A 115039-nucleotide genomic window follows, 5' to 3' on the forward strand; every position below is an offset into this window, starting at 1 on the left:
TGTAGTGGTCTAATGAAACCGGACACCCATTTAGGCGAGAATGCTCGCCAGATCGAGGTGTCAGATGACCAAACAACGCCGCTCCTTTACTCCTGAATTCAAGCGCGAGGCCGCAGCCCTCGTGCTCAAACAAAACTACAGCTACATCGAAGCCAGCCGTTCACTAGGCATTGGTGAGTCGGCATTGCGCCGCTGGGTTGACCAGATTCAGAAAGAACATAAAGGCATCACCCCGCAGAGCAAGGCGCTGACGCCGGAACAGCAAAAAATTCAGGAGCTGGAGGCCCGGATCGCTCGGCTTGAGCGAGAGAAATCCATATTAAAAAAGGCTACCGCGCTCTTGATGTCGGAAGATCACGAGCGTTCGCGCTGATTGCCCAGTTGAGCGCCCATGAGCCGGTTGATTGGCTGTGCAAGGTGTTTGACGTCACTCGCTCGTGTTACTACGCCCAGCGCCTGCGGCGCCGCACGCCCGATGTTGAACGGCTTCGATTACGTAGTCGCGTCAGTGAGCTGTTCTCGCAAAGTCGCAGCTCCGCGGGCAGTCGTAGCATTCTGTCGCTGATGCGTGAAGACGGTGAGCAACTCGGTCGATTCAAAGTTCGTAGCTTGATGCGCGAGCTTGATTTAGTCAGCAAACAACCCGGCTCCCATGCCTACAAACGAGCAACAGTAGAAAGACTGGATATCCCGAACACATTGAACCGCGAGTTCGACGTGCCAGCGCCTAATCAAGTCTGGTGCGGCGATATCACCTACATTTGGGCTCAAGGAAAGTGGCATTACCTGGCTGTCGTCCTAGATCTTTGTACGCGTCGGATCGTGGGCTGGGCGCTGTCGGAAAAGCCAGACGCTGAGCTGGTGATCAAAGCGCTGGATATGGCTTACGAGCAGCGTGGCAGGCCTTCGGATCCGCTATTCCACTCGGACCAGGGATCGCAATATGCAAGCCGACTCTTTCGCCAGCGGTTGTGGCGATACCGTATGCGCCAGAGCATGAGTCGACGAGGAAACTGCTGGGATAACGCACCGATGGAGCGCGTATTTCGCAGCTTGAAAACAGAATGGATACCAACCGTGGGCTATCGAACTGCGCAGGAAGCACAGCGCGATATCAGCCATTTTTTGATGCATCGGTACAACTGGATTCGACCTCATCAATTCAACGATGGGTTGGCACCAGCGCGGGCCGAGGAAAAACTTAACGTCGTGTCCGGGATTAGTTGACCACTACATATTGCGTTCTGCTGAATCCACTCGACTGGGAACCTTATTACTGAAAAGTCTGAATTGGTACGGCGGCGAAGCGGACGAGGACACCGGCGAGCAGGTACGGACCAAGCTGGTGAGTCGCGCTATCTGTTTATGGACGACCCAAGCAGTAAGTGGTGAGCGAAATGATATAGCAGGATTTCAGGTGCATCAGAGGTCACAGCGGGGAAATAGCTATCACCGTCTGCGGGCCAGATTTGAACAACATCTTTTCGACAATCACCATGCCCGGACAATGCCTGAGGCACGCGTGCTTGCACGGCTATTTCAACCAGAATTTCCAAAAGAGTTCCAGGTTCACGATATACCCTCTGACCTGCCCTACAGGGGTTCTATTGTATGGGTTAACTTCGTGCACGGCGTGACACTTGCCGAGGCAATCGAGGACGATCTGATAACCCGCATGACGTTCCAGCAACTGGTCAATTTTCCGATCCTGCTGTCAATGACAGGCACGCAAGAAGAGCGTGAGCTTATCGGCCTGTGCAGAATCGCCCCAGCCCTGCAGTGGGCCATCACCCACGGTATCATTCATGAAAAAACCGATTCGGACTACTCGAAAGAGGACGTGGACTGCGCTATAGAAGCGCTTGATGCGCACGCCGATGCATTGAGCAGCGCAATTGCTCAAATGGATGTCGATTATCCGCTAAGATCGGTAATCGCTGACGAGAACATTAAAAAATTTTTCAAGGATAGAAAAATGTTCGCGCTTGGAGAATGGCGAACAGTGCGTGAGGGTTCCGCAACACCATTCGTTGATGATGGACGAAAACTCATTGAAGACTTTTCACGCGGCAGGAAGGGTGGATTAATAGGCGCGCCTGACCTGAGGGATAAAGCCCACTCGTTTCGTGATGTGTACATGTCGCTAAAATGGACTAAAGGGCGAGACTGGCACATCACAACGAAAGACGGCCTGCGTCCAAGCAAGCATACTTTGCGCATCAACGCAGATGGAACGTTAACGACCACATCAGACTGGATTGATGAAGCCACGTTGCAAAAATCCTTACCGGACGTAAACGAGTCATTTCAATCAGAATTTGACAGTTACTTGAAGAAAAGCAAAAGCGCTTATGAAACGCTACTGAAAAACCTGTTCCTTTCTCTCCCTTACGATATCCGTCTGGCCATGGAACACGGAGCGGTGAAAATTTACACATTAAGGAAGCCAACGAGCGACCTTTGGGTTGAACACGAAACCCCCACCAAGATTCTGCCGCTACGCCTTCGAATGGGCTTTATATTGCAAGCTACTCTTCACGACAAACAGTACCATATCGAGTGTCTACCCCGGGCCGGTATAATTCGTGAACGCAGTGATATCACAACGGCAATGTTAGGCGGACATCGCACGTTTGAGTACAACCCTGGATTTTTTCATGACGAGATGGAGGTGTTGCGGCCACTGGACAATATTCCTATTGACTGGGACGCTCATGAAACAGGCACACCACCGCAAGCAGGTAAAACATGCAACGCCATCATCGATCAATTTGGCCAGACATTCACCCCTCCCCCTCCAAGCCCGAACAGTGAGCGTTCCCCATCTCCAAAGATAGAAAATGCTCGCGCCTTTGAAGTAGCCCATTGTATCGCCAATAACTTTTTCTATTACGACGAGAAGCTATTACTTGACGCAGCCAGAGGCGAGACAGAAATAGAAAGGTTTGTAACACGTCCCCACTGGACTGAATCACTAAAAAAATTCTTGCCTTTTTGGGGAGACATAAGCGATCTGCAGTCGGATGATCCGAACCAAAAAGCGTGGGCTGTATTCGGCCTGATTTTCGATGTCGTTTCGTTTGCAATGCCTTTGGGAAAATTTATATCCGGCTCAATCAAGCTTGTATCCACGGCGGTGCGATCAGGAATTGCCTATGCGCTCCCCAAGTTAGGCAAACTTGCGAGCAAACTGCTTATTTCATCCGTCCAGAACACCATTCCTTTCTATGGTCTACCGACCACCGCTTTCAGGCTCACAAGGGGACTTGTAAGGGGAGCCGCTACCGGCATCCAATATGCTGCTACCGGGGTCAAATATATCGTCAGAAAATCGGTTGCCGGTATAAAAAACTCAATGGCCAGATCCAGTCACTACAGCACTATCGGCGGCTGGCCTCAAGTTACTAATCCTGCCCGCTGGCCCCCCCTCACTCCGAATGACCGACTCGCCGCCGTGCGCGGGCTCCAAGACGTGCCCGTGCGCAATATCGGATCAACCTCCACACCGCGTTACTATTTGATTGATCCAGTGTCCGCCAAACCTTATGGGCCTGCATTGAGGACCGCTGAAAACGAGCTGTCCGTGGGGCCATCGATTTATCCGGCGGTTGCAAAAAATAGCGATGATGCGCTGTTTATCATCCCGAACACGACGCGCGCTCGATACATCCCTGAAGTCGACGGTCGAACCACGGTGTATCTCGACGACATCCCCTATCGGCTGGATGACGAAGTCTTGCGCCGGGTCAGTCTGATCGATGACAGCAAAGCGCTGCAGCACATTCCCTGCCGTGCCCCGCGAGCGCCCGCAGAAACCGTTTGCGTCAACAGTTTTGTGAACGCAACTGCCGCGCCTACCCCGGCACCTGGTTCAGTCGATGAAACCAAGGGTTATGCACTTTGGTTTGGCGAACGGCGCTCCACACCACAAACCTGGCGTGGAGAAGCCTACCTCGCACTCGATGATGCGCTCTATCGGGTAACGAACAATGTCCCCAGACTCGTGCGTGAAGATCTTAAAACGCTCGGCTTCAATCAAAGCAGGCTGATACCCAAAAAGGCGTTTATCGCTCCTCTGGAGTTTCGAAAAGGTATCTACGCGCGCCTTGAAATCCCTGGCACCTATGAACAGATCGACGATATTCATCGGGTCGGTGCCATTATCGCCACCAGCATCGATGAGACCGCCATCCATGTGTTTACCCGGGTGAACAGCGACAAGTACTACCTCGCGACAGTTGCCAAGGGCAACAGCCTGAGCGGATCATTGAAGTTCAATCTCCTGACGAAAGCCCAGATGGCCGAGGGCGAGCTCGGAGCAGAACTGTTACGGGTGTATACCGGCTCGCTGCTTGCAAACAATGTCGCCCGCCTCCACGGCGTAAAGGCCGTTGAACGCGCGTTGAAAACCATGGAAGAGATCGCGATCCCGCTTGGCACACCAGCGAATCCTGCGAACAACATGAAATGGCTGAAGGTGGATACCAGCCCGGCAGAGGCCCTGATGTTCGATCACTCGACCCGAATGATCGTCACTCGACTACCCGAAGGGGCAACTAACTGGACACGTAGCGCATATGCATCGCAACCTTTCCGGCAAAGGACAGCAGAAGTGCTGGATAACCTTTTCCTGTCTCCATTAATCAGACCCAGACTGGCCGATCCAGCATTACGCATACAGGACACGATGGAGAAACTGCAAGGTCTGATGCCCAGGTACCAACGTCCGGTCAATGCCAGAAACATCGCTTTTGCCGACGTGACGACCAGTACAGGGCAAAGGGAAATTTACGTCAGCGTGTCCGGGGGTCAGCGGAGTACTACCTTTTTGCCGTTATTTCGCCGTCTAGGTGCCAATCAGGTAAAACAGGGCAACGCAACGTACTTCAACATTGATTTCAATCAGACGTTCCCGAGAACCAACATCAGGCAGACTCCAGATGGAAAGATACTGGCTGTCCCCCTCACTATCAAAGATATCAAAACCTATAAAACTGCCGACGTAACCAAGCCCACCTCACTGGACAGCGAGAGCAAATTGATCAGCGTAATCCGCGGAAAATATCCTGACCCGGCGCAAATCCGCTCCATCGAAATTGTCACAACCATGCGCCCCTGCGAGTCGTGCTCGGTGGTCATGCAACAGTTCGGACATGATGGCGGACGAGACGCGCTGAAGGTGCTCTGGGGCTGACTTAGATCTGCTGTAAATGACCGTAAAGCTTGGCGTACAACCCGCCATCAGCAATCAGTTGCTGATGGTCGCCATCCTCGGCAATTTGCCCGCCGTCGAATACCAACACGCGGTCGGCCTGCTTCACCGCAGACAGGCGGTGCGCGATGATCAGGGTCGTGCGGTTGCTGAGGAACCGCGCCAGGGCCTGGTGCAGGTTGTATTCGGTGGCGGCATCGAGTGCCGAGGTCGCCTCATCGAGGATCACCACTTTCGGTTCGGCCAGCACCATGCGCGCGATCGCCAGGCGCTGGCGCTGCCCTCCCGACAAGCGCACGCCGGAGCGACCGACGATGCTGTCGAGGCCATTGGGCAGTTCGCGCACCGCTGCGTGCAACTGCGCAATTTCCAGCGCTTGCCAGCAGGCATCGTCGCTCCGCTCGCGGCCCATGGTCAGGTTGGCGCGAATGGTATCGTTGAATAACGCCGGATGCTGCAGGACCACCGCGACGTTTTCGCGAATGGTGGGCAAACCGATCTCCTGCTGGGTCGAACCGCCGAAGCGAATCGTTCCGGCAAGCGGCGTGTACAGGCCCAGCAACAATTGCACCAGCGTGCTTTTGCCGCCGCCGCTGGCGCCAACGATGGCGACCTTCTCTCCCGGGGCGATCGACAGGTTCATCTGGTTCAGCACCAACTCTTCGCCATAGCCGAAGCTGAGACCTTGCACTTCGATGCCGACGGTTTCGCGGCCCTTGAAGGGATCAACGCCACCGGGATATTCCGGCTCATCGGCGCGGGCCAGGAGCTCGTTGATCCGCGACAGCGCACCGCCGGCGGCGTAATAGGCATATTGCAAGTTCAACAGCTGTTCAACAGGACCGATCATGAACCACAGGTAGCTGAACACCGCGAGCATCTGGCCGATCGACAGGTCGGAAAACAGCACCGTGAGCATGGCGGCGGCGCGAAAAATATCTATGCCGAACTGGAACAGCAGACCGCTGGCGCGGTTCGATGCATCGGTTTTCCACTGCGAATTCACGGCGTAATCGCGCACTTCCCGCGCACGATGACCAAGGCGGCCGAGGAAGAAACCCTGGCGATTGCCGGCGCGAACTTCCTGAATCGAGTCGAGGGTTTCGGTCAGGGCTTGAGTGAAGCGCGAGGTGCTGTCGTTTTCGAGTTTTTTCAGGTGCTTGACCCGTTTTCCCAACTGCACCGTAGCGTAAATCACCAGTGGGTTGAACAGCAGAATCAACAGCGCGAGCTTCCAGTGCATCCACATCAGAATGCCCGAGGTGCCGATCAGCGTCAGCATGGCCACGAGGAAACGGCTGAGGGTCTCGCCGACGAATTTGTCCAGTGTGTCGAGGTCGGTGACCAGGTGCGTGGTGACGGTGCCGCTGCCCAGGCTTTCGTATTCACCGAGGGAAATACGCTTGAGCCGTTCGATCAGCCGCACCCGAATGCGGTAGACGATGTCCTTGGCCAGGGCCGCGAACAATCGCGCCTGGACCACGTTGAACAGCAACGCGGCGCAGCGCAGGCAGAGCGTCACCAACAACATCAAGCCGATGTAGCCGGCAGCCTTCTGCCAAACGTCCGGCAGTGCATGGTTCATGATTTTCAGAGCGGAATCGCCGTGCCCCAGCAGCACCTCGTCGACCAGCAACGGCAGCAGCAAGGGAATCGGCACGCTGCACAGCGTCGCCAGCACAGCGACGCCGTTGGCGATCCAGAGGGATTTTTTATGCTGCAGGGCCAGGCGACGAATTTCGGCCCAGCTCAATCGGTCGACACGCTCGGGCGCTGCTGCGTCAGCAAGCGAGTCAGGCACAGGCGGCGCGCTCCAGCCAACGGCCGAGCAATGGCGATATCTCACTCAGCGGCTGGTAGCCGTTGGTCAATAGCGCCAGTTGGCCGTCCCGCTCGGCGAGCAGAGTTGGAAAACCGGCGATGCCCAGATCCTGCACCCAGGTGAAATCGGCAGCGGTCGCCGCATGCTGATCGGCACGGTCGAATGCGGCGGCAAATTCGATGCGCGGCAAACCGGCCTTTTCCGCCAGTTCCACCAGCACACTGGCGTGGGTGACATCGCGCCCTTCTGCGTAGAAGGCATGCTGTATCAACCCGAGCAGTTTCCACGCGCAATCCGGCGCCAGGCTGCGCGCCGTGACCAGCGCCCGGCAGGCCGGTTCGGTGTCGTAGACAAAACCCTCGGGCAACGCCCCTTCATGCTTGAACGGCTGACCGGTGGCTTGGTTTACCGCCTGCCAGTGTTCGAGAATGTAGCGCCGGGTGGTCGGCTCCAGCGCCGCGCCACTGCCGGTGCGTAGCCCGCCAACCACCAGATGCACTTCCACTCCCCCCGCGTGCGCCTGTTCGACCAGCGCGTTGGCCACCGGCGCGAAGCCCCAGCACCAGGAACACATCGGGTCCATCACATAGAGCAAGCGGCGAGCAGACATGGTTCAAGCCTCGGAAGGAGTTTGCTTGTAGTTGTAGCCGATCGGGTGAGGCAGGTTGCGCGCCTTGGCCAGTTCGATCTGCTTTTGCCGGTCGATGGCACTGCGGCGGGTTTTCTCGCTCAGCGTATCCCAGCAATGCGGGCAACTGATGCCTGCGACGTAATGCTCGGACGTGCGGTCTTCAACACTCACCGGCGTGCGACAGGCATGACATTGATCGTAGTCGCCTTCGCTGAGGTCGTGACGCACGGTGACGCGGTTATCGAAGACAAAGCAGTCGCCCTGCCACTTGGTTTCTTCCTGCGGCACCTCTTCGAGGTATTTCAGAATGCCGCCCTTGAGGTGATACACCTCGCCGAATCCCTGGCTGAGCATATAGCTCGAGGCTTTTTCACAGCGAATGCCACCGGTGCAGAACATCGCGACTTTCTTGTGCACGGCCGGGTCGAAGTTGGCTTTGATGTAGTCAGGGAATTCGCGAAAACTGGTGGTCTTCGGATCGACGGCGCCCTCGAAGGTGCCGATCGAGACTTCGTAGTCGTTGCGTGTGTCGATCAGCAGTACTTCAGGATCGCTGATCAGCGCGTTCCAGTTCTGCGGATCAACGTAGGTGCCGACCGTTTTGTTCGGGTCCACGCCTTCGACGCCGAGGGTGACGATTTCCTTTTTCAACTTGACCTTGGTGCGGTAGAACGGCTGATCGTCGCAGTACGACTCTTTGTGGTCGATGTCGTCCATACGCGGATCGTTCTTGAGCCAGGCCATCAGCCCGTCGATGCCTTCACGGCTGCCGGAAACAGTGCCGTTGATGCCTTCTTCAGCGATCAGCAAGGTGCCTTTAATGCCGTTGTCGACCATCGCCTGCAACAGCGGCTCGCGCATTTCGACGTAGTTTTCCAGAGTGACGAACTTATAAAGTGCCGCCACGACAATCGGTTGTGTCATGGGTGATTCTCCAGGTGGCTACCCTCGTAAGGGGTGAACCGGATGCGAAAAAAAACGCGCCGGGTAAGCGGCGCGTTGCGGATTCTAGCAAAAATCGTGTGGGATTAGGACGGCCGATCTTAAAGCTTGGCACTATCGACTGTGGTGAGGGGGCTTGCCCCCGTTGGGCTGCGAAGCGGCCCTTAAAATATCAGCTTCGCCGAGGAGTGACGGGGAAGCCGATTATCGAGTTCACGACTGCTGCGCAGCCGAACGGGGGCAAGCCCCCTCGCCACAACAGCCCCCTCGCCACAACAGCCCACTCGCCACAAACAGCCCCTCATCCATCACACTAATGCTTGCTACCGCCAGCACAGGTCGGCGAGGCCGGGGCCGTGTCGATCTGTGCCCATTCATCTGGCGTGTAGGTATGCAGCGCCAACGCATGAAACTCACCCATCAGCTCGCCAAGCGTGCCGTAGACTTTCTGGTGACGCTTGACGCGGTTGAGCCCTTCAAACTGCTGGCTGACCACCACGGCCTTGAAGTGGGTCTGCAGGCCACGACTGTGCATGTGGCTTTCATCCAGCACTTGCAGGTGCTCGGGTCGTAACAGGCCAAGTGTCGATTCGATGCGTTGTTGCATGGTCATACCGGGCTCCGTTTACGGCTTTTTCTTGGCAGGAGCGGCGCCTTTAGGCTCCAGCTCGGCTGTCATGTCAGCCAGCAACTTATTGACCACAGGGACCGCGCTTTCCAGTTTGGCCTGGGTCATCTGGGCCGATTGCTGAGTCAGCTGGGGCATTTTTTCGAGGACTTTCTTGCCCAGTGGCGACTGGTAAAAAGCAACCAGGTCCTTGAGCTCGGACTCGCTGAAGTTAGTGGTATAGAGCTTGACCATGTCCGGTTTCAGCTTCTTCCAGCCGATGGCCTGATCCAGGGCGGCGTTAGCCTTGGCCTGGTAGGTTTCCAGCAACGCTTTCTTCGACTCCGGGGCTTTGGTCTGTTCAAAGCGCTGAGCGAACATTTGCTGCACTTGCATGTACACCGGAGTGCCCAGTTTGTCAGCGTGCGCCAGGGTCAGGAAAGCCTCGGCACTGGCGTTGTGGCTGGCGGTATCGGCAAAAACAGGGCCGCTGGCGCAGACCAGTGCAACCGCGGTACAGATGGCACGAAGACGAGTCATCGAGTTTCCTTTTCTAGCAAGCGAGGTAAGACCCCAAGGGCGACCATTCTGCGCCTAAAAAAGTGTGTCGCTCAACCCCAAGCCTTGTCGCACCTGATTTAGAGGGGTTCAATGGTCAGAATCCAGACCGATGGAACCACGGCCGGTGATCACGGCCTAAACTGCGCAATCAGACCTAGAGGAGTGTGCACGATGAGCCGTATCGAAACCGACAGCCTTGGCGAGGTTGAAGTCCCGGATGAAGCCTACTGGGGCGCCCAGACGCAACGCTCGCTGGTCAATTTCGCTATCGGCGAAGAACGCATGCCGCTGCCGGTGCTGCATGCGCTGGCACTGATCAAAAAGGCCGCAGCACGAGTCAACGACCGCAACGGTGACCTGCCTGCCGACATCGCAAGACTCATTGAACAGGCTGCTGACGAAGTGCTCGGTGGCAGCCACGATGAGCAGTTTCCGCTGGTGGTCTGGCAGACCGGCAGCGGCACGCAGAGCAACATGAACGTCAATGAAGTGATTGCCGGCCGCGCCAACGAACTCGCTGGCAAACCGCGTGGCGGAAAGGTGCCGGTGCACCCAAACGACCATGTCAATCGTTCGCAGAGTTCCAACGATTGCTTCCCTACGGCCATGCACATCGCTACAGCCCAGGCAGTCCAGCAGCACCTGCTGCCGGCGATCAGTGAACTGTCCGGTGGACTGGCCGAGCTGGCGGCGCGGCACATGAAACTGGTCAAGACCGGTCGCACGCACATGATGGACGCCACCCCAATCACCTTCGGCCAGGAGCTCTCGGCTTTCATAGCGCAACTGGATTACGCCGAACGGGCAATCCGCGGCGCATTGCCAGCGGTGTGCGAACTGGCGCAGGGCGGCACCGCTGTCGGCACCGGCCTGAATTCGCCTCACGGTTTTGGCGAAGCGATTGCCGCCGAACTGGCTGCTCTCTCCGGCCTGCCTTTCGTGACGGCGCCAAACAAGTTTGCCGCGCTGGCCGGGCACGAGCCGCTGACCACACTGTCTGGCGCGCTGAAAACCCTTGCCGTGACGCTGATGAAGATTGCCAACGATCTGCGCCTGCTCGGCTCCGGACCCCGCGCAGGTTTCGCCGAGGTGAAACTGCCGGCCAACGAACCAGGCAGTTCGATTATGCCGGGCAAGGTCAATCCGACTCAGTGCGAAGCGTTGTCAATGCTCGCCTGTCAGGTGATGGGCAACGATGTGGCGATTGGTTTTGCGGCGAGTCAGGGTCACTTGCAGTTGAATGTGTTCAAACCCGTAATCATCTACAACCTGTTGCAGTCGATCCGCCTGCTGAGCGATGGCTGCAGCAACTTCCAGCAGCATTGCATCGCCGGCCTGGAGCCGGACGTGCAGAAGATGGCGGAACACCTGGAACGCGGGCTGATGCTGGTGACCGCGCTGAATCCGCACATCGGCTACGACAAATCGGCGGAGATAGCCAAGAAGGCTTATGCCGAAGGTCTGACCTTGCGCGAGGCGGCGTTGCAGCTGGGATATTTGACTGATGAAGAGTTCGATCAGTGGGTGCGGCCGGAGAATATGATTGAGGCGGGCGCCAAGGGTTAAGTTTTGCGGTGACGGCGCTTCAGTCATCGCGAGCAGGCTCGCTCCCACAGGGTTGATTCACTCGGATCTACTGTAGGAGTGAGGCTGCTCGCTCCCACAGGGTTGGTTCACTCGGATCTACTGTGGGAGTGAGGCTGCTCGCTCCCACAGGTTGGTTCACTTGCATCTAACGTGGGAGTGAGCCTGCTCGCGATGAACGATAACGCGGTCTAGCCAGCCGCTATCCGCACCCGCCGGGCCCGCAGCCCCGCGATCAACGACGGCCCCAATGCCACCAGCGCCGACCCCAGCACTACCAGTACCGCCCCGCCATAACCGAGCGCATTGATCGTCTCGGCGTGCACGAAATCCGGCCACAACCAGGCAGCCACAGCGACTGCTGCAAACGTCACCAGCGGCGTGATCGCCAACGTGGCACTCACCCGCGAAGCTTCCCAGTGCGCGAGCGCTTCAGCAAAGGCGCCATATGCGATCAGCGTATTCATGCAGCACGCCAGCAACAGCCAGCCCTGCAACGGGCTCAACTGTAGCGCTTCCAGCGGATGCACCCACGGCGTCAGCAACAAACCGCAAAACAGGTAGATCACCATCATCACCTGCAGCGAGTTCCACACCGTCAACAACTGCTTCTGGCCCAGGGCGTAGAACGTCCAGACCGTGGACGCGAGCAACACCAGCAGCACGCCGGCGGTGTAATCGGTCAAGGAAGTGAGCAACTCGGTCAAACGTTGATTGAAGAACAACCCGAAGCCGATCAGCAGCACCAGCAACCCGATGCCCTGCCCCACGCTGAAGCGTTCCTTGAACACAAACAGGCTGGCGATCAGCAACATGATCGGGCCCATCTGCACCACCAGTTGCGCGGTGCCGGGGCTCAGCAAGTTCAAGCCCATCAGGTACAGCACGTAGTTACCGACCAGCCCCAGCACTGCCATCACCACCAGCCAGCCACCGCGCGGGCCAAGCACTTTGCGACTGGGCAGCCTCCGGGTTGCCCCCAGATAAGCCAATAGACACAAGCCGGACACCATTAAACGAAACCATGTCACCGTCACCGGGTCCATCACTTGCAGGACTTGCTTGAGCTTGATCGGCAGGATTCCCCACAGCACCGCGGTCAACAACGCCAGGAACAGACCGTAGACCCAGCGACCTGATGAAATGTGCATGTGTACCTCGAACCCGTTGCGAGAACCGTCATTCTAGGCGCACAGCTTGACGACACACAGTGACAGTTGGCGACCGGGCGCGGATGAAACTGTGCGGGTCGCAAGGCTTTGGTGGCCATGTGCCGTCGATCAGTTGTGCGGGCGAGGGAATTATTTTGTGCATAAGCTCATCTGATCCACCGACCGGAACACTTTCGAGGAGAACGCCATGTATGGCATGCGAGCCCAGGACAATGCCCCCGCCACGCACTTTCGCAGTGACCGGATGTGTCGGATAAACGGGGAGTTGTACTTCAGCACACGTGAGAATACGTTGGAGGGGCCGTACGAAAATGCCGAAGTGGCTGCACGGGAAATTCAGGCTTACATCGAGCGGATGCAGAAGTTGAGTGCGGGTCAGTAGACCGAGTCGCTACCCTCGCGAGCAGGCTCGCTCCCACATTGAATGCATACACCGTTCAATGTGGCAGCGGGCCTGCTCCACCCGTCGATCAGACGATAGCGATATCGCGTTTATAAAAGAACTGACAGGTTAGCGCACCGCCTCAAACAACCCGGTAGCGCCCATTCCGCCGCCAACGCACATCGTGACGATGCCGTAACGCAGATTGCGCCGCTGCAACTCTCGCACCAGGTGCCCGACCTGACGCGAACCGGTCATGCCAAACGGGTGGCCGATGGAAATCGAGCCGCCATTGACGTTGTATCGCTCGTTGTCGATCTCCAGCCGGTTGCGGCTATACAGACACTGAGAGGCAAATGCTTCGTTGAGCTCCCACAGGTCAATGTCGGCGATCTGCAAACCTTTCGCCCTGAGCAGTTTCGGCACCGAGAACACCGGGCCGATACCCATTTCATCCGGCTGGCACCCGGCCACGGTGAAACCCCGGAAAAACGCCTTAGGCTTGAGTCCCAGCTCCAGCGCCTTTTCCAGGCTCATCACCAGCGTCATCGAGGCGCCATCGGACAGCTGCGATGAGTTGCCTGCAGTCACCGAGCCGTCCTCGGCAAACACCGGTTTCAAACCGGCCAGGCTTTCCAGCGTGGTGTCGGGGCGATTGCAGTCGTCACGCTCGACAATCCCGTCGAGTATTTGCACCACGCCCGTTGCCTTGTCCTCCACCCGATACTTCACGGCCATCGGCACGATTTCATCATCGAACAATCCTTCGGCCTGGGCCCGGGCGGTGCGTTGTTGACTTTGCAGCGCATACGCGTCTTGCTCTTCGCGGCCGACGTTATAGCGGCGCGCAACGATTTCGGCCGTCTGGCCCATCGGAAAATAGATGCCTGGCACCTGTTCTTTCAGCAACGGGTTGATCAGATTGTCAGTGTTGACGCTTTTCATGGTCAGGCTGATGGACTCAACTCCGCCAGCGACGATGATGTCACTGCAACCCGAAGCAATCTGGTTGGCGGCGATTGCAATTGCCTGCAGGCCGGACGAACAGAAGCGGTTGAGGGTCATGCCGGCGGTGCCGATGCCCAGCTGCGACAGCACCGCGACGTTGCGCCCGATGTTGTACCCCTGAGCGCCTTCGTTGGAACCCGCACCGACGATACAGTCTTCCACGCTGGCCGGGTCGATGCCGGTGCGCTTAAGCAAGGCGTTGACGCAATGCGCCGCCATGTCGTCCGGACGGGTCATGTTGAATTTGCCGCGAAAGGATTTGGCCAGGCCGGTCCGTACGCTGTCGACGATCACCACTTCACGCATGGCATACCTCAGTGTTGTTATCGGTTGGGGGTGACCGAGCATAAGCGCACCCCATTACCGACCGCGACGATCATTCACTTCGCGTATGCGTGACCATCGCTTCACTTCTTGCGCTTCTTCGCCTCTTTATCGGATTTCTCGAACGCTTCTTCCAGGGCAAGGTTGATGGTGCGCAACACTTTGACTCGCGCCCAGCGTTTGTCATTGGCTTCCACCAGGGTCCATGGGGAGATTTCGGTGCTGGTGCGATCAACCATGTCACCAACAGCGGTCCGGTAGGCGTCCCATTTTTCGCGATTGCGCCAGTCGTCTTCAGTGATCTTGAAGCGCTTGAACGGGATCTCTTTGCGCTCCTCGAAACGATCCAGTTGCGTCTGCTTGTCGATGGACAGCCAGAACTTGACCACGATCACCCCGGCATTGGAGATCTGCTCCTCGAAGTCGTTGATCTCGCTGTACGCGCGCAACCAGTCAGCCGGGCTGCAAAAACCTTCGATGCGTTCGACCAGTACCCGGCCATACCAGGAGCGGTCGAACACGGTGAATTTCTGCCGCGCCGGCAGGTGTCGCCAAAACCGCCACATGTATGGATGCGCGCGCTCTTCTTCGGTCGGCGCGGCAATCGGAATGATGCTGTATTGACGAGGATCAAGCGCGGCCGCGACGCGACGAATCGCCCCGCCCTTGCCCGCCGCGTCATTGCCTTCGAACACGGCGATCAAGGCATGGCGGCGCATGCGTTTATCGCGCATCAGGCCGGAAAGTCGCGCCTGCTCAGTCACCAGTTGCTCTTCGTAATCGCTCTTGTCCAGACGCAGGGTCAGGTCGAGACTGTCGAGCAGGTTGACCTGGTCCACCGCGCTGCCCACAGGCGCTGCGCTGACTTTATCCGGATGAATTTGCGGCCGTTTAAGGGCGGCTTGCAGGCCATCAAGCAGAATCTTGCCGACCGCGAGGCTGCGATAACGCGGGTCCATCCCGGCGATGACATGCCACGGCGCATAGTCGCGGCTGGTGCGACGCAGGATGCGTTCGCCATATTTCACAAACTTGTCGTAAGTCTGCGACTGCTGCCAGTCCAGCGGGCTGATGCGCCAGCTGTGCAGCGGATCGTCGGCGAGGGATTTGAGCCGCGCCTTCATCTGCTTCTTCGAGAGATGAAACCAGAACTTGAAGATCAGTGCGCCTTCATCGCAGAGCATCTTTTCCAGACGCTCGGCGCCATTAATGGCCTGATCCAGCCGTGGATCCTTGATCTCCCCGTGAACCCGCGCCTGCAGCATCTGACTGTACCAGTTGCCGAAGAACACCCCCATGCGTCCCTTGGCCGGGAGCATTCGCCAATAACGCCAGGCGGGTGGATGCGCCAGTTCTTCGTCGGTTTGCTGATCGAACGTGCGCACTTCGATCAGACGCGGGTCCATCCACTCGTTCAGTAGCTTGACCGTTTCGCCCTTGCCCGCGCCCTCGATGCCGTTGATCAAAATGATCACCGGAAAACGTTTTTGCTGTTGCAGCTCGAACTGCGCATCCAGCAGGGCTTCGCGCAGCGCCGGCACCTCGGCTTCGTAGGTGTCTTTGTCGATGACGTGACCGATTTCAGCAGATTCGAACATGGACGGCTCCTTTCCCGGATTCAGCAAGACTAGCGGATCAGACCACGCCGCGGTGGAGTAATCCCATCCATCTCGCCCCCCGTAGCAGCTGCCGAAGGCTGCGTCCCGCCTCACACCACCCACCCCCGTAGCAGGCGCCGAAACCTGCGTCCAACCTCCCCCCCACCCCCCGTAGCAGCTGCCGAAGGCTGCGTCCGGGTGCGCAGCACCCGCAATATCTGCCTGATCATAAGACGCGGACCTGGAACGAGCGACCGCTACGCGTCGGACGCAGCCTTCGGCAGCTGCTACACGCAGAGGAGCGATCGGCTAGAATGGCCGCCTTGCCGTTGCCGAGCCTGCCATGAAACCTGCATTGCCCCACGCCCAGATCGACTGGGACGACCAAGGTCTGCCGCGTTCGCGAGTGTTCGACGATGTGTATTTTTCGGACAAGTCAGGTCTTGATGAAACCCGCTACGTGTTCCTTGAACAGAACTGTCTGCGTGACCGCTTTGCGGCATTGCCGGAGGGCGGACGGCTGGTGATCGGCGAAACCGGATTTGGCACCGGACTGAATTTCCTCTGCGCCTGGCAGTTGTTCGAGCAGCACGCGGTGGCGGGTGCGCGGTTGCATTTTGTCAGTGTCGAGAAGTACCCGCTGAGCCTGCCCGACCTTCAACGTGCCTTGGCGCTGTGGCCGGAACTGAAGGCTTTTGCCGATCAGTTGCTGGCAATTTATGTGGCCATCCATCAAGGCTTCCAGCGACTGACACTGGCCAACGGTCGAGTCACCCTGACCTTGCTGGTCGGCGATGCGCTGGAGCAATTGCCGCAACTCGATGCGCGGATCGACGCCTGGTTTCTCGACGGTTTTGCCCCGGCGAAAAATCCCGACATGTGGACTGCCGAATTGTTTGCCGAACTCGCGCGCCTGGCCGCGCCCGGCTCGACCATCAGCACGTTTACCAGCACCGGATGGGTTCGACGCTTGCTGAATTCGGCAGGCTTCAAGATGAAGCGCACGCCTGGCATCGGCCACAAGTGGGAAGTTCTGCGCGGTACGTTTCTCGGATGGCCCGAAGAGGCTGCGCCAGTGGCGACCGTAAAACCGTGGTTTGCCCGTCCGCCAGTGCTCCACGGCGAACGACATGCGCTGGTGATCGGTGCCGGGCTGGCAGGCTGCGCAACGGCAGCGAGCCTCGCCGCTCGGGGCTGGCGGGTCAGTTTGCTGGAGCGTCACGCGACCCTGGCCCAGGAAGCCTCGGGCAATCCTCAAGGCGTGTTGTACCTTAAGCTTTCCGCGCATGGCACGGCGCTGTCACAATTGATCGTCAGCGGGTTTGGTCATACACGTCGGTTGCTTGAGCAACTTCAGCGCGGCGTCGACTGGGATGACTGTGGGGTGCTGCAACTGGCTTTCAATGCCAAGGAAGCCGAGCGCCAGGCGCAACTGGCGGCGGCGTTTCCCGAAGACCTGCTGCACTGCCTTGATCGCTCGCAGGCCGAAGAACATGCCGGTGTCGGCCTGGCATGCGGCGGGTTGTTTTACCCCGAGGGTGGGTGGGTGCATCCGCCTGCCCTGTGTAAATGGCAAGCGGCGCATTCGAACATTCAGCTCCTGACGCATCACGATGTGCTGCAACTGCGGCGCTCCAGTAACCAGTGGCAAGCGCTGGACGGCGAGACAGTGCTCGCCCAGGCGCCCATCGTAGTGCTCGCCGGCGCCGCCGAGATCAAACGTTTCCCTTTCAGCAGTGATCTGCCGCTCAAGCGTATTCGCGGGCAGATAACTCGCCTGCCGCAGACTCCTGAAAGCCGGATGTTGAGCACGGTGGTCTGTGCCGAAGGTTATATCGCGCCAGCACGAGCAGGTGAACACACCCTCGGCGCCAGTTTCGATTTCAACAACGAGGACTTGACTCCGACCGTTGCCGAACACGCCGGAAATCTACACATGCTTGAAGAAATTTCCATGGACCTGGTGGCTCGGCTAGGCGTCGAGGCGTTGCAGCCCGAAACGCTGGAGGGCCGCGCAGCCTTCCGCTGCACCAGCCCGGACTACCTGCCGATCGTCGGACCAGTCGCCCAAGGTCCAGCTTTCGTCGCTGCGTACAGCGCATTGAGTAAGGATGCCCGACACACCCCGGACATCGCTTGCCCATGGCTGGACGGTATGTACGTCAACAGCGGTCATGGTTCGCGCGGACTGATCACCGCCCCCTTATCCGGCGAGCTGCTCGCCGCCTGGCTCAATGACGAGCCTCTGCCGCTGCCCAAGGCAGTTGCAGAAGCCTGTCACCCGAACCGTTTTGCCTTGCGTCGATTGATCCGTAATAAACCGCTTAATCCAGTTTGAAGCAGACCTTCTGCTCAGCCGCTTGCATGGCTTGCTGAGTGAGACGTTTGAGCAGATTTTTTTGCGCCGTCTCCATTTCACTCACGATGCCATCGACGTGTGCCAGATAGCCGTCCCCCAGGGCCTCCCGGGTTTCGATGGCCGTCTCTACTCGTTCATGAAACGGCGCAGCCAGATCGGTGAACTGTTTAGCGTGGTGCTCGCGCAAGAAATCGCTCCAGAACGCGCGGCTGCTAATGTCATCCAGCAGGTCGGAGGAAAGTTCAGCAGCCATCACTTTATCGTAGGCGCTATTCAGGTCGCCTGGTGTTACACCACCCAGGGATGAGTAGAGCATGTGCGTCGGCTGGCCGATCAATTCGAGCTTTACGGCCAGCCCGGTGCGGTAGGCCAGGGCCACTTCCACGGGATCGCTTTGCGGATGGGTGCGCACGTACTCATCGGACAGCGTAGCGAGGTAATCCTGGCGAAACAGACGCCGCCCCAGATCCAGCAGCCGCGCAGCCTGATCGTGAGCATTGGCCGACTCCCGAATCAAGGTGTCGATATCGACGGCTGTCTCGAGATTGCTGAACAACATCGCCGTGGAATCATTGCAATTGGCGCGTTCGGCCAAGGGCAGGAGGTGGTCACGCAACGCCGAGTCTGCCTCGGCCGCTTCAATCACGCTCCACACCCGGCGGGTCATGTCTTCATGGACGAAGCGGTTGTCCGCAGTGCTCCCGAGCTCTGCCAGCAGTTGAAAAAAACCGGCTGAGTGGGGTTCATTCTTCAATGCGGTCCAGCTGCGATTGCGACCGGCATAGTTTTCCTCTCGCGCATCGGGCATCCAGAGCTCGCGAGCTTTCTGCTCATTGATGACCGCAACATCATCTTCCAGGAATCCCATACCGATGCCGTTGGCGTCACGATAGTCCTTGAGCTTTGCCCTGCTCGCTTCGGACAAAGGGTTATGCCGCAGCACCATCCTTCTGGCGAATTGTCCGGGAACGCGGAACAGCCAGTCGGGCAGCTCGCGAATATCGTTTCCGCTGAGATTGACCAGCTCGAGATACGGAAGCCTGGACAGACCCACAGGCAGCTCAGTGGAGTGAGTATCGACCATGAGCAACGAGCGCAGATCAAACATTTTGCTGACATCAACCGTCGCGCCCAGACGATTACCGGACAGCTCCAGGACCTTCAATTTGCGCATGGCGGCCATTTTGCGCAAGGTGTGTTCAGTCAGTGCCAGTTTGTTTCGGGTCAGACTCAAGTGCTCAAGGTCCGGCATGTGCGACAGGGCTTCCGGCAATCGTGACAATTGATTGCCATCCAGTTCCAGCCTGACAAGACCTTTGAAAGGCTTGAGGAAATACGCCAGTTCGTCGCCCGCGCCCATGTCCCTGATGCAAAGCGTTCGCACGTGAGCAACGTCCTGTTCGGTCAGTGTCGGCAAGGCGCCGACCGGGTTGCGCTGCAATTTAAGGGTAGTCTGGGCCAGACCGGCAGGCCATCGCGGCGGCGTGATCCGGCGCCAGCAGTTCTCGATTGCATTGGCTACCTGGCGACGACTGACACGAACATCGTTCAGCGTACCGGGGACTTGCTTCATCTGCACTTCGTCATCGCGCCAGCGGTGCAGCACAGAGCGCAGTTTCTTCCATTGCTCCTGCAGATCCTTGATTCTGTCTGCGCGCAATTTATGGGTAGTGCCGGCAGCATCAAGAAAAGCCGACACTTGCGCATTGGTGAAGAGCGGATAAAGCTTGCGCACCTTTCGGATCAGACCCCATGGGTACGCGTTGGAAACGGGCGGATCAGCCTGGGTGCAAGCCGACAGATGTGCCGGCGCCTCGGTTTTCTCACCTCTCAACACCCGCGTGGTACGCGCCGGGTTGCCTGTCGCCGCAGTGACCAGATGCTCTCGCAGCAACACGCTATCGAAGTTATCCGCACCGGACAGTCCCATCCGGGTGCGCCGGCCCGCTGGCAAGGCATGGAGGATTGCCTCCACAAATGTCCTGCTCGTTCGGGTGACGACCAACGTGTTCTGGAGATGATTGACGTGATAGCCGCCTGACGTCTTTACGATACATTCACCCACCGATGCATCCGCTTTCCCCACGCTGTCCAGCAAGGTGCCTGTCGGTGAGTCCTGCCTGACCTCAAGGCGAAAATCCTCGTCCCAACCCTGAAGTTGATCCAGCAGCCTGAGCGCCAGTTGATCGCTGTCGGAGTTGGCCAAATGCGGCAGATGCAGCCCTGTCAGCGCACGGTCAACCCTGAGTGAAGATTGCATTGCCCTGACCTGCTCAACCAGATCCAGCCCGAGCATCTTGCGGTCGCGCAGAAAAACCCGATCGCGCTGGCTGGCCTGCGCCAGTAATTCCTCGGCAACCCGGGTGGGCACGTCTGCGCCCAACGCGCGCAATGTTGCGACGGCCGCGCTGGGCTCGCCATCATAGGATTTGTAAAGCCACTCATGCAGCGCCCGGCGATCGTCCTTGAGGGAGGCGCCGATTTTGCTTGCCAACAGCCCGGCTTTTGACTGGCCGGTTGTGACTCCGATAATACCTTCGACCTCCTGCGGGTAGAGCCCGGCAATCACAGTATCGAGCAGTTGCCCGGCGTCGAGCTGCTTTTGCGATACGTGGACGCTGTTGACTTCGTCATTGACCGGTGCCGTTTCCGGGAAGCGCGCTACCACCAGGCTTTGATCATCCCGTACCTCGATAAAACGATGCGCCGGCCAACCAGGCAACCTTGGCAGGGTGTGCAATTGCTCCTGCAAAAACTCTGTATTGGCGTTCTCGCCTGCCTCCATAGCGTTGATGAACCTGCTGATGTGATCATTCAGCTTGAAACGTTCGATGCAATCGTTGAGTCGAGCCGGCAATTTGAGATTGCTCTCATGCAACCGGCACAGCTCGGCCGGTGAGACCCCTGCAATGTCGGCGATTTGCGTCAGTTGACGTTGCGAAAAAGTGTCCAGGCGAGGCGCCGCCCGCTTAAGGGCATAGCCACTGTCCGGCCATTCATGCGCGTGTTCATGGACATATCGCCAACCCCCTTCGGCATTGCGTTCAACGGCAGGGGCGTACGCATCCGGGTGCGCAGGATGGCTAATCTGCCAATGCTTCAGCGTACTGTTATGAGTAACCCGAAAAGCCGAATTTTCCATGACAATCGACGTGTGCTCGCCGTCTTTGTAAATCCCTTTGGCATCGGGCTGCAATGTCTCGGGCAACGCCGACGTTTGCCGATAAGGTTGAAGATCAGGTTTCCACAGCCGTTTTTGACCATCGGCGCGGGTTACCGCTTCGAAGCCATCAAAAAACGCGGCCTGCTCTTTCATCCCTCGACTGAGCGCAGCCGACACTATTTTGCCGCCCACGGCAAATGCTGCCAACTGGGCAAGGTTCTCGACTACTGTGAGCAAATGCGACAGGGCCCGGTGGCGTTCGGCATGCGTCCAGTCCTGTACGCCCTCGTATACTTCACTGGCGATTTCGATGACGGCTGCGCCGAGCATTAACTGGCCCAGCGCCGGTACGAAAAACGCCGCCGCGTTCAGTAAAAGAACACCGTCATCAAGCAATCGCTGTATGGTTTTCTGGCGCTGCCGTTCGTCCACATCGGCGCTCGAAACGGCGAGCACTTGCGCATCTCTCTGGGTCTTGCTGACAAAGGCCCCGAAGAAAAAACCAGACAGGCACGTCGCTGGCGTAGCGGTCAGGTTACCCAGTGATTTGTCTTCATCGAATGCGGTAAAAAAATCAGTTTTATCATGGCCGGGAAGCAACTGGCTGGCGAAGTATTGCCGGTAGCTTTTGGTCTGCAGTTTCAGGCTCAGGTAGACCTTGAACTCATCCAGCGAAGCATATTCAAATAGCGGCCTGCGCGGCTCGTTGGGCATGTAAACCACACACTTTGCCGTCGGCTCGGTGTCGATCGAGACAGCGCTGAACACTAAAGCGCCACAGACGCAGGCTTCGTGAATCATCAAGCCCTGCCAGATGACCGGCGAGCCATCAAACAAAGCGTTTTGCGTTTGCGCGGCAGGCACATCCTGATTGATCACGCTTAGCAGCATCGTGTAAACCGCCTCACTGATGTCCTTTTTAAGCGAGGCGATGTGTACGGCGATTTTCAGATCAAGCAATTTCGACTGCTGCACATCAGCCGCTGTGGCGGATCGATTCCCTGTGGATTGGGCGGGTAATGCCAGGACCTCGGCAATGTGACTTTGATACCGCGCCCCGAGGTCAAGCTCTCGGCAGAGCAGCGCGAATTTCGTCGGAGTCATCACCGGACCGGTCTGGGCCAGCCCATTGATTCGTATCAATGATTCTCTCGGGATGCCGTCACTCTCGGACTCTTCAGCGGTGAAATTCTCCATGGCCGCGTGCAGCAGGCTGCGGGAAGTGGTGGTGATTTTTTCCTCGAAGTCGACAGGGAACGGAGTGGAAGTACTGGTGATCGATCTTCTGACGATCTCCAGGGTGTCCCGCTCGACATCGAAATCGCCAGTCCACTTGTCCTTGAGGGTGCGTGTCAATTCTTCCTTGCAAAACACGTCCAGCGGCTTGAGCTTGTCGAGCACTTCTGCGGCCCTGGCCTGCGTGAGACCGCTTTGTTGAAAAGCCGCTCTCAACGCCTGCACTGTCGCCAGGTCTGCGCCGGCCAGCCAGGGTGGAGTGGACTTTTCCAGGACTTCAGCCTTGTCCAGATCAGCCGTTTGTTCGACAACCGCAGCAGTCCGATCTGCGGGGGTTAAGGTGATGCCGGCTGGTGTTATCTCGGGGCTATTGAGCATGTGCAATATCCTTATTGCATTAAGAATCACTCAGTCTAAGAGGTGTGCTGCTCCATTGATAATTCGATTATCGGTTGAGATCGCAGGTCGACTGGCCAAGTACTCGAATGCAAGGCAGCACTATTTACCACCCGAGGCGGGCTCCGTTGTGCTGGCTCTGTACGGCGAAGAGCGCACGCCTGCTTATTACTTATCGATCTAAAACTCCCATGGTCTCAGTGGGTCAGTTTCTGAGTACCCGCGTTTTTGACGCTGAATTGTACGGCCCTCCCCAACGGAAAAACCGGTAAGGATTTTATGTGTGGACTAGCTGGCGAGTTACGCTTTGATCATCAACCTGCAGACCTTGCAGCCGTTGAACGAATCACCCATCACCTGGCACCGCGCGGCCCCGACGCGTGGGGCTTCCATGCTCAAGGGCCAATTGCCCTGGGCCACCGCCGCCTGAAAATCATGGACTTGTCGGACGGCTCTGCGCAGCCGATGGTCGACAATCAACTCGGCTTGTCTCTGGCATTCAACGGCGCGATCTATAACTTCCCGGAGCTGCGCACCGAACTGGAAAACCTTGGTTATGCGTTCTATTCCGGCGGCGACACCGAAGTGCTGCTCAAGGGCTATCACGCCTGGGGCGAGGCCTTGTTGCCCAAGTTGAACGGTATGTTTGCCTTCGCGATCTGGGATCGCGACGCCAAGCGGCTCTTTATTGCCCGCGACCGTCTCGGCGTAAAACCGCTGTACCTGTCGCGCACCGGCCAACGGCTGCGCTTTGCCTCCGCATTGCCAGCGTTGCTCAAGGGCGGTGACATCAACCCGATGCTTGATCCGGTTGCGCTCAACCATTACCTGAATTTTCACGCGGTGGTCCCTGCGCCGCGCACCTTGTTGGCGGGCATTGAAAAACTGCCGCCAGCGACCTGGATGCGTATTGACGCCGACGGCACCACTGAGCAGAAAACCTGGTGGACTCTGCCTTACGGCCCGAATGCCGACGAGATGAATTTGACCCTCGAAGACTGGCGTGACCGGGTGCTCGACAGCACTCGCGACGCGGTGGCTATCCGTCAGCGTGCAGCCGTCGATGTCGGCGTGCTGCTCTCCGGCGGAGTCGACTCGAGCATGCTGGTCGGTCTGTTGCGTGAAGTCGGCGTGGAAAACCTGTCGACCTTTTCCATCGGTTTCCAGGATGCTGGTGGCGAGCGCGGCGACGAATTCCAGTATTCGGATTTGATCGCCAGGCACTACAACACTCAGCACCATCAACTGCGCATCGATGAAAAAGAGATCATCGAGCAGCTGCCTGCGGCCTTCCGCGCCATGAGCGAGCCGATGGTCAGCCACGACTGCATCGCGTTTTATCTGCTGTCCCGGGAAGTGGCCAAGCACTGCAAAGTAGTGCAAAGCGGCCAGGGTGCCGATGAGCTGTTTGCCGGTTATCACTGGTACCCGCAAGTGGATGGCGCCGCCGATCCGTATGCAGCGTATCGCGAGGCGTTTTTCGACCGCAGCTACGACGACTACGCCGCCACCGTGCAGCCAGAATGGTTGACCGCCAATGACGCCGCCGGCGACTTCGTCAAGGAACACTTCGCCCAACCCGGCGCCAATGCCGCAGTAGACAAGGCGCTGCGCCTGGACAGCACGGTGATGCTGGTCGATGACCCGGTCAAACGTGTCGACAACATGACCATGGCCTGGGGCCTGGAGGCCCGCACGCCGTTCCTGGATTACCGCCTGGTGGAATTGTCGGCGCGAGTGCCGGGTAAATTCAAACTGCCGGACGGCGGCAAGCAAGTGCTCAAGGAAGCCGCTCGCCTGGTGATCCCGAGTGAAGTGATCGACCGTAAAAAAGGTTACTTTCCGGTGCCCGGCCTCAAGCATTTGCAGGGCGATACGTTGAACTGGGTGCGCGAACTGCTGCTCGATCCCAGCCAGGATCGCGGTCTGTTCCAACCGGCCATGCTCGACCGTCTGCTGACCGATCCACAAGGCCAGCTGACGCCGCTGCGCGGCTCCAAGCTGTGGCAGCTGGCTGCGCTGAACCTGTGGCTCAGCGAACAAGGAATCTGATCGATGAAACCCCACGCCACGGCTTATAGCCAACGCTTGCTGCGCGGTCAGACGCCCTCCTACGAACGTTTGCAAGCGCGACTGGCCGAAGACGGCAGTGAATTGAGCGCAACACCGAAAGTGGTGCATTGCGGCTGGGGCCGGTTACTGATCGGCCACACCTTCCCTGACCCTGCGACCCTTGCCCGGGAGCTGCTCAACGAGCGACCCGGCGAGCGCGACATAGCGCTGTACGTCGCCGCCCCGCAGCAGATTCTCGGTCTGGAACCGGCGCAGCTGTTCCTCGATCCATCGGACACCTTGCGCCTGTGGTTCACCGATTATCGCCAGTCCACTCGAGTGTTTCGCGGATTTCGCATCCGTCGGGCACAGAGTGACGCCGACTGGCAGGCGATTAACCGGCTGTACCAGGCGCGTGGCATGTTGCCGATCGACGCCAGCCTGCTGACCCCGCGTCACCAGGGTGGCCCGGTTTACTGGTTGGCGGAAGACGAAGCCAGCGGTGCAATCATCGGCAGCGTGATGGGCCTCAATCACAGCAAAGCGTTCAACGACCCGGAAAACGGCAGTAGCTTGTGGTGCCTGGCCGTTGATCCTCAATGTTCACGACCGGGTGTTGGTGAAGTGCTGGTGCGGCACTTGATCGAACACTTCATGAGCCGAGGGCTGACTTACCTGGACCTGTCGGTTTTGCATGACAACCGCCAGGCGAAAAGCCTTTACGCCAAGCTGGGTTTTCGCAACCTGTCGACCTTCGCCATCAAACGCAAGAATGGCATCAATCAACCGTTGTTCCTTGGCCCGGGCCCTGAAGCCGAGTTCAATCCATACGCGCGGATCATCGTTGATGAGGCGCATCGGCGCGGCATCGAAGTGCAGGTGGACGATGCTGAGGCCGGGTTGTTCACCCTGATCCACGGCAGCCGGCGTGTTCGCTGCCGCGAATCCTTGAGTGATCTGACCAGCGCAATCAGCATGACGCTTTGCCAGGATAAAAGCCTGACCCATAAAGTGCTGCGCAACGCTGGCTTGAAACTGCCGGCGCAGCAGCTGGCAGGTAACGGCGACGACAATCTGGCGTTCCTCGATGAGCATGAACGGGTGGTGGTCAAACCGCTTGATGGCGAACAGGGCCATGGTGTGGCCGTGGATCTGCGCACGATTGAGGACGTTCAGCAAGCGATCGAAGCTGCGCGGGAGTTCGACAGTCGCGTGCTGCTGGAAAGCTTTCATGAAGGCCTCGATTTGCGCATTGTGGTGATCGGATTCGAGGTGGTCGCAGCGGCGATTCGCAGACCGGCCGAAGTGGTGGGCGATGGTCAACATTCGATTCGTGCGTTGATCGAAGCGCAAAGTCGGCGTCGTCAGGCGGCTACCAGCGGTGAAAGCAAGATTCCGCTGGATCACGAGACCGAGCGCACCCTCGCGGCGGCGGGATATGACTACACCAGCATTTTGCCGGCGGGCGAGCACCTTTTCGTACGGCGTACGGCCAACCTGCACACCGGCGGCATTCTTGAAGATGTCACGGCGATTCTGCATCCGACTCTGGTCGATGCGGCCGTGCGTGCAGCGCGTGCCCTGGATATCCCGATGGTCGGTCTCGACCTGATGGTGCCGGCCGCCGATCGACCGGACTACGTGTTTATCGAAGCCAACGAACGCGCCGGCCTGGCCAACCACGAACCACAGCCGACGGCGGAACGGTTTGTGGACTTGCTGTTTCCGCACAGTCAGGCGGCCGGCTCATAAAGATGCGGCAACCCCACGTAGCAGCTGCCGAGGAACGAAGGCTGCGTCCTAAAGATGCCGCAGCCCCCATGTAGCAGCTGCCGAGGCACGAAGGCTGCGTCGTAAAGATGCCGCAGCCCTATGTAGCAGCTGCCGAGGAACGAAGGCTGCGTCCTAAAGATGCCGCAGCCCCATGTAGCAGCTGCCGAGGCACGAAGGCTGCGTTGCGTGTCCGCAGGACTCAAAAGGGCCGCTGCGCAACCCGACGCAGCCTCGTACCTCGACAGCTGCTACACAACCCTGCACGCCTTCATTTCATCGAAACCATCGATGTTCTTTACTCATCAGGAGTTTCCATGACCCACAAAATCCCCGAACCCGATCTCGCTTACCTGCAGAAAGTGCTCCTGGAAATGCTCGCCATTCCCAGCCCGACAGGGTTCACCGACACCATAGTGCGCTACGTCGCAGAGCGTCTTGAAGAGCTGGGTATTCCCTTCGAGATGACCCGGCGCGGGACGATCCGCGCCACACTCAAGGGCAAGAAAAAAAGCCCGGACCGCGCCGTGTCCGCGCACCTGGACACCATCGGCGCGGCCGTTCGCGCGATCAAGGACAATGGCCGGCTGACGCTTGCCCCGGTGGGTTGCTGGTCGAGTCGATTCGCCGAGGGCAGCCGCGTCAGCCTGTTTACCGACAACGGCGTGATCCGTGGCAGCGTATTGCCGCTGATGGCTTCCGGGCATGCGTTCAATACCGCCGTGGATGAAATGCCGATCAGTTGGGACCACGTCGAACTGCGCCTGGACGCATACTGTGCAACGCGTGCCGATTGCGATTCGCTGGGCATCAGCGTCGGCGATTTCGTTGCTTTTGACCCACTGCCGGAGTTCACCGAAAGTGGCCACATAAGCGCTCGTCATCTCGATGACAAGGCGGGTGTAGCGGCACTGCTGGCAGCACTTAAAGCAATCATCGACAGTGGCCAGGAGCTGATGATCGACTGTCATCCGCTATTCACCATCACCGAAGAAACCGGCAGTGGCGCCGCAGCGGCGTTGCCTTGGGACGTCAGTGAATTCGTCGGCATCGACATCGCCCCGGTCGCACCCGGTCAGCATTCCAGCGAACACGCGGTGAGCGTGGCGATGCAGGATTCCGGCGGGCCCTACGACTATCACTTGTCCCGCCACCTGCTCCGCCTGGCCAGTGACAATGATTTGCCGGCGCGTCGGGACCTGTTTCGCTACTACTTCAGCGATGCACATTCGGCGGTCACGGCCGGTCATGACATTCGCACTGCCCTGCTCGCCTTCGGCTGCGATGCAACGCATGGCTACGAACGCACGCACATCGACAGCCTCGCCGCGCTCAGCCGTCTGCTCGGTGCCTACATCCTGAGCCCGCCGGTATTCGCCAGCGATGCGCAACCGGCCAAGGGTTCGCTGGATCGCTTCAGTCACCAGATCGAGCATGATACGCAAATGGAAAGCGACACACGGGTGCCGTCGGTGGACAGCTTGGTGGGGCAGCGGTCGGATGATTGATTGAAGTTGCGTGTTGCCTGAGCACAGGTGTTTGCGGGCAAGCCGGATCGCCGCATCGCTCGCTCCCGCCATTGCCGGGTCTCGGCGCAGACCCGGTCAAAGGTAGGAGCGCAGCCTGCTCTGTCGGCATTGCGACGGTGGCGATGTAACGGACATCACAGAACTCGAAGGCTGGCCGTAATCGCGCTTTCGCCGTAGCATCGCGCCATTGTTTAGCCGAGGTGCCCAATGCTGATCCCCTACGACCAACTCGAAGTCGACACCCTCACCCGTTTGATCGAGGACTTCGTTACCCGCGACGGCACCGACAACGGCGATGACACGCCGCTGGAAACCAGAGTGTTGCGCGTTCGCCAGGCCCTGACCAAAGGCCAGGCGCTGATCGTCTTCGACCCGGACAGCGAGCAATGCCAGTTGATGCTCAAACATGATGTGCCCAAACATTTGTTCGACTGACGCGTCAGGTTTTTTTTACCTTTGCCTTCTTGGCCCGGATGCGTTCGTAGACTTCAGCTCTATGCACATTGACGTCCTCCGGCGCGTCAATGCCGAAGCGCACGTTGTTCCCGCTGACCGCGACGACGCGTACGGAAATGGTATCGCCGATAGAAATTTTTTCACCCGCATTTCGGCTGAGTACTAGCATCGTTATCCGTCCTTCAGGGTTATTGAACCCTGAAGATGCCCTGCGGACTGACTCGCTTCAATGCTGCGAACGCAAAACAGTCTTTCCTTACAGTGGTGAGGAAGCACGCCGAAAGAAACGTCTTACAATTCACCTTTCAAGCAGCGTAAAACCGTGGTCCCAGCAGAATCACGCTCGCTCCGGTCACGCAAAGCGCCACGCCGATCCAGTCCGAGCCCAATGGACGAACACGCTCGACCACCATCAGCCAGCCAATCGATGCAACGATATAAATGCCACCGTACGCCGCATATGCACGACCGGCGTAAGCGGCTTCGATTCGGGTGAGCAGCAGCGCGAACAAGGTTAGACTGAGCAGCGCGGGTAAAACCCACCAGGCACTTTTGCCCTGCCGCAGCCACATCCAGAAAGCGAAGCACCCGGCGATCTCGAACAGCGCCGCGAGGAAAAACCACAGATAATTGAGCATGCGCACATCCCGCAAGAGTGACCGATGCCGGCCACCCTAACCAGAGCATTGCCTGGCGGCAAGTTCAGCCTGCGGTTTGTTTGGCCTTGGCACGCATCTTGTCTGCCATGCTGGTCATTTCGTCATAGAGCAATTGCGGATTCTTCTGCTTGATCGCCCAGGCCATACGCCCCTGTTCGTGCGGCAGAATCATGAATTCGCCAGTGGCGACGTGCTGGTAGATGTAGTCGGCAATGTCTGCCGCGCTGATAGGCGAACTCTCCAGCAACTTGCCAACCTGGGCTTTCATGGCCGGCGTCGGGCCACGGAACGAATCCAGCAGGTTGGTCTGAAAGAAGGACGGACACACCACGTGAACGCCGATTTCCTGCTGTTTGAGCTCAACCAGCAAACTCTCCGACAAAGCCACTACGCCGGCCTTGGCCACGTTGTAGTTACTCATGGCCGGGCCTTGCATCAGCGCAGCCATCGATGCGATGTTGATGATCTTGCCTTTGCTTTTTTCCAGTAACGGCAGGAAAGCCTTGCAGCCTTTGACCACACCCATCAGGTTGATCGCGATCTGCCAGTCCCAGTCTTCCAGCGATAATTCACTGAAGAACCCGCCGGACGCTACGCCAGCGTTGTTGACGATGACATCAATGCCGCCCAGTTTTTCTTCGCAAGCCTGCGCAAAAGCAGTCAGCTGGCTGTAGTCGCGCACGTCGCAGCGCTGGGTAAATCCGTCGCCGCCCGCTTCACGGACCATTTTCAGGGTTTCCTGCAGGCCAGGTTCGCTAACGTCCGACAAGGCCAGCTGCCAGCCCTCGCGCGCCCAGCGCAGTGCGATTTCGCGGCCCAGGCCGGAGCCTGCGCCAGTGATCATCATGCGGTTTTGCATAACAGACAGCCTTGTTGGTCCGGGGAAGATACGTCGAGTGTAGCGAAGGAGCGTGCCCGATCCACGCTCCATCAGATTGCTGAATGGCCCGCGCAAACCGTAGTCGCTCTTGCAGCAACTAGTTCAATTAAAAAGAAATAACGCATTCTTCGAAAAACATTAAAAAAAAGGGAATTTTCTAACCCGCAGACCAGTCGGAGTTTGTAAGCAGCTTGGCTTATTTGTATTCCAGCTGGCAGTAGACACCAGGCAATTCCAGAACACTTCCAACAAGGAAATAGACATGGGCACAATTCTAATCATTATTCTGATCCTCCTGCTGGTAGGTGGCTTGCCGGTCTTCCCACACTCGAGAAGTTGGGGTTATGGTCCGTCGGGTATCATCGGTGTGGTGTTGGTAGTGCTGTTGATCCTGCTGTTGCTCGGCAAGATATAAAGATTGGGGAAGTAAAAAAAAGAGGCCCTGTTCAGGGCCTCTTTTTTATTGCGCGGTAAAAACTTAGTCCGGCTTGCCGTCAACCACACCAGCCGTGTTGTCGATCAGGCTTTTGGTCGCCGTCTGAATGAACGACTCGAGCTTCTGCTTGAGTTGGGCTTCATCCGGAGATGACGGGATCACCATGCCTTTCGAGTTGGCGCCCAGTTCGTACTGATACAGCTTGGGCGGCATGTCCTTGGGCAACACCAGCACCCGATCCGCTGTCAAATAAGCGACAGTCTGATCACTGCCCGAAGGCTTGATCACGCCGAAACCCTTGTCGCCTTCCGGCAGGTTCAGCAGGTCACGCCCCCAGCATTGATGGATCACGTCGCCACCGATACGGCCCATGATGGTCGGCACGATGTCGACCTGAGTTCCCACGGTGTGATCCAGCTGACCGAATTTTTCCTGCACGCCCGGCCCGATCAACAGCATCGGTACGTTAAAGCGGCCCAGGTCCATCTCGGTTATTTGCTGTTCGTTGCCGAAACCATGGTCGCCGACGATGACAAACAGCGTTTCATTGAAGTAGGGTTCTTTTCGTGCCTTCTCGAAGAATTGACCCAGCGCCCAGTCGGAGTAGCGCATGGCGGTCATGTGTTCGTTAAGGCTGCCGCGATCGGTCACGCGCTCGACCGGCAACGGCGTTGGCAAGGCATACGGCGTATGGTTGGACAAGGTTTGCAGCAAGGCGTAGAACGGCTTTTTGTCCTTGCCATCGCGGGCTTTCAACTCTTCCAGGCCCCGGTCGAACATGTCCTGGTCGGACACGCCCCACGTCGGATCGGAGAACACCGGGTTAACGAAATCGTTACGGCCGATGAAATTGGTCATGCCCTGGTTACTGAAGAAACCCGACTGATTGTCCCAGGCAAAATCGCCGTTGTAGACATACACGTCGTCGTAATCACGTGCGCTGAGTAGTTGCGGCAGCCCGGACAGTTTGTGGCTGCCCTCCGGCGTCTGCATCAGGTATTCGAACCCCGGCAGATTGGGGAAACACGCCATGGTGGCAAACATGCCCTGGTGCGTGTGCGTGCCGTTGGAGAAGAAGCGGTCGAACAGCAGGCCTTCTTTCGCCAGGCTGTCGAAGTACGGGGTAATGTTGCCGGGACGTCCGAAGGCACCGACCGAATGTCCGGCGAAGCTTTCCATGAGGATCACGACGACGTTTTTAATCGGCAATGTCTTGTCGGCATTCGGCGTGAAATTGCGCCGTACTGCTGCCGTATCGGGATCAACCAGCGTATCGCTCGGCGTCAGCAGGCTGTCGCGCAGGGTTTGCTGCGCCAGAGGCTGCGGCATGGTCGATTTCCAGACGTTGTCGCGGTGTTCCGAGAATCGACTCTTGGCAGCTGCGACGAGCGACAGCGTGCCGTTCAGGCCCAACTGGTTAGCGAAGTTCGAATCGGTGGTGTAGACATCACCCCAGCGCAGCGGTGGTCCCTGACGCAGGGTGCCACGAGCGGCGACCACGCAAATCAACAGGCAGACCACAAACACCGCGATGCGCGCATACCACGGGGCGACCTGGCGCGCGCCGATGCTGCCACCGCTAAACGGACCACGCGGACGGGTAGCGCGGTCGGCACCTTTGAACGCGAGGGTCAGAATCAATGTGCCAAAGGCCCATGCCAAGAGGTAACGAACCACCGGAAACCCGTACCAGAGCATGCTCATGACCGTTTTCGGGTCTTCCTGCACGTACTGGAACACCAGGCCGTTGAGACGCTGGTGGAATTCGCGGTAGAAATCCATCTCCATCAGGCCGAGAAACAGGGCGATGCTCGACACAATTGTCAGCCAAAGCCGGAAAAATCCGCGGGCGGCCATGGCCCTCGCACTGAACAGTGCCAGGAACAATGGAATGCTCAGGTACACCACCAGGCGCAGGTCAAAACGCAGGCCGTTGATGAAAGCTTCGACGAAGGTCGAGGCCGGGGTGTCGAGGATCATTTCACTGTTATAAACCAGCAGCGCAAGGCGCAGCAGGCTGAACATCACCATCATGATCAGGGCGCACAGCAGTGTGTAGGCCAGATGCGATTTGACGGTCGGTTGCAGCAGGCGACTAGAAGCTCGCTGCTGATTCAGGGCGTCCGGGTTTGCCATGTCGTTTAAGGACCCATTGGAAGTTGAAGTTGCAAAAAATACAGCGGCGCCTTGCCCTCTGTTGACCAGTTCTCGGCCCCGGGGCTTACGCGGTGCGCAAATGTTGCACGATCACCTGCGGCATTACCATTGATTACTCACCGGCTTGCCGGCGCGGGCGAATTGTCTTGGAGGCTTTGTGAAAATTTCGTACAACGCATATCCCGAAACAAAATAAAGCGCCCTGCCCGCCTGAAACAGAAACGCCCCGAACATGTCGGGGCGTTTCCTGAAAAGCATCGCGATTATTTCTCGGCGCGCTCCTTCAAGGCTTTCAAGGTATTGAACGGTGCATCTACAACAAACTTGTTGGCCAGCCAAGATGGCACGCTGCCCCCTGGTTCGGTGTGCACCTGATAGGTCACTTCGACCTGATCCCCCTTAGGCACGAACTTCCAGAACCCTTCGACCTGGGTAACGCGCACAAAACCTTTCTCTTCAGGCAGATACTTGGGTACGCCTTCGAGTTTGCGCGTCAGACTGCCGTCAGAGCCCTCAACCGTGGTGATGTGGGTGACCGAATCGCGTGGCGTGACCGGCCAAGGCGTATTGAACTGGCTGTAGGTCCAGCTCTGGTCGCCTTCGTGCTTGAGCAGCTTCTGGCTCTTGCACTCGTGAATCCAGGCACATGCGCCGGCCACGTCTTCCTGCAAGGCGCGCAGTTTGGCCATGGTCGTCTTCATCACGGTCACGCCGCGGTACGCCTTGTATTGCGAACCGGCGACTTCCGAGAGAGATACCTTGATACCCTCCTCGTCCTTGGCTGTTTTCCAGTCTTCAGCCTGAGCCGCAGAGGCGAGAAAAACCGTGAAACCACACAGCACAGCCATACGATGCAGCGAACCCATAATGTTTTTTCCTTATTATTGAAATTCCGTTCGGTGAACACATCACGCCGCCGTCATCTGCTCCCACCAGCCCAACAATCTGATCGCTTCGTCATTGCTGCTTCCGCACACCTCGACGTCGGCTTCGAATGCCGAACACACGGCAGGACGTTCCGGCAGGCCGAAAACCCGGCACAGATTATCGACTGACAGTTGCACGCAACGTTCACCCGCAGCCTTGCCGAGGGGCATTCCAGGGATGGGCGAACTTATGGACGGGGCAATGCAACAGGCGCCACAGCCTTCACGGCATTTCATGACGTCGAGCTCCTCGCGATGGGCGATGTGTAAAAAGACGGCCCACAGAGTAACCGCTAAAACGGTGGTTTCAAAATGGCTCAGCGCAGATTCTGTCGTTCGGTGGCCGTGACTGAGCAGTCTCCGACAAAGCGTGGGGTCAATGGGTCACGGAGGATGGATCAGCGCTTGAATTCGAACTCCAGCGCCGCGCCTTCAACATCGCGACGCTCTTCATTGCGCAGTTGCAGCTGCATCTCGTTGCTGATCAAACGCCCGTTGAGCTGGAAGGCTTCGCTGCCGGCCTTGTCGCCGAACATTTGCGGCAAGACAGCCTCGCGCCTGGGCATGGTCACGGTACCTTCGGGTTTGAGTTCTTCGGCCATGTCCTCAGGTAAACTCAGATCGATAGGGACTGGCGGCAACCTGGTCTTGGCAATTTCACGAGCAGACTTTGATTTGGAGGAAATCGGCGCGCGTTTTTTCACCTTGGCCGCAGGCTTCTTGGCGGGCGCGACTTTTTTGGCCGTTACTGGTTTTTTCGACGTCGCACTGGCGGTCGGTTTTTCCTGGGAGGAAGCCGCCATGACGCTGCCCGACTGAAAAGAAACCAGCAGACAAATCGACAACCAGACGGCAGGAAAAATCGCTTTCATGGACCCAACGAAGTGAGCGGCAGATAGCCATATGCTCGCCTGTTGCACGCGACAAGACAAGCGCGGACGGGCAATACCTGTCCTTCCCGTCACAATCCGCCGGCCATTTCCTGGCACAGCTGGGTTGCCAACATGCCTAACGTCATCAGGGCGCGCTCGGCTTCACGGTTCCACGGGATTCCGCAATTGAGCCGAATACAGTGGTTGAATTGTTCGGTGTTACTGAAAATCAACCCGGGCGCGATGCTGATGCCCTGCTGCAATGCTCGTACGTGCAATTCCTGAGTGTTGACCCGTCCCGGCAAACTGACCCACAGAATGAAGCCGCCGGTCGGCCGGGTCATCTGCGTGCCTTCCGGAAAATACTGCTGCACCGCCAGCTGAAACGCGCTGAGATTCTTGCGGTATTCCTGGCGAATGTAGCGCAAATGCCTGTCGTAGCCGCCGTTTTCCAGGTAGGCGGCAATGCCCATTTGTGTGACGCTACAGGCCGAATGCGTGCTGAATGTCTGCAAGCGCTGGATTTCCTGCTGGTATTTGCCGGCAATCATCCAGCCGATCCGCACACCTGGCGACAAGGTCTTGGAGAAGCTCGAACAGTAGATCACCCGATCCAGCCGGTCATAAGCCTTGAGCGACTTGGTCCGGCCCTGCTCAAACATCAATTCGCCATAAATATCGTCTTCAACAATCTGGATGTCGAAATCCGATGCCAGGCGCAGCAACTGTTTTTGCCGTTCCTCGGGCATGGTTCCGCCCAGCGGATTGCTCAAACGGGTGGTCAACACCAAGGCCTTGATCGACCATTGATTGGCAGCCAGTTGCAGGGCTTCCAGGCTCATGCCAGTGGCGGGATCGCTGGGGATCTCGATAACTTTAAGCCCAAGCAAATCGGCCAGCTGCAGCAGACCGTAATAGGTCGGCGACTCTGCGGCGATCAGGTCGCCCGGGCGGGTCAGCACACGCAGCGACATTTGCAGCGCGTCCACGCAACCGTGGGTGATCACTACTTCCGAGGGGTCAACCACGACGCCCGCATCGCGCATGCGAATCGCCACTTGCCGGCGCAACGGTTCAAAACCTGGGCTGAACATGTAACTGAATGCACGCGGGCTATGGAACCGGGTGACTTTCGCCAGTTGCTGGTGCAGTGCGCGCACCGGCAGGTAATCAACACTTGGCACCGCAGCGCCCAGCGGAAAAACACCTTCGCGGCGGGATTCGACCAGCACTTGCTGAATGATGCTGCTGCGGGTTACCAGGCCGGGGCGCTCGACCCGGGCAATGTCCGGGGTCGGCGCTGTCAGGGCCGGCGTCTGGTGCACGTAGTAACCCGACTGCGGCCGCGCGCGAATCAGGCCCTGATCCTCGAGGTTGGCGTAAGCCTGCAACACGGTCGCGTGGCTGACATTGAGCTGCGAACTCATCTTGCGCACCGAGGGCACGCGCTCGCCCGGTTGATAAACACCACGGCGGATGTCTTCAGCCAACTGCTGAGCAATACGTTGGTAGAGCAAAAGGTTGGTCATGACGCAGCACTCGATTTCACGGGCATTTTATTCTTGTGTGGAACATTACCGGAACAGTTTAGAAGTGTACGGGGACAGTTGCCACAATAGTCGACCGTACAGTGCAGTGTCAGCAAAAACTGTACTGCTTTTTGTGGCGTAATCCGCAGGCACAAAAAAACCCGGTGCCGTCTGACGGCGCCAGGTTTATAGGGATCTGTTGCATCTTCCGGATTTGCTGCATTTGCCGCATTTGCCGCATTTGCCGAACCTGTAGGAGCTGTCGAGTGCAACGAGGCTGCGATCTTTCAGCTGCACCCTGATCCGAGGCGAAAATAAAAGATCGCAGCCTCGTTGCACTCGACAGCTCCTACGGTTCGACGGTTCGACGGTCCTACGGTCCTGCGGAGCCTAGCGCGCGGCGCCGAGCTGGCCTTTCTCGTCGGAGAACACAATCTCTACGCGACGGTTCTGCGCCCGACCGCGTTCGGATGCGTTGGCGTCCACCGGGTATTCGTCGCCATAACCTTCGACCTGGATGCGTTTGTCGTCGACGCCCAGGTCCATCAATACGTCGGCGACCGATTGCGCGCGATCCCGAGACAGCTTGAGGTTTTCCTGCTTGCCACCGGTACTGTCGGCGTAGCCCTCGATGCGCACCACGCGCTTGGGGTTGAGCTGCAGAAACTGCACAATCTTCAATACCACGCGGTTAGCCGAGTTTTTCAGCTCTGCTTCGCCGGTATCGAACAACATGTCGCCCAAGGTCATCACCAGGCCACGATCCGTCTGGGTAGTGGCCATCGCCAGGATCTGTTCCTCCAGCCACTTGCCCTGCTGCTGCACACTCAGCAACTTGGATTCGCGCAAAGCCAATTGCAGGCGTTGGCGTTCCAGTTCGAGTTTCGCCGCGCGCTCATCATTGAGTGCCTGATTGGTGTGTTCCCGTGCGATTTCGCTGTAACGTCGGCTCAGGTATGCGTAATGCTGCACGTCGGAGCCACTGCCCCAATAGGTGGACAATCGATCAGCGCGCGCCAGCGACTCACCCGCACGAATCACGTCTTTCGGCGCGATGCGCAATACGTTGGAATCTTCCTTTACCTTCTGGAAGTCAGCACCGGCCTGCTGCAAGGCTTCTTCGCTGTATTGCCCGGCACAACCGTAAAGACTGACGCACCCGGCGAGAAGCAAGCCACCGAGGACTTTTGACTTAAGCCTCATTGGGCGTCTCCCAGCTGCTTGCGCAGGCGCGCGATGCGGGTGTCGAGCACGTTCAGCTTTTCCTGGCTTTTCAGGGTCAGAACTTTGGCCTCGGCCAGGCGCGCGTCCAGTTCGGCCTGCTCGGCGCGCATACGGGCGTGCTTATAGGATTCGTCGGTCATGTCGCCCTGGGCGCGGCTGAATTTCTGTTCGGCCAGTTTCATCTCGGGCACTTCGTCGGCGGTGGCACCCACAGCCTTGGCCTGTATGAGTGCCTGTTCCGTCAGGCGAATTTGTTCATTCGGCGCCGGATCGGCTGCACAACCCGCCAGAGCCAGAACGGCCAGGGCAGCGAAAAGAGGTCGAATACTCACTAAAAATCCCTACTGTTTTGGGGTACTGACAGGTTGTTGCTGCTGCAGTTTCCAGCGCTCGATGTTGCGCTGCAGGGCAGCCTCTGTCAGTCCGGACGCGGGCAATTCTGTCATCTTTTTCGCCAGCTGTCCGCGCAACCACGGATCGTTGCAGGCCGAGTTATGCGAAATCGCGAGGAACAGGCCCGGTTGGTCGATAGGTTGATCACGTGCGATCAGGTCATTCGCCAGGCTCAACGACTGCGCCGCTGCCCGTCCGGAATAGCGGCCCGCGAGAACAAACTCCACTTCGCCCAAGAGCAGTTTCTGCAAAGCCTGCGTCAGATTTGGCGTGCGCACGAGGGTCAATTGCTGCGCGGCGAGCGAGGCAAATTCTGCGGTCATTCGAGACTTTTCCGACACGGCACCCGGATGGCCGTGCAGATCGGCGGCCTGGTTATACACCAGGGCGGAATCCTTTCGGGTCCAGACCAGATAATCGTTTTCCAGTAACGGCGGGTGGATGTAATCGAGTGATTCCAGCTCCGTCACGACCAACGGGGCATCGGCGAGCATGTCCATACGTCCGCTGCGGACTTCGTCGAGCGCCTGCGAACGCTTGCCGGCGTAAAGCAGATCGACCTTGATCCCCATCTGCCCCGCCACTTGCTGCAACAAATCGGCACTGGCGCCGATCAGCTTTTTCGGATTTTCGGGGTCTTGCCACAGGTAAGGCGGCGCATCCGGGCTGCCGGTGACGACCAGGCGTTCGCACTTGCCTGCAGCCGTGGCGAGCGTTGGCAACACTGCCAGACCGAGCAGCAACGACCACCCAAACATTCGACGCAAATCCATGGTAATACCCTCCCAAAACCCTAGGTAACATTCTGTATAAGCTGTCTGTAGGCGCTGTGTGGTCTGATCCCAAATGGTTCGATCCTGAAATGGTTCGACCTGAAAATGGTTCGACACCAAAATGGTCTGCCTCCGAAATGTAGGAGCTGTCGAGTGCAACGAGGCTGCGATTTTTCTTTAGATCCTTGAGAACAAAAGATCGCAGCCTCGTTGCACTCGACAGCTCCTACACAGCTCCCACTCAGCTCCTACACAGCTCTACACGGCTCTGCACAGCTCGAACCGTTCCAGCACGTTTCCACAGGCAAAAAAAAACCCGACCAAAAGGCCGGGCTCTTTATAAGTGAAGCAGCTGGATTAGACCAGCTTCTCCAGCTCTGGGATGGCTTCGAACAAGTCCGCGACCAGGCCGTAATCGGCCACCTGGAAGATCGGCGCTTCTTCGTCCTTGTTGATCGCAACGATCACCTTGGAGTCTTTCATGCCGGCCAGGTGCTGGATCGCGCCGGAGATACCGACCGCGATGTACAGCTGTGGCGCAACGATTTTGCCGGTCTGACCGACCTGCATGTCGTTGGGTACGAAACCTGCGTCGACCGCAGCACGAGAAGCGCCGACGGCAGCGCCCAGCTTGTCGGCCAGGGCGTACAGATGTTTGAAGTTGTCACCGTTCTGCATGCCGCGGCCGCCGGAAACGACGATCTTGGCAGCGGTCAGTTCCGGACGATCGGACTTGGCCAGCTCTTCGCCAACAAAGCTCGAAGTGCCGGCGTTGTGCGCAGCGCCTACGGCTTCAACGGCAGCCGAACCACCTTCAGCAGCAACCGGGTCGAAACCGGTGGCACGTACAGTGATCACTTTGACCGAAGCGTTCGACTGAACGGTGGCGATGGCGTTACCGGCGTAGATCGGGCGCTTGAAGGTATCAGCGCTTTCAACCGAAATGATCTCGGAGATCTGGTCCACGTCCAGCTGCGCAGCAACGCGCGGCAGGATGTTTTTGCCGTTGGAAGTCGCGGCCGCCAGGATGTGGCTGTAACCAGCGCCCAGTTCTGCTACCAATGGTGCAACGTTTTCCGGCAGTTGGTGCTCGTAAGCGGCGTTTTCAGCCACCAGCACTTTTGCCACGCCCGCGATTTTCGCAGCGGCTTCAGCTACGGGGCCTGCGCCCTGGCCCGCGACCAGAACGTGGATGTCTCCGCCGATTTTGACGGCAGCAGCAACGGTATTCAGTGTGGCAGGGGCCAGCACTTTGTTGTCGTGTTCGGCGATTACCAAGATAGTCATGATTAGATTACCTTCGCTTCGTTTTTCAGTTTCTCGACCAGTTCAGCCACCGACTTGACCTTGATGCCTGCGCTGCGTGCGGCCGGCGCTTCGACTTTGACGGTCTTGTTGGTGGAAGCGGTGGAAACGCCCAAAGCGTCCGGAGTCAGCACTTCGAGAGGCTTCTTCTTGGCTTTCATGATGTTTGGCAGGGACGCGTAGCGCGGCTCGTTCAAACGCAGGTCGGTGGTGACGATAGCTGGCAGTTTCAGGGAAACAGTCTGCGCGCCGCCGTCGATTTCGCGGGTCACGGCAACGCTGTCGCCGGACACTTCGACTTTCGAAGCGAAGGTGCCCTGACCGTAGCCGCTCAATGCCGCAAGCATCTGGCCGGTCTGGTTGTTGTCGCTGTCGATTGCCTGTTTGCCGAGGATCACCAGCTGCGGCTGTTCCTTGTCGACAACGGCTTTCAACAGTTTGGCAACCGCCAGGGACGTCAGATCTTCAGCGGATTCAACGAGGATGGCGCGGTCGGCACCCAGAGCCAGCGCGGTGCGCAGTTGCTCCTGAGCGGTGGACGGGCCGATGGAGACGACGACGATTTCAGTCGCAACACCTTTCTCTTTCAGGCGTACGGCTTCTTCCACTGCGATTTCGCAGAACGGGTTCATCGACATCTTGACGTTGGCGAGATCGACGCCGGAATTGTCCGCTTTGACGCGAACCTTGACGTTGTAATCCACAACGCGTTTGACAGCTACAAGAACCTTCATGGATTCCTCGTTACTCTCCGGTGATAAGAAGTCGCCTGGGCGAACCTGGCGGTTTGATGCTCATCGGCGCAAGGGCACCTCTAAAAACGCCGGCGTTCGTTTCAAGTGATCACCGCTCATGATGGTGATGACCGTTCGTCAGCAGTGACTGACAAGTCATCCCCCGTCGCGGCGTGTAAACTGCGAGCCAATCCTGCACTGCGCATCACCTTGTACTGCCATTGCCCTGTCTTTAGAGGTGCTCTTGAAGCCTGCAGTCAGCCTACGGCGAGCGCAAAACCGACCGTATCTTGACCGGAACGCCTATTCCGGTCAATACGGCAAAATAGCCGTTCATAAGCCGCGTGACTTTGATTTCTCTGGGCTGGAGCCGATTCAAACAAACGTTTGTATTGGACCCTGAGAGTGGTGTAGATATAATGCGCCACCCAGAGAGAAAGGTGGTCACTCGATTGTCCTGTTCCGCGCCTTGCGCGGGAATTCATGGATGTGACACCGAACCTCCAATTAGAAAAAAAACTGTTGAGCCTTGAGTAGGAGATAGCCTGTGGAACGCGAATACATGGAATTCGACGTGGTCATCGTCGGTGCCGGCCCCGCTGGTCTTTCCGCCGCCTGCCGCTTGAAGCAGAAGGCCGCCGAAGCCGGTAAGGAAATCAGCGTCTGCGTGGTCGAAAAAGGCTCCGAAGTCGGTGCTCACATCCTCTCCGGTGCGGTGTTCGAACCCCGCGCACTGAACGAGTTGTTCCCGGACTGGAAAGAACTCGGCGCGCCACTCAACACACCTGTCTCCCGCGATGACATTTTCGTGCTGAAAAACGCCGAAAGCGCGCAGAAAATTCCTGACTTCTTCGTGCCCAAGACCATGCACAACGAAGGCAACTACATCATCTCCCTGGGTAACCTGTGCCGCTGGCTGGCGCAACAGGCGGAAAACCTCGGCGTGGAAATCTACCCGGGCTTTGCCGCTCAGGAAGCGCTGATCGACGAGAACGGCGTGGTCCGCGGGATCATCACCGGCGATCTGGGCGTTGACCGCGAAGGCCATCCGAAAGAAGGCCTGTACACCCCCGGCATGGAATTGCGCGGCAAGTACACGCTGTTCGCCGAAGGCTGCCGCGGGCACATCGGCAAGCAATTGATCAAGCGCTTCAATCTCGACAGCGAAGCCGACGCCCAGCATTACGGCATCGGCCTGAAAGAAATCTGGGACATCGACCCGGCCAAGCATCAGCCAGGCCTGGTGGTGCACACGGCCGGTTGGCCGCTGGACATCATGGGTAACGAAAACACCGGCGGTTCTTTCCTGTATCACCTGGAAAACAATCAGGTGGTGGTGGGGCTGATCATCGATCTTTCCTACAGCAACACCTTCCTGTCGCCGTTCGACGAGTTCCAGCGACTCAAGCATCATCCGGTGCTCAAGCAATACCTCGAAGGCGGCAAGCGCGTCAGCTACGGCGCTCGCGCCATTTGCAAAGGCGGCCTGAATTCGCTGCCGAAAATGGTCTTCAAGGGCGGCGCGTTGATCGGTTGTGACCTTGGCACACTGAACTTCGCCAAGATCAAAGGCAGCCACACCGCGATGAAGTCAGGCATGCTGGCCGCTGAGTCGGTGGCCGAGGCACTGTTTGCCGAGAAAGATGGCACCGAAGAACTGACCACTTACGTCGACGCGTTCAAGAACAGCTGGCTCTATGACGAACTGTTCGCCAGCCGTAATTTCGGGGCGGCGATTCACAAGTATGGCGCTATCGTCGGCGGTGGTTTCAACTGGCTCGATCAGAACATCTTCGGCGGCAAACTGCCGTTCACCCTGCACGACAACAAGCCGGATTACGCCTGCCTCAAGCTCGCGGCTGACTGCAAGAAGATCGATTACCCGAAACCCGACGGCAAGCTCAGCTTCGACAAACTCAGCTCGGTATTCATCTCCGGTACCAACCACGAAGAAGAACAGCCCTGCCACCTGAAGCTGACCGACCCGAGCATCCCGATCGGCAAGAACCTGCCGCTCTACGATGAGCCCGCCCAGCGCTATTGCCCGGCCGGCGTGTACGAAGTGATCACCAAGGAAGACGGCGAGAAGCGCTTCCAGATCAACGCCCAGAACTGCGTTCATTGCAAGACCTGCGACATCAAGGACCCTGCGCAGAACATCACGTGGGTGGCACCGGAAGGTGCTGGTGGCCCGACTTACCCGAACATGTAAGTTGAACGCCTGAACATCAAGGCTCCCGAAATGGGGGCCTTTTTGTTGCCCGGGATTCAAGCCACACACCACAAATCCCCCTGTAGGAGCTGCCGCAGGCTGCGATCTTTTGATCTTGCTTTCAAAAACAAAGTCAAAAGAACGCAGCCTGCGGCAGCTCCTACAGAGAAACCATTGCCAACTCAGGCAGCGCGCTCATCGCCGGGGTTACGCTCGAAATAGCGCTTGTACTCGCGGCTGAACTGCGACGTGCTCTGGTACCCGACCCGATGCGCCACCTGCGCCACGCCCAGGCCCTCTGCGACCAACAGGGTCTGCGCCTTCAGCAAGCGCAAGCGCTTCAAATACTGCACCGGCGAAAGCAGCGTGCTGCGTTTGAAATGCTCGTGAAAGGTGGACGCACTCATGTTGGCGCAACTGGCCAGCGTCTCGACGTTCAGCGGTTCGGTGTAATGCGCATGCAAATGGTTCAGCGACGCGGCGATCCGCGCGAACTGACCTTGCTGCTCCACCAGCGCCCGTAGCACATCCGCTTGCGGCCCGCGTAACGCGACAAATAGCAATTCGCGCAAACGGGCCTGACCCATAATCTGGCATTCCAGCGGATCGTGCAGACAGCGCAACAACCTTTCCACGCAACCGCGCATGGCATCGTCGAGCACGGCCGAGGTCATCGACTCGGGTGTTTGTGCCTGAATATTCCGCCCCGGCGCCAGGCCCATGGCCAAGACCAGTTCGCCCAGCAGCACCCGATCAATTGCGATCGACACCCCCAGCATCGGCCCATTTGGCGCGGCGAAGGTTTCACATTCAAAAGGCACCGGCAATGCCTGAATCAGATAATGCCCGGCGCCGTACTCCAGCGTTCGCGGGCCCAGGTACGCCAGTTTGCTGCCTTGGGCGATGATCACCAGGCTTGGTTCATAGATCTGCGGTCCACGCGCGACATCGCAACTGGCACGCAATACCTGCACGCCCGGCAAGGCGGTCGGGGCGAAACCGTCGCGCGTAGTCAGCGGCTGGACCAAGGAAACCAACGTGGCATTAGCGTCGAGATGACGGGTCAACAACATGGAAAACCCTGCACTGAAAAAGTCATGGAATAAGGCATGAAAACATCATCGCAGGTCTGCTGGCCATTGCGACCAATCAAAGGCACATCCCGGAGGATTAGGCATGACTGCCGTAGGAATCGCCATGGCTGACGCAGGGGATGGCGCCCAGAATTCATTGCCTCACCCGTCACTGCTTCTGCGAGGTTCACCATGTACACCGCTATCGGATACGCCGCCCAGTCAGCCACCACTCCCCTCGCCCCGATGAAATTCGAACGTCGCAGCCCGCGCGCCGACGATGTAGCCATCGACATTCTGTACTGTGGCGTCTGCCATTCCGACATTCATCAGGCACGCAATGAGTGGGGTATCGCCGTTTATCCGCTGATGCCGGGTCACGAGATAGTAGGCAAAGTTACTGCTGTCGGTGCGAATGTTACCCGACATAAAATCGGCGACCTGGTCGGCGTTGGCTGCATGGTCGATTCGTGCCGCAGCTGCGAAGCGTGCCAGTCGAACCTCGAGCAATACTGCCTCGAAGGTCCGACCATGACCTACGCCACGCCCGACCGGGTGGACGGCAGCAACACCATGGGCGGTTATTCCGACAGCATCGTGGTTAGCGAGCACTTCGTTGTGCGCATCCCGGAGAAACTCGACCTGGCCAGCGCCGCACCGATTCTCTGCGCCGGTATCACCACCTATTCGCCGCTCAAGCACTACGGCGTCAAGGCTGGCGACAAGGTCGGCATCCTCGGGATGGGCGGTCTGGGCCATATGGGCATCAAGTTTGCCAAGGCCATGGGCGCGCAAGTGACGCTGTTCACGCGCTCGGCAAGCAAGGCTGAGGAAGGCCGTCGCCAGGGTGCGGATCACGTCATCGTGTCCACCGATGCCGAACAGATGAAAGCCGCTGCCGGACAGTTCGACTTTCTGCTCGACACCATTCCGGTGCAACACGACCTCAATCCCTACCTGGACACCCTGCGTTTCGACGGTGTGCATATCCTGGTCGGCTTGATCGAACCGGTTGATCCACCGCTACACGCCGGCAAACTGGTAATGAGCCGCCGCGTGCTGGCCGGGTCGCTGATCGGCGGCATTGCCGAGACCCAGGAAGTGCTGGATTTCTGCGCTGAGCACGGCATCACCTGCGACATCGAAATGCTCGACATCCGTCAGATCAACGAGGCCTTCGCACGCATGATTGCCGGTGATGTGAAGTACCGCTTCGTGATCGACATGGCCACGCTGAAGCGCTAAACCCGAGCGCCGAGTTCCGCCGAGAGCCGGGCTGTGACCCCTTTGATCAGGGGAATCAGCTCGGCCATTTTTTCCAGCGGCATGTAGGGGACGGTGCTGGCAATGCTGATCGCGGCGACGATGCGTTTGCTCGCATCACGAATCGGCGCCGCCACACAGCGGATCGACGGTTCGTTGTCTTCCAGATCGAAAGCGTAACCACCGGCCACGTACTCGATCATGCGCTGCTGAAACTGTTCCCAGGTTTGTTCCGGGTGCAGCGGCCAGAACTGATTTTTCCCACCTGCCGGCAGGCTGACTTGGTACAGTCGCTGCCATTGCTCCCGCGAGTCATCTAGCATCAACGCCTTGCCGATGCCCGTGCGTGCCAGTGGCATGCGATGACCGACGCGCGAGCGCATCTCCGGTCCGTTGCGCCCGGGATTCTTGTGCAGGTAAAGCACCTCGTCGCCTTCACGAATCGCCAGGTGAATGGTGTCACCGGTCAACGCCGACAACTCATCCAGATAAGGCCCGGCCAGGCTCACCAACGGCAATTCTTCACGCGCCTGAAAACCCAGCTCGATCAACTTCGGTCCCAGCAAATAGCCGACCTGGGGGACCACGCGCAGATAACGTTCGTCCACCAGGCAACTGGCCAGACGATGGGTGGTGCTGCGCGTAGTACCGATCAGCCGGGCGATTTCCTTGAGATCGCGGGCGCCACTGGCCACGGCCTGAACCACACCCAGACCGCGAAGCAATGTCTGGGTGCCGGTCGGCGCGGCGTCCTTGGCGATTTTTGGGGCGTCTTCCTGCATATCCAGCCTTTACCGTTGAGCGAGTGAACGGGCGGCATTATGGTCGCCCGACGGCTGCGACTACAACTTGATCCGTTCGACCTTGCCCACCAGCAACACGTAGGAAAGCGCACCGATCAATGCGAGAACCGAGATATAGGTAATCGCCGGTGCAAACGAATCTCCGGTGGCGAGGAAGCCGATGACGATTGGCGTGGTAATCGCTGAGAGATTACCGATGAAGTTGAACACGCCGCCGGTAAGTCCCAGCAACCGCGCGGGTGCCAACGTCGACACCAGCGACCAGGTAATCGACGCCAGGCCGTTGCCGAAAAACGCCAGTGCCAGAAATGCAATCACCAGCGGTGTCGAGTCAACAAAATTGGCGCCGATGATCGATGTGGAGATCAACAGACCGCCAATGATCGGCAGTTTGCGCGCGAAACCCACGGTGTAACCGCGACGGATCAAAAAGTCGGAAAAGAAACCGGAGCAGAGCACGCCGACGAAGGCCGCGAGAAACGGCAGCGACGCCAGCAGGCCGGACTTGATGAAGTCCATGCCGCGATACTTCACCAGGTAGGTCGGGAACCACGTCAGAAAAAACCACAAGGTCGAGTTGAGGCAGAACTGACCGAGGTAAATGCCCCAGAGTTTGCGTTTGCTGAGCACGATGCCGAGGTCGATCCAGCTGAATTTCGCTTTTGCCCTGGCAGTGTCGGCCTGGATATCGACCAGCCCGCCGCCTTCGCGGATCAGCTCGATTTCAGCGTCATTGGCGCCTTTGAAATCCCGTGGCTCGCGATACACCGCGTACCAGATCACCGCCCAGAGAATGCCCACCGCACCAGTGCTGACGAACACCATGTGCCAGCCATACTGATGCTGCAGCCAGGCGAGCACAGGCGTCAGAAATGCCAGACCGACAAATTGTCCCGAGGTGTAAAAACCGATCGCCGTGGCGCGTTCACGCTCCGGAAACCAGGTGGTGACGACGCGGCTGTTGATCGGGTACGCCGGGGCTTCGAGCGCGCCAACGGCCATGCGCAGCACAAACAACGCGATGAAACTGGCGGCGAAGCCGAGCATCACCGTGGCGATCGACCACAGCAGCAACGCGACGCTGTAGAGAATGCGCGGCGGTACGCGGTCCACCAGCCAGCCGCCAGGAATCTGCATGGCGGCATAGGTCCAGCCGAACGCAGAGAAAATCAGCCCGACGTGGATCGGGTCTATTCCCAGTTCGCTGGTCAGCGCCGGGGCGGCAATCGACAGGTTGCTGCGGTCCAGGTAGTTGATGACCACGGTGATGAACAACAGCACCATGATGAAAAATCGCTTGCGGCTGGGCGCCACCAACGACGCCTGCCCGGTGAGGGTTTGCGGTTGCATGGGGTGTGCCTCTTTTTATGTTTGTTGAGGTCGTACTGAAAATGAAATGCTGCCGATCTCCTTGTCCATGAAGATCGAACCGTGGGAGCCAGCCTGCTGGCGATGGCAGTGTGTCAGCCACCCTAAGTGTTGGCTGCACCGACCCAATCGCCAGCAGGCTGGCTCCCACAGGGGGTTGTGGTGGAGTCAGAAAGAACTCACCACTCGGCAAAACTGCCATCGGCGTGGCGCCAGATCGGGTTGCGCCAGCGGTGGCCGACGGCCGCGCGCTCGATCACGTATTCCTCGTTGATTTCGATGCCCAGGCCAGGGCCGTTGGGGATCTTCACGAAGCCTTTGTCGTAGTCGAACACCCGCGGATCCTTGACGTAATCCAGCAAGTCGTTGCTCTCGTTGTAGTGGATGCCCAGGCTCTGTTCCTGAATGAATGCGTTGTAGCAAACCGCATCCAGTTGCAGGCAGGCGGCCAGCGCGATCGGGCCCAACGGGCAATGCAGCGCCAGTGCCACGTCGTAGGCTTCGGCCATGTTGGCGATCTTGCGCGTCTCGGTGATTCCGCCCGCATGCGACGCATCCGGCTGGATGATGTCGACGTAACCTTCGCTAAGCACGCGCTTGAAATCCCAACGTGAGAACAAACGCTCGCCGAGGGCAATCGGGGTGCTGGTCAACGGTGCAAGTTCTTTCAACGCTTCATAGTTTTCGCTGAGCACCGGCTCTTCGATGAACATCAGTTTGTACGGATCCAGCTCCTTCATGAGCACCTTGGCCATCGGCTTGTGCACGCGGCCATGGAAGTCCACACCGATGCCGACATTCGGCCCGACCGCATCACGCACGGCAGCAACGTTGGCCAACGCCAGGTCGACTTTCTCGAAAGAATCGAGGAACTGCAGCTCTTCGGTACCGTTCATTTTTACCGCGGTGAAACCGCGTTCGACGGCCTCTTTGGCGGCGCGCGCGGTGTCCGCCGGGCGGTCGCCACCAATCCACGAATAGACCCGAATCTTGTCGCGCACCTGGCCACCCAGCAGGTCACTGACCGACACACCCAGCGCCTTGCCCTTGATGTCCCACAACGCTTGATCGATACCGGCCAGCGCGCTCATGTGAATCGCGCCGCCACGGTAGAAGCCACCGCGGTACAGCACGGTCCAGATGTCTTCGATGTTGCGTGGGTCTTTGCCGATCAGGTAGTCGGACAATTCCTCAACGGCAGCGGCGACGGTGTGCGCGCGGCCTTCGACCACAGGCTCGCCCCAACCGGTCACGCCCTCGTCAGTCTCGACCTTGAGGAAGCACCAGCGCGGTGGAACGATGAAGGTGGTCAATTTGGTGATTTTCATCTCGTGCCTCTTATAAATGCAGTTCTTGTTAGATGCGGCGCGCGCAGCGCCTGAAAATTCTTAGCGAAGGGCTTTCCATGCAGCTACGTAGGCTTTGGCATTGGTCGCGACTTGCTCCGCTGTCATGCCCGGCTTGAACAGGCCTGACCCGAGGCCAAAGCCTTTGACGCCGGCGTCGATGAACACCTGCATGTTGTCTGGAGTGATGCCACCGACCGGCGCCAGGATCGTTCCGGCCGGCAGTACTGCGAGCCAGGCTTTGACGACTGCGGGGCTCATCTGCTCGGCCGGAAACAGCTTCAGCACGTCCGCACCTTCGGCCAACGCGGCAAACGCTTCGGTCGGCGTCGCGACACCTGGCGACAGATAAAGCCCCGCCGCTTTTGCCGCGCGCAACACCCTGGCATCACTGTGCGGCATGACGATCACCTGGCCGCCCGCCGCTTTCACTTGCTCAACGTGCTCCGGGGTCAGGACGGTGCCCGCGCCGATCAGGCAATCGGCAGGCAACGTACTGCGCAGGATGCGGATACTTTCGTACGGCTCAGGGGAGTTGAGCGGCACTTCAATAACGCGAAATCCAGCGGCATACAGGACTTCTCCGATAGCCGCAGCTTCATGCGGGCGCAGGCCGCGCAGTATCGCGATCAGACCGTTTTGCGCCAGTGCTTGTTTGAGCATGTCAGACCTCCAGTCAGGTTTAACGGGATGGATGTGCTGCGATCAGTCCGGCGGCCAGCGCCAACTGCCACAAGCCGCGTTCGGTGGCTTGTTCGGCCAGCGTGACGCGGGCGAAACCGCAAGCGCCGAGCGCCCGGCTGTAACGGCTGCACAATTGGGCGTTGCCGATCAGAATGATCGAAGGCAGGTGCACGGTTTTGCGGCGCTGGCGCTGGACGTTGGCCACGGCCGTCAGCTCATGACCGATCAGCAGACCGGACAGGTAGTCCGGCTGAGCGTTAGCACTGAGTTCACCGGTCAGACCAAGGCTGCGAGCGCTGAATACAGTCGACAGCGGACCGATTTCACCGTCCGCCGACAAAGCCGTTTGCACACCGCGATCGAAGGCGTCGCCGTCGAAAGAAGCACCACGTTGCTGAGTGCGCCCCAGAATGCTGTGTTCGCTGAGTACGGCGAAGATTTCGCCAGTCATGAAAGTGTCGAAATGCACGATACGGCCATCGATCACTTCGACCCATTTCGAATGGCTGCCGGGCAGGCCGATCAACAGATCAGTGCCCGCCTCTGCAGCGAGATTTTGCAGCACGCCCAGTACCTGAGTCTCCTCGCCACGCATCACATTGGGCAAACGCGAGCGCTGAATCACTCCCGGCACGATGTGCACATCGACACCGCGCAGACTGCGAATCGTTTGTAGGGAATTTCCCAGGTTGGCGACGTTCGCCGGCGTATCGCAGTAGGCGGCTTCGCGCCAGCCTTGAGCGCTGCCAACCATGCCGCAGGCGATCACCGGCAGTTCCGGCTGCGCGTCGAGCCAGTCGCCGCACGCTTCATCGAACGCCAGTTCAAAACCGTCAGAGCACCGCTGACTGTTGATGACTCGTGCCGTCTTCGGCAGCTGCATGATCCCCGACGACAGCGAACGCTGTTCGAGCACATGGCCACCTGCGGCGAGTTTGTAAGCACGTAATGAGGTAGTACCCCAGTCGAGCGCGATCAATTGCGCCAGCATCGTTCACCTGTTTTGTTTTTTGGACAGTGAGTGAGCTGGACTATAAACCTGACGGGGCAGAAATCTCAATATATAAATATCATTCCCATATAGTGGGAAAAACACAAAAAAAGATCGCAGCCTTCGGCAGCTCCTACGTTTAAGGGTTCAGACCGAGATAGGACGGCGAATACCGAATTTGTAGGAGCTGCCGAAGGCTGCGATCTTTATCAGCCGAATCAATTTCCCGCTGCAAAATCCCGCAACACCGCCCCATCCATGCGATACCGCACCCACTCTTCCTGCGGGCGTGCGCCGATGGATTCGTAGAAGTCGATCGCCGGTTTGTTCCAGTCCAGCACGCTCCATTCGAAACGGCCGCAGTCGTTCGCGCAGGCGATTTTTGCGAGGTGGCGCAACAGGGTCTTGCCGGCACCACCGCCGCGTTGTTCCGGGGTGATGTAGAGGTCTTCCAGGTACAGGCAATTGCTGCCGAGCCAGGTGGAATAACTGAAGAAGAATACCGCGAAGCCGATGGGCTGGCCGTCGCGCAGACAGATCAGGCCGTGGGCAGTGGCCCCCTCGCTGAAGAGGCTGCGTTCGATGTCGGCGACGCTGGCGATAACTTCGTGGCGGGCACGTTCGTAGTCGGCCAGTTCGGTAATGAACCCGAGGATCTGCGGCGCATCGCTGGGGGTCGCCGGGCGGATTTCGATGGTCATGGACGTGCCTTGTTCGATAAGTTGAAAACGCCATACTAAGGCGGCACGCGCCGCTCGTCACACTGGAAATTCACAGTCGGTCCAAGGAGCATGTGTAGCAGCTGGTGGAGTATCTGTAGCAGCTGGCGAAGCCTGCGTTCGACTGCGCAGCAGTCGTGAAAACCTGCAGACACGGTTTACCTGTAACACCGCAACGTCTGATTTCACGACTGCTGCGCAGCCGAACGCAGGCTGCGCCAGCTGCTACAAGGTAGTGTCGCTCACAAAAAAATTTCCACTGAACAGGAAGTCTATGAACATTGATGCCTTTGCACCGTTGCAGATGCTGGCAGGAGAACTGCTACCTCACGCGCTTGAACCCTCGGAAGACGGTGCCCACGATCTGTCTCATCTGCAACGGGTGTGGCACAACGTACGCACGCTGCACTCTGAGGAAGGAGGCGATCTAGACGTGCTGCTCGCGGCAGTGCTTTTGCATGATTGCGTAGCCGTGGAAAAGAATTCGCCGTTGCGTTCGCAGGCTTCACGCCTGGCCGCCGAAAAAGCATCTGCCCTGTTGGCCACCATGGATTGGCCAGGCACAACAATCAACGCGGTTGCCCACGCCATTGAAGCTCATAGCTTTTCCGCCGACATCGCCCCCCTCACTCTCGAAGCCAAAGTCATGCAGGACGCCGACCGTCTCGACTCCCTCGGCATGCTCGGTGTTGCCCGCACCTTTTACATCGCAGGCCGCATGGGCAGCGCTTTGTATGATCCGCAGGACCCAGAGGCGAGGGCCCGTGAGTACGACGACAAGCGCTTTTGCCTCGATCACTTCCAGACCAAGTTGCTGCACCTGACGGACGGTTTCCAGACAACAACCGGCCAACGTCTGGCGCGAACCAGACATGAGCGGTTGAAAGATTTCATGGAGATGTTCAAGGAAGAAATCGGCATAAGCTGAGTGCATTACGCAAGCCCGCACTTACCTTGGGCGGCAACGGACAGATTGCTGGCAGTGTGTTTTGGCGGCAATGCTCGGCATGTTTGCGGCAATGATTGTTTCCGGCTACGACACTTCTGCTCACAGGTCTCGTCACAGGGCTGCTGAACTGGCTGATCGCCGCAGGAGGCTTGATCTGGCGCCGATTCGCCAGCACCACATCGCTCCAGTTGGACTGAACCGTTCGTCGTTCTTCAGGCACCAATGGAACGTACTGCCGACAAATATCAGGTAAGGACTTTTAATAAATGGAGACGACACCATGATCTTGTCCAGGCTGACCGCACTTACGTTCGCTACCCTTTTATCCTCGGCCGCATTCGCTGCCAGTACTGCTTCCGGCACCGGCCCGACCAACCCGACTGGCGGTACGGGCTCTTCCGCTACTCAGAGCACCCCTGGGATGAACACCAATGGGACCGGCGTCGACAGCGGCCTGCCGCCTTCCACCGGTACCGACCCGCGCACGCAAGGCAGCGACCCTGGACGTCAGGGCGGCTTGAACACTCCGGACGCTCAAACACCCGATAACGCCGGCGCCGGCATCGACTCGAAAACCACCACCGGTGGCTCGGGCTCAGAAGGTGGCGGTGCCAGCAAGTAATCGCCGCATAAGTGCATGCACGACCTATCCACAGCCATGAGAGGTAACCATGAACGTTGATAACGACCTGGAAAAAGAAGTCTTGACCCGCTTGCTGCACGCTCACCCGAGCGGTTTGGGCAAGGAGGTTCTGGACAATTACCGGGGTGAAAAAGTCGTGGCGAGTGCCCTGGCTCAGTTGCAGGAGCGCGGCTTGATTCAGCATGGACATGTGACTTGTAACGATGCGGGCGAGCATTCGCTGAACCTGCCGATCAAGCTCAGTGCCGCCGGCGTCGAAGCTGCGCGCAAGTTCGAAGCATAAAAGTACCAGAGGGCCGCAGTCGCCTGCGACTGCGTCCCACTAAAGCACTACTACGCGCAGCAGGAGAAATCCCATGCCCCGTGGAAGTAAAGACAACTATACCGATGAGCAAAAGCGCAAAGCCGAGCATATAGAGGATAGTTACGAGCAAAAAGGCCTGTCCAGGGATGAAGCCGAAGCACGCGCCTGGGCTACTGTGAACAAACAGTCCGGCGGTGGTGAGCGCTCAGGCGGCTCCGGTCGAAAAAAACCGGCGAAAGCCAAGGCTCAGGACCGCAAGGAGTCGTCGCGCCGCGCGGTGGCAAGCCGCGACGGGCAACCGCGAAGCAGCAAAGCATCGCGCGATACCCAGACTGTCGCCAGCTTGCGCAAAGAGGCTCGCGATAAAAATATTCCGGGACGTTCCGGGATGCGCAAACACGAATTGATCGAGGCGCTGCGCAAAGCAGGCTAGGGCTGGTCAGTTTTGCACGGCCCTCCGGCAACCCCCCGCCCCCTCCGCACCTGAACGTTTGCGTTCAACCAATTGCGATCGTCTGCAGCGCTGGATTGACGGTGATTATCGTCCTTCAGGCGGAGTATGCTGGCCGATCAACGCATCTACCTCGACAGCCAACGGCGAGGTGGCCGGCCCCCATCGGGTGACTGCCAACGCTGCTGCAGCATTGGCTCTCAGCGCCGCGTCAAACGCCGTTAACCCGCTCGCCAAACCTGCGACGAATACTCCGGCATGCGCATCACCTGCGCCGTTACTGTCCACTGCGACCACCTTGAAACCCGGCACATGTGTATGCGTTCGCTGGCGGCTGATCCAGCATCCGTTCGGCCCATCGCGAACCACCAGCAGCACCTGCTCCGGTAAAAGGTCCATGAGCCGATGCAACGCACCGGAAATATCCGAAGTACCGGTAAACCGCAACGCCTCAACGCTATTGCTGGTCCACACATCAATGCGCCCAAGCAACGCCTGCATCAATGGCGCTTGCGGGGAATCCACCAGCGGGCCCGGATCAAACACCACGTTGATTCCCGTCGGCAACGCCAACACCCAGTCCACCAGTGCTTGAGCCTTGCCTGCGTGCAGCAGGCTATAGCCGCTGACGTAAACGTAGTCGCCCGCCTCCGCCGGCACCCTGGCCAAGTCTTCAGCGGTCAGCTCGCCTTCAGCGCCAATGTAGGAAATGAAGCTGCGCTCGGCCGAGGCCTCTGTCACCGCAACACACAGCCCGGTGTCCTGCTCGGCGCTGTGAGCAATGCCGATCTGGATACCTTCAGCGTGCATGGCTTCGCGCGCGAGGTCCCCGAAACGACCGTTGCCATGCCGCCCCAGATAAACCACCGGCAAGCCGTTGCGCCGGGCAGCAGCCATTACATTGAAGCCACCGCCCGCCTCGAAACTCGCCGACTGCGCCAACACATCGCCGCCAGATTCCGGCAGCTTGTTTACCGCCATGACCAGGTCAATCATGACCTGGCCGGTGTGCAACATCTTAGGCATGAGCATTCCCGACCGAGGCGGCACGACGATCTCTCGCCCCGCCCAACACATAATAAAGACCACCCGCCACCAGGAACGTCACGATCCAGCCCAGGCCGTTATGGCCCAGCCAGGAGTCGGAGAGAAATCCGCGAAACCAGACGTCCTGCTCGGTCGTCCCGATAGTGGTGAAACTGAAACCCAGCACGATCGCCACTGCCCACGCGCCGAAAGCACGCCATTCGACACCGCCGCGATACCAATAGGCGCTGCTCGGGCTGACGTCCAGCAGATCGTCCGGGCTGTAATAATGACGGTGAATCAGGTCGACGACGAAGATCCCGACCCACGCCGTAATCGGCACCGCCAGCAAGGAAATGAAGGTGATGAAAGGACCGTAGAAGCTGTCGGCGATCAGCATGAAATAGATCGAACCGGCGAAAATCGCGATGATGTCAACCACCACCGCGTAGACGCGCTTGACCTTCAGGCCGAGGGTCAATGTGGTCAAGCCGGCGGAGTACACTGATAGATTATTCGACAACAGCAAACCGCCGAAAGCGGTGATCAGGTACGGCACAGCCATCCAGGTCGGCAGCATGTCGCGTATGGCGATGATCGGGTCAGTGGCGGAGGCCAGGTCGTTATTGCCTACCGACAACAACCCGCCCAGGGTTATCAAAAGCACTAATGGAATACCCGCACCGAACGCGGCCGACGCGACCAGGCGCACGGCTTTGACGCTGCGGTGCTGATAGCGGGACATGTCGGCACCGGCGTTGGCCCAACCGATTCCGGTGCCGGCCGCCATGGTGCCGACGCCGATGATCATTGCGCTCAGCGGTGCCGGGGCAGCGTTGAACACGGCGCTCCAGTCGATGGTGGCGCAAAGGAAACCGCCGACCAGGATGTTCAAGGCACCGAATACATAAGTCGCCCACTTTTGAATCACCAGCAATGTCGCGTGGCCGAGCCCGGAAACCGACAAAGTCAGCAGCACGAAAATGGCGATGAATATCAACGTCAGCACCGGCGCACTTTTGGCCTCCACTGGCGAGCCGAACACTATCGAGCACAACGACAGCAGCACGAATGCGGCGGTGGTGGTATTGACGGTTTCCCAACCGAGCCGCGACATCAGCGATACCAGGGTCGGGCCGATGTTGCCACGTACGCCAAAGATCGCCCGCGACAAGGTCAGGCTCGGCGCGCGGCCGCGACGGCCGGCAATCGAGATAATCCCGACTACCGCAAACGAACCGGCGGCCCCGAGGATCGCGACGATGACGGCCTGCCAGATCGCCAGACCGCGAAAAGCCACCAGCGTGGCGCCCAGCGGCAGGCCAAGGATGGAAATGTTGGCGGCGAACCAGACCCAGAACAGCTGCAGCGGATGACCGTTACATTCGGCCTCCGGCACCGGCTCGATGCCACGGGTTTCCAGTTGCCCGGCAGATTGACCGGTGGTTGATGAACTCATGAAAAATGCTCCTGTTGCCTTTTTTGTGGTTGTGGGCAATTGCGCAAGTTGACCGAACATACCGGTGATCCTGACCGTGTTTACGCGTTCCGCTGCGGGTAAAAATCAACACCTGCTGTAGAAGCTGCCGCAGGCTGCGATCTTTTGATCCTGATTTTCAGCAATCTCAAAGCTGCCAAAGATCAAAGGATCGCAGCCTGCGGCAGCTCCTACAGGGATTTGGTTCTTCAGCGGAGGGTGAGGAGTCCTTTCACAAGAGGCTCCAGCTCCAGCGAGTTAACCGTTTTGACCTTGTCGATCATCTCGACCGGCCAGCTGTCAAACCCCAGGCACGCCCCAAGCATTGCGCCGAGAATCGCCGCGATGGTATCGGTGTCACCACCGAGGCTGGCGGCCATGCACAGCGCTTCGAAGGCGTTCATTTCGCCAACCGCTACTTGCTGAGCCAGGGCAAACGAGACCACGACCGATTCCTGTGACGCCACCGACGTACCGATCACGTCGTACAGCAGATCTGCGAGCAACACCTTGTCGCTGTCAACGCTGATGGTCCGCGCCCAGCTGATACGCGAAGCAATGCGCCCGCCCGCAACCCAGTGGCCATGGTCCTGCGCTTGTTGGGCGATCTGTTGGCCCAGATTCAACGCCTCACCCAGGTCCATGCCGTTGATCCCGGCCGACACCACCGCCGCCACTGCTGCCGCACTGGAAATCCCCAGCGTGGTGTTGTGGGTGACCTGGCAGGCCTGGACAACGGCGCTGATAAACCGCTGCGAGTCGGCGACATCTGCCGCGATGCCCACCGGGGTGATGCGCATCGCTGCGCCATTGGTTGTGCCGTAGCGTCCCGCCTCCTCCGGCGAATGACCGGCGAGGATCATCTCGATCGCACGCTTGGTCGAAGGCCCGAGCAAATCCTGAGAGCCCTTGGCCTGCATCCGCGCTTCCCACTCGATCAAGCGTTGAGCGAGCAGCGCGGGTTCGATGTTGCCCGCGCCATCGATCAACAACTGGCCGACCAGAATCGCCTGTTCGGTGTCGTCGGTAATCGAGCCGGCAGGCATGTTGGCGGCGATTGGCTGATCGGGGCCTGCGTCTTGCAGATCCGTGATCTCGCCGAAGCGCGCCTTGATCCGGGCACGGCTCATCGATTGTGTCGGCATACCCAGTGCATCGCCGAGGGCCAGGCCATAAAACGCGCCCAAGGCACGGTTGAGCGCTGTCATTGTGGTGTTCCAAATTGCAGATGAAGGCGGAAATGCACCGGATCAAGCAGGCTTTCGACCTGTTCCATGAAGCGGTTTTGCCGATCGTAAGTCGTGCGCAAGGCTTTGAGGAACACCGTGCCCACCGGACGACCGAGCAGCTCGGCGTCTTCGGCGCTCAAGGGTTCCGCGCCGATCCATTGATCGCCGCGCTCGCCGATGTAGCCATAGGCGGCCAGGGTGATGGTCAGGGAATTGTCGATGAGGCCTACGCGCGGCAGGCTTTCGAGGCCGCCGTTGGCGGGCATCAGCGAACGTTCGAGGGAAACCAGCGTGCCGTCGTTGGCGCGGCGTCGGCGATCAAGGGTAATGAATTGAGCGGTGCCGAACCGCGACAGCAGGTCGGGCCGGCTGACCGCTTCCAGTCGCAGCACTTCGGTGTTGATCAGCGCACCGCTGTCAGCGAGCGCCTGCGCCCAGCCGCTGCGCTGATCGAGCACCACGCCGTCGAACGTGACAATCGAACCGACCCCGCTCTGCGTCGCGATATAATTACGTCGCTTCAACTCGGCCAGCGCTTCACGCAGCGTACCCCGGCTGACTTTGAATTCCTGAGCCAACTGATGCTCGCCCGGCAATAGAAAGCCGTCTTCCATGAGGCCGCTTTCAATGCGTCGAATGAGCTCGTCGACCACCCGTTGTTTCTTGTCGAATCGTACCTGTCTAATCATGTACAAAGTGAAACCGAAAACGGGGTTTGCGGGCAAGGAATATTTCAGGGGAGGTGACGGGAGGAAGTGGGTGCCGCGGGAACGCAGTGAATCAGACACGCCGCCATCGCGGGCAAGTTGGAATACCGCCCCCACGCTCCCGCAGGTCCCGCGTCGTACGCAGATTATGCGACCGGCCTATAAACCTGTGGGAGCGTGCGGGCGGCGTTCCGACTTGCCGCGAAGGTGTCAGCAGGATCAGCGCTGTTTCAAGCGGTCAATCACCACAGCCAGGAGCAGAATCGAACCACGAATCACATACTGATAAAACGTATCAATATTCTTCAGGTTCATCGCATTCTCAATAATCGCCAGGATCAGCACGCCGGCAATCACGTGCCGGATCATGCCAATCCCGCCACTCAGCGAAACCCCGCCGAGCACGCAGGCAGAGATCACCGTCAGCTCGAAACCCTGGCCGATCATCGGCTGACCTGAAGTCATGCGCGAGGCCAGAATCACCCCGGCCAGCGCACCGATAACGCCATGCACGGCGAAGATGATGATCTTGGTCCGGTCAACGTTCACCCCGGCCAGCAGCGCCGCTTCCTGGTTGCCACCGATGGCCATGGTGTTGCGCCCGTAGGTGGTGTAATTGAGCAGCCAGCCGAAAAACACAAAGCAGACGATGGTGATCAGGATCGGCACCGGCACACCAAACAGCTGGCCATTGCCGAACACGAAGAACGATTCCTGCGACACGCCCACCGCTTTGCCATTGGCAAAAATGTAGGCCAGGCCGCGCACGATCTGCATGGTTGCCAGCGTGGTGATCAGCGCATTGACCCGCAGTTTGGCGATGACGATGCCGTTGATCAGCCCGACAATCAGGCCCATCACCAGCGCCGCGCCGACACCCAGCAGCACGCTGTCGGTGTCACGCATCACCACCGCGGCGACCACCCCGGCACAGGCAATCACCGAACCCACCGACAAGTCGAAATGACCGGACGCCAGGCAATACAACATGGTGCACGCAGCAATCCCGGTGGTCGAAATTGCCAGGCCGAGGCCGCGCATGTTCAGCGGTGAGAGAAAGTTGTCGATTAGCAGCGTGCACAGCACGAAGATGCCGACTGCCGCCAGCAGCATCACCCAGTCATCGAGGAAGCGTCGCAGGTCCAGAGGTTTGCGCGCAGTAGGCAGAGCATTGTTTTGGGTTGTCATCATCATTACCTCTCAGTTCGCCACGCCGTCGGCGCGGTGGCGCGGCAAAGCCAGTTGCAGCAGGTTGGATTCGTTGGCCTCGTCACGCGACAGTTCGCCGCGCATCGCGCCCTCGCACAGCACCAGAATGCGATCGGAAATACCCATCACTTCCATCAAGTCACTCGACACCACAATGACGGCGATGCCGCTCTCGGCCAGGTTGTGGATGATCTGGTAGATCTCGGCTTTGGCGCCGATGTCGATGCCGCGCGTAGGCTCGTCGAGCAGCAGCACTTTCATCGGCATCGACAGCCAGCGGCCGAGAATGGCCTTCTGCTGGTTGCCGCCGGACAGGTACATGATTTTCTGCGCGGCGTTCGGCGTCTTCACCTTCAGCGCTTTGATCTGCTTGTCGGCGTTGTCTTTTTCCCAGAGGCCACGCAGCAGACAACCGAAGGTCGAATGGGCGCCGCGTGCGCTGATGTTGATGTTCTCGGCGACGCTTGCGAGCGGCATGATGCCCTCCTTCTTGCGGTCCTCGGGACACAGCAGAATGCCGGCCGCAATGGCATCGCGCGGTGAACGCAGTTTTAGTTCATGACCCCGCAGTTCCAGGCGGCCGGCAGTGTTGCGCTCGAGACCGCTGAGCATGCGAAACAACTCGGTGCGCCCGGCGCCGACCAGGCCGAACAGCCCGAGAATTTCACCTTTGTGCGCGTCGAAACTGATCGGCTCGCGCAAGCCCGGCCCGAGCAAACCGTCGACCTTCAGCGCCACCGCGCCACGTTTGCGCGGGCGGTAATCGTAGATGTCCTGAATGTCGCGACCAACCATGCACGTGACCAGTTGATCGTGGGTCAACTCGCTCATGTCTTCGAACGTGCGCACGTAGCGACCGTCCTTGAACACCGTCACCGCGTTGCAGATGCGGAACACCTCTTCCATGCGATGGGAGACATACAGCACCACTTTGCCCTCGTCGCGCAGACGGCCGATGATCGCCATCAAACGATCAATTTCCCGCGCTGACAGGCTGCTGGTCGGTTCGTCGAAAGCGATCACATGCGCGCCCCGGGACAACGCCTTGGCAATTTCCACCAGTTGGCGCTGACCGAGGGACAGGCGCCCTACTTTGTCCTGCGGGTCGATTTCATCGGCCAGGCCCTTGAGGCAAGCCAGCGCCTGCTGGCGCAAGACGCCGCGATTGATCAGGCCGAAATTGGCCGGAAGGTGCCCCAGGAAAAGGTTTTCCGCCACCGTCATTTCCGGTACCAGGTGCAGCTCCTGATGGATGACCGCGACGCCACTGCCGATACTGTCGGCCGTGGATTTGAACACCATGGTCTGCTCGCCAATCTGCAGATCGCCACTGCTAGGCGTGTAAGCACCGCCGAGGATTTTCAGCAGGGTCGATTTGCCGGCACCGTTTTCGCCCATCAAGGCATGAACCTGTCCTGGATGCGCGACGAAGCTGATCCCATCCAACGCTTTCACGCCGGGGAAGGTTTTACCGATTCCGTTGAAGCGCAAGCTGCCTTCGGCGCTGTGCTGTTGTGTTTTTAGTTGCGCGTGCATAACCCACCTCTTCACACAGATCAGGCAACCCCGTCGCCGGGGCTGCCGGTGAAATCAACCGGTCCTCAGTTCCACAGGCCGATCTTTTCCAGTTCCTGCTTGAAGTTCTCACGAGTGATCAGCGTCACGTCGTCCATGGCCGTGTATTTCGGCGGTTCTTTGCCGGTGGTCACCCACTCGTACATCATCTCGGCGGTTTTGTAGCCTTCGATGTGCGGGCTTGGCAGCATCGAGCCGAAGAAGCCACTGTCGGGTTTTTTCAGTTCGCCGATCGCATCGGTACCGTTGATGCCGATGCCGATCACATTGGCCGCGGAAAAACCGGCGCTCTCGGTGGCGCGCACGCCGCCCAGCACGGTGTTGTCGTTCATGCCGCCGATGATCAGGTTTTTCGCCGCGCCTGGCAGTTTGACCAGCGCCGAGTTGGTGGCGTCCATGCTGCCCGGTACGTCGAGGGTTTTAAGCGCCGAGAACAGAATGTGGTCCTTTGGCATGCCGGCCTCTTCCAGAGCCTTGACCGAGCCGTCGGTACGTTTTTTACCGGTATCGAGTTCGTTGTAGGTGTTGATCACCGCGTAGGTGTCTTTCCAGTCCCAGCCGCGCTTCTTCGCTTCAGTCGCCATGGCGGCGCCTTGTTTCTGGCCGACTTCGAACGCAGCCATGCCCAGGTACGGAACGTCTTCCATGAACTTGCCGCTGGCATCAACGAAGCGGTCATCGACTGCGATCACTTTCAGACCGTTGAGTTTGGCTTTGGCCATGATCGCAGGGCCGAGGGACACATCCGGCGGGCAAATCACGAAGCCCTTGGCGCCGTTGGCCGCGAGGCTATCGATGGCTGACAAAGTTTTCTCGCCATCCGGGACGGCGATCTTGATTACGGTGAAGCCTTTGTCCTTGCCGGCCTTCTCCGCGAATGCCCACTCGGTCTGGAACCAGGGCTCTTCAGCCTGCTTGACCAGAAAACCGATCTTCACTTCCTCGGCCGCCAGCAGCGTGCTGCTCAAGCTGACCGCGGTGACCGCCAGAGCGGCACAGCACAGGGAACGGATCCCACGACGACGATTCATAAGCTGACTCCTTTTTATTTTTTTGGCGTTTTATTGTTGGAAAATCGGTGAAACCCTAAGCATGAAACGAATAGTCATATCATATGATGATTGAATTTCAGACGTAGTCCTGCGTTGAAATCCCGTTTACTCAGTCGTGATACATGACCGAGCGGCCGCCATCGATTGTGATGCATGAGGCATTGATGAATGGCGCTTCGTCACTGGCAAGGAAGACTGCGGCCATCGCCACCTCCATCGGCTGCCCGATCCGCCGTGGCGGATGCAGGTCCAAGGCGCGCTGGCGTTCGGCATGCGGATCAGCAAACCCGTTCCAGTAATCAATATTCAGTTGAGTCTCGATGTACCCCGGAGCAATGGCATTGACGCGAATGCCCTTGGAGGCATATTCAACCCCCAGCGCACGGGTCAGGCCCAGCAGGCCATGCTTGGCTACGGGGTATGGAAAGCAGCCAGGGATGATGTGGGATGAATGGGTAGAGGCGATGTTGACGATGGCACCGCCACCCTGCTCGATCATCCGCGGCAGCACCGCCTTGCAGCCAAACCAGGCGCCGTCGAGGTCAATGGCGAAGCAACGGCGCCAGTCTTGCTCGGTCATTTCCAGTGGATCGCGGAACACGTTGACCCCGGCGCAATTGACCAGTACATCGATCCGGCCATGCCGATCGAGTGCAAGGTCAGCCATGGCGTGCAGTTCTTGCTGGCTGGAAACGTCAGTCTTGATCGCATGAACGTCGAAACCGCTGTCACGCCAGCGCTGCGCGAGGCGCTCGACCTTCTCGCCCTGGATATCACTGATGATCAGTTTCGCTTGCTGATATACGCACGCCGCGACAATCGCCTCACCGATACCTTGAGCGGCGCCGGTGACCAGCACGACTTTATTGTTCAGGCGCACGCCCTGCGGCGGCTCGGGCACCGGCGGCAGCGTAAGACGCTCAGCCATGACTGAGCGTCCCCGTTTGCAGGCACGACAAAAACCGGACATCTGTCAATGTCCGGCCGCAAAGCTGTATGAAAAATCGCTGCATCACTTCACCTGTTTTGTTTTTTTAAGTGTGAGTGCGTGTAACTGATGACGCCGACTATAAACCCGGCCGCCAAATAATCTCAATATATAATTTTACATCCCATATTCCGGGATTTAGCCCGCAAATCGGTGACAGACTTTTCCTGCAACGTCGACACGGATAGCCAGCAACGCGCCGTCCAGTGGATGATCAAGCGGGCTGGCAGCACTGGTGATATACAGGGTTTTCAGCTCGTCGCCGCCGAAAACGCAGCTGGTCGGGCGGCTCACGGGCAATTCGATCACTCGGTCGACAGCGCCATCCGGCGTCAGCCTGAGCAGACAACTGCCATCCCAGCGGGCATTCCAGATAAAACCCTCCGCATCCATCGCCGAACCGTCGGGCCCGCCACGCTCGTGCGGGCCGAACCAGACTTGCGCGGCGTCGAGACTGCCGTCGGCGTTAATGAAATGCCGGTAAAGCGTCTCGTCCATGCTGTCGGCGAAATGCAGCGCGGTGCCGTCCTCGCTCCAGAGCAGCGTGTTTGGAATGCCCAGCCCACGCAGTAGCGGTGTGACTCGACCATCATGATCGATGCGAAACAGGCCACCTGAACGTTGCACGACAGGCAAATCTTCGCGGTCCTTCCCGATGTTGTTCTGCATAGTGCCAAGCCACAGCCGGCCCTGTGCGTCGCAGCGCGCCTCGTTGCCGCGGTTGGCCGGATTGGGATCTGCTACGCAGAGCAGGGTCAGGCGCGGTTGCAGGCCCGGCGAGTCGAGATCAAGGCGGTAGACGCCACTGCTCAGTGTCACCAGCGCATCGCCGCTTTCGCAGGGGATGAACGCTGAGACATGCTCCGGCATCTGCCAGATTTGCACGTTGGCACCGGTCAGCCGCAGCGCCTGCTTGCCGGCGATATCGACCCAGTAGAGGGCTTGAGTCGGCACGTCCCAAAAGGGGCCCTCGCCAAGGTGCGCCCGGTGCTGGGTCACTGCTGTCCACTCCATGAAACCTCCTGCTGTGGTCTGGATTCCAGGCCGTTATCCGGCTTTTTTATCGGCCATGACTTTAGGGTAGTAACGCTTGATGGCCAGGTCCGCATTGTCGATCAGTGTCATGCAGGCCCACACACCCCGCGCTGCATCCCGCGCAGCGACGGCGTCGGCGATGTCCTTGTGGATCGGCAGCGTGCGGCGCAGTTCATCCGGATCTGCTGCAGAGACTTCAAACGACACCGCCAGCAATGCGCCCAAGGCCGGGACCATTTGTTCGATAAATTGATTGTGGCTGGCCGCGAGGATGCACTCGTGGAAAAACTGATCGGCGCGGTTGTAATCGGCGCCGCTTTCCACTGCTCGCTCCAGCGCGTTATACGCCTGGAGCACTGCTTGCACTTGCTCGAACGTTGCGCGCTCACAGGCCCAGCGCACGGCCATGGGCTCGATGGTGCGGCGCAGGTCGAGCAGATCGTCGACGAAATTTTCCGGCAAGCCGCTGCGCGACAGCCAGCCAACGACTTGCGGATCGAACAGGTTCCAGCGTCGGACCGGCAATACCCGGGTGCCGACTTTAGGCCCGACTTCGAGCAGGCCTTTGGCGACCAGGGTTTTGATAGCCTCGCGGATGACCGTTCGGCTGACCCCCAGCTGTTCGCCGAGAGCGGCTTCAACCTTGATGGTTTCACCGGGCTTCACGTGGCCTGCTGCAATCCAGCAACCCAGCCAATCGACCGTCGAGGCATGAAAACTGCTGGACATGGGCACCTCAAAGATAGAACGGCAAAAAGCCGCTCGTGAAGGGTGTCCACGCTAATCATCATACGATTGGGTGTCAATTGGATTTTTGGAAGGTTGCGCAGTATCAATGTGTGAGCGGGCTTGCTCGCGAAGGCGTTGTGGCAGCTTGATCAATGTCAGCTGATGTACCGCCTTCGCGAGCAAGCCCGCTCCCACAGGTTATGCGTTAAGGCTCAAGTCCGATCGGGAAAAATTCCCCGCCGCTCCATACGCCCAGCCAGCGTTGCCCGTCGATCTCACGGCTCACCGCGATTTCTACCAATTGGTAAAAAACGTTGCGATGGATGAGGGCTTCAAGATTGGTGCGGATATGCACATAAGGCGCTGGCTCCTGGGTGACCGGATCAGTCACCACGCGCATCGGATGTTCGGTGCCGGCTTCAGCGGTTTCGTCCACATTGGTGGTGAACCGCAGGACCTGTGACTCACCCTCGCCTTCCACTTCCACGGCAATCGCCACAAACGGCGCGTCGTCGACTTTGATGCCGACCTTCTCGACGGGGGTGATCAGGAAATAATCATCGCCGTCGCGGCGGATGATCGTGGAGAACAATTTGACCATCGGCTTGCGCCCGATCGGCGTGCCCAGGTAATACCAGGTGCCATCGCGGGCGATGCGCATGTCGATGTCGCCGCAGAAATCGGGATTCCACAAGTGAACCGGCGGCAAGCCTTTGGTTTTGGGGATTTGCCCCAGCAGATCGTTGGCTTTTTGCTGATCACTCATGGCGAACTCCTTTGATTTATCTATCGCTGATCCCCAGCAAACTGCGAGCATATTGCTCCAGCGGCGGGCCCATCAGGTCTTCAGGCTTTTCATCGTGGAACGTCAGTAAACCGCCACGACTCTTGATGCGTGCAGTATCAATCAAATACTGTGTGCTGGTCTCGATCAACATGATTTGAATGACGCCGGTGTCGACACCGAGCCGGTCTACGTATTCCTGATCCAGCCATTCATCGGTGTTGCCAATCCGGTCATCCGACTTGGCAAAGCGTGTGTAGAGCAAGTAATGGGCACCGAGGGCACGGGCTTCCCCCATGGCCTGGTCGAGACCTTCCGGGGCGCGAGCGCGGCGGATCATCGGGAAATATTCGATGAAGCCGTTGAATGCGGTTTCGGCGATAACATTGGGTCGCGGATACGGGCTGCCCGGTGGAGAGAACGCCCCTTGGGCGATGTAGATGAATGAATCCGGCTGAATACGCAAGTTGTTCACGCGACGGCTGTCACTGTGATCGAGCAGGCCCGCGTCGCTCATGTGATAGCGGGTCCCTTCGGCCATGTCGCTGACATTCATGCAGCCACCAAGCGTCAAAACGGCCAGCAGTAAAACCAGGCTACGCATCCTACCCTCCAGAGGCCGGTGACGGAAAACCGGCGATTGGCCATTGGATGCAGCTTCCGCGCCATCTCGGAAACATCTGCGCGTCGTAGCGCGCATCGCGAGCAGGCTCGCTCCCACAGTTCGGCCTGCGCAAAACAGTAGGAACGAGCCTGCTCGCGATGAAAGGTTATCAGCCGCCGATAATCTTCATGATGGTCGCACCGCCCGAGAACGCTACTTCCTGCTTGTCGCCCAAGGCTTTCACCAACAGACGTTGCAGAGCCGGCAGGGCCTGGTGACGCGGTTTGTCGAGCAGATCGCCGACATAATGACGATTGCTTGAGGACAGGCAACCATGCAGCCAACCGGTCGACGACAGCCGCAGCCGCGAGCAGGTCCGGCAGAACGGCACGCTTTCATTGGCTATCACGCCGAAGTAGCCCTGCCCCGGAATCTCGTAGCGCACCGCCGTCGCGTCGACCGGTGCATCGGCTTGCAGGTACTCGTGATGATCGCCAATCAGGCTCAGCAACTGCTGCAGGCTGACAAACTGCTGCAGGAATGCATTGGAGTCACTGGCGAGATGGCCCATGCGCATCAGCTCAATGAAGCGCAACTCGTAGCCACGCTCCAGGCAATAATCGAGCAAAGGCATCACCTGATCCAGGTTCTGCCCACGCAGCGGCACCATGTTGACCTTGATTTTCAGCCCTGCTGCTTTCGCCTGATCCATCCCGTCGAGCACCGTGGCCAGATCGCCGCCGCGGGCAATGCTGCGAAATGCTGCGGCATCCAGGGTATCGAGCGAGACGTTGATGCGCCGAATCCCGGCGTCCACCAGTAATGGCAGCTTCTTGGCGAGCAATTGCCCGTTGGTGGTCAGACTGATGTCTTCCAGGCCCATCTTGCCGACCGCTGTCATAAACGCTTCGAGTTTGGGGCTCACCAGCGGCTCGCCGCCGGTAATGCGCAACCGTTCGATGCCAGCGGCCTCGATCAGGTACGCCACGCCGCGAGCCATTGCCTCGGCTGACAGTTCATCCTGCGCAGCGACCAACCGCTTGCCATTAGGCACGCAATAGGTACACGCGTAGTTGCAGGCTGAAGTCAGACTGATTCGCAGATTGCGAAAACGCCTGCCTTGACGGTCAACGATCATGATCACTCCGGCAAAAGGAAATCGAACGGTTAAAACTTGACTCACAAATCAAGTTTTAGCAAGTCCTATGCCTGAGTATATTCCTGCGGTACTGCGCCATGCAGGAAATCATGGCGCAATAAACCAACTGAATGGTTTAGCTGCTCGGGGTATCGGTATCGCGCTTGCGCTTGTTGCCCATACGCACACCGATGTCCATCAGAAACTGGAAAAATCCTTCCTGGTCTTCGAGCACGTTGCTCCAGAATGGCGAGTGATACAGCGCGACAGCGCCGTGCACCAACGCCCATGACGCGCAGTAGTGGAAATACGGCGGCACGTCCTCGAGCTTGCCTTCGCTGATTCGGCCTTTGATCAGCAGAGTCAGGCGTTCAAAGTTGGAGGCGCGGATTTTGTGCAGCTCCTCGATCATCTCCGGCACTTGATTACCCTTGACCACCTTTTCTTCAAGGCGATCAAACAAGCGGTAGCGCTGTGGATCACGCATGCGGAATTCGAAATAGGCCCGGGACAAGGCTTCCTTGTCCTTGTCGACGTCAGCCGAGTGCAACAGCTCATTCAGATCGCGCTCGTAGTCGAGCATCAGGCGCAGATAAATTTCGGCCTTGGATTTGAAGTGCTTGTAGATCGTGCCTTTGCCGATACCGACGGCATCAGCAATCATCTCGACGGTGACACTGTCTTCACCTTGATCGAGGAACAGCTTGAGCGCGGTATCGAGAATTTCCTGCTCGCGGCGGCGAAACTCACGGACCTTACGAGGTTCTTTATGCATAAGAAAAGGTCTGATCGGGTCAAAATTCGAAGCCGCGTATTATGCCTAACTTGCGCCAAAATGCACGGATCATCCGTCCATATATGCGTTTCCTGAGCATTTCCGGCAACTTCGCGGGCGGATGAGAACAGTTCCGAAGAGCAGGTATTCCAAAATTGTTTAAAAAGCAGACCGGCTAAACTGGACTGGGCGCAATACTGATCAATACTTCAAATGTCGGCGGGGCATCTCCCCCAAGTGCCGCGACGATATTGGTACCAACGGACCGCGTGCCATTGTTTTACTCCTAATGGTCTTAACCCGGATTCACCCCCCAGAACCCGGGTTTTTTTTGCCTGCGATTCAAAGACCAAACCCAGTAGGAGCTGCCGAAGGCTGCGATCTCTTTAGCGTTACTGCGCCGACCGGACATGCGCCAGCGGAAACAGCCGCTTGAAGTTCTCAGTGGTCTGCTCGGCAAATCGCTCGAAGGACTCACCCCGCAGCATCGCCAGGAACTCTGCCACTTCGCGCACATATTGCGGAAGATTCGGCTTGCCGCGGTGGGGAATCGGCGCGAGATACGGCGAGTCGGTTTCAACCAGCAAGCGATCGGCAGGCACCTTGCTCGCCACATTGCGCAAAGCATCCGCATTGCGAAAAGTGACAATTCCCGACAAAGAAATGTAATAACCCATGTCCAGCGCCGCCCTGGCCATGTCCCAGTCTTCAGTGAAGCAATGCAGCACGCCGGCCTGCGGCAATGCCGCCTCACGCAGCAGAGCGAGGGTGTCCGCCCGCGCTCCGCGTGTGTGGATGATCACCGGCTTGCCGGTTTGCTGCGCCGCTTGCAGGTGCAGGCGAAACGATTGCTGCTGCAATTCTGCCGCTTCGGGCTCGTAGTGGTAATCGAGGCCGGTTTCACCAATGGCTACCACTCGGGGATGATCGAGCTCCCGCAGCAGCCAGTCCAGCGCTGGCGCAGCACCGGGTTGGACATCCAGCGGATGCACACCAACGGAGCAGTCGACATCGTCATAACGCTCGGCCAGCGCTTTGACGTCGGCCGCATTGTCGACACTGACGCCAATACACAAAAAGTGCCCTACACCCTGTGCCCGGGCAGCATCAAGTGCGGCATCCAGCGAACCATCATGGGCGGCGAGGTCGAGGCGATCGAGGTGACAGTGGGAATCTACAAGCATGAGAACACGGCAACTTACATCGTATGAGTGGGACGGTCGGAGTTCAGCGCCCCGGCCAGATGGGTTTCAATGCGACTGCGCGCGGTGTTATCGCCGTCGTTGAACTGCACGCCAACGCCGGCGGCACGGTTACCCTGCGCGCCTTTGGGAGTGATCCAGGTAACCTTGCCCGCCACAGGAATCTTGTCTGCCTCGTCCATCAGGTTCAGCAACATGAATACCTCATCGCCCAACTTGTAACTTTTGTTGGTCGGGATAAACAGGCCACCATTCTTGATGAACGGCATGTAGGCTGCGAAAAGCACGGACTTGTCCTTGATGGTCAGGGACAGAATGCCATTACGCGGCCCCTGGTTGACGGCTTCATTCATGCGGACCTCCCGAGGCGGATACTCAAAGTCTACTCATTTCTGGCCGGGCAAGGACACCCACTGCACGAGCAACGCTTCCAGCAACAATACCCGGTTGAGGTTGGCCTTGCTCATGACTTTCTGCCGCTGGACGAGGATCCAGTCCTGAATGTTCAAAACCTTTCCCTGGCCGGACTTTTGCGCCAGATACTGAATCACTTTACGCATGTCGGCCAACCCGAGCCCGTCTTCATCCTGGGTCAGCTGATAACGCAGGATCAGGCTCGACCAGTCGCAGAACCAGTCGAACAGCAACAGCAGTGGAATCGCATTCCAGCCCTCGGCCAATTGCGTCGGCGATTGTTGCTGCTTGAGTAATCTTTTCACGCCTTCGACCACCAGCGCTCTCTGCTCGCGGACTCCCTGCGCCTGCAGATTGACGGCGGCAAGCGGCGAACCGGCGGCCAGGGTGAGCAGTTCGACGCGCTCATCCTCCGAACAATCCGGCAGAGCATTGGCCAGCCAGGCCAGGCTCATCGCTTCGCTGGGCAACGGACACGCCTGCTGCACACAGCGGCTTTTGATGGTCGGCAGCAATCGACTGGTCTGGTGACTTACCAGCAACAAAACCGTGTCACCGGACGGCTCCTCAAGGCTTTTCAGCAAGGCGTTGGCCGCGTTGACGTTCATCGATTCGACCGGCTCGATCAGCACCACCTTGCGCCCGCCCATCTGCGCGGTTTGCACCACGAAACTCACGAGATCGCGTACCTGATCAACCTTGATTGCCTTGTCGGCTTCCTCGGGTTCCAGAATGTAGTTATCAGGATGGCTGCCGGCCTTGAGCAGCAAACAGGATTTACACTCGCCACACGCATTTTGCGGTGTCGGACGCTGGCACAGCAGACTGGCCATCAAACGCTCGGCGAGCGCACGCTTGCCGATGCCGGCCGGACCGTGCAGCAGATAGGCGTGAGCATGCTGTTCACGCCCGGCGAATTGCTGCCAGAGTCCGTCTTGCCACGGATAGGCTTCAGCCACGGGCCAACTCCAGCAAACGCGGAAGCAAGCCATCGAGCGATCGCTGAACCTGCGTCAATGGCTGGGCGGCGTCGACCATGACATAGCGCGCAGGTTCGGCTTCAGCACGCTTTAGAAACGCATTACGCACCGCATCGAAAAACGCCCGGCCTTCGAGTTCGAAACGGTCCAGGCGACCACGAGCGCTGGCGCGAGCGAGGCCTACTTCTACAGGCAAATCGAAAATCAGGGTCAGATCCGGGCGTAAATCGCCTTGGACAAACGCCTCAAGTGCGGCAATACGCTTCAGCGACAAACCGCGACCACCGCCCTGATAGGCGTAAGTCGAATCGGTAAAGCGATCACACAACACCACTGCACCACGGGCCAGCGCCGGGCGAATCACCTCGGCCAGATGCTGCGCGCGAGCGGCGAATACCAATAACAGTTCGGTGTCGGGGTTCATGATTTCGTCGACTGGCGCCAGCAGCACCTCGCGAATCCGCTCGGCCAATGGCGTACCGCCCGGCTCACGGGTCAGCACAACCTCGAGACCGGCGGCGCGCAGGCACTCGGCGAGGTATTCGCGGTTGGTGCTCTTGCCAGCACCTTCGGGACCTTCCAGGGTTATAAACAGGCCAGTCACAGGCAGTCCTTAATCAGATTTATTGCGCGCGTTGCGGTACGGAGGTGTCTGGCCCGGCTGCTGAATCAGGCTCGGCAACCGGCGCTGGCACTTGCGGCGAAGCTTCGGGATCGGGATTGGGCGACGCGGCCGGAACCGGTTCTTCGTCAACCGGCGCCGGCTCTGCTCCCGGTGCCTGCGGTGCCGGGCTGGAGCGATAGTCGGCGCGGCGTTTGAGCTGGTACTCGCGCACTGCATTGTTGTGGGCGTCAAGATCATTGGAGAACACATGGCTGCCGTCACCGCGGGCAACAAAATACAAGCTGTTGCCAGATACCGGATTCAGCGCCGCGTGAATCGCCTCGCGGCCGACCATCGCAATCGGTGTCGGCGGCAGGCCGGCAATCACATAGGTGTTGTAGGGCGTCGCTTCCTTGAGGTGGGCGCGCGTCAGTTTGCCATTGTAGCGATCACCCAGTCCGTAGATCACCGTCGGATCAGTCTGCAACAACATGCCCATCTCCAGGCGACGCACAAACACGCCGGCAATCTGTCCACGCTCCTGCGGCACTCCGGTTTCCTTTTCGACCAGGGAGGCCATGATCAGCGCCTGGTAAGGTTCGGTGTACGGCACGTCGGCGGCACGCTGCGCCCACTCTTTGGCGAGGACCTCATCGAGCCGGTCGTAGGCTTTCTTGAGTAGCTCGGCGTCGGTCATGCCGCGCACGAAACGGTAGGTATCGGGGAAAAAACGGCCTTCCGGAAAAACTCCGTCATGCCCCAGTTTTTCCATGACCTGGCTGTCGCTGAGGCCACTGAGCGTCTGCTCGATTTTTGCCTCTTTGGCCAAAGCAGCGCGGACCTGATGAAAATTCCAGCCCTCAACCAGCGTCACGCTGTACTGAACCATTTCACCGCGCTTCCACACATCAATCAGATCTTCGACGGTCATACCGGGCAGCATGCGGTATTCCCCGCTGTGCAAGGGTTGTCCGGCCAGATTGAAACGCCAATACACGCGCAGCCAGAACGAATCCTTGATGACGCCGTCGGCCTCAAGTCGGATGAGTGTGCGGTTCGGGGTCGTGCCTTTCTGCACTTCCAGCAGTTCTTCCTGAGCGACATTCAGCGGCTGTTCCAGCGCCGAATGAATTTTCCAGGCAGAAGCGCCCAACAACAGCCCTGCCAGAACCAATCCGGTTTCCAGCAGCAGCAAGAATTTACGTCTCACGTATCAGGCATCCAATAGCGCACGAGCAAGGGTTTGGAGTTTACGGGTGAGTGGGCCTACCGGCCAGCTCAGTGCTGCATAGGCGCGCACCGGCCAAATGCCATAAACGCTGTTGCACACAAAGACTTCATCGGCCCATTGCAGCTGTTCCAGGGGGATATCGGTGATTTGTGTGGAGATTCCCGATTTCTCGGCTTGAAACAATAATTCGGCGCGCATTACACCGGCGACGCCACAGCGCTTGAGATCGGCGGTGATCAGGGCGCCATCGCGAACCAGGAACACATTGCTGAACACGCCTTCGATCACACGCCCGGCCAGATCGAGCATCAACCCTTCGGCATGCTCGGTGTCTTGCCATTCAGCGCGCGCCAAGACCTGTTCCAGGCGATTCAGATGCTTGAGCCCCGCGAGCAATGGCTGCCTGCCCAGGCGCGTCACACAGGGGAACAAGCGCACGCCGAGCTGCGCATTCTCAGCAGGATAAGCAGCAACAGGATTGCCCTGCAGGATGCGCCGTGCCTGCGCCGATGGGTCCGGCGCATAGCCGCGCTGGCCATCACCGCGGGTGACGATCAGCTTGAGGACGCCATCGTGCAGCTCATGGGCGTAAGCGGACAGTTCAGCAACCATGGTTTCATGATCAAGATTGATCGCCAGGCGCTGGCAACCGTGGAGCAGACGATCGACATGTCGATCCAGCAGTACCGGCTTGCCATTATGTACGGCGATGGTCTCGAACAGACCATCGCCGTAGGCCAGGCCGCGATCCTTCAGCGACAGAGCGTCAGCCGGCTGACCGTCGACCCAGCAGTCCATCAGCCGGCGAACCGGCGGAACACCAGCGAGCCGTTGGTACCGCCAAACCCGAATGAGTTGGACAACACCACATCAATTTCCATATTGCGCGCCGTGTGCGGTACGAAATCGAGATCGCAGCCTTCGTCCGGTTCATCGAGGTTGATGGTCGGAGGTGCCACCTGACTGTTGATTGCCAGCACACTGAAAATCGCCTCGACCGCGCCCGCCGCACCCAGCAGGTGACCGGTCATGGATTTGGTCGAGCTGACCGCGAGTTTGTAAGCATGATCGCCGAACACGGATTTGATCGCACAGGCTTCGGCCAGGTCGCCGGCCGGCGTCGAGGTGCCATGAGCGTTGATGTACTGCACCTGATCACTGTTTATCCTGGCATCGCGCAGGGCATTGGTGATGCAACGGGCAGCGCCAGCGCCGTCTGCGGGTGGCGACGTCATGTGGAAAGCATCGCCACTGGTACCAAAACCGATCAGCTCGGCGTATATAGTCGCGCCGCGAGCCTTGGCGTGCTCCAGTTCTTCGAGTACCAGCGCACCGGCACCGTCGGACAGGACAAAGCCATCACGGCCCTTGTCCCATGGACGACTGGCGCGGGTCGGCTCGTCGTTGCGGGTCGACAGCGCGCGGGAGGCACCAAAGCCGCCCATCCCCAGACCGCACGCCGCCATTTCGGCGCCGCCGGCAATCATCACATCGGCTTCGTCGTACATGATGTTGCGCGCGGCCATGCCGATACAGTGTGTACCGGTGGTGCAGGCGGTGGCGATCGCATAGTTGGGCCCCTGTGCCCCCAGATGGATGGACAGGAAACCGGAAATCATATTGATGATCGAGCCAGGCACGAAAAACGGAGAAATCCGCCGTGGGCCGGAATCATGCAAGGTGCGGCTGGTTTCTTCGATGTTGGTCAGGCCGCCGATACCCGAACCCATGGCCACGCCAATGCGTTCGCGGTTGGCGTCGGTGACTTCCAGACCGGCGTTGCGTACCGCCTGAAACCCTGCGGCGAGGCCGTACTGGATGAACAGGTCGAGCTTGCGCGCTTCCTTGACCGACAGGTATTCCTCGACATTGAAGCCCTTTACCGAGCCGCCAAAACGGGTGGAATAGGCAGAAAGGTCGGTGTGTTCGATCAGACCAATGCCACTGCGGCCAGCCAGAATGCCCTGCCAACTGCTCGGCACATCCGTGCCCAGTGGCGACAACATACCCATACCGGTGACTACGACGCGTCTACGCGACACAGCACTCTCCTTTTTCAAATGACGACTTTGCATCAGGCCTAAAGAAAAAACCGCACGCCATGATGGCAGTGCGGTTTTTCCATGACAGCAAGCAACGATTACAAACTATTACGCCTGGTGGCTGGTAACGTAGTCGATTGCAGCTTGTACAGTAGTGATCTTCTCAGCTTCTTCGTCAGGGATTTCGGTCTCGAATTCCTCTTCCAGAGCCATCACCAGCTCAACGGTGTCAAGGGAGTCGGCACCCAGGTCTTCAACGAAGGAAGCAGTGTTGACCACTTCTTCTTCTTTAACGCCCAGTTGCTCGGCAACGATTTTCTTGACGCGCTCTTCGATGGTGCTCATACCTTGTTTTCACTCCTAATGGACAAATTCAGGCAGCTGGCCAGTGGGTAAGTGTATAGAAAGCCTTTTCGGTTTTTCAACTGAAAGCTTCACTCCTCAAACCCTGATGCCCTCTGCCTATAAATAGATTGCAGCTTTATAACGGATTTTAGACAGCTCGTATGACATTTTTTTGAAGCAATCCGTCACATTTAACTCATGTACATCCCGCCGTTCACCGGGATTGTAGCCCCAGTAACGTAAGCCGCACCGTCGGATGCAAGAAAAGCGACCACAGACGCGATCTCTTGAGCTTGTCCCAGACGGCCCAGCGGAATCTGCGTCAGCAAGGCTTCACGCTGTGCCTCGGGCAATTCGCGGGTCATATCGGTGTCGATGAACCCTGGGGCTACCGAGTTTACCGTAATCGAACGCGAACCGACTTCTCTCGCCAGAGCACGGCTGAAACCTTCCAGACCGGCCTTGGCGGCAGCGTAGTTTACTTGGCCTGCGTTGCCCATGGCACCCACAACCGAGCCAATACTGATAATTCGTCCCCAACGGGCTTTGGTCATGCCGCGCAAAACGCCTTTGGACAGGCGGAACAGACTGTTCAGATTGGTATCGACCACATCATGCCATTCGTCGTCTTTCATGCGCATCATCAGGTTATCGCGGGTGATGCCGGCATTGTTGACCAGGATCGCCGGCGCACCGAACTGCTCCTGGATGCTCGACAGCACTGCGGCAACAGATTCGTCGCTGGTGACGTTGAGTTCCAGGCCTGTGCCCTGAATAGCGTTTTCCTTCAGGGTCGCAGCGATCGCCGCAGCACCTGACGCGGAGGTCGCGGTGCCAACAACGATGGCGCCCTGACGACCCAGTTCCAGTGCGATAGCCTGACCAATGCCGCGGCTTGCACCGGTGACCAGTGCAACTTTACCTTGCAGACTCATGCAAGTTTCTCCTGATTCAGGCCAGCGCTGCACGGGCGGCAGCGAAAGCGTCTGGGGTATTGAGGTTGGAAGTCGATACGCCTTCGGCGCAGCGCTTGTTCAGGCCGGCGAGCACTTTGCCCGGGCCGCATTCGACCAATTGAGTCGCGCCCTTGGCTGCCAGTGCCTGGACCGATTCGACCCAGCGCACAGGCTTGTAGAGCTGCTCCAGCAGGTTGCGTTTGAGGGTCTCGAGATCGCCAGGGACATCGGCGCTGACGTTCTGCACCAACGGAATCTGCGGCGCCTGCCAGTCGATCGCAGCGATCGACTCGGCGAAACGCTCGGCAGCCGGACGCATCAGCTCGCAGTGCGAAGGCACGCTGACCGGCAACGGCATGGCACGCTTGGCGCCACGGCTCTTGCAGCCTTCGATGGCACGTTCGACAGCGGCTTTGGCGCCGGCGATGACCACCTGCCCCGGCGAGTTGAAGTTGACCGCACTGACCACTTCGCCTTGCGCCGCTTCGGTACAGGCTGCCAGCACGTCGGCATCCTCCAGACCCAGGATGGCGGCCATGCCGCCCTGCCCGGCCGGAACGGCTTCCTGCATCAACTGGCCTCGACGTTCTACCAGTTTTACGGCATCGCCCAGACTCAGGCTACCCGCAGCCACCAGAGCGCTGTATTCGCCCAGGCTGTGACCGGCGACGTAAGAAGGGCGTGCCCCACCTTCGGCCAGCCATAGACGCCACAGGGCGATCGAGGCGGTCAGGATGGCCGGCTGGGTTTTATCGGTTTGGTTGAGTTGCTCTTCCGGCCCTTGCTGGGTCAGCGCCCACAGGTCGTAACCGAGCGCAGCGGAAGCTTCTTTGAAGGTGTCGAGGACAATTGGATGTTGTGCGCCCAGCTCGGCCAGCATGCCGAGGGACTGCGAACCCTGTCCTGGAAAGACGAATGCGAGGGAAGCAGACATGTAACAAGCCCCTAATGATCTTGTCGTCGTAGAAATGACGCCCCGCCATTGGGGACGCAGAAAACTGACAGTTGGATGGCCAACTGAACCAAGCGGTCACATTTAAGCATTGTCCGACGAAAACGCCTAAGGCAGCAAATCCTCCAGCCGACCGCGAATCCGCTGCGGCAGGTTTTCCTGGATCTCGATCAAGGCTCGCGAGATGGCACTCTGGAAACCCAAGACCCCTGCAGAACCGTGACTTTTCACCACAATTCCCTGCAATCCCAGGAAACTGGCGCCGTTATGCCGCGCGGGCGCCAGGTCGGCTTGCAGGCGCTTCATCAGCGGCAGCGCCATGGCACCGACTACTTTTGATGCAAAGTTTTTCCTGAACAGGGCCTCGATACGCCCGGCAATCATGGTCGCCAGGCCTTCGCTGGACTTGAGCAGGATATTGCCGACAAATCCGTCGCATACCACTACATCCGCGTCGCCGCGGTACAGACCATCACCTTCGACGAAACCGATATAGTGGATGCCCCGGGCGCTCTGCAACAGGGTAGCGGCCAGCTTGACCTGCTGATTGCCCTTGATGTCCTCGGTGCCAATGTTCAACAACGCGACCCGTGGACGAATGATACCCAGGGTTTCTGCCGCGACAGAGCCCATCACCGCAAACTGCAGCAGTTGCTCGGCGCTGCAATCGACATTGGCGCCCAGATCGAGCAACTGGCAGTAGCCCTTCTGGGTTGGAATCGCCGCCACCATGGCCGGCCGGTCGATACCCGGCAAGGTCTTGAGCACGAATCGCGACAACGCCATCAAGGCACCGGTATTACCGGCACTGACACAGGCCTGAACCTTGCCATCGCGCAGTAATTCAAGGGCCACGCGCATCGACGAATCGGGCTTGCCGCGTAAAGCCTGGGCAGGCTTTTCGTCCATGGTGATCACTTCAGCAGCGGGCACGACCGACAGGCGCGAGCGATCCACAGCCGATTGGCTGGACAGCAATTCTTCAAGTATGGAAGGTTGACCGACGAGGGTCAGGTGCAGCGAGGGCGTAGCTGACAGACAAGCAAGGCTGGCCTGAACAATGCTGCGGGGACCGAAGTCCCCGCCCATTGCGTCAATCGCGATAACTTGAGCGGACAAGAAATTACTCGTCAGCGCCCTTGTCGATCACTTTACGGCCACGGTATACGCCTTCTGGCGATACGTGGTGACGCAGGTGAATTTCACCGGTGGTTTTTTCTACAGACAGAGTGCTTGCCGTCAGGGCGTCGTGCGAACGACGCATGTCACGGGCAGAGCGGGATTTTTTGTTCTGCTGAACAGCCATAATTGATTAACTCCTAAACGTTTGGGTCACGCTTTAACTGCGCCAATACACTGAACGGGTTGGACCGCGTTACCTCGTCCTCGCTCGGTTCGGGCTCATCGAGACCCGCCGGCTGCTGGCATTCTTCCGGATGATGAGCAGGCACAATGGGCAAGGCGAGCAAAAGCTCCTCCTCGATCAGTGACTGCAGATCCAAAGGATCTTCGCCCAGTTCCAGCACGTCATAACCTTTCGGCAACGACTGGGTATTCGCACCCTCCTTCACCACAACGTAACTGCATTCGCTGTGGATCGGCAGGGTGACCAGCTCAAGACAACGCTGGCAAACCATTTTGACTTCGGTGTCGATAAAGCTGTGAATAACCACAGATTTACGTTCATCTCGTTCAAAAACGAATTTGGCCTGCACCGTACCGACAGTGTCGGAAAGCGGGTCGCAGAGTCTCTCCAAATCGGCCAGCAGCAGTTCACCTTGAAGGGTGGTGCCACGGTCAGCCAATTTGCGCGGGTCAACGTGAGGTGGAATCGGGTCATTCAACATAGGCGCAGCATTATAGGGATGCACCCGGCCATGTCAAAGGAAATTCAGCCCTGTCCGTCACTCGCAAGCCTCGCTAGAATTCGCCCCCGCCCTTTGGAGATGCGCATGCTGCCTTTATTACTCGCTTCCAGCTCGGTCTATCGCCGGGAATTGCTGGCCCGCCTGCGATTGCCGTTCATCTGCAGTTCGCCGGACATCGATGAAAGTCACCGTCCGGACGAGTCTGCAACGGAACTGGTCAAGCGCCTGGCCAGGGAAAAAGCCGAAGCGCTGGGCAGCACTCACCCCGCCCACCTGATCATCGGTTCCGACCAGGTTGCAGTGCTCGGCGAGCGGATTATCGGTAAGCCTCATACATTCGAAAAGGCCCGCGAACAATTGCTGGCCTCCAGCGGCGCCAGCGTGACGTTCCTGACCGGACTGGCCCTGCTGAACAGTGAGACGGGCGCCTGCCAGGTCGACTGCGTACCGTTCACCGTGCACATGCGCACCTTGGACGTTGATCGCATAGAACGTTACCTGCTAGCCGAAGAGCCCTACGACTGCGCTGGCAGCTTTAAGGCTGAAGGGTTGGGGGTGAGCCTGTTTAAAAGCACTGAAGGCCCTGATGCCACTAGCCTGATCGGTCTGCCGCTGATTCGGCTGATTGATATGCTATCGGCTGAAGGCGTACCGATCCCTTGATCAGCACAATCCCCTAACACCACAACCCCGTAGCAGCTGGCGAAGCCTGCGTCCGAGTGCGAAGCGCTCGCGAATTCAAAGGCGGTCAATGTGGAAGGTTGCACGAGAGGGCATGGCGAGCGCTGCGCACTCGGACGCAGGCTGCGCCAGCTGCTACATGGTTTTGCGCGCAACAAAGAAACCGGCCATGGCGGCCGGTTTTTTTGACGCATTCAAACGGTCAGCGCAGCGACGGCCCCTGGAAGCCCATCCACATCGCCAGGTGCTCGGCAACGCTCGCGCCGAGCTTCTTCGAGAAGCGGTCAAACGGTGATTCCTGAACGGTGAAGTCCACCAACTCCTTCTCGCCGATCACATCACGGGCAACCGAACTTGCATTGCCAAGACCATCGATCAGCCCCAACGGCAGAGCCTGCTCACCCGACCAGACCAGGCCGGAAAACAATTCAGGATGCTCCTTGTCCTTGAGGCGATCGCCGCGCCCCTTCTTGACGCTGCTGATGAACTGCTGATGCGTGGTATCCAGCACACCCTGCCAAAACCGGGTTTCTTCAGGCTTTTGCGGCTGGAACGGGTCCAGAAACGATTTGTGCTCGCCCGACGTATAAGTCCGACGCTCGACACCCAGCTTTTCCATGGTCCCGACGAAGCCGTAGCCGGCCGCCGTGACGCCGATCGAACCCACCAGGCTCGCCTTGTCGGCGTAGATCTGATCAGCCGCGCTAGCGATGTAGTAAGCGCCGGATGCACCGAGATCAGAGATCACCGCGTACAACTTCGTATCAGGGTGCAGGCCGCGCAACCGACGAATTTCGTCATAGACGTAACCAGACTGCACAGGGCTGCCGCCCGGGCTGTTAATGCGCAGAATGACACCTTTGACTTTCTCGTCCTCGAAAGCTGCGCGCAGGCTGCCGACGATATTGTCAGCGCTGGCCGGCTCCTTGTCGGCGATCATCCCGGTCACATCAATCAGCGCGGTGTAGTTGGCACTGCGACTGGCGGCTTTTTCCATGTCCATCAGCGGCGTGAACAGCAGCAGCGCACCGATCAGGTACACAAACGTCAGCAGCTTGAAGAAAATCCCCCAGCGGCGCGACCGACGCTGCTCCTGCACACCGGCCAGCAGGGTTTTTTCCAGCAACTTCCAGCTCTTCTCGTCACCGCTCTCCGCGCTCGCCTTGGCGGGCGCTTTCCATTCGTCGGTCATGCCATGTACCCCAGCAAAAATCTATGAAGCCCGCTGGCTTAGCCAAGCGTGCAATTCTGAAAAACGGTCGATAGAGAGTCGTGGCTCGAACAGCTTGAGGGCATCGATCGACTGAGCGCCGTAGCTGACTGCCACCGAGTCCATGCCGGCGTTACGCGCCATCTGCAGATCAAAGGATGAATCACCCACCATCAACGCCTGCTCCGGACGGACGCCGCAATGCGCGACAATCTGCTCCAGCATCAGAGGATGGGGCTTGCTCGCAGTTTCATCGGCGGCGCGGGTGACATCAAAATAATCATGCCAGCCATGCGACTTCAATACGCGATCCAGGCCACGCCGCGCCTTGCCTGTGGCGACCGCCAGGTGGTAACCGTCTTCGCGAAACGCTTGCATCGACTCCACCACGCCTTCGAACAAAGGAGACGGCACGGCTTCGGAGGCGATGTAGTGATCGGCGTAATGCTGACGAAAAACAATCAGCTGGTCATCGCCGATCTCCGGGTACAGCGTACGGATGGCCTCGGGCAATCCCAGGCCGATAATGCCTTTGACGGCAAAGTCATCGCGCAACTGAAAACCCGACCGCTCCGATGCCACGTGCATCGATTCGACTATACGGCCGATGGAGTCAGCGAGCGTGCCGTCCCAATCGAAGATGAGCAATTTGTAATCAGATGGGTGCACTCAGGCGCTCCACAGTCTTGGCCCACATTTCGTCAACCGGCGCCTGCAACTTCAACTCGCCGCCGTCCGGCAGTGGCACGGTCAGCATATAAGCGTGCAGGAACAGGCGCTTGCCGCCAAGATCGCGAATTTCCTTGCTGAAACCTTCATCGCCGTATTTGGTGTCACCGGCGATGCAATGGCCGGCATGCAAAGTGTGCACACGGATCTGATGGGTGCGACCGGTAATAGGTTTGGCTTCGATCATGGTGGCAAAATCGCCGAAACGACGCAGCACCTTGAACACCGTGACCGATTCCTTGCCCTCCTCCTCGTCGACTTCGACCATGCGTTCGCCGGAGCGCAGATTGCTCTTGCCAAGCGATGCACGGACCTGCTTGATCGAGGTCGCCCAGTTGCCGCGAACCAGCGCCATGTAACGCTTGTCGACGCCATCACCGCGCAGGGCTGCGTGCAGGTGACGCAACATGCTGCGCTTCTTGGCGATCATCAGCAGACCGGACGTGTCACGATCCAGACGGTGCACCAGCTCCAGCTCCTTTGCATCGGGGCGCAACTGACGAAAGGCTTCGATCACCCCATAGGTCAAGCCGCTACCGCCGTGAACCGCGATGCCGGCGGGCTTGTTGATCACGATCAAGGCCTTGTCTTCAAAGATGATCGAAGCTTCAAGGCGCTGCAGCAGCCCCTGAGCCAGCGGCACCGGCTCGTCACGCTCAGGCACGCGCACCGGCGGCACGCGCACGATATCGCCCGCCTGCAGCTTGTATTCAGGCTTGATCCGGCCTTTGTTCACCCGCACTTCGCCCTTGCGCAAAATACGGTAAATCAAGGTCTTGGGCACGCCTTTGAGCCGAGCGAGAAGGAAGTTGTCAATACGTTGGCCGGCATATTCCGGCGAGACCTCAAGCAGTTGTACGCTGGGGGTCGAGGGGGCAGTAGTCGTCATGTCGCGAATGATATCAATTTTTTATGGAATTGAAGCACTTAATCATTACTGCTATAGTCGCGAACGCCGCCAAAAGCGGCCTGGACAGCGGACCAACGGTCAAAAACCGGCCCTGACCAATGCAATTCACCAGGACGCGAGGCCGTCCTACGGGGCTTTCGCTACGTAACGGTGGAGTTTGCAGCTGTAACGAGCGCAGGTGACATGAGGCCTGAATCACGCCGCAAAGCAGAGTTTTCACTCGCTTGGCGAGCCAATATTCACGGCCAGTTCACAAAGTGCAGTCAGCTGCCAATGACCCCGAGCGAAAGCTTCGGAAACAACGCCTAAATTAGCCATGATGCGTGACCTCCCCTTTCGGAGCTCACGGTAAATGCCAACCCGCTGCGGATTCTGCGCGCGGCAGCACCCGAATTATCAGGGATACGTGTAGGGTGGAGATGCACAACCGCTGGACTGTGTAGCACTAGGCTTTATCAAGACGCTTCATCTCGTCCACAGCCGCCGGTTGATTCCTCCTCCTGACTGAGTGCTTAAGTAGCCACAGCAAGCAGGACGCGTACGTCGCGATGAAGGCCCACATTGGCCGGACTTCGCTGGACACGGGAATGGCCAACCACTCCCGACGCACCTGACACCGACCGTGAGAAGTCGTGTGTGCCGAACGCCGTTTCCGGCAGCCCGGAAACCGACGGTACTACATGAAAAGAATGCTGATTAACGCAACTCAACCCGAAGAGTTGCGTGTTGCACTGGTGGATGGCCAACGCCTCTACGACCTGGACATCGAATCCGGTGCACGCGAGCAGAAGAAGGCCAACATCTATAAAGGCCGGATTACTCGCATCGAACCAAGCCTTGAGGCTGCCTTTGTCGATTTTGGCTCTGAGCGCCACGGCTTCCTGCCCCTCAAAGAAATCTCCCGCGAATACTTCAAGAAAGCCCCCGAAGGCCGCGTCAATATCAAGGACGTCCTGAGCGAAGGCCAGGAAGTCATTGTTCAGGTCGAAAAAGAAGAACGTGGCAACAAGGGCGCAGCCCTGACCACCTTCATCAGCCTGGCCGGTCGTTACCTGGTTCTGATGCCGAACAACCCGCGTGCCGGCGGTATCTCCCGTCGCATCGAAGGTGAAGAGCGCAACGAACTGCGTGAAGCCCTGAACGGCCTCGTTGCACCAGCCGACATGGGCCTGATCGTTCGCACTGCCGGCCTGGGCCGAAGCAGCGAAGAAATGCAGTGGGACCTCGACTACCTGCTGCAACTGTGGACCGCCATCAAAGAAGCCTCGCTGGATCGCTCCGCGCCTTTCCTGATCTATCAGGAAAGCAACGTGATCATCCGCGCCATCCGCGATTACCTGCGCCAGGACATCGGCGAAGTGCTGATCGACAGCGTTGAAGCCCAGGACGAAGCCCTGACCTTCATCCGCCAGGTGATGCCGCAGTACGCCAGCAAGATCAAGCTGTACGAAGACAGCGTTCCGCTGTTCAACCGTTTCCAGATCGAAAGCCAGATCGAGACCGCTTTCCAGCGCGTCGTTGAACTGCCTTCCGGCGGCTCCATCGTTATCGATCCGACCGAAGCCCTGGTGTCCATCGACATCAACTCGGCGCGCGCCACCAAAGGCAGCGACATCGAAGAAACCGCCCTGCAGACCAACCTTGAAGCCGCCGAAGAAATCGCCCGTCAGTTGCGCTTGCGCGACATCGGCGGCCTGATCGTCATCGACTTCATCGACATGACCCCTGCCAAGAACCAGCGCGCCGTGGAAGAGAAAGTCCGCGAATGCCTGGAAGCCGACCGCGCTCGCGTGCAAGTCGGTCGCATCTCGCGCTTCGGCCTGCTGGAAATGTCCCGTCAGCGCCTGCGTCCATCCCTGGGCGAAAGCAGCGGCATCGTTTGCCCGCGTTGCAACGGCACCGGCATCATCCGTGACGTTGAATCGCTGTCGCTGGCGATCCTGCGCCTGATCGAAGAAGAAGCCCTGAAAGACCGCACTGCCGAAGTTCGCGCGCAAGTGCCGATCCCGGTGGCCGCATTCCTGCTCAACGAAAAACGCAACTCGATCACCAAGATCGAACTGCGCACCCGTGCCCGCATCGTCATTCTGCCGAACGATCACCTCGAAACGCCGCACTTCGAAGTTCAGCGTCTGCGTGATGACAGTCCGGAAGCCGGCATCAATCAGACCAGCTACGAAATCGCAGCCGCCGCTGCCGAAGTCGAGGAAGTTCAGCCAGCTGCCGCGACCCGCACCCTGGTTCGCCAGGAAGCTGCCGTCAAGACTGCCCCGGCTCGCGCCAACGCTCCGGTTCCGACCGAAGTTGTCGCTGCACCGGTAGCCGCGCCGGCGGTTGTGCCTGAGCCGAGCCTGTTCAAAGGCCTGGTGAAATCCCTGGTCGGTTTGTTTGCGACCAAGGAAGAGCCTGCCGCTCCGGTCGCAGTTGAAAAACCGGCGACCACCGAGCGTCCGGCCCGTAACGAAGAGCGTCGCAACGGTCGGCAGCAAAGCCGCAACCGTAACGGTCGCCGCGATGAAGAACGCAAGCCTCGCGAAGATCGCGCACCACGTGAAGAGCGCGCACCGCGTGAGCCACGTGAAGCCCGTGTAGAAACGCCAGCCGTTGCCCGCGAAGAACGTGCTCCGCGTGAAGAGCGTGCACCGCGCGCCCCTCGCGAAGAACGCGCACCGCGCGCACCGCGTGAAGATCGCAAGCCACGTGGCGAGCGAGAAGAGCGCGTTCGTGAACTGCGTGAACCTCTGGATGCCGCTGCACCGGTCGTCGCCGCCGCCGCCGCTGAAGAGCGTCCAGCTCGTCAGCCTCGGGAAGAGCGTGCGCCACGCCCACCGCGTGAGGAGCGTCAACCGCGCGCCGAACAAGCCGCTGCCGAAGTTGCTGAAGAAGAACTGACCGGTAACGAAGAGCAACTGGCGGATGACGGTCAGGAAGGCGCCGAAGGCGATCGTCCGCGCCGCCGCTCCCGTGGTCAGCGCCGTCGCAGCAACCGTCGTGAGCGCCAGCGTGATGCCAACGGTAACGTGATCGAAGGTTCGGAAGAATCGGAATCCGGCGAAAGCGAAAGCGACGAAAACCGTGAAGCACCAAGCGCCGCCGACCTGGCCGCGGGTCTGGCAGTTACCGCTGCCGTAGCCAGCACCGTGATCAGCGCTCCGGCCGAAGCTCAGGCCAACGAGCAAGCGGAACGCGCTACGGCCGCCACACTGGAAACGGCTCCAGTAGAAGCGCCAGTGGTTGAAGCAACCACGCCAGTGGAAACCACCCCTGCCCCGGAAATAGAAGTGGCACCGGTGCGCCCACCACAGCCTCGATTCGAAACGGCCGCCGAGCCTGTTGTCGATGCAGAGCCTGCGGTTGCCGACGAGCCGATTGTTGAATCAGTGTCTGAAACCGTTCGTGAAGTTCGCGAAGAGCAAACCGCTTTTAACTGGGTCGCTGAGCCCGCTGTGGCACAAACGCCAGAGCCGGCTCCAGTTGCTCAGCTGGAGACGCCTGAAGCGATGGTTTCCGAACCTGTTGTTGCTGCTGAGCCAACTCCAGTCGTTGAAGCGACACCGGTCATTGAAGCTGCTCCGGCAGTTGAAGCACCAGCGCCGGTCGTTGCCGAAGTGGTCCCCCCGACCATTGAAGCTGCTCCGGTCAGTGCCTTGACGCCGAGCGGTCGCGCACCCAACGATCCGCGTGAAGTGAAGCGCCGCAAGCGGGAAGAAGAGCGTCTGCAGAAGGAAGCCGAACTGGCTGCCGCTGCTGTTCCGGTTGAAGCGCCTGTCGCTGCCGAACCTGCCCCGGTGGTTGCTGAAGTTGTCGAGGTGGCGCCTGCCCCGACTGCCGAAGCTGCAGCTGAGCCAGTTGACTCCGCGATCGACGAAGCACCGCGTTCCGTTCAGGACGCAGTAACGCAACACGAACAAGCCCAGGAAAAAGAGCACGAGCCTAAACCCCTCGTCTGATTCCATCGGCTACTAAAAAGCCCCGCCTGGTTAGCCCAGGCGGGGCTTTTTTATGTCTGCGAATACACCGCCCCTGTGGGAGCGAGCCTGCTCGCGATTGCAGTTCAACATCCAACATTGATGCAAGCTGACTCACCGCCATCGCGAGCAGGCTCGCTCCCACAGGGGATTTATGCAGGTTTGAAGATGAGTGATTCAGGCACATCTACATCCCACAACACCCCAGGATCATCCACTGGCACTTCAACCACCCGCGCCTGCGCAAACAATGGCCTTGCCCCGCGATCTCCAGACAGCGCCATCAACCCGGGACCGAAGCCGCGCCCAAATCCCACCGGGTGCCCGAACTCACCGCCATACACCGGCACGCAGATCGCGTCATCCGCAATCCCTGCCAGCACCCGCTCGACCGTCGAGGGTAGAACGAACGGCATGTCCCCCAACACGATCAACCAGCCACCCAGCTGAGCAGACGCCGACACCCCGGCCGCGATGCTGTCGCCCATGCCCGTCGATTCGATCAGCACAATCTCGAAACCATAAGCCTGCGCCATGCGAATCACTTGCGGGCGATCCTCAGTCGTCACCAGTACCCGATCTTGCAAAGAAACCGGCACGCTCATCAGCACGTGCTCGATCACAGAGCGAACGGCACCGTCTCGGCCGGCACAATCCGCCAGCAATTTATCCTTTTCGGAGCCGGCAACCTGCCGATAACGACTACCCTGCCCCGCCGCCAACACGATTACACCTACGGGTTCGCTCATGCGGTCTCCTGCAACGGCTTTTTCTGCTTGAGTTCGACACCATTCTTGATCGCGACAATTTCGGCCAGCAATGACAAGGCGATTTCCGCCGGAGTGTGGCTGCCGATGTGCAGACCGATCGGGCCATGCAAGCGCTCGATGGACTCTGCTGACAAGCCTAGCTGGGCGAGGTTGGCGCGGCGCTTCAGGCTGTTGACTCGCGATCCCAGCGCACCCACGTAGAAAGCTCTGGAGTCGAGCGCGGTCAGCAGCGCCATGTCATCCAGTCGGGGATCGTGGGTTAGCGCAACAATGGCGGTACGTTCGTCGGTCTGAATATTGAGCACCGCTTCGTCCGGCATGCCGGAAACAAAGCGACCGTGCTGTTCTTCCCAGCCGTAGACGAATTCGGTGCGGGGATCGCAGATCAATACCTCGAAATCCAGCAACCGGGCCATTTCTGCGACATAGCGTGAAAGCTGTCCGGCGCCGATCAGCAACAAACGCCAGCGCGGACCGTAAATGGCGCGCAGGGTATGGCCGTCAAAACTTAGCGCATCTGACTTGTCCGCAGCCGAAAGCGTCACTTCGCCCGTCGCCAGGTCCAGCGAACGCGCAACGATTTCATGCGCTTCGCAGCGCGCCAGCAATTCTGCGACCCATTGCGGATCGCCGACGCGCTCTTCGGTCAGGCGCAGGGTGCCACCGCATGGTAAACCAAAGCGTGCGGCCTCCTCGCGCGTCACGCCATAGGTGATCAGTTGCACCGGCGGCCCGTCGGCCGGGATGCGACCGTCATGCAGACGGGCGATCAGATCATCCTCGACGCAGCCACCGGACACCGAGCCGATCACTACGCCATCCTCGCGCAGAGCCAACATGGCACCCGGCGCCCGAGGCGCGGTGCCCCAGGTCTGAACCACGCTGTACAACACCACTCGCTTCCCGGCGCGGCGCCATTCGAGGACGCTGCGCAGGACGTTCAGATCGACGCTGTCCATCAGGCGTCAGCCTTCTGCCAGCCTTGCAGCTGATAACGCACTGGCAGGTCGCGGATACGCTTGCCGGTCGCGGCGAAAATCGCATTGCACAGCGCTGGCGCAATCGGTGGCACACCGGGCTCACCGACGCCACCCAACGGCACGTCCCCTGGCGGCGTCACCAGATGCACGGCGATTTCCTTCGGCGCCAACGACATCCGCGCCACTTCGTACATGTGAAAGTTGTCTTGCTGAACCTTGCCGTCCTTGAAGCTGATTTCCCCCAACACCGCGTTGCCCAGGCCCATGACGCAAGCGCCTTCGAACTGCGAGCGGATCCGCTCCGGATTGATCTGCGGGCCGCAATCCACCGCAATGTCTGCCTTGTGCACGACCAACGTACCGTCGTCCATGACCTCGACTTCAATCACCGCCGCCACGTAAGTCACGAAGCTGTAATGCACGGCCAGACCAAGACCGCGGCCCTTCGGCAACTGACGTCCCCATCCGGCGGCTTTGGCTGCGGTTTCCAGAACCGCGCGCATGCGCCCGGTATCGATTGGATAACGCTCCGGCGATTCACCGTAGTTCCACTCTTCGCTCAAGGTGCGCGGATCGATCTGACGGTCCGGGCCGAGGAGTTTGATCTGATACTTCAGCGGATCCTGCCCAGCCTTGTGCGCCAACTCGTCGACAAAACTCTGAATCGCAAAACCGTGGGGAATGTTCGACACCGAGCGATACCAGCCGACCCGCGTGTGGACCACGGCTTCGGGGTTTTCCAGACGCACGTTGGGGATCGCATAAGCCATGTTGGTGAAACCCATGCCCAGCTCGAACGCCGCTTCATGATTCATGCATGGCGCGAACAGCGCCGTAATGCTTGGCGCTACCGTGCGGTGCAGCCAACCGGAAGGCAGACCGTCCTTGTTCAGACTGGCTTTGAGGTATTCGGCCGATACCGTGTGGAAATAGGAACAATGGATATCGTCTTCGCGAGTCCACTGCACCCGTACGGCTTTGCCCGGAAATTCCTTGGCAAGAATGGCCGCCTCAATGATGAAGTCCGGTTTGGACTTGCGACCGAAACCGCCGCCCAGCAACGTCACGTTGACAGTGACCTTGTCGAAAGCAATACCCAGCCGTTCGCCGATGCGTTCGCGGGTGACTTGCGGGGCCTGACTGGGTGCCCAGGCTTCGCAGGCACCGTCCTTGAACCGGGCAACAGCGACCATCGGCTCCATCGGCGCTTGCGCCAGGTGCGGCAGGTAATAGGAAGCTTCGAGGGTGCTGTCGGCGTCGTTCATGGCGGCATCAATGCTGCCGGTGTTGCGCACTACTTTGCCCGGCTTGAGCGATGAAGCCTCCAGTTCCTTGCGATAGGCGACCGAGTCGTAACTGGCGTGGGGGCCATCGTCCCACTCGATCTTCAGCGCGTCACGGCCCTTGATCGCCGCCCAGGTATTGCTCGCCACGACAGCCACGCCACCCAGTGGCTGGAACTCCGAGGGCAACGGACGACCTTCGATTCGCACGACTTTGAGCACGCCCGGGACTTTCAGCGCGGCGCTGTCATCCACCGATTTGACCTTGCCGCCGTACACCGCCGGGCGTGCAATGGCGGCGTAGAGCATGCCTTCAAAATGCACATCAGCGCCGTAGACCGCACGGCCGTTGACGATGTCGGCGCCATCGATGGCGCGGCTGCTTTCCTTGCCGATGTAGCGGAATTCCGAAGGCTGCTTGAGGCGCAGGCTGTTGCTGGCCGGCACAGCCAATGCTCCTGCTGCCGCAGCCAACTCGCCATAACCCAATTCGCGCCCGGAAGGCTGATGGATCACTTTATGCAACTGCGCACGGCATTCGCCGACCGGAACCTTCCACTGCGCAGCGGCTGCCTGTTCGAGCATGGTCCGCGCGGCCGCACCACAGCGACGCATCGGCTCGTACCAATGACGCATGCTGCGTGAACCGTCTGTGTCCTGGTTACCGAAGCGCACTTCATCGCCCGGCGCCTGTTGCACCTTGACCAAGGCCCAGTCGGCGTCCAGCTCATCGGCGACGACCATGGTCAGGCTGGTGCGCACACCCTGGCCCATTTCCGAACGGTTGCAGACCACGGTCACCGTGCCGTCAGCGGCAATGCTGACGTACACCTTCGGATCATCGACCCAGCCATTGGGCATGCCGTCGGCGCCAAATTTTTTTTCCTTCTCGTCGGCGAATGCATCCGGCCATCCCCAACTGGCGGCGAGTACCAGCGCGCTGGTCGCGCCGACACCTCTGAGAAAACCACGGCGACTGAGGTTGCTCAGGGCGAAATCATTCGGTAAGCGGCTCATGCCTTGACCTCCTTCAAATGGGTGGAGGCCTGGCGGATGGCTGTCTTGATGCGGTTGTAGGTGCCGCAACGGCAGATGTTGCCGACCATCGCTTCTTCAATCTGCGCATCGCTGGGGTTCGGGTTGGTTTTGAGCAAAGCCGTTGCCGACATGATTTGCCCGCCCTGGCAGTAACCGCACTGCGCTACCGCCGTATCGAGCCAGGCTTGCTGGACGACTTTGCCAACCGGGTCAGCGTGGAGGTTATCAATGGTGGTGACGTTTTGGCCGACCACCGAGCCGATCGGCGTGATGCAGCTGCGCGCCGGGGCACCTTCGATATGAATCGTGCAGGCGCCGCACAGGCCCATGCCGCAGCCGAATTTGGTGCCGTTGTAACCGGCGACATCACGGATGGCCCAGAGCAGCGGCATGTCCTCAGTGACATCCAGGTGATGGTCTTGGCCATTAAGTTTGAGGGTAATCATGGGCACGCCCGCATCAAGTTTCGGTTATGGGGGTCGAGCTATCTGCCGCGTGGCTATTGCGATTGGCACCACGCAGACCGGCTCAGGCGAATACGGCTCTCTTGTGCGGACGGCAACGTCTACACCGGGCCTTTTGTGCAACAAATGACTGCATCGTTAGGGGACTAAGTTAACCCAGCATTAACAAAAAAGCCCTGCTGAGACAGGGCTTTTTTAGCTCAAGGTGCAAGCTGCAAGCTGCAAGCTGCAAGCTGCAAGCCTCAAGTGATTGTAGCTTGCCGCTTGAAGTTCAATACTTGCCGCTTACTGCTGCTTGTCTAATACCGATTGGGTTCCATTTCGAGCTCGACATGGAAACGCGCCAAAATGTCCTTCTGAATACGCTGGGCCAGATCAAGCAACTGCAGACCGCTAGCGCTGCCATAATTGACCAGCACCAGCGCCTGCAATTTGTGCACACCTGCATCGGCTTCACGAAAGCCTTTCCAGCCGGCGCGCTCGATCAGCCAGCCCGCTGCGATTTTCATCTGCCCGTCCGGCTGTGCATACGCCACCAGATCCGGGTATTCGCGTTTGAGCTGCGTGACCAGCGCGGCCGGCACCAGCGGGTTCTTGAAAAAGCTGCCGGCATTGCCGAGCACCGCCGGGTCCGGGAGTTTTTCCCTGCGGATGCTGCAAATGGCCTGGCTGACGTCGCTGGCCGTTGGCTGCTCGATGCCTTGCTCGCTCAGGCGCTGACGCACCGGGCCGTATTCCAGATGCAAGTGGGCGGCGCGGTTCAAGGCGAATCGCACCCGTAAGATCAGCCAGCGTCCTGGCGCTTGCTTGAACAGGCTGTCGCGGTAAGCGAAATTGCATTCCTGCAACGTGAAATCGCGCAGCTCGCCGGTCTGGCGATCCAGCGCGGTCAGGCCGGCGAACACATCCTTGATCTCGACCCCGTATGCGCCGATGTTCTGCATCGGCGCTGCGCCAACGGTGCCGGGAATCAGGCTGAGGTTTTCCAGCCCCGACAACCCTTTGCTTAATGTGTGCTGAACAAACGGGTGCCACGGCTCGCCCGCTTCGGCTTCGATCACAACCTTGCCGCCGTCGTCGCTGAGGATGCGGATTCCGCGCGTTGCCATGCGCAGCACTAATGCCTGAACGTCGGCGGTCAGCAACAGGTTGCTGCCACCGCCAATCACCAGTAACGGCATGTCGTGTTGCGCGGCATACGCCAGTGCTTCGCGAACGTCGGCATCGCTGTGGGCTTCGGCAAACAACCGGGCCTGCACGTCGACGCCGAAACTGTTGAAGGGTTTCAGCGATACCTGCGGCTGCACCTGCAAACTCATAAACGTCCCTTCAATTCGACCACCAGCAAATCGCTCGCCCGCTCGATCAGGTCCAGCACTTGCTCAAAGCCGTGGTCGCCGTCGTAGTACGGATCCGGCACTTCATCACGCTCTGACTGATACCGACGCAGGAAAAGGTCCAGCTCCGCCTTGCCCTTGGCCGGTTGCAAAGCCTTGAGGTTGCGCAGATTGCTGTTGTCCATCGCGAGGATCAGATCGTAGCGGGAGAAATCGGCGCGAGTGACTTGCTGGGCGCGCTGGGCCGACAAGTCATAGCCACGCACTCGGGCCGCGGCCTGACTGCGCTTGTCTGGCGCTTTGCCAACGTGCCAGTCACCGGTGCCGGCGGAAGAGACCTCTATCTGATCGGACAATCCCGCTTCACGCAATTTATGCCGCAGCACGCCTTCGGCCGTAGGCGACCGGCAGATGTTGCCCAAGCAGACGAACAAAACCCGCATCAGGCCTCCAGCAGGCGACGAACGCGTTCAAGGTCTTCAACGGTGTCGACGCCGGGCGGCGGCGCGATCAATGCGTCGGCCACGTGAATGCGCACGCCGTGCCAAAGTGCACGCAGTTGCTCCAGCGATTCGGTGTTTTCCAGCCAGCACGGACCCCAGCTGACGAAATCCTGGAGGAATCCGGCGCGGTAGGCGTAGATGCCGATGTGGCGGCGATACGGCACGCCTTCCGGCAGCACGTCGCGATCTTTCGCGAAAGCGTCCCGAGCCCATGGCAGCGTTGCGCGACTGAACGTCAGCGCCAGGCCATTGAGGTCGCTGACGACCTTTACCACGTTGGGGTTGAACAGGGTTTCGACGTCTTCGATCGGCTCGGCCAGGGTGGCCATACGCGCTTCGGTGTGGACGGCGAGGTTGGCTGCGACCTGATCGATCACGCTGGCCGGAATCAGCGGCTCGTCGCCTTGAACGTTGACCACAATGGCATCAGGCGCCAGACCCAGCTTGGCGGCGACCTCGGCCAAACGGTCAGTGCCGGAATTGTGATCTTCCCGGGTCAGTACCACTTCGGCGCCAAAACCTGTACAGGCCTCGACAATGCGCGGGTCGTCGGTGGCAACCACCACACGTTCGGCGCTGCTTTTGCGGGCCTGTTCCCAGACATGCTGGATCATCGGCTTGCCAGCGATCAGCAGCAGCGGTTTGCCTGGCAGACGGGTCGAGGCGTAACGCGATGGAATGACAACGGTAAAGGCTGTGGTCATTTATCCAGACGCTCGTCAGTGGTCAGGGTGCGGGCTTCGGTTTCCAGCATCACCGGGATGCCGTCGCGAATCGGGTACGCCAGACCAGCGCCTTTGCTGATCAGCTCGGTTTTGTCGGCGCTGAGCTTGAGCGGGCCTTTGCAGACGGGGCAAGCGAGGATGTCGAGCAATTTGGTGTCCATGAGCATTCCCTGGATAAACACATTGTTAAGGCAAAAGCCGAGCCGGCAACAGGCGCATCAGCTGCGTATCAAACCAGGCCACGAAGGCCGGCGACGGCGCAGCATCGACCGCCAGGTACCACCAATCGGCGGCGGCAAAGGGGCGGCACTTGACCGCGTCCTTTTCGGTCATCACCAATGGCAATGACGGCGTGAAATTCAAGGCCTGGGCGCTGTATTCGGCGTGATCGGCAAACGCATGGGGGATCGTCCGCCAGTGTAGCGTTTCGAGGGTCGTGAAGAAACGCTGCGGGTTGCCGATTCCGGCCACGGCATGCAGCGCCTGGCCGGGTGGAAAGTGATCAAGCGAACGCCGTTCACCACTGTTCAGATTGACCAGTTCGGTAGGTTGCAGCTGGAAAGCGAAGCCGTCATTGCGATCATCCGCGGCGCCGTTGTACAGCACGGCGTCAACGCTTTGCAGGCGTTCGACCGGCTCGCGCAACGGGCCGGCGGGCAGGCAGCGTTGATTGCCAAGACCTCGCGCGGCATCAATCAACACCAGTTCCAGGTCGCGGGCCAGCCGGTAGTGCTGCATGCCATCGTCGGAGAGGATCAGGTCCAGCGGTTCGCTTGCCAGCAAGGCCTGAACGGCGCGGCTGCGATCGGGATCGATCATCAACGACACGCCGGTGCGTTGCACGATCAGCAACGGTTCGTCGCCGGCGATCGCAGCGCTGTGCTCGGCTTCGACCCGCCAAGGCAGTTGCGGCGGGTTGGCGCCGTAACCGCGACTGACCACACCGACACGTAAACCGCTGCGCTGGCAGTGCTGGATCATCCACAGGATCAACGGCGTCTTGCCTGTGCCGCCAACCGTAATGTTACCAACCACGATGAGCGGCACCGGTGGCTGATAAATATGCCCCTCGCCTGCCAGAAAGCGCTGACGCCTGTGCCTCACTATTCGGCGGTACAACCACTCGAGCGGCCGTAGCAGAGTGAGGGCCGGATGGCCCCGATACCACGCGCTGAGCAAGCGATCTGACATGGCCATCAGGGTGCGGGCGGCGCCGCCTCGACTGTGGTCATGCGCAAGTGACTGAAGCCGAGCTTGCCGGCGGCGTCCATGGCGGTGATCACCGATTGATGCTGGGTCTTGCCATCGGCGCTGATGGACAGCGGCATTTCGGTGTCACCGCCGGATTCTTTCTGCAGGGCATCCATCAGCGTGGCCAGATCGTTTTTGGGCAGCACCCGGTCATTCACCGAGAACGCACCTTCGGCACTGATGGCCACATCGAGACGTTTGGCCTGCTGGTCCTCGGCTGGCGTACCGCTGACCGCTTCAGGCAGATCGACGCGCAGTTGGGTTTCCCGGGTAAATGTTGTGGTCACGACGAAAAACAGCAGCAGAATAAACACCACGTCGATCAGCGACGCGAGGTTTATATCCACAGTCTCCCGATGCTTGCGGCGGAATTTCACGCTTTGCTCCCGCTCAGATCCACGTCACGATCTCCCTGCACAACTTCCACCAGTTTGATCGCTTCCTGTTCCATGCCCACCACCAGTTCATCGACGCGGCGTTGCAGGAATCGGTGGAAGAAGACTGCAGGAATACCGACCATCAGGCCTGCAGCAGTGGTGATCAACGCCTTGGAGATACCACCAGCCAATACCGCGGCATTGGTGGTCATGCCCGTGCCCATGAACGCACTGAAAATATCGATCATGCCCAGCACCGTACCGAGCAAGCCGAGCAAGGGCGCCATGGCAGCGATGGTACCGAGGGCATTGATATAGCGCTCAAGTTCGTGAATGACCCGTGCTGCGGCCTCTTCGATGCACTCCTTCATGATCTCGCGACCGTGTTTGGAGTTGGCCAGGCCCGCAGCGAGAATCTCGCCCAATGGCGAGTGGGCGCGCAATTCCTTGAGCTTTTCTTTATTGAGCTGTTTGTCTTTTATCCAGACCCAGACCTGCCCCAGCAAATGCTCCGGGGTCACGCGACTGGCACGCAGGGTCCACAGGCGCTCGGCGACGATCGCCATGGCCGCGATGGAACTCAGAATGATCGGCAGCATCATCCAGCCGCCGGATTTGACCAATTCCCACACAGTGACAGCCCCCTTGAAAAAGTGCGCCACTCTAACATAGGGGGTGAGCACACCGAAGACCGGGATATTGCATCCGGTCGGGCACTGATAACCGGTGCTTACTGTGGCTGCGGCGGCGCAGCACGCCAGAACCGGCGTTGTTGACGCATCGTGAGCGGTGGTTCGAATCGCCCCAGTTGCAGATGAATGGCGCCTTGTTCGGCACTGTCGTAAACCTCCAGGCCAAGCTTGCGGTAACGTGCCATCACCGTGGGATGGGGATGACCGAAGGAGTTGCCGTTACCACGAGAGATCAGGACCGCCCTGGGTTGCAGCACGTTCAAAAGCGCCATCGAAGACGAAGTGCGGCTGCCGTGATGGGGGGATTGCAGCCAATCGGTGGTCACCGCGAGCGGGCTGCCGAGAAAAGCCTGTTCAGCCGCGTTTTCAATGTCACCGGTGAGCAGCAAGCGCTCGCCGCCGGCTTCTATCTGCAAGACACAGGATTTAGAATTGCTGTCCTTTGCCGCAGACCATTGCCAGAGTTGGAAGTTGACGCCATCCCAGCTCCATTGCCGGCCACTTTCGCAGCCTTCAATGGGCAGCCCGCCGAGCAGAGGCAAAGGTTCACCACTGACAATCCGCTCAACCGCTATTCCATCCACGACCGCTCGCGCGCCGCCCGCGTGATCGGCGTGGGCGTGACTGATGAGCATCAAGTCAATGGCATTAACGTCCAGTTTTCTCAAGGATGGCAGGACCACCCGCTCACCCAGATCGAAATCCCCGAAGCGCGGCCCGGCGTCGTAGAGCATAGTGTGATGCCGGGTCTTTACCAGAACCGCCAGCCCCTGGCCAACGTCCAGTTGCAAGATTTCTGCGATGCCTGGATCCACCTGCGAGCGGGGTGGAACCACCAGCAACAACAGCAGTGGCCAGCCCAGTGGACGCATGGGTACGCCGCGCGGCATCAGTAACAGGAGGGCGCCGAGGGTTGCCATCGCCCACACCCAAAGCGGTATGGCTGCGGGCACCCAGGCCGGCACCTGGCCGGCCACCAGTTCGAGACCTTTGAAGAGCCAGTCGATCAGCCCGCCCGCCAGCCACAGCAAGCTTTCGCCGACATAGGGAATCGGCAGTAAAAATGTGCCCAGCAATGCCGGAGGCAGGATCACCAGGCTCACCCAGGGCACCGCGATCAGATTGGCCAGGGGGCCACTGACGCTGATCGGCAAGCCAAGTATCAACAGCAGCGGACACAGGCCGATTGCGATCAGCCACTGCGCTCGGGTCCAGGTTTGCCACCATCGCCAAGGACCCAAGCGCCCGCCGAAAGTGAATATCAAAATTGCCACAGCGCCGAAGGATAGCCAGAACCCCGGTTGCAGACTCGCCAGCGGATCCATCAGCAGCACGGCATTGAGCGCCAGCAGCAGCGTCCACCACGCGCCGAGATGACGAAAGCGCAAGCGCCACAACAGTACCAGACCGATCATCACGCACGCACGACGTACAGGCACGTCGAAGCCGGCGAGCAAGCCGTAGCCCAGCGCCGCGGCAAATGCCAGGCCGCATGCCCAAGGCAGCCACGGTAAACGGCCGGGCCACACCCCATAACGTGCCATTGCGGCTATCAGGAGGTAGACAACGCCCGCCAGCATGCCGACATGCTGACCGGAGATCACCAGCAGATGCACAGTGCCGGTGTCCTGCAGTATCTGCCAATCCTCGCGAGCCAGCCCGCCGCCATCTCCCAACACCAGCGCGGCCAATGCCCCGTTCCGGCCTTGCGCATCCACCGCTTGCAGGCGCTGGCGAATCCCGTCGCGCCAGGCCCATCGAGCTTCACTGATTCGCTGACCATCCTTGACGGTCCCGGTCGCGCCGATGCGTTGCGCGAGTAACCAGGCCTCATAATCAAATGAATGCGGATTGAGCAAACCGGCCGGTCGCTTGAGTTTTACTGCGAGCCTCCAGCGTTCGCCACTGTTGACGGGCGGCCCGGCATACCAGGCGATGCGCAGGCGTTGCGGCACCTGAGAATGACGTGACCGGACATCCTCGAGTTCGAAGCGCACAACGCCTTCACTGGTCATGGGCAACCCGGTGACCCGCCCTTCTACCCAGCGTGTTTCTCCATCAAGACTGATCGGCAGTCGATCATCCAGCGCCCACTGCGCGTTCGCGCAGGCCCAACTGAAGCCGAACGCGAAGAATGCACACGGATAGGCCTTGAAGGGCAATGCCATCAAGCCCAACAGTGGCAGCAGTGTCCAAAACCAGACCGGTGGTAATTCCGGCAAAAATCGCAGGGTCAGTAAACCCGACGCCAGCGCTATCATCCCTGTGCGCATACGCCCGTCCTTGAGAATTCCTCCAATAGTGATAGTCGGCGCATGGCACGTGCGTCGTTATCAATTGTCACAAAGTCTGAATGGGCGACGCCCGGAATCCAGACATACTTGCCGCCTTAACCGACCGAGAAGCCCTATGCCCCGGCGCTTATTCAAACGCTACATGCCAGACCCGACCAGCATCAAGGAACACAAGTCCTTACGCTTTCTCGGCACGCTGCTGCATGACCCTAACCTCTGGCACCTCAACCGACACTCTGTCGCCCGGGCCATGGCGGTAGGATTATTTGCCGCGTTTCTGCCGATTCCGTTGCAAATGCTGGTGGCTGCGGTGCTGGCGATCATCGTGCGGGGCAACATGCCAATCGCGGTGAGTCTGGTCTGGCTGACCAATCCGATCACCATGCCTGCGGTCTTTTTCTGTACATATCAGACCGGTGCCTGGCTGATGGATGTGCCGCCGCGCCATCTGCCGGATGAGCTGACCTGGGAATGGATCAGCGGGCAGCTTTCGACGCTGTGGCAGCCGTTTTTGCTGGGGTCGGTGGTGGTGGGATTGGTGCTAGGCGTACTGGCCTACTTCCTGGTGATGATGTATTGGCGATGGTGGGTGAGCCGGCAGTGGGCCAGGCGCAAGAAAAAGAGAATGCGCTGAATACGAAAAGGCCTCCTGGACGGGAGGCCTTTTTTTCGCTTGGCGTTTGATCAAATGAGGATTAAGTCCGCATTCCTCGCCCACTCACCAGCAGCCGCGCGCATCCGATATACAAAGCCACCGTCGCCACCAGCATGAACGTGATCGCCACACTGATCCGGATATCCGAAACCCCGAGAATGCCATAGCGAAAAGCATTGACCATATGCAGCACCGGATTCGCCAGCGACACCGTTTGCCAGAACGGCGGCAGCAACGAGATCGAATAAAACACCCCGCCCAGATAGGTCAACGGCGTCAGCACAAAGGTCGGAATGATCGAGATATCGTCAAAGTTGCGCGCAAACACTGCGTTGATGAATCCCAACAGCGAGAAGATCGTAGCCGTCAGTACCACCACCAGGATGGTCACCCCCAGGTGATGTACCTGCAGATCAGTGAAGAACAACGACAGCAGCGTCACGATGACCCCGACCATCAGGCCACGCAGCACGCCGCCCAAGGTGTAGCCAATCAAAATGGTGTGCGGCGAAACCGGCGACACCATCAATTCCTCGATGGAACGCTGGAACTTGCTGCCGAAGAAACTCGAGACAACGTTGCCGTAAGAGTTGGTGATCACCGACATCATGATCAGGCCAGGCACGATGTATTCCATATAGGTGAAACCACCCATCTCACCAATTTGCCGGCCGATCAGATTGCCGAAGATCACGAAGTACAAAACCATGGTGATCGCCGGCGGCAGCAGGGTCTGCGGCCAGATCCGGGTGAAGCGCTTCACTTCACGGTAGACAATGGTATTGAGGGCAACGAGGTTGGGTTGCAGCTCGGAACTCATACCGCCACCTTCGACAGATTTTTCTCCACCAGGGACACGAACAACTCCTCAAGGCGATTGGTTTTGTTACGCAGGCTCAACACTTCAATGTTCTGCTGCGCCAGTTGCGTGAACAGCGCGGTGATGCCCATGGCTTTATCGACCTGAACCTCCACGGTGTGGCTGTCGACAAGCCTGGTCGGATAACCGAGCAACTGCGGCGCGGCGCTCAAGGTGTTTTTGATGTCGAGCAGAAATGTTTCCACATGCAGCTGGCCGAGCAGCTGTTTCATGCTGGTGTTTTCGACAATGGTGCCGTGGTCGATGATGCCGATATTGCGGCACAGTTGCTCAGCCTCCTCCAGATAATGCGTGGTAAGGATGATGGTGATGCCTTTCTGGTTCAGCTCGGTGAGGAAGGTCCACATTGAGCGCCGCAGCTCGATGTCTACACCCGCCGTCGGCTCGTCGAGGATCAGCAGACGCGGTTCGTGAACCAGTGCACGGGCGATCATCAGTCGACGTTTCATGCCGCCGGACAAAGAACGCGAAGGTACATCGCGCTTGTCCCACAATCCGAGCTGGGTCAGGTACTGCTCGGCGCGCTCCTTGGCGATTTTCGGCGGGATGCCGTAGTAACCGGCCTGGGTCACGACGATGTCAAACGTCTTCTCGAACTGGTTGAAATTGAATTCCTGCGGCACCACGCCGATGGAGCGTTTGAGCTGCGCAGGGTTCTTGTCCAGGTCGTGACCAAAGATGTTCACCGTGCCGCTGGTCTTGTTCACCAAGGTCGAGAGAATGCCGATGGTCGTGGATTTGCCGGCGCCGTTAGGGCCAAGCAAGGCGAAAAAGTCACCTTCGGCTACGTCCAGATCGATACCACTCAAGGCCTGGAAACCGTTGCCGTAGGTTTTGGTTAGCTGCCGGATGGACAGAGCGGAACTCATATCGGATTTACGCACCAAGAAGGGAAGAAAAGAATAAATAAGGGCGGGCGGCGAGCATTGCAACCGCGGCGCATGAGCGCAATGGTGCGTGTCGCCGCCACACAAGTACAGTCAAGTGTGTCGATAGTGAGTATTAAGTCAACGCGGTCATGACGGCTTTCTGATACGCCGGGCGCTGTTTAAGGCGGGCATACCAGGCTTCAAGACGGGGTTGTGGCGCGCGCTCGATCGGCATCTCGAGCCAGGCATAAATGAAACTGCCCAGAGGAATGTCGCCCATGCCGATTTCGGTGCCGGACAAATACGGTCGGGTGGCCAATGCTTGATCGGCCATCGTCAGCAGACCGTCGCATTCCTTGATCGCGGCGTTGATCACCGGCCAGTCCTGCTGCTCTTGCGGCGTGCGCAAGACGCCCCAGAACACAGTGCGGAACGGGCCGGCAAAACTTGAAGTGGTCCAGTCCATCCACTTGTCTGCACTGGCGCGGGCTTGCGGATTCTCCGGGCACCAGGCCGTGCCATTGGCGTGTTTGGACATCAGGTAACGGACGATGGCATTGGATTCCCACAGGACAAATCCGTCGTCGTCAATGACCGGCACGCGCCCGTTTGGATTCATCGCGCGGTACTCGGGCGTATCGACCACACCGAAGGCGCCACCTGCATCAATGGCCTCATAGGCGAGGCCCAGCTCCTCGGCGGCCCACAACGTCTTTCTGACATTCGATGAATTCTTGCGACCCCAGATCTTCAGCATGACCGCCTCTTTATGGATGAATGCGCAGGCAGCATACGCCCGATCAGGCGCGACTCAAATCACTCTGCATGTCCTCCAGACGCACCGGTAACTCATCGCTGAAAAGATGCGGATAGCACTTTTGAAGGTGCTCGAAAAAAAATGCTTCCGGCACGTCGGTGAATTGACCATGATCGATCAGGTATTCCATCAACAATTCGCCGTCGCGGTTGAACGGATGAAAAACGCTGTCGTGAATGCCGTCGAACTCCAGCGGCGCGACGTTGAACAGTTCGCACAGTCCCTTATTGAATGCCGGCGTCGCCTTCACCCAGCGGTCGTTCAGGTAGAGTTCGGTATAACCGTGCATGGCGAACACGTCACTCCTGAGCAGTTCGAGCAAACGCGGGGTCGATAGATGATTGCGTACATCCGCCAGACCAATACGTGCTGGAATGCCGCAGTGCCGCGCAGCTCCTGCAAGCAGAGTTGCCTTGGGCACGCAATAACTCTCTCCAGCAGCAAGCGCATAACTGCCACGTAATGTGTCCGGTTCACGACTGAAGGTATAAGGGTTGTAACGTATGGCCTCGCGCACCGCGTAATAAAGACTGATCGCCTGCTCGACAGGATCGCGTGAGTTACCACGATGCTTTTCGGCGAACTCCACCACCGAGGGGTGGTCACTATCGATGAAGCGGCCGGGACTCAGATACTCGTGCATGCAAACGATCTCCTGTAGAACTCCGAGTCTAGCGGCAGGTTCAGCACAGAGATAACGACGTTTCAGCCAAACTTGAGCGTATAGATGCTGGGTTTGTGAATGAAATGGTCAGTCATCAGTCCCACACATTCATCAAGGTTTTCCCACGATTTCTATCACCTGCTCTGACCACCCTGTTTTACGGATGCCGTCTACGCTCTGAGGGCTGGTTTTGCTCTGATTCACGGAGGATTAAATATGCTGCTGTTGTGGATACTGGTTCTGGTTGTCGGAATAGCGTATTTGGCCCACCGCCGCATCGCCCCGCTGCCCGCCTTGTGCATCGTTGCCGTCTACCTGGTCGCTATGGGCGCCTTCAGCCATGCACCGGGTTGGCTACTGCTGATTGGCTGGATTTTTATTGCGATTGTGGCAGCACCTTTGCTGCTGCCAGATCTTCGCCGAAAATATTTCACCGCGCCGCTGTTCAGCTGGTTTCAGAAAACCTTGCCGCCCATGTCGCAAACCGAACGTGATGCCATCGATGCCGGCACGGTTTGGTGGGATGGCGAATTGTTCAGCGGACGTCCGGATTGGGACAAACTGCTGTCCTATCCGAAAGTGCAGCTGACCGAAGAAGAACAGGCTTTCATCGATGGCCCGACCGAAGAGCTATGCGCGATGGTCAGTGACTGGCAGATCGGTCAGGACATGGACCTGCCTGCCGAAGCCTGGACTCACATCAAGGACAACGGTTTTTTCGCACTGATCATTCCCAAGGAATTTGGCGGTAAGGGCTTCTCCGCTTACGCCCACTCGCAAGTGGCGATGAAACTGGCGACCCGCAGCGGCGACCTGGCCTCCACCGTCATGGTGCCCAATTCCCTCGGCCCGGCCGAACTGCTGCTGCATTACGGCACTGACGAGCAACGTAACCACTATCTGCCACGACTGGCTCGCGGCGACGATATCCCGTGCTTTGCCTTGACCGGCCCATTGGCTGGCTCAGATGCCGGCGCAATGCCCGACACCGGGATCATTTGCAAAGGCCAATGGGAAGGCGAGGAAACCCTCGGCCTGCGCCTGAACTGGGAGAAACGCTACATCACACTGGGCCCGGTGGCCACCCTCCTCGGCCTGGCGTTCAAGGCCTACGACCCTGATCACTTGCTGGGCGAAAAGGAAGACCTCGGCATCAGTCTGGCATTGATCCCGACGGATACCGCCGGTGTTGAGATCGGCCGGAGGCATTTGCCACTCGGCGCTGCATTCATGAACGGCCCCAACTCCGGCAAGGATGTGTTCATCCCGCTGGACTACCTCATCGGCGGCCAGGAAATGCTTGGCAAGGGCTGGATGATGCTGATGAATTGCCTGTCTGTCGGGCGCTCGATTTCGTTGCCGGCGGTGGGCACGGGCGCGGCGAAGTTCACCAGCCTGGTGACCGGCCAATACGCGCAGATTCGTGAGCAGTTCAACGTCCCGTTGTCCGCATTCGAAGGCATTCAGGAAGCCATGGCGCGTATCGGCGGCAATGCCTGGATGATGGACGCGGCGCGGATGCTGACTGCCAATGCGGTCGATCTCGGTGAGAAACCGTCGGTGCTGTCAGCAATACTCAAGTATCACCTGACCGAACGCGGCCGCGAATGCATCAGCCACGCAATGGATGTCCATGGCGGCAAGGCGATCATCATGGGACCCAACAATTACCTGGGCCGCAGCTGGAACGGCGCGCCAATTTTCATCACCGTCGAAGGCGCCAACATTCTCTCGCGCAACCTGATGATCTTCGGCCAGGGCGCGATTCGTTGCCATCCGTTCGTGCTCAAGGAAATGGCGCTGGCCGGTCGTCAAGACAAGGATCAAGCACTCGTCGAGTTCGATGGGCTGTTGCTCAAGCACATCGGATTCGCTGTCAGCAATGCCGCCAGCACGCTGGTGCTGAATCTTGGTTTCGGGCATTTCGAACACGCACCTGGCAACACGCTCAGCCAAGGATACTTCCGGGCGCTAAATCGTCAGGCTGCAGCATTCGCCATGCTCGCCGACTTGAGCATGATGCTGCTCGGTGGTGAACTGAAACGCCGTGAGCGTCTGTCAGCCCGTCTGGGCGATGTACTCAGCAACATGTACCTCGCGTCTGCTGCGCTCAAGCGTTACCACGACCTTGATTCTCCGGAGCACATGGCGCCGCTGTTCACTTGGGCCATGGAGGAAAGCCTGGGTCAGGCGGAGCGCGCACTGGACGAGCTGCTGACGAACTTCCCGAGCAAGTTGCTGGGTTGTCTGTTGCGAGTGATCGTGTTTCCGTTCGGTCGTCGCCACAAAGGCCCGTCGGACAAACTCGGTGCAGAAGTGGCGGCGGTTATCGGTCGCGCCAAAGGCGACCCGACCCTCGAGGAATTGCTTGGCGGTTGCTACCGTCCGCAATCAGCGGATGACGCCGTTGGCGCCCTGCAACATGCGTGCAATCAATTGAACGCCGCCCAGCCCTTGCAGAAAAAGCTGCATGTGGCGCTCAAAAGTGGTCAGGTCAAACCCACTGCTGGCGAGCATGCCATCGATGCAGCGCTCGAGGCTGGCGTATTGCAACCGGTCGAAGCGCAGACTTTGCGCAATGCCGAAGCGGCACGCCGCAAGGTCATCGATGTCGATGATTTCGATAAAGAGGAGCTGGCACTGGCGGAAGGCAAAGTCCGCTGATCCCACCCACCATGTAAAAAAGGGCGCCGGAGCTTTATACTCCCGCGCCCGTTTTGCTCTTGAGGACTTATCTCGTGTCCAACATCGTTGCCGATCATCTCGTTTTGCTCGACCACCTGCGCAGCATCCTGGTCGCCGTAGGTGAAGCCGATCAGGTGCCCGAAGAAAGCCATGCCTTGTTTCTGGAGCGCTTCGACGAATTGCGTGCCTTGCTTCCGGTCGATCCGATCGAAAGCCAATACCTGGGTCAGGATATCCTGTGCCAGGTAATTACCCGTTATCCGCAAATCGCCCATCTGGTTCCGCGCGATTTGCTGTGGTATTTCGCCGGCGACTGCCTTCACTACATGCCTGATGAGGAAATCGCTCTGTATCAGGCACTGGAAGAGCGTCGTTTCGAAGCTGAACAGAACGACGAACCGTTCGACTGGAATCAGGAAAAACAGCTGCTGGCGATGTCGGACGACGACAGCAAACACTGATCCCTATCCGCAATGAAAAGCCCGCATGACTGCTCATGCGGGCTTTTTTCTGCCAGCTCACAGGCTGGACTTGACGGCACTTTCAGCGAAGGGCCAGTCAACGCAACCGGTCACGCTCAGGGAACTCATACTCCGTCGCCAGCTGGCTTGAAACGCCCGCCCCGGCCTTGCTCAACGTCGGCTCTTTCTCCATGCACTGCACCAGGTAATCGATTAACACGCGTAATTTCGGCGGCATGTATCGCGTAGGAGAGTGCAATAACCACGCACCACCTTGATAGGAAGACGCCTGAAACCTCCAGTCCGGTAACACCTGGACAATCAATCCTTGCTCCAGCGCATAACGTGCGGTGAAGTACGGCAGGCTCCCAATGCCGATATGCTGCAACACCGCGTCCAATCGCACCCCGGTGTGATTGGCTGCATAACGTCCCCGCACGCCCACGGTCACCGCCTTGACGCCCTTTTTGAATTTCCAGCGCGCATCACTCGGCATCTCGCCAAGATAAATGCAACTGTGCTTGTGCAAATCATGCGGGTGGGCCGGGTTACCGTGCTCCGCCAGGTATTGCGGTGACGCGCAGAGCATGTGATCAATAGTCAGCAACTGACGTCCAACCAGACCAACAGGTGGACGATCGGTAATGCGAATCGCCAGGTCAACATTGTCATCGATCAAATCGACCTGGCGGTCTTCGAGCACCAGTTCCACATCGACTTTGGGATAACGCCGCAAAAACTCCGGCATGTGCGGATGGAGCACAAATCGCCCCACGGCCTTCGGGACGCTTATACGAACCAACCCTTGCGCTTCTTCAGTGAACTGACCGCTGATTTCCATCACCGACCTGGCTGCGCTGACCATCTCCTGGCAACGCTGAAATACCTCTACGCCAGCATCGCTCAGGCGCAATTTGCGCGTGGTGCGTTTGAGCAAGCGTATCGCAAGCGCCTTCTCCAGCTTGGTAATACTGCGGCTGACGGCTGACGGCGAACAGCCGAGCTGGCGGGACGCTTCGGAAAAACTGCCGGTCTCGACCACCCTGACGAAAATAGCCATTTCCCCCATCAGGGGAAGTGGAAGATTTGTGCTCACAACGCAACATTCCTTTGAAGTTTGAACGGATTATCACGCAAATTCGCCCTTCATATAATGTAATAAGAATTTTAATAAGGGCATGGGATATGACGCTTCGCCTGTTTTTCCACAGTGACAACCTCAAAGGCAATGTGGAAGTCCTGGGATGCACGCCCTACGAGAACGCGTTTGCGGTGGAGTTGCGCGCGACCCTTTTCCACCCCCAAGGCGGCGGGCAACCTTGCGACGTCGGCTGGATCGGCGAAAGCCAGGTGCTGCGCGTGCTTCAGGAGCCGGACCGGATCATTCATGTCGTTGACCGACCGGTGGCAATCGGCATGACGTTTATCCGCATCGATGAGCAGCGTCGCCAGTTCAATACGCGAATGCACTCCGCCGGCCACTTGATCGGCCATTTTGTACAGGCGATGGGCTGGATGCCGGTCAAAGCGCATCACTGGCCAGGTGAGGGGCGGGTGCAATTCAAACCCATGGATTACGCGCAGGATGTCGACCTGCCTGCTGTTCAGCAGGGAATTGATCAATGGCTGGCCGATGATTTGCCGCGCTTGATCTCGCTGCGAGAAGGCGCTCGGGAAATCAGTTTCGGCGACCTGCCGGCCTATGGCTGCGGCGGCACCCACGTACGCAACCTGAAGGAATTGCGCGCGGTGACTGTCGATTCCATATCGCTTAAGAAAGGAACCCTGTCCGTTCACTACAGCGTGGACTGAACAGTTGACCGATGCTGCGACCGTCATTGCCTGATGCGCAAGGAGTCCGCATTCTCAATGCCTGGCATCGATTTAAAAGGCCCGCGCAGGCCATCTGGCGAGCCTTTTGCGCGGCAGCGGTGAAATTGCGGGCAAACAAAAACGCCGCTCAATGAGCGGCGTTTTTGTGAAAATGGAGCGGGAAACGAGACTCGAACTCGCGACCCCGACCTTGGCAAGGTCGTGCTCTACCAACTGAGCTATTCCCGCAAATGGCGTCCCCTAGGGGACTCGAACCCCTGTTACCGCCGTGAAAGGGCGGTGTCCTAGGCCACTAGACGAAGGGGACACGCTGCCCGGAACACATGGTGTGTGTTTCGGTGCCCAGATCCGCCTCCGAAGAATTGGTTCTGGTTTCACTCAGCTCTGCCCTAAGGCAACGCTGTTTAAAATTGGAGCGGGAAACGAGACTCGAACTCGCGACCCCGACCTTGGCAAGGTCGTGCTCTACCAACTGAGCTATTCCCGCAAATGGCGTCCCCTAGGGGACTCGAACCCCTGTTACCGCCGTGAAAGGGCGGTGTCCTAGGCCACTAGACGAAGGGGACACACGTACAACATTCACTACCTACCGCGTTCTGCTGTGTGCTTTACGCTGTAAGTGGCGCGCATTCTATGGATGGATTGAAGGGTCGTCAACCCCCAGATATAAATTTATTTAAATCAATGACTTCGCCCATCTTTGGGTCATCAATACGGGTTTTGCCACAACCCTTGGTTGGCGCCTATATTCTGGCGACTGCCAAGGCGTTATAGTCCGTGAGCTCTAGATAATGGCAAAATGCAATTTTTAACCAGTGCTTATATAAGCCCTGCATCGGCCGATACAAGTGTAACCGCCGGTTTGACTCGCCGAGCGGTCCTATGCGGGCCAAAGCCGAGTCACTACACTCGCACGCGAATCCTATGAAGAGGTCTTACCGGTGACACCACTCATGATCACCCTGCTAGTCGTAGCCGGGATCGCGCTATTGATTGCCATTGGCTACATGAACCATGTGGTGGAAAACAATAAGCTGGAAAAGGCCCGTACCAAAGTCGAACTCAATGACCGCTTGCGCCGCTGCGGGGAAATCACCGAAACCTTCCCCGGCCAGTTGATGACACCGGCCCTCAAGCTCTTGTTGACCCGCCTGGAACTGAACGTCTGTCAACGCCTGTTGAATCTGGAAAAATCCAGCGCCAACCTCAAGGAGAGAATCAGCGAGCTGAATGCGCTGGTTGCCCAGGGAGAGTCGATTGCGGTCAACAATCCCCCGTCGCCGATTCAGACAGAAGCCAAAGCCAAAGACGTGCGCTTCCTTCTGGAAGCGCTCCACGGCCAGATTACCCGCGCCGCACACGATGGTTTTTTGCCGGCCAACGAAGCCAAACGCTGGGTCCGCGAAGTCCGGCACATCCTGGTCCTGCTGCATATCGAGTTTTTCAACAACCTCGGTCAGCAGTGCCTGCAACACGACCAGCCTGGCCAGGCGCGCCTGGCATTCGAACGTGGCGTGCAGTACCTGCGCAAGCAACAGGAGCCGCAACTCTACACCGAACAGCTGGAGTATCTGGAGAAACTCCTCGCGCGCGCCAACGCGCAAGTGATGGACGACATTGCACCGGTTGAAGGAGAAGTGAACCAACTCACCGAGGGCCTCAAAGAGGCCGACGTTGATGCGGACTGGAAGAAGAAAGCGATCTACGACTGATTTGCGACTTATGAGAAAAGCCACCTGAACCGGTGGCTTTTTTCTGCTTCAGAGCCTGAAGTGCCCGACCATCCCTCTCAGCTCGACACCCAACTGCGCCAGTTCGATACTTGACGCCGCATTCCCTTGCATTGCCAACGAAGACTGATCAGCGCTGGCACGAATACTGGTCACGCTACGGTTGATCTCCTCCGCCACCGAGCTCTGCTCTTCGGCAGCCGCTGCGATCTGTTGGTTCATCTGCTGGATCAGAGAGACAGCCGCAGCGATGCTGCCCAGGGCACTTTCAGTTTGCAACGCATCACTCACCGCCAGCTTCACCAACTCGGCGCTGTTATGGATCTGCTGCACTGAAGACTGTGCGGCCGAACGCAAAGCGCTGATCAGGCGCTCAATTTCCTCGGTAGATTGCTGGGTGCGCCTGGCCAAGGCCCGCACCTCATCCGCGACCACTGCAAAGCCCCTGCCCTGCTCGCCCGCCCTGGCCGCCTCGATAGCCGCATTGAGCGCCAGCAGGTTAGTCTGTTGCGCCACGCTTTTGATGACGTCAAGCACCGCGCCGATGTTCTGGATTTGCGCACCCAGACTTTCAATGCTGGAACTCGCAGAAGACGCCGAATTCGCCAACTGCTCGATCCGCTCCATGCTCTGACGTACCACGAACTGACCGCTCTCGACCTTGCCGTCCGCTGTCTGCGCGGCCAAGGCAGCCTCTTCGGCGTTGCGAGCGACATCGTGCACGGTGGCTGTCATCTGATTCATCGCCGTCGCCACCTGTTCGGTTTCTTCTTTCTGGCTACTGACTTCGAGATTGGTTTGCTCGGTCACTGCCGAAAGCGATTGCGCCGAGCTGGCCAATTGCTCGATCCCCGCCTGCAAACCGCTGACAATGCCGCTCAGCCCGGCACCCATTTGTTGCATGGCCTGCATGAGCTGGCCGATTTCGTCGCGGCGCGTCACCGCAACCGTGCCACTTAGATCGCCGGCGGCAATTTGTTGCGCAACCCGGATCACACTTCGCAGCAGCGCGACGATCAGTCGGGTAATGACCCATGCAGCAATCAACCCAACCAACAGTGCAAGGGCTGACGAGCCGATGATCAGCAGGGTGTTTTTCTGCAGCTCGGCGTGCATCGCCTGATCCTCGGCGACATACGCCTGATCCACCCGCGCCATCACCTGTTCGGCGCGCTGATGCAACTGCGCATAGACTATTTTCTCCTGGGCCAGCAGTCCTGTGTATTCCGCAAGTTTTTCACTGAAGCCACCGATATGGCCGACCACCTCATTGAGGACGGTTTGATAACCCTCGTCATTGACCGAGGTTTTCAATTGTTCAGCTTGGCTGAGTGCCTGCTCTGCCTGCTCGATTTCGCCTTGCGCCGCACTGTCGTCACCCTTACGGCTTTGGTCGAGTCGCACGCGCGCTTCGTTCATGGCCTGCAACATCAGCCGCGCAACCTGGCTGACCTGGCCGGCCTGCTCAATGAACTGCCTGCCGTCCTTCCCTTCGGATTCCTTCAGGGTATAGGCTCCATCATCGGCGAGCCCGGCCTGCAGGACGTCGAGGTTATTGGCAACGCTCGACACAGACCAACTGGCCATCTCCAGGGCCAGGTCCTTGGCCTGACTCAAAGAAACGAACTCATCGAAAGCGTGGCGATACGCACTCAGCGACTGCTCGACATCGTTCATTACAGGGACGTTGATCGCAGATGCAGCCTTGAGCTCATTGGCCAGAACGCCCAGTGCGTCAACCCCCGCATGCAGAGCGGTGACCGTTTTTGCGTTACCGTGCAAGGCGTACTCCTGCTCCAACAGGCGCACTTTGATCAAGCCACTGTTAAGCGACGACATCTTTTGCAGTCCATCGAAACGCCCGCTGATGGTTTTCAAGGACCACACGCCGATGGCAGCCACCAAGGCTGTCAACAGCAATACCAAGATAAATCCGGCTCCCAGTTTTTTGGCCATACCGAGGTTGGCAAAACGTCCTTGCGCGGCCGTAATTATTGCACGTGGTCCCTTGAATCGATCGGATGGTGCAGGTTGGCAATGGGCAGGAATCAACACAAGGCTCTGGCGGCGGAACAATGGCAAAAAGCTATGGCATCGTCGTTTTCAGAACGATCAAGGTCGATCCGGGGTGGTGGCGTGAAAAAACGCGCGCGCGCGAGAATCGCAGGCACAGGTCACATTGATACGCTGCCACTCTCCGGTCTGCCCTGCAAAGCTGAAAGCGGTCTGCGACGACAGAGACACACCAAAACGCCGAGCCAACGACGTCACTTCTGCATACGTGCGCGGGCGTGAGCGCGCCCAGATGAACAGCCCGCCTGGTTTACCGAAAACTTCCCACTCGGCGTCCTCCAGCATCTGCAAGGCGGCGGCGCGATCAGTGTCCAATCGCTGGCGCAGGCGCTGTACCAATTTATGGTAAGCGCCGCTGGTCAACAAACATGTCAGCACCGCCTCGCTGAACGCTGAAGTGCCCAGGCTGCTGATGGTTTTCACCTTGGCCAGCTTCGCAATCATTGCCGGTTTGGCCACGATGAAGCCAACTCTTAACGAGCTGCTGAGTGTCTTGGAAAAGCTGCCGATGTAGATCACGCCGGGATCCAGCGCGGCGAGCCGCACACCGCGACCGCTGTGCAAATCGGCATACACGTCATCTTCTACCACTACCAGGCCATGAGTTCTGGCCAGTTGCACAACCCGTCGTGCCACTGCCGGCCCCAGGCTGCTACCGGTTGGATTATGATGAAAGCTGTTGATGAACAGCGCCCGAGGCTGGTGCTTCAACAGCAACGTCTGCAGCGCTTCGATATCAGGTCCGCAAGGTGTGCGCGGCACCTCGAAAACCAGGACGCCATGCAGTTTGAGCAGCTCGAAAAGCATTGGATTCCCGGGACTTTCCACCACCACGCAGTCCTGTGTATCAAACAACGTGCGCACGATCAGATCGAGTCCCTGGCTCGCGCCTGCGACCGTCATGATGCAGTCCTCATTAGCGGCGATATCCATAAGCCTCAAGCGCTTGAGTATCTGCTGTCGCAACGCTGGCAGACCAAGCGGTGTGTTGTAGTCGAAGACAGCAGCCATGTCGGAGCGACTGACCTGGCGGATCGCGTAGCCCAGATCATCCGTTTCGCGCCAGCTGTGCGGCACACCGCCACATCCCAGCGGCAGTGCCTGCGTAGCAGTAAGCGGCCCCGCATCGGCACCGTCGAGCCAAGGCGCAGAAGCCGTTGACGCCGGCGCAGCGACGATAAAGAAGCCCGCGCCGTGGCGCGCCGCAAGCACACCCTGAGCCACCAGCCGATCGCAAGCCTCCACCACACTGGACTGACTGAGCAGATTTATTCTGGCAATCTGCCGTGCCGAAGGCAGACGAGTTCCCGGCGACAGCTGCGTCTGGCGAATCCAGCAGGCGAGTGCGTCGACGATTTGTTGCACCACAGGCACCAATGCCTGTCGATCAATTCTCAATTCCATGAGCACGCAACTCCTGTTCATTGGCGCAAAGCAGTTAATCACAGGAGCGATCGACAGGCTGTGCGACAACGCCGACAAAACGCGAATCTCTAACCATTTGAAACATAATGCCCGCGCTTTCGAGGCATAGAAAAACCCGCACGGCTGCGGGTTTTTAATAGCTTGATCGCCAGTTTCAGAACGCTGTGACGCCGCCATCGACCGCCAGCGAATGACCCGTGGTGAAGGCTGCCGCATCGCTGCACAGGTACAACACTGCCGCGGCAATTTCTTCTACCTTGCCGATCCGGCCCACCGGATGCATCGCGTTGGCAAACTCGCCTTTATTCGGGTCGGCTTCATAGGCGCGGCGGAACATGTCAGTGTCGATCACCGCCGGGCACACCGCGTTGACGCGGATTTTTTTCTTGGCGTATTCGATGGCTGCCGATTTGGTCAGACCGATCACTGCGTGTTTGGAGGCGGCGTAAATACTCATCTTCGGAGCAGCACCGAGTCCCGCCACCGAAGCGGTATTGACGATGGCGCCAGCGCCCTGGGCCAGCAACAGCGGCAACTGGTATTTCATGCAAAGCCAGACACCTTTGACGTTGACGCCCATAATGGCGTCGAATTCATCAAGGGTGCCATCGGCCAGTTTGCCTTTTTCAATTTCGATGCCGGCATTGTTGAAGGCATAGTCAAGACGGCCGTAAGCATTGACCACTTCGTCCATCAGGTTTTTTACATCGCTTTCTAGGGTAACGTCACAGCGCACGAATGTGGCCTCCCCTCCCGCCGTACGGATCAGCGCGACCGTGCCTTCACCACCGGCAGTATCGAGGTCAGCAACGACCACCTTCAATCCCTCGGCGGCGAATGCCTGGGCAGTCGCGCGGCCGATGCCATTGGCGGCGCCAGTCACTACGGCGACCTCACCGGAAAACGTCATGCTCATGTGGTTTGTCCTCAAGGGGAGATGGTGAACGTACAGGCTCTCAGTCTAAGCACACGTCTGCATGGCGCGGCAGCACTATCAGAAGGCCGGTTGGGCACCCATGAGCGGCAGTGATGGAACGGTCAACATCATCACTGCACTGGATCAAGCTGCATTCGCCGCATCTGCCAGACTTGCAGCATCGCCCCTTAAGGGCTATCAACAAAGCTTCATTCATCTTGAGCGTCCGTCATGACAAACCCGATCAACCGCCAGTTCCTGCTCGCCAAACGTCCCCTCGGCGCGGCCACCCGCGAGACGTTCACCTATCAGGAAGTACCCGTCGGCGAACCGGTTGCCGGGCAGATTCTGGTCAAGAATGAATATTTGTCTCTAGACCCGGCGATGCGTGGCTGGATGAATGAGGGCAAGTCCTACATTCCGCCAGTTGGCCTTGGCGAAGTAATGCGCGCCTTGGGCGTGGGCAAAGTCGTCGCCTCGAACAACCCCGGGTTCGCCGTCGGCGACTACGTCAACGGCGCGCTTGGGGTCCAGGACTACTTCCTCGGCGAGCCCCGTGGTTTTTACAAGGTCGATCCGAACCTGGCGCCGCTGCCGCGTTACTTGTCGGCGCTGGGCATGACGGGGATGACCGCCTATTTCGCACTGCTGGAAGTCGGCGCACCGAAAGAAGGCGACACCGTTGTCCTATCAGGCGCAGCCGGTGCTGTCGGCAGCATCGCCGGGCAGATTGCCAAAATCAAAGGTTGCCGCGTAGTAGGCATTGCGGGCGGCGCAGACAAATGCAAATTTCTGATCGACGAACTGGGCTTTGATGGCGCCATCGATTACAAAAGCGAAGACGTTCACGCTGGCTTGAAACGCGAATGTCCCAAAGGCGTCGACGTGTATTTCGACAACGTCGGAGGCGATATCCTCGACGCGGTATTGAGTCGTCTGAACATGAAAGCACGCGTGGTGATATGCGGCGCCATCAGTCAGTACAACAACAAGGAAGCGGTCAAGGGCCCTGCCAACTATCTGTCCCTGCTGGTCAACCGGGCGCGGATGGAAGGCTTCGTGGTGATGGACCACGCTGCGCAATTCGCCGCCGCCGGGCAGGAAATGGCCGGCTGGATGGCCAAGGGTCAGCTCAAGAGCAAGGAAGATATCGTCGAAGGCCTGCAAACGTTCCCGGAGACGCTGATGAAACTTTTCAGCGGCGAGAATTTCGGGAAACTGGTGTTGAAGGTCTGAAGCCGGTCAGATTTCTGACCATATCCAAAGGGGAGCGAACTGGTTTGCTCCCCCTGTCATTTCAGCGGTTGATCAAGCCAGCTCAGCCACAACGTCTGCCAGTGCCTTCGCCGGATCTGCCGCCTGACTGATCGGACGCCCGATCACCAGATAATCGGAACCGGCGTCCAGCGCCTGGCGAGGGGTCAGAATGCGTCTCTGATCATCCTGCGCGCTACCTGCCGGACGAATCCCCGGCGTCACCAGTTGCAGCGATGGATGCGCGAGTTTCAACGCCTGGGCTTCCAGCGCCGAACAGACCAGACCATCCATCCCGGCCTTTTCGGCCAGGGCCGCCAGACGCAGTACTTGCTCCTGCGGTTCGATATCCAGACCGATACCCGCCAGGTCTTCGCGTTCCATGCTGGTCAGCACGGTCACACCGATCAGCAGCGGTTTCGGGCCATTACGCTGATCAAGCACTTCACGGCAGGCAGCCATCATGCGCAGACCGCCGGAGCAATGCACATTGACCATCCACACGCCCATTTCAGCTGCCGCTTTCACCGCCATGGCTGTGGTGTTAGGGATGTCGTGAAACTTGAGGTCCAGGAATACCTCGAAGCCCTTGTCACGCAGGGTACCAACGATTTCCGATGCGCAGCTGGTGAACAGCTCCTTACCGACCTTGACCCGGCACAGTTTCGGGTCCAACTGGTCGGCCAGCTTCAGTGCGGCGTCACGGGTGGGGTAATCCAGGGCGACGATGATAGGAGTCTGGCAGACGGACATGTGCGGGCTCTCAGGCAGGATGAAATCGGCGCGCATTGTAGCGGAACCAGCGCGACTGCGGGACCCGATGATCGGTGAATCGTCGGCGCCCAACCAAGACTAGCCCTTGCGCCGACTGTGTCGAGTTCCATCCCTCAGGGACGGCGTTCATCAACCCGCGCCTGGCTTTTGCTCCAGTCGGTCAACAGGCTGTAAGCCACGGCCAGCAATGTCGGCCCGATGAACAGGCCGATGAAGCCGAACGCGATCAACCCGCCAAACACGCCAAGCAACACGATCACCAGCGGAAGATTACCGCCGCGACTGATCAGATAAGGCTTGAGTACATTATCGACTCCGCTAATGATGAACATGCCCCAGCAGCCGAGGAATATCGCCAAACCATAATCGCC

The 115039-nt window shown here is 58.8% G+C and carries 106 protein-coding genes, 4 tRNA genes and 1 pseudogene (1 of these 111 cut by a window edge); 25 read left to right on the plus strand and 86 right to left on the minus strand.

Annotated elements, in window-relative coordinates:
* Positions 1-64: 64 nt before the first annotated feature.
* Both F8N12_RS06040 and F8N12_RS06045 read left to right on the plus strand, forming a co-directional pair.
* A protein-coding gene (locus F8N12_RS06040; RefSeq protein WP_150579640.1) for an IS3 family transposase occupies positions 65-1227 on the plus strand; the annotation gives its coding sequence in 2 pieces (ribosomal slippage) (positions 65-320 and positions 320-1227; 1164 coding nt in all).
* A 10-nt stretch (positions 1228-1237) separates the two neighbouring features.
* On the plus strand, positions 1238-5194 hold the full coding sequence (locus tag F8N12_RS06045) for a deaminase domain-containing protein (protein WP_191623119.1): 3957 nt from the start codon (positions 1238-1240) through the stop codon (positions 5192-5194).
* Between the two features lies 1 nt (position 5195).
* On the opposite strand, the gene F8N12_RS06050 is transcribed toward F8N12_RS06045, so the two are convergent.
* From F8N12_RS06050 to F8N12_RS06070, 5 genes are all read right to left on the minus strand, one after another.
* On the minus strand, positions 5196-7013 hold the full coding sequence (locus tag F8N12_RS06050) for an ABC transporter ATP-binding protein (protein WP_150579642.1): 1818 nt from the start codon (positions 7011-7013) through the stop codon (positions 5196-5198).
* Complete coding sequence (locus F8N12_RS06055; RefSeq protein WP_191623122.1) at positions 7006-7608, minus strand: DsbA family protein; 603 nt, start codon at positions 7606-7608, stop codon at positions 7006-7008. Before F8N12_RS06055 ends, F8N12_RS06050 begins: the two co-directional genes overlap by 8 nt.
* A gap of 39 nt (positions 7609-7647) precedes the next feature.
* Complete coding sequence (locus F8N12_RS06060) at positions 7648-8589, minus strand: rhodanese-related sulfurtransferase (protein ID WP_150579644.1); 942 nt, start codon at positions 8587-8589, stop codon at positions 7648-7650.
* Positions 8590-8920: 331 nt separating this feature from the next.
* On the minus strand, positions 8921-9220 hold the full coding sequence (locus F8N12_RS06065; RefSeq protein ID WP_150579645.1) for a BolA family protein: 300 nt from the start codon (positions 9218-9220) through the stop codon (positions 8921-8923).
* 12 nt (positions 9221-9232) lie between these two features.
* Positions 9233-9754: a DUF2059 domain-containing protein gene (locus F8N12_RS06070; RefSeq protein WP_028620649.1), complete on the minus strand. Its 522-nt coding sequence runs from the start codon at positions 9752-9754 to the stop codon at positions 9233-9235.
* A 192-nt stretch (positions 9755-9946) separates the two neighbouring features.
* Between F8N12_RS06070 and F8N12_RS06075 the strand changes: the two genes are divergently transcribed.
* The gene (locus F8N12_RS06075; protein ID WP_150579646.1) at positions 9947-11341 is read left to right on the plus strand and encodes a class II fumarate hydratase; all 1395 of its coding nucleotides are present in this window, start codon (positions 9947-9949) and stop codon (positions 11339-11341) included.
* 209 nt (positions 11342-11550) lie between these two features.
* On the opposite strand, the gene F8N12_RS06080 is transcribed toward F8N12_RS06075, so the two are convergent.
* Positions 11551-12510 carry a DMT family transporter gene (locus tag F8N12_RS06080; RefSeq protein ID WP_150579647.1) on the minus strand — a complete coding sequence of 320 codons (960 nt, stop codon included), beginning with the start codon at positions 12508-12510 and terminating at the stop codon, positions 11551-11553.
* A 208-nt stretch (positions 12511-12718) separates the two neighbouring features.
* On the opposite strand from F8N12_RS06080, the gene F8N12_RS06085 reads away from it, so the two are divergent.
* Entirely contained in the window at positions 12719-12913 is a 195-nt protein-coding gene (locus F8N12_RS06085; RefSeq protein ID WP_150579648.1) for a DUF6316 family protein, read from the plus strand.
* 129 nt (positions 12914-13042) lie between these two features.
* Here the strand turns inward: F8N12_RS06085 and F8N12_RS06090 are convergent, their stop codons facing one another.
* Positions 13043-14227 carry a thiolase family protein gene (locus tag F8N12_RS06090; RefSeq protein ID WP_150579649.1) on the minus strand — a complete coding sequence of 395 codons (1185 nt, stop codon included), beginning with the start codon at positions 14225-14227 and terminating at the stop codon, positions 13043-13045.
* A gap of 101 nt (positions 14228-14328) precedes the next feature.
* Complete coding sequence (gene pap, locus F8N12_RS06095; protein ID WP_150579650.1) at positions 14329-15843, minus strand: polyphosphate:AMP phosphotransferase; 1515 nt, start codon at positions 15841-15843, stop codon at positions 14329-14331.
* A 343-nt stretch (positions 15844-16186) separates the two neighbouring features.
* On the opposite strand from pap, the gene mnmC reads away from it, so the two are divergent.
* Positions 16187-18181: a bifunctional tRNA (5-methylaminomethyl-2-thiouridine)(34)-methyltransferase MnmD/FAD-dependent 5-carboxymethylaminomethyl-2-thiouridine(34) oxidoreductase MnmC gene (gene mnmC / locus F8N12_RS06100; protein WP_150579651.1), complete on the plus strand. Its 1995-nt coding sequence runs from the start codon at positions 16187-16189 to the stop codon at positions 18179-18181.
* Here the strand turns inward: mnmC and F8N12_RS06105 are convergent.
* Positions 18168-22979 carry an NEL-type E3 ubiquitin ligase domain-containing protein gene (locus F8N12_RS06105; RefSeq protein WP_150579652.1) on the minus strand — a complete coding sequence of 1604 codons (4812 nt, stop codon included), beginning with the start codon at positions 22977-22979 and terminating at the stop codon, positions 18168-18170. The two genes, mnmC and F8N12_RS06105, sit on opposite strands and share 14 nt — an antisense overlap.
* Positions 22980-23276: 297 nt before the next feature.
* Between F8N12_RS06105 and F8N12_RS06110 the strand changes: the two genes are divergently transcribed.
* The 4 genes from F8N12_RS06110 (at position 23277) to F8N12_RS06125 (ending at position 28783) form a co-directional block, all read left to right on the plus strand.
* Positions 23277-25049: an N-acetylglutaminylglutamine amidotransferase gene (locus tag F8N12_RS06110; RefSeq protein WP_150579653.1), complete on the plus strand. Its 1773-nt coding sequence runs from the start codon at positions 23277-23279 to the stop codon at positions 25047-25049.
* A 3-nt stretch (positions 25050-25052) separates the two neighbouring features.
* Positions 25053-26801, plus strand: a complete 1749-nt coding sequence (gene ngg, locus F8N12_RS06115; RefSeq protein ID WP_150579654.1) for an N-acetylglutaminylglutamine synthetase — start codon at positions 25053-25055, stop codon at positions 26799-26801.
* Between the two features lie 335 nt (positions 26802-27136).
* The gene (locus tag F8N12_RS06120) at positions 27137-28327 is read left to right on the plus strand and encodes an osmoprotectant NAGGN system M42 family peptidase (protein WP_150579655.1); all 1191 of its coding nucleotides are present in this window, start codon (positions 27137-27139) and stop codon (positions 28325-28327) included.
* Between the two features lie 228 nt (positions 28328-28555).
* Complete coding sequence (locus tag F8N12_RS06125; RefSeq protein ID WP_010461751.1) at positions 28556-28783, plus strand: YheU family protein; 228 nt, start codon at positions 28556-28558, stop codon at positions 28781-28783.
* A gap of 4 nt (positions 28784-28787) precedes the next feature.
* Here F8N12_RS06125 and csrA read toward each other — a convergent pair whose 3' ends face one another.
* The 3 genes from csrA to F8N12_RS06140 all read right to left on the minus strand — a co-directional run bounded on the left by csrA (position 28788) and on the right by F8N12_RS06140 (position 30322).
* Positions 28788-28973 (minus strand): carbon storage regulator CsrA, encoded by a 186-nt coding sequence (gene csrA / locus F8N12_RS06130; RefSeq protein WP_150579656.1) that lies wholly within the window; start codon positions 28971-28973, stop codon positions 28788-28790.
* A 136-nt stretch (positions 28974-29109) separates the two neighbouring features.
* The gene (locus F8N12_RS06135) at positions 29110-29442 is read right to left on the minus strand and encodes a YnfA family protein (RefSeq protein ID WP_150579657.1); all 333 of its coding nucleotides are present in this window, start codon (positions 29440-29442) and stop codon (positions 29110-29112) included.
* Between the two features lie 64 nt (positions 29443-29506).
* Positions 29507-30322 carry an SDR family oxidoreductase gene (locus F8N12_RS06140; protein WP_150579658.1) on the minus strand — a complete coding sequence of 272 codons (816 nt, stop codon included), beginning with the start codon at positions 30320-30322 and terminating at the stop codon, positions 29507-29509.
* A gap of 277 nt (positions 30323-30599) precedes the next feature.
* Here F8N12_RS06140 and F8N12_RS06145 point away from each other — a divergent pair, with 277 nt between their 5' ends.
* Positions 30600-30758, plus strand: a complete 159-nt coding sequence (locus F8N12_RS06145) for a DUF3309 family protein (RefSeq protein ID WP_174602692.1) — start codon at positions 30600-30602, stop codon at positions 30756-30758.
* Positions 30759-30821: 63 nt separating this feature from the next.
* Here F8N12_RS06145 and F8N12_RS06150 read toward each other — a convergent pair whose 3' ends face one another.
* The 10 genes from F8N12_RS06150 to F8N12_RS06195 form a co-directional block, all read right to left on the minus strand.
* Positions 30822-32915, minus strand: coding sequence for an LTA synthase family protein (locus tag F8N12_RS06150; protein ID WP_150579659.1), 2094 nt, complete (start codon positions 32913-32915; stop codon positions 30822-30824).
* A gap of 284 nt (positions 32916-33199) precedes the next feature.
* A complete protein-coding gene (locus tag F8N12_RS06155) occupies positions 33200-33802 on the minus strand; it encodes an START domain-containing protein (RefSeq protein ID WP_150579660.1) in 603 nt (200 codons plus the stop codon).
* Positions 33803-33844: 42 nt separating this feature from the next.
* Positions 33845-34099: a YkgJ family cysteine cluster protein gene (locus tag F8N12_RS06160; protein WP_150579661.1), complete on the minus strand. Its 255-nt coding sequence runs from the start codon at positions 34097-34099 to the stop codon at positions 33845-33847.
* A gap of 161 nt (positions 34100-34260) precedes the next feature.
* Positions 34261-34734 carry a translation initiation factor 2 gene (locus F8N12_RS06165; protein ID WP_150579662.1) on the minus strand — a complete coding sequence of 158 codons (474 nt, stop codon included), beginning with the start codon at positions 34732-34734 and terminating at the stop codon, positions 34261-34263.
* 89 nt (positions 34735-34823) lie between these two features.
* Positions 34824-36263: a PLP-dependent aminotransferase family protein gene (locus F8N12_RS06170; RefSeq protein WP_150579663.1), complete on the minus strand. Its 1440-nt coding sequence runs from the start codon at positions 36261-36263 to the stop codon at positions 34824-34826.
* A 390-nt stretch (positions 36264-36653) separates the two neighbouring features.
* Positions 36654-37466 (minus strand): OmpA family protein, encoded by an 813-nt coding sequence (locus F8N12_RS06175; RefSeq protein WP_150579664.1) that lies wholly within the window; start codon positions 37464-37466, stop codon positions 36654-36656.
* Complete coding sequence (locus F8N12_RS06180) at positions 37463-37819, minus strand: DUF4398 domain-containing protein (protein ID WP_150579665.1); 357 nt, start codon at positions 37817-37819, stop codon at positions 37463-37465. The genes F8N12_RS06175 and F8N12_RS06180 overlap by 4 nt, the downstream gene beginning before the upstream one ends.
* A 9-nt stretch (positions 37820-37828) precedes the next feature.
* The gene (locus F8N12_RS06185) at positions 37829-38653 is read right to left on the minus strand and encodes a substrate-binding periplasmic protein (protein WP_150579666.1); all 825 of its coding nucleotides are present in this window, start codon (positions 38651-38653) and stop codon (positions 37829-37831) included.
* A 357-nt stretch (positions 38654-39010) separates the two neighbouring features.
* Complete coding sequence (locus F8N12_RS06190) at positions 39011-39940, minus strand: electron transfer flavoprotein subunit alpha/FixB family protein (RefSeq protein WP_150579667.1); 930 nt, start codon at positions 39938-39940, stop codon at positions 39011-39013.
* A gap of 2 nt (positions 39941-39942) precedes the next feature.
* Positions 39943-40692 carry an electron transfer flavoprotein subunit beta/FixA family protein gene (locus tag F8N12_RS06195; RefSeq protein ID WP_007942046.1) on the minus strand — a complete coding sequence of 250 codons (750 nt, stop codon included), beginning with the start codon at positions 40690-40692 and terminating at the stop codon, positions 39943-39945.
* Between the two features lie 547 nt (positions 40693-41239).
* On the opposite strand from F8N12_RS06195, the gene F8N12_RS06205 reads away from it, so the two are divergent.
* Positions 41240-42904: an electron transfer flavoprotein-ubiquinone oxidoreductase gene (locus F8N12_RS06205; protein WP_150579669.1), complete on the plus strand. Its 1665-nt coding sequence runs from the start codon at positions 41240-41242 to the stop codon at positions 42902-42904.
* A gap of 182 nt (positions 42905-43086) precedes the next feature.
* On the opposite strand, the gene F8N12_RS06210 is transcribed toward F8N12_RS06205, so the two are convergent.
* Complete coding sequence (locus F8N12_RS06210) at positions 43087-43977, minus strand: AraC family transcriptional regulator (RefSeq protein WP_150579670.1); 891 nt, start codon at positions 43975-43977, stop codon at positions 43087-43089.
* Between the two features lie 192 nt (positions 43978-44169).
* Between F8N12_RS06210 and F8N12_RS06215 the strand changes: the two genes are divergently transcribed.
* A complete protein-coding gene (locus F8N12_RS06215; RefSeq protein ID WP_150579671.1) occupies positions 44170-45222 on the plus strand; it encodes an NAD(P)-dependent alcohol dehydrogenase in 1053 nt (350 codons plus the stop codon).
* Here the strand turns inward: F8N12_RS06215 and F8N12_RS06220 are convergent.
* From F8N12_RS06220 to F8N12_RS06245, 6 genes are all read right to left on the minus strand, one after another.
* Positions 45219-46022: an IclR family transcriptional regulator gene (locus tag F8N12_RS06220; protein ID WP_150579672.1), complete on the minus strand. Its 804-nt coding sequence runs from the start codon at positions 46020-46022 to the stop codon at positions 45219-45221. The genes F8N12_RS06215 and F8N12_RS06220 overlap by 4 nt on opposite strands.
* Positions 46023-46082: 60 nt before the next feature.
* Positions 46083-47393 (minus strand): MFS transporter, encoded by a 1311-nt coding sequence (locus tag F8N12_RS06225; protein ID WP_150579673.1) that lies wholly within the window; start codon positions 47391-47393, stop codon positions 46083-46085.
* Positions 47394-47590: 197 nt separating this feature from the next.
* A complete protein-coding gene (dgoD, locus tag F8N12_RS06230; RefSeq protein ID WP_008152275.1) occupies positions 47591-48739 on the minus strand; it encodes a galactonate dehydratase in 1149 nt (382 codons plus the stop codon).
* Positions 48740-48799: 60 nt separating this feature from the next.
* Positions 48800-49420 (minus strand): 2-dehydro-3-deoxy-6-phosphogalactonate aldolase, encoded by a 621-nt coding sequence (locus F8N12_RS06235; protein WP_150579674.1) that lies wholly within the window; start codon positions 49418-49420, stop codon positions 48800-48802.
* Between the two features lie 19 nt (positions 49421-49439).
* Entirely contained in the window at positions 49440-50432 is a 993-nt protein-coding gene (locus F8N12_RS06240) for a 2-dehydro-3-deoxygalactonokinase (RefSeq protein ID WP_150579675.1), read from the minus strand.
* A 218-nt stretch (positions 50433-50650) separates the two neighbouring features.
* Complete coding sequence (locus F8N12_RS06245; RefSeq protein WP_150579676.1) at positions 50651-51133, minus strand: GNAT family N-acetyltransferase; 483 nt, start codon at positions 51131-51133, stop codon at positions 50651-50653.
* Positions 51134-51425: 292 nt separating this feature from the next.
* Between F8N12_RS06245 and F8N12_RS06250 the strand changes: the two genes are divergently transcribed.
* From F8N12_RS06250 to F8N12_RS06265, 4 genes are all read left to right on the plus strand, one after another.
* Positions 51426-52079, plus strand: a complete 654-nt coding sequence (locus F8N12_RS06250) for an HD domain-containing protein (protein ID WP_150579677.1) — start codon at positions 51426-51428, stop codon at positions 52077-52079.
* A 301-nt stretch (positions 52080-52380) separates the two neighbouring features.
* The gene (locus F8N12_RS06255) at positions 52381-52722 is read left to right on the plus strand and encodes a hypothetical protein (RefSeq protein WP_150579678.1); all 342 of its coding nucleotides are present in this window, start codon (positions 52381-52383) and stop codon (positions 52720-52722) included.
* A 49-nt stretch (positions 52723-52771) separates the two neighbouring features.
* Complete coding sequence (locus F8N12_RS06260) at positions 52772-53026, plus strand: hypothetical protein (protein WP_150579679.1); 255 nt, start codon at positions 52772-52774, stop codon at positions 53024-53026.
* Positions 53027-53099: 73 nt separating this feature from the next.
* On the plus strand, positions 53100-53480 hold the full coding sequence (locus F8N12_RS06265) for a Rho termination factor N-terminal domain-containing protein (RefSeq protein WP_150579680.1): 381 nt from the start codon (positions 53100-53102) through the stop codon (positions 53478-53480).
* Between the two features lie 105 nt (positions 53481-53585).
* Here the strand turns inward: F8N12_RS06265 and F8N12_RS06270 are convergent, their stop codons facing one another.
* From F8N12_RS06270 to F8N12_RS06400, 27 genes are all read right to left on the minus strand, one after another.
* The gene (locus tag F8N12_RS06270; RefSeq protein WP_150579681.1) at positions 53586-54524 is read right to left on the minus strand and encodes a PfkB family carbohydrate kinase; all 939 of its coding nucleotides are present in this window, start codon (positions 54522-54524) and stop codon (positions 53586-53588) included.
* A complete protein-coding gene (locus tag F8N12_RS06275) occupies positions 54517-55983 on the minus strand; it encodes a purine-cytosine permease family protein (RefSeq protein WP_150579682.1) in 1467 nt (488 codons plus the stop codon). Before F8N12_RS06275 ends, F8N12_RS06270 begins: the two co-directional genes overlap by 8 nt.
* A gap of 227 nt (positions 55984-56210) precedes the next feature.
* Positions 56211-57209: an ADP-ribosylglycohydrolase family protein gene (locus F8N12_RS06280; protein ID WP_150579683.1), complete on the minus strand. Its 999-nt coding sequence runs from the start codon at positions 57207-57209 to the stop codon at positions 56211-56213.
* Positions 57206-57919: a GntR family transcriptional regulator gene (locus tag F8N12_RS06285; protein WP_150579684.1), complete on the minus strand. Its 714-nt coding sequence runs from the start codon at positions 57917-57919 to the stop codon at positions 57206-57208. Before F8N12_RS06285 ends, F8N12_RS06280 begins: the two co-directional genes overlap by 4 nt.
* Positions 57920-58156: 237 nt before the next feature.
* A complete protein-coding gene (araH, locus tag F8N12_RS06290; protein WP_150579685.1) occupies positions 58157-59125 on the minus strand; it encodes an L-arabinose ABC transporter permease AraH in 969 nt (322 codons plus the stop codon).
* Positions 59126-59137: 12 nt separating this feature from the next.
* The gene (gene araG, locus F8N12_RS06295; protein ID WP_150579686.1) at positions 59138-60682 is read right to left on the minus strand and encodes an L-arabinose ABC transporter ATP-binding protein AraG; all 1545 of its coding nucleotides are present in this window, start codon (positions 60680-60682) and stop codon (positions 59138-59140) included.
* 65 nt (positions 60683-60747) lie between these two features.
* Entirely contained in the window at positions 60748-61752 is a 1005-nt protein-coding gene (locus tag F8N12_RS06300) for a substrate-binding domain-containing protein (RefSeq protein ID WP_150579687.1), read from the minus strand.
* A gap of 130 nt (positions 61753-61882) precedes the next feature.
* Positions 61883-62701 (minus strand): SDR family oxidoreductase, encoded by an 819-nt coding sequence (locus F8N12_RS06305; protein ID WP_150579688.1) that lies wholly within the window; start codon positions 62699-62701, stop codon positions 61883-61885.
* Between the two features lie 198 nt (positions 62702-62899).
* The gene (locus tag F8N12_RS06310) at positions 62900-63775 is read right to left on the minus strand and encodes an SMP-30/gluconolactonase/LRE family protein (RefSeq protein WP_150579689.1); all 876 of its coding nucleotides are present in this window, start codon (positions 63773-63775) and stop codon (positions 62900-62902) included.
* Between the two features lie 33 nt (positions 63776-63808).
* Positions 63809-64525, minus strand: coding sequence for a FadR/GntR family transcriptional regulator (locus F8N12_RS06315; protein WP_150579690.1), 717 nt, complete (start codon positions 64523-64525; stop codon positions 63809-63811).
* A gap of 205 nt (positions 64526-64730) precedes the next feature.
* Positions 64731-65291 carry a DUF1285 domain-containing protein gene (locus F8N12_RS06320; RefSeq protein WP_150579691.1) on the minus strand — a complete coding sequence of 187 codons (561 nt, stop codon included), beginning with the start codon at positions 65289-65291 and terminating at the stop codon, positions 64731-64733.
* A gap of 16 nt (positions 65292-65307) precedes the next feature.
* Positions 65308-65913 (minus strand): DUF4823 domain-containing protein, encoded by a 606-nt coding sequence (locus tag F8N12_RS06325; protein ID WP_150579692.1) that lies wholly within the window; start codon positions 65911-65913, stop codon positions 65308-65310.
* A gap of 169 nt (positions 65914-66082) precedes the next feature.
* Complete coding sequence (locus tag F8N12_RS06330) at positions 66083-67051, minus strand: GTP 3',8-cyclase MoaA (protein ID WP_150579693.1); 969 nt, start codon at positions 67049-67051, stop codon at positions 66083-66085.
* A gap of 136 nt (positions 67052-67187) precedes the next feature.
* Positions 67188-67826 carry a TetR/AcrR family transcriptional regulator gene (locus tag F8N12_RS06335; RefSeq protein ID WP_008031613.1) on the minus strand — a complete coding sequence of 213 codons (639 nt, stop codon included), beginning with the start codon at positions 67824-67826 and terminating at the stop codon, positions 67188-67190.
* Between the two features lie 392 nt (positions 67827-68218).
* Positions 68219-69010 carry a TatD family hydrolase gene (locus tag F8N12_RS06340; protein WP_150579694.1) on the minus strand — a complete coding sequence of 264 codons (792 nt, stop codon included), beginning with the start codon at positions 69008-69010 and terminating at the stop codon, positions 68219-68221.
* Positions 69011-69024: 14 nt separating this feature from the next.
* Positions 69025-69381: a PilZ domain-containing protein gene (locus F8N12_RS06345; protein WP_150579695.1), complete on the minus strand. Its 357-nt coding sequence runs from the start codon at positions 69379-69381 to the stop codon at positions 69025-69027.
* Positions 69382-69414: 33 nt separating this feature from the next.
* Positions 69415-70401, minus strand: coding sequence for a DNA polymerase III subunit delta' (locus F8N12_RS06350; protein ID WP_150579696.1), 987 nt, complete (start codon positions 70399-70401; stop codon positions 69415-69417).
* Entirely contained in the window at positions 70394-71026 is a 633-nt protein-coding gene (tmk, locus tag F8N12_RS06355; protein ID WP_150579697.1) for a dTMP kinase, read from the minus strand. Before tmk ends, F8N12_RS06350 begins: the two co-directional genes overlap by 8 nt.
* Before the next feature lie 19 nt (positions 71027-71045).
* Entirely contained in the window at positions 71046-72236 is a 1191-nt protein-coding gene (mltG, locus tag F8N12_RS06360; protein ID WP_150579698.1) for an endolytic transglycosylase MltG, read from the minus strand.
* A 3-nt stretch (positions 72237-72239) separates the two neighbouring features.
* A complete protein-coding gene (pabC, locus tag F8N12_RS06365) occupies positions 72240-73055 on the minus strand; it encodes an aminodeoxychorismate lyase (protein ID WP_150579699.1) in 816 nt (271 codons plus the stop codon).
* A complete protein-coding gene (gene fabF / locus F8N12_RS06370; protein ID WP_150579700.1) occupies positions 73055-74299 on the minus strand; it encodes a beta-ketoacyl-ACP synthase II in 1245 nt (414 codons plus the stop codon). Before fabF ends, pabC begins: the two co-directional genes overlap by 1 nt.
* A 108-nt stretch (positions 74300-74407) precedes the next feature.
* Positions 74408-74644, minus strand: coding sequence for an acyl carrier protein (gene acpP, locus F8N12_RS06375; protein ID WP_003175607.1), 237 nt, complete (start codon positions 74642-74644; stop codon positions 74408-74410).
* Between the two features lie 191 nt (positions 74645-74835).
* A complete protein-coding gene (gene fabG, locus F8N12_RS06380) occupies positions 74836-75579 on the minus strand; it encodes a 3-oxoacyl-ACP reductase FabG (protein WP_150579701.1) in 744 nt (247 codons plus the stop codon).
* A 16-nt stretch (positions 75580-75595) separates the two neighbouring features.
* Positions 75596-76534 carry an ACP S-malonyltransferase gene (fabD, locus tag F8N12_RS06385; RefSeq protein WP_150579702.1) on the minus strand — a complete coding sequence of 313 codons (939 nt, stop codon included), beginning with the start codon at positions 76532-76534 and terminating at the stop codon, positions 75596-75598.
* Between the two features lie 126 nt (positions 76535-76660).
* A complete protein-coding gene (gene plsX, locus F8N12_RS06390) occupies positions 76661-77671 on the minus strand; it encodes a phosphate acyltransferase PlsX (protein WP_150579703.1) in 1011 nt (336 codons plus the stop codon).
* 4 nt (positions 77672-77675) lie between these two features.
* Positions 77676-77858: a 50S ribosomal protein L32 gene (gene rpmF, locus F8N12_RS06395; RefSeq protein ID WP_008152339.1), complete on the minus strand. Its 183-nt coding sequence runs from the start codon at positions 77856-77858 to the stop codon at positions 77676-77678.
* A gap of 13 nt (positions 77859-77871) precedes the next feature.
* Positions 77872-78399: a YceD family protein gene (locus tag F8N12_RS06400; RefSeq protein WP_138964734.1), complete on the minus strand. Its 528-nt coding sequence runs from the start codon at positions 78397-78399 to the stop codon at positions 77872-77874.
* Positions 78400-78504: 105 nt separating this feature from the next.
* On the opposite strand from F8N12_RS06400, the gene F8N12_RS06405 reads away from it, so the two are divergent.
* Positions 78505-79083 (plus strand): Maf family protein, encoded by a 579-nt coding sequence (locus tag F8N12_RS06405; RefSeq protein WP_191623120.1) that lies wholly within the window; start codon positions 78505-78507, stop codon positions 79081-79083.
* A gap of 220 nt (positions 79084-79303) precedes the next feature.
* On the opposite strand, the gene F8N12_RS06410 is transcribed toward F8N12_RS06405, so the two are convergent.
* Genes F8N12_RS06410 through rluC form a run of 3 tightly spaced genes read right to left on the minus strand, consistent with a single transcriptional unit; the run spans position 79304 to position 81929 of the window.
* Positions 79304-80293: a S49 family peptidase gene (locus F8N12_RS06410; protein WP_150579705.1), complete on the minus strand. Its 990-nt coding sequence runs from the start codon at positions 80291-80293 to the stop codon at positions 79304-79306.
* 21 nt (positions 80294-80314) lie between these two features.
* Positions 80315-80980 carry an HAD-IA family hydrolase gene (locus F8N12_RS06415; RefSeq protein WP_150579706.1) on the minus strand — a complete coding sequence of 222 codons (666 nt, stop codon included), beginning with the start codon at positions 80978-80980 and terminating at the stop codon, positions 80315-80317.
* Positions 80967-81929: a 23S rRNA pseudouridine(955/2504/2580) synthase RluC gene (rluC, locus tag F8N12_RS06420; protein WP_028623642.1), complete on the minus strand. Its 963-nt coding sequence runs from the start codon at positions 81927-81929 to the stop codon at positions 80967-80969. Before rluC ends, F8N12_RS06415 begins: the two co-directional genes overlap by 14 nt.
* Before the next feature lie 701 nt (positions 81930-82630).
* Here rluC and rne point away from each other — a divergent pair.
* Entirely contained in the window at positions 82631-85900 is a 3270-nt protein-coding gene (gene rne / locus F8N12_RS06430; protein ID WP_150579707.1) for a ribonuclease E, read from the plus strand.
* Positions 85901-86070: 170 nt separating this feature from the next.
* Here the strand turns inward: rne and F8N12_RS06440 are convergent, their stop codons facing one another.
* From F8N12_RS06440 to F8N12_RS06495, 12 genes are all read right to left on the minus strand, one after another.
* Positions 86071-86667, minus strand: a complete 597-nt coding sequence (locus F8N12_RS06440; RefSeq protein ID WP_150579709.1) for an NTP transferase domain-containing protein — start codon at positions 86665-86667, stop codon at positions 86071-86073.
* On the minus strand, positions 86664-87647 hold the full coding sequence (locus F8N12_RS06445; RefSeq protein ID WP_150579710.1) for an XdhC family protein: 984 nt from the start codon (positions 87645-87647) through the stop codon (positions 86664-86666). The genes F8N12_RS06440 and F8N12_RS06445 overlap by 4 nt, the downstream gene beginning before the upstream one ends.
* Positions 87647-89968, minus strand: a complete 2322-nt coding sequence (locus F8N12_RS06450) for a xanthine dehydrogenase family protein molybdopterin-binding subunit (RefSeq protein WP_150579711.1) — start codon at positions 89966-89968, stop codon at positions 87647-87649. Before F8N12_RS06450 ends, F8N12_RS06445 begins: the two co-directional genes overlap by 1 nt.
* Positions 89965-90435, minus strand: coding sequence for a (2Fe-2S)-binding protein (locus tag F8N12_RS06455; protein WP_150579712.1), 471 nt, complete (start codon positions 90433-90435; stop codon positions 89965-89967). The genes F8N12_RS06450 and F8N12_RS06455 overlap by 4 nt, the downstream gene beginning before the upstream one ends.
* Before the next feature lie 317 nt (positions 90436-90752).
* Positions 90753-91772, minus strand: coding sequence for a UDP-N-acetylmuramate dehydrogenase (gene murB, locus F8N12_RS06460; protein ID WP_150579713.1), 1020 nt, complete (start codon positions 91770-91772; stop codon positions 90753-90755).
* Positions 91769-92233 (minus strand): low molecular weight protein-tyrosine-phosphatase, encoded by a 465-nt coding sequence (locus tag F8N12_RS06465; RefSeq protein WP_150579714.1) that lies wholly within the window; start codon positions 92231-92233, stop codon positions 91769-91771. Before F8N12_RS06465 ends, murB begins: the two co-directional genes overlap by 4 nt.
* Positions 92233-92997, minus strand: coding sequence for a 3-deoxy-manno-octulosonate cytidylyltransferase (gene kdsB / locus F8N12_RS06470; protein WP_150579715.1), 765 nt, complete (start codon positions 92995-92997; stop codon positions 92233-92235). Before kdsB ends, F8N12_RS06465 begins: the two co-directional genes overlap by 1 nt.
* Positions 92994-93179: a Trm112 family protein gene (locus F8N12_RS06475; protein ID WP_007945752.1), complete on the minus strand. Its 186-nt coding sequence runs from the start codon at positions 93177-93179 to the stop codon at positions 92994-92996. The genes kdsB and F8N12_RS06475 overlap by 4 nt, the downstream gene beginning before the upstream one ends.
* A 25-nt stretch (positions 93180-93204) precedes the next feature.
* Complete coding sequence (gene lpxK, locus F8N12_RS06480) at positions 93205-94215, minus strand: tetraacyldisaccharide 4'-kinase (protein ID WP_150579716.1); 1011 nt, start codon at positions 94213-94215, stop codon at positions 93205-93207.
* The gene (locus F8N12_RS06485) at positions 94215-94646 is read right to left on the minus strand and encodes an ExbD/TolR family protein (protein WP_150579717.1); all 432 of its coding nucleotides are present in this window, start codon (positions 94644-94646) and stop codon (positions 94215-94217) included. Before F8N12_RS06485 ends, lpxK begins: the two co-directional genes overlap by 1 nt.
* A complete protein-coding gene (locus tag F8N12_RS06490) occupies positions 94643-95278 on the minus strand; it encodes a MotA/TolQ/ExbB proton channel family protein (protein ID WP_191623121.1) in 636 nt (211 codons plus the stop codon). The genes F8N12_RS06485 and F8N12_RS06490 overlap by 4 nt, the downstream gene beginning before the upstream one ends.
* Positions 95279-95376: 98 nt before the next feature.
* A complete protein-coding gene (locus tag F8N12_RS06495) occupies positions 95377-97611 on the minus strand; it encodes a DNA internalization-related competence protein ComEC/Rec2 (RefSeq protein WP_150579718.1) in 2235 nt (744 codons plus the stop codon).
* 136 nt (positions 97612-97747) lie between these two features.
* On the opposite strand from F8N12_RS06495, the gene F8N12_RS06500 reads away from it, so the two are divergent.
* Positions 97748-98266 (plus strand): DUF2062 domain-containing protein, encoded by a 519-nt coding sequence (locus F8N12_RS06500; RefSeq protein WP_150579719.1) that lies wholly within the window; start codon positions 97748-97750, stop codon positions 98264-98266.
* A 61-nt stretch (positions 98267-98327) separates the two neighbouring features.
* On the opposite strand, the gene F8N12_RS06505 is transcribed toward F8N12_RS06500, so the two are convergent.
* The 4 genes from F8N12_RS06505 to F8N12_RS06520 all read right to left on the minus strand — a co-directional run bounded on the left by F8N12_RS06505 (position 98328) and on the right by F8N12_RS06520 (position 101496).
* Positions 98328-99107, minus strand: a complete 780-nt coding sequence (locus F8N12_RS06505; RefSeq protein ID WP_150579720.1) for an ABC transporter permease — start codon at positions 99105-99107, stop codon at positions 98328-98330.
* Complete coding sequence (locus F8N12_RS06510; RefSeq protein ID WP_150579721.1) at positions 99104-100036, minus strand: ABC transporter ATP-binding protein; 933 nt, start codon at positions 100034-100036, stop codon at positions 99104-99106. Before F8N12_RS06510 ends, F8N12_RS06505 begins: the two co-directional genes overlap by 4 nt.
* Positions 100037-100169: 133 nt before the next feature.
* On the minus strand, positions 100170-100793 hold the full coding sequence (locus F8N12_RS06515; RefSeq protein ID WP_150579722.1) for a glutathione S-transferase family protein: 624 nt from the start codon (positions 100791-100793) through the stop codon (positions 100170-100172).
* 43 nt (positions 100794-100836) lie between these two features.
* Positions 100837-101496: a transglutaminase-like domain-containing protein gene (locus tag F8N12_RS06520; protein ID WP_150579723.1), complete on the minus strand. Its 660-nt coding sequence runs from the start codon at positions 101494-101496 to the stop codon at positions 100837-100839.
* Between the two features lie 237 nt (positions 101497-101733).
* Here F8N12_RS06520 and F8N12_RS06525 point away from each other — a divergent pair, with 237 nt between their 5' ends.
* Complete coding sequence (locus F8N12_RS06525; protein ID WP_150579724.1) at positions 101734-104181, plus strand: acyl-CoA dehydrogenase; 2448 nt, start codon at positions 101734-101736, stop codon at positions 104179-104181.
* Between the two features lie 74 nt (positions 104182-104255).
* A complete protein-coding gene (locus F8N12_RS06530) occupies positions 104256-104663 on the plus strand; it encodes a PA2817 family protein (RefSeq protein WP_150579725.1) in 408 nt (135 codons plus the stop codon).
* Between the two features lie 97 nt (positions 104664-104760).
* Here the strand turns inward: F8N12_RS06530 and F8N12_RS06535 are convergent, their stop codons facing one another.
* Complete coding sequence (locus tag F8N12_RS06535) at positions 104761-105759, minus strand: LysR family transcriptional regulator (RefSeq protein WP_150579726.1); 999 nt, start codon at positions 105757-105759, stop codon at positions 104761-104763.
* An 89-nt stretch (positions 105760-105848) separates the two neighbouring features.
* Here F8N12_RS06535 and F8N12_RS06540 point away from each other — a divergent pair, with 89 nt between their 5' ends.
* The gene (locus tag F8N12_RS06540; protein WP_150579727.1) at positions 105849-106475 is read left to right on the plus strand and encodes an alanyl-tRNA editing protein; all 627 of its coding nucleotides are present in this window, start codon (positions 105849-105851) and stop codon (positions 106473-106475) included.
* 173 nt (positions 106476-106648) lie between these two features.
* Here F8N12_RS06540 and F8N12_RS06545 read toward each other — a convergent pair.
* The 4 genes from F8N12_RS06545 to F8N12_RS06560 all read right to left on the minus strand — a co-directional run bounded on the left by F8N12_RS06545 (position 106649) and on the right by F8N12_RS06560 (position 107062).
* Positions 106649-106724, minus strand: a tRNA-Gly gene (locus tag F8N12_RS06545).
* Between the two features lie 3 nt (positions 106725-106727).
* Positions 106728-106803, minus strand: a tRNA-Glu gene (locus F8N12_RS06550).
* 104 nt (positions 106804-106907) lie between these two features.
* Positions 106908-106983 (minus strand) — tRNA-Gly (locus F8N12_RS06555).
* Positions 106984-106986: 3 nt separating this feature from the next.
* Positions 106987-107062 (minus strand) — tRNA-Glu (locus tag F8N12_RS06560).
* Positions 107063-107449: 387 nt separating this feature from the next.
* On the opposite strand from F8N12_RS06560, the gene F8N12_RS06565 reads away from it, so the two are divergent.
* Positions 107450-108208, plus strand: a complete 759-nt coding sequence (locus F8N12_RS06565; protein ID WP_150579728.1) for a hypothetical protein — start codon at positions 107450-107452, stop codon at positions 108206-108208.
* Positions 108209-108256: 48 nt separating this feature from the next.
* Here F8N12_RS06565 and F8N12_RS28180 read toward each other — a convergent pair whose 3' ends face one another.
* The 4 genes and pseudogenes from F8N12_RS28180 to F8N12_RS06580 form a co-directional block, all read right to left on the minus strand.
* A complete protein-coding gene (locus F8N12_RS28180) occupies positions 108257-109138 on the minus strand; it encodes a methyl-accepting chemotaxis protein (protein WP_412072132.1) in 882 nt (293 codons plus the stop codon).
* Positions 109118-110182, minus strand: a pseudogene (locus tag F8N12_RS28185) (HAMP domain-containing protein); the annotation flags it as partial. The gene F8N12_RS28180 and the pseudogene F8N12_RS28185, both read right to left, overlap by 21 nt.
* A gap of 156 nt (positions 110183-110338) precedes the next feature.
* Positions 110339-111703 carry a PLP-dependent aminotransferase family protein gene (locus F8N12_RS06575; protein WP_150579729.1) on the minus strand — a complete coding sequence of 455 codons (1365 nt, stop codon included), beginning with the start codon at positions 111701-111703 and terminating at the stop codon, positions 110339-110341.
* Positions 111704-111878: 175 nt separating this feature from the next.
* The gene (locus tag F8N12_RS06580) at positions 111879-112640 is read right to left on the minus strand and encodes an SDR family oxidoreductase (protein ID WP_150579730.1); all 762 of its coding nucleotides are present in this window, start codon (positions 112638-112640) and stop codon (positions 111879-111881) included.
* A gap of 100 nt (positions 112641-112740) precedes the next feature.
* Between F8N12_RS06580 and F8N12_RS28025 the strand changes: the two genes are divergently transcribed.
* A complete protein-coding gene (locus F8N12_RS28025; RefSeq protein ID WP_263596516.1) occupies positions 112741-112875 on the plus strand; it encodes a hypothetical protein in 135 nt (44 codons plus the stop codon).
* Positions 112872-113876: an NADP-dependent oxidoreductase gene (locus F8N12_RS06585; RefSeq protein WP_150579731.1), complete on the plus strand. Its 1005-nt coding sequence runs from the start codon at positions 112872-112874 to the stop codon at positions 113874-113876. Before F8N12_RS28025 ends, F8N12_RS06585 begins: the two co-directional genes overlap by 4 nt.
* A gap of 72 nt (positions 113877-113948) precedes the next feature.
* Here F8N12_RS06585 and pyrF read toward each other — a convergent pair whose 3' ends face one another.
* Positions 113949-114647 carry an orotidine-5'-phosphate decarboxylase gene (gene pyrF / locus F8N12_RS06590; protein ID WP_191623123.1) on the minus strand — a complete coding sequence of 233 codons (699 nt, stop codon included), beginning with the start codon at positions 114645-114647 and terminating at the stop codon, positions 113949-113951.
* A 134-nt stretch (positions 114648-114781) separates the two neighbouring features.
* A protein-coding gene (locus F8N12_RS06595) for an AI-2E family transporter (protein WP_150579733.1) crosses the window boundary here: on the minus strand, positions 114782-115039 show its end. 798 nt of this gene lie beyond the right edge of the window; the window shows 258 of its 1056 coding nt (coding positions 799-1056); its start codon lies off the right edge, out of view; its stop codon occupies positions 114782-114784.

Source organism: Pseudomonas fluorescens, assembly GCF_902497625.1.
GTDB lineage: Bacteria > Pseudomonadota > Gammaproteobacteria > Pseudomonadales > Pseudomonadaceae > Aquipseudomonas > Aquipseudomonas fluorescens_BQ.

What these genes read in the sequence shown, in the direction of transcription:
- F8N12_RS06055 (WP_191623122.1), bottom strand. Translation starts at nt 7,608, where the DNA reads ATGTGTTCCTGGTGCTGGGGCTTCGCGCCGGTGGCCAACGCGCTGGTC.
- F8N12_RS06060 (WP_150579644.1), bottom strand. Translation starts at nt 8,589, where the DNA reads ATGACACAACCGATTGTCGTGGCGGCACTTTATAAGTTCGTCACTCTG.
- F8N12_RS06065 (WP_150579645.1), bottom strand. Translation starts at nt 9,220, where the DNA reads ATGACCATGCAACAACGCATCGAATCGACACTTGGCCTGTTACGACCC.
- F8N12_RS06070 (WP_028620649.1), bottom strand. Translation starts at nt 9,754, where the DNA reads ATGACTCGTCTTCGTGCCATCTGTACCGCGGTTGCACTGGTCTGCGCC.
- F8N12_RS06075 (WP_150579646.1), top strand. Translation starts at nt 9,947, where the DNA reads ATGAGCCGTATCGAAACCGACAGCCTTGGCGAGGTTGAAGTCCCGGAT.
- F8N12_RS06080 (WP_150579647.1), bottom strand. Translation starts at nt 12,510, where the DNA reads ATGCACATTTCATCAGGTCGCTGGGTCTACGGTCTGTTCCTGGCGTTG.
- F8N12_RS06085 (WP_150579648.1), top strand. Translation starts at nt 12,719, where the DNA reads ATGTATGGCATGCGAGCCCAGGACAATGCCCCCGCCACGCACTTTCGC.
- F8N12_RS06090 (WP_150579649.1), bottom strand. Translation starts at nt 14,227, where the DNA reads ATGCGTGAAGTGGTGATCGTCGACAGCGTACGGACCGGCCTGGCCAAA.
- pap (WP_150579650.1), bottom strand. Translation starts at nt 15,843, where the DNA reads ATGTTCGAATCTGCTGAAATCGGTCACGTCATCGACAAAGACACCTAC.
- mnmC (WP_150579651.1), top strand. Translation starts at nt 16,187, where the DNA reads ATGAAACCTGCATTGCCCCACGCCCAGATCGACTGGGACGACCAAGGT.
- F8N12_RS06105 (WP_150579652.1), bottom strand. Translation starts at nt 22,979, where the DNA reads ATGCTCAATAGCCCCGAGATAACACCAGCCGGCATCACCTTAACCCCC.
- F8N12_RS06110 (WP_150579653.1), top strand. Translation starts at nt 23,277, where the DNA reads ATGTGTGGACTAGCTGGCGAGTTACGCTTTGATCATCAACCTGCAGAC.
- ngg (WP_150579654.1), top strand. Translation starts at nt 25,053, where the DNA reads ATGAAACCCCACGCCACGGCTTATAGCCAACGCTTGCTGCGCGGTCAG.
- F8N12_RS06120 (WP_150579655.1), top strand. Translation starts at nt 27,137, where the DNA reads ATGACCCACAAAATCCCCGAACCCGATCTCGCTTACCTGCAGAAAGTG.
- F8N12_RS06125 (WP_010461751.1), top strand. Translation starts at nt 28,556, where the DNA reads ATGCTGATCCCCTACGACCAACTCGAAGTCGACACCCTCACCCGTTTG.
- csrA (WP_150579656.1), bottom strand. Translation starts at nt 28,973, where the DNA reads ATGCTAGTACTCAGCCGAAATGCGGGTGAAAAAATTTCTATCGGCGAT.
- F8N12_RS06135 (WP_150579657.1), bottom strand. Translation starts at nt 29,442, where the DNA reads ATGCTCAATTATCTGTGGTTTTTCCTCGCGGCGCTGTTCGAGATCGCC.
- F8N12_RS06140 (WP_150579658.1), bottom strand. Translation starts at nt 30,322, where the DNA reads ATGCAAAACCGCATGATGATCACTGGCGCAGGCTCCGGCCTGGGCCGC.
- F8N12_RS06150 (WP_150579659.1), bottom strand. Translation starts at nt 32,915, where the DNA reads ATGGCAAACCCGGACGCCCTGAATCAGCAGCGAGCTTCTAGTCGCCTG.
- F8N12_RS06155 (WP_150579660.1), bottom strand. Translation starts at nt 33,802, where the DNA reads ATGGGTTCGCTGCATCGTATGGCTGTGCTGTGTGGTTTCACGGTTTTT.
- F8N12_RS06160 (WP_150579661.1), bottom strand. Translation starts at nt 34,099, where the DNA reads ATGAAATGCCGTGAAGGCTGTGGCGCCTGTTGCATTGCCCCGTCCATA.
- F8N12_RS06165 (WP_150579662.1), bottom strand. Translation starts at nt 34,734, where the DNA reads ATGAAAGCGATTTTTCCTGCCGTCTGGTTGTCGATTTGTCTGCTGGTT.
- F8N12_RS06170 (WP_150579663.1), bottom strand. Translation starts at nt 36,263, where the DNA reads ATGACCAACCTTTTGCTCTACCAACGTATTGCTCAGCAGTTGGCTGAA.
- F8N12_RS06175 (WP_150579664.1), bottom strand. Translation starts at nt 37,466, where the DNA reads ATGAGGCTTAAGTCAAAAGTCCTCGGTGGCTTGCTTCTCGCCGGGTGC.
- F8N12_RS06185 (WP_150579666.1), bottom strand. Translation starts at nt 38,653, where the DNA reads ATGGATTTGCGTCGAATGTTTGGGTGGTCGTTGCTGCTCGGTCTGGCA.
- F8N12_RS06190 (WP_150579667.1), bottom strand. Translation starts at nt 39,940, where the DNA reads ATGACTATCTTGGTAATCGCCGAACACGACAACAAAGTGCTGGCCCCT.
- F8N12_RS06195 (WP_007942046.1), bottom strand. Translation starts at nt 40,692, where the DNA reads ATGAAGGTTCTTGTAGCTGTCAAACGCGTTGTGGATTACAACGTCAAG.
- F8N12_RS06210 (WP_150579670.1), bottom strand. Translation starts at nt 43,977, where the DNA reads ATGTTGTTGACCCGTCATCTCGACGCTAATGCCACGTTGGTTTCCTTG.
- F8N12_RS06215 (WP_150579671.1), top strand. Translation starts at nt 44,170, where the DNA reads ATGTACACCGCTATCGGATACGCCGCCCAGTCAGCCACCACTCCCCTC.
- F8N12_RS06220 (WP_150579672.1), bottom strand. Translation starts at nt 46,022, where the DNA reads ATGCAGGAAGACGCCCCAAAAATCGCCAAGGACGCCGCGCCGACCGGC.
- F8N12_RS06225 (WP_150579673.1), bottom strand. Translation starts at nt 47,393, where the DNA reads ATGCAACCGCAAACCCTCACCGGGCAGGCGTCGTTGGTGGCGCCCAGC.
- dgoD (WP_008152275.1), bottom strand. Translation starts at nt 48,739, where the DNA reads ATGAAAATCACCAAATTGACCACCTTCATCGTTCCACCGCGCTGGTGC.
- F8N12_RS06235 (WP_150579674.1), bottom strand. Translation starts at nt 49,420, where the DNA reads ATGCTCAAACAAGCACTGGCGCAAAACGGTCTGATCGCGATACTGCGC.
- F8N12_RS06240 (WP_150579675.1), bottom strand. Translation starts at nt 50,432, where the DNA reads ATGCTGGCGCAATTGATCGCGCTCGACTGGGGTACTACCTCATTACGT.
- F8N12_RS06245 (WP_150579676.1), bottom strand. Translation starts at nt 51,133, where the DNA reads ATGACCATCGAAATCCGCCCGGCGACCCCCAGCGATGCGCCGCAGATC.
- F8N12_RS06250 (WP_150579677.1), top strand. Translation starts at nt 51,426, where the DNA reads ATGAACATTGATGCCTTTGCACCGTTGCAGATGCTGGCAGGAGAACTG.
- F8N12_RS06255 (WP_150579678.1), top strand. Translation starts at nt 52,381, where the DNA reads ATGATCTTGTCCAGGCTGACCGCACTTACGTTCGCTACCCTTTTATCC.
- F8N12_RS06260 (WP_150579679.1), top strand. Translation starts at nt 52,772, where the DNA reads ATGAACGTTGATAACGACCTGGAAAAAGAAGTCTTGACCCGCTTGCTG.
- F8N12_RS06265 (WP_150579680.1), top strand. Translation starts at nt 53,100, where the DNA reads ATGCCCCGTGGAAGTAAAGACAACTATACCGATGAGCAAAAGCGCAAA.
- F8N12_RS06270 (WP_150579681.1), bottom strand. Translation starts at nt 54,524, where the DNA reads ATGCCTAAGATGTTGCACACCGGCCAGGTCATGATTGACCTGGTCATG.
- F8N12_RS06275 (WP_150579682.1), bottom strand. Translation starts at nt 55,983, where the DNA reads ATGAGTTCATCAACCACCGGTCAATCTGCCGGGCAACTGGAAACCCGT.
- F8N12_RS06280 (WP_150579683.1), bottom strand. Translation starts at nt 57,209, where the DNA reads ATGACAGCGCTCAACCGTGCCTTGGGCGCGTTTTATGGCCTGGCCCTC.
- F8N12_RS06285 (WP_150579684.1), bottom strand. Translation starts at nt 57,919, where the DNA reads ATGATTAGACAGGTACGATTCGACAAGAAACAACGGGTGGTCGACGAG.
- araH (WP_150579685.1), bottom strand. Translation starts at nt 59,125, where the DNA reads ATGACAACCCAAAACAATGCTCTGCCTACTGCGCGCAAACCTCTGGAC.
- araG (WP_150579686.1), bottom strand. Translation starts at nt 60,682, where the DNA reads ATGCACGCGCAACTAAAAACACAACAGCACAGCGCCGAAGGCAGCTTG.
- F8N12_RS06300 (WP_150579687.1), bottom strand. Translation starts at nt 61,752, where the DNA reads ATGAATCGTCGTCGTGGGATCCGTTCCCTGTGCTGTGCCGCTCTGGCG.
- F8N12_RS06305 (WP_150579688.1), bottom strand. Translation starts at nt 62,701, where the DNA reads ATGGCTGAGCGTCTTACGCTGCCGCCGGTGCCCGAGCCGCCGCAGGGC.
- F8N12_RS06310 (WP_150579689.1), bottom strand. Translation starts at nt 63,775, where the DNA reads ATGGAGTGGACAGCAGTGACCCAGCACCGGGCGCACCTTGGCGAGGGC.
- F8N12_RS06315 (WP_150579690.1), bottom strand. Translation starts at nt 64,525, where the DNA reads ATGTCCAGCAGTTTTCATGCCTCGACGGTCGATTGGCTGGGTTGCTGG.
- F8N12_RS06320 (WP_150579691.1), bottom strand. Translation starts at nt 65,291, where the DNA reads ATGAGTGATCAGCAAAAAGCCAACGATCTGCTGGGGCAAATCCCCAAA.
- F8N12_RS06325 (WP_150579692.1), bottom strand. Translation starts at nt 65,913, where the DNA reads ATGCGTAGCCTGGTTTTACTGCTGGCCGTTTTGACGCTTGGTGGCTGC.
- F8N12_RS06330 (WP_150579693.1), bottom strand. Translation starts at nt 67,051, where the DNA reads ATGATCGTTGACCGTCAAGGCAGGCGTTTTCGCAATCTGCGAATCAGT.
- F8N12_RS06335 (WP_008031613.1), bottom strand. Translation starts at nt 67,826, where the DNA reads ATGCATAAAGAACCTCGTAAGGTCCGTGAGTTTCGCCGCCGCGAGCAG.
- F8N12_RS06340 (WP_150579694.1), bottom strand. Translation starts at nt 69,010, where the DNA reads ATGCTTGTAGATTCCCACTGTCACCTCGATCGCCTCGACCTCGCCGCC.
- F8N12_RS06345 (WP_150579695.1), bottom strand. Translation starts at nt 69,381, where the DNA reads ATGAATGAAGCCGTCAACCAGGGGCCGCGTAATGGCATTCTGTCCCTG.
- pabC (WP_150579699.1), bottom strand. Translation starts at nt 73,055, where the DNA reads ATGGACTGCTGGGTCGACGGTCAGCCGGCTGACGCTCTGTCGCTGAAG.
- acpP (WP_003175607.1), bottom strand. Translation starts at nt 74,644, where the DNA reads ATGAGCACCATCGAAGAGCGCGTCAAGAAAATCGTTGCCGAGCAACTG.
- fabG (WP_150579701.1), bottom strand. Translation starts at nt 75,579, where the DNA reads ATGAGTCTGCAAGGTAAAGTTGCACTGGTCACCGGTGCAAGCCGCGGC.
- fabD (WP_150579702.1), bottom strand. Translation starts at nt 76,534, where the DNA reads ATGTCTGCTTCCCTCGCATTCGTCTTTCCAGGACAGGGTTCGCAGTCC.
- rpmF (WP_008152339.1), bottom strand. Translation starts at nt 77,858, where the DNA reads ATGGCTGTTCAGCAGAACAAAAAATCCCGCTCTGCCCGTGACATGCGT.
- F8N12_RS06400 (WP_138964734.1), bottom strand. Translation starts at nt 78,399, where the DNA reads ATGTTGAATGACCCGATTCCACCTCACGTTGACCCGCGCAAATTGGCT.
- F8N12_RS06405 (WP_191623120.1), top strand. Translation starts at nt 78,505, where the DNA reads ATGCTGCCTTTATTACTCGCTTCCAGCTCGGTCTATCGCCGGGAATTG.
- F8N12_RS06410 (WP_150579705.1), bottom strand. Translation starts at nt 80,293, where the DNA reads ATGACCGACGAATGGAAAGCGCCCGCCAAGGCGAGCGCGGAGAGCGGT.
- rluC (WP_028623642.1), bottom strand. Translation starts at nt 81,929, where the DNA reads ATGACGACTACTGCCCCCTCGACCCCCAGCGTACAACTGCTTGAGGTC.
- rne (WP_150579707.1), top strand. Translation starts at nt 82,631, where the DNA reads ATGAAAAGAATGCTGATTAACGCAACTCAACCCGAAGAGTTGCGTGTT.
- F8N12_RS06440 (WP_150579709.1), bottom strand. Translation starts at nt 86,667, where the DNA reads ATGAGCGAACCCGTAGGTGTAATCGTGTTGGCGGCGGGGCAGGGTAGT.
- F8N12_RS06445 (WP_150579710.1), bottom strand. Translation starts at nt 87,647, where the DNA reads ATGGACAGCGTCGATCTGAACGTCCTGCGCAGCGTCCTCGAATGGCGC.
- F8N12_RS06450 (WP_150579711.1), bottom strand. Translation starts at nt 89,968, where the DNA reads ATGAGCCGCTTACCGAATGATTTCGCCCTGAGCAACCTCAGTCGCCGT.
- F8N12_RS06455 (WP_150579712.1), bottom strand. Translation starts at nt 90,435, where the DNA reads ATGATTACCCTCAAACTTAATGGCCAAGACCATCACCTGGATGTCACT.
- murB (WP_150579713.1), bottom strand. Translation starts at nt 91,772, where the DNA reads ATGAGTTTGCAGGTGCAGCCGCAGGTATCGCTGAAACCCTTCAACAGT.
- F8N12_RS06465 (WP_150579714.1), bottom strand. Translation starts at nt 92,233, where the DNA reads ATGCGGGTTTTGTTCGTCTGCTTGGGCAACATCTGCCGGTCGCCTACG.
- kdsB (WP_150579715.1), bottom strand. Translation starts at nt 92,997, where the DNA reads ATGACCACAGCCTTTACCGTTGTCATTCCATCGCGTTACGCCTCGACC.
- F8N12_RS06475 (WP_007945752.1), bottom strand. Translation starts at nt 93,179, where the DNA reads ATGGACACCAAATTGCTCGACATCCTCGCTTGCCCCGTCTGCAAAGGC.
- lpxK (WP_150579716.1), bottom strand. Translation starts at nt 94,215, where the DNA reads ATGGCCATGTCAGATCGCTTGCTCAGCGCGTGGTATCGGGGCCATCCG.
- F8N12_RS06495 (WP_150579718.1), bottom strand. Translation starts at nt 97,611, where the DNA reads ATGCGCACAGGGATGATAGCGCTGGCGTCGGGTTTACTGACCCTGCGA.
- F8N12_RS06500 (WP_150579719.1), top strand. Translation starts at nt 97,748, where the DNA reads ATGCCCCGGCGCTTATTCAAACGCTACATGCCAGACCCGACCAGCATC.
- F8N12_RS06505 (WP_150579720.1), bottom strand. Translation starts at nt 99,107, where the DNA reads ATGAGTTCCGAGCTGCAACCCAACCTCGTTGCCCTCAATACCATTGTC.
- F8N12_RS06510 (WP_150579721.1), bottom strand. Translation starts at nt 100,036, where the DNA reads ATGAGTTCCGCTCTGTCCATCCGGCAGCTAACCAAAACCTACGGCAAC.
- F8N12_RS06515 (WP_150579722.1), bottom strand. Translation starts at nt 100,793, where the DNA reads ATGCTGAAGATCTGGGGTCGCAAGAATTCATCGAATGTCAGAAAGACG.
- F8N12_RS06520 (WP_150579723.1), bottom strand. Translation starts at nt 101,496, where the DNA reads ATGCACGAGTATCTGAGTCCCGGCCGCTTCATCGATAGTGACCACCCC.
- F8N12_RS06525 (WP_150579724.1), top strand. Translation starts at nt 101,734, where the DNA reads ATGCTGCTGTTGTGGATACTGGTTCTGGTTGTCGGAATAGCGTATTTG.
- F8N12_RS06540 (WP_150579727.1), top strand. Translation starts at nt 105,849, where the DNA reads ATGACGCTTCGCCTGTTTTTCCACAGTGACAACCTCAAAGGCAATGTG.
- F8N12_RS06565 (WP_150579728.1), top strand. Translation starts at nt 107,450, where the DNA reads ATGATCACCCTGCTAGTCGTAGCCGGGATCGCGCTATTGATTGCCATT.
- F8N12_RS28180 (WP_412072132.1), bottom strand. Translation starts at nt 109,138, where the DNA reads ATGCAGGCCATGCAACAAATGGGTGCCGGGCTGAGCGGCATTGTCAGC.
- F8N12_RS06575 (WP_150579729.1), bottom strand. Translation starts at nt 111,703, where the DNA reads ATGGAATTGAGAATTGATCGACAGGCATTGGTGCCTGTGGTGCAACAA.
- F8N12_RS06580 (WP_150579730.1), bottom strand. Translation starts at nt 112,640, where the DNA reads ATGAGCATGACGTTTTCCGGTGAGGTCGCCGTAGTGACTGGCGCCGCC.
- F8N12_RS28025 (WP_263596516.1), top strand. Translation starts at nt 112,741, where the DNA reads ATGAGCGGCAGTGATGGAACGGTCAACATCATCACTGCACTGGATCAA.
- F8N12_RS06585 (WP_150579731.1), top strand. Translation starts at nt 112,872, where the DNA reads ATGACAAACCCGATCAACCGCCAGTTCCTGCTCGCCAAACGTCCCCTC.
- pyrF (WP_191623123.1), bottom strand. Translation starts at nt 114,647, where the DNA reads ATGTCCGTCTGCCAGACTCCTATCATCGTCGCCCTGGATTACCCCACC.